Genomic DNA, 105,490 nt, shown 5'->3' on the forward strand with positions numbered 1-105,490 from the left:
GACGAGCTCGATCTCGTCCCTGAGGGCGACATCGAGCAGGTCAGAGGACCGCTCCTCCTCGGGCGTCATGCGCCCAGCGTAGATCCGGACGGCGCGCGCCGGGCGGGGAAGTGGGCGACGAGATGCGAGGGGTGCGGGTGGAGCCACACCGAGCATCATCACCCCGCTGCCGCGGGCCGCGAAATCGGGGTCCGCGACGGGCACGCGAGGCCGGAGTGCGGCGCGACCGTGACCCGGCCGTCCGGCGGGTCGGCCGGAGTGAGTGTGACGTCGGGCCGGGAGCGCCTCTCGGCACTGGGCCGCTCGTAGCGGCGGATTTTGGGACCCGGGGCTACCGCGGCCCGACGCGGATTCAAGGATAGGCGCGTCCGCGGCGAAGTCCAAAGAAACCGCACCGATCCGTGGACACCCGCGCGTGGTCAGGCTCGCGACGGCGTCCACGCGGCGGTGCCCGGTCGAGCCCGGTCGCGCTCAGTCGAGGGTGTCGGCGCGCCAGAGCCGTGCTCCGGCGGCGAGGTCCTCGGCCATCGCCAGCACGTTGGCCGCCTGCTCGGCGCTCTCGTCGCCCGAGCCGATGTCGGCCCGCCCTGCGGCCACGACGCGGCAGAACGCCGCGGCCCGCTCGAGGGCCACGGCGAGGTCGCCCTCGAAGACCCCACGGAGGACCTCGTCGACGAGTCGGCTCATCTCCTGCGGGCCGGGCGGCTCGGCGGCCCCGGCGACGGCGTGGTTCGGCCCCGTGAAGCGGATGCCGGCGGCGTACTCGCGGCTGGCGTCGTCGGGGGCGCGCTGCACCCACTCGCGGAGCACGTAGAGCCGCCACAGGGCGCCCGGGAGGCTGCGCGCCGGCCGCTGCGACCACAGCTCGGCGAGGGTGGACAGGCCGATGTCGTCGACGAGCGCGACGAGCTTGGTGGTGACGGCGGGGTCGGCGGCGGCGCGCCCGGCGTGGACGAGGGCGCGGGCGGTCTCGTGGGCGACGAGGATCGCCTCGGTCGGGTCGTAGGCCGGGCCGTGGGCCTCGAGCGCCGCCGGGCTGAAGAAGGCCGGACGGCGCGGGTTGCTGCGGTGCTCGCCATCACTCATCCCGGCAGGCTAGCCCTCCACGCCGACGGCGAGGTGGAGGATCCGGCGGGCGGCCCGGGCGGCTCACGGTCAGAACCACCCGGGCCTGGGCCGATAGGTCGAGCCGGCATCGCCGAGGGCCCTGCACTGTGCCTACCCACCTGAGGCTCGGTCTGGTCACCCGGGCACCGACGCGGGAGGATCCGGGGGACGACGCGTGGGGCGTCCGGCCGGACCTCGGAGGTGGCCATGAGCATCAGGGTGGAGACCGCGGACCTGCCGCGGACCCTCGGCGACTACGACTACGCGTTCCTCGTGGCGCAGGGACCGGAGCGTCCGCACGTGCTGGCGGTGCACGTCACGCCCGGGCCGGAGCAGGACGGGGTGCTCGTCGTCGACCGGGTCGGGAGCACCGCCACACAGATCGTCTCCGAACGGCCCGCCGTGACGCTCGTCTTCCCGCCGCGCGATCCTTCGGGCCGCTCGCTCATCGTCGACGGCGAGGTCGACGGCACGGGTGAGGGGACGCTGACCGTGGCGCCGAGCGGGGCGGTGCTGCACCGCCCGGCCTGACCGCGGCCCGCGTCCTCCGCCCCTCCCCCGGGGCCAGTGGTGCGCCTCAGGCGGCGGTGCGCCGGCGCAGGCTCTCGCCCTCGATGTCGACGTTCGGCAGGAGCCGGTCGAGCCAGCGCGGAAGCCACCAGGCCCGGTCGCCGAAGAACGACATGACGGCCGGCACGAGCGCGAGGCGCACGACGAACGCGTCGACGAGGACGCCGAAGGCGAGCGCGAAGCCCATCGACTTGATGATCGCGTCGTCGACGAAGACGAAGCCGGCGAAGACGCTGATCATGATGAGCGCCGCCGCGACGACGACCCGCGCGCCGTGGCCGACGCCGGAGACGATCGCCTCGGGGGCCGACTCGCCGTGCACGAAGTCCTCGCGCATCCGCGACACGAGGAACACCTCGTAGTCCATGGCCAGGCCGAAGAGGATGCCGATGAGCAGGATCGGCAGGAAGCTGACGAGGGGCCCGGGGGTGTCGAGGCCGATGGCGTCCTTGAGCCAGCCCCACTGGAACACGGCCACCGTGGCGCCGAACGTCGCCCCGACCGACAGGAGGAAGCCGACGGTCGCCTTGAGCGGCACGAGGACCGAGCGGAACACGAGGGCGAGCAGCACGAAGCTGAGCCCGACGACGACGAGCAGGTAGACGGGCAGGGCTGCCGAGAGCTTGTCCGACACGTCGACGCCGATGGCCGTGACGCCGGTCATTGAGATCTCCGCCCCGGTCGACGTGGCGACGGGCGCGACGCCGGAGCGCAGGTCGCGGACGAGGTCGAAGGTGGCCTCGTCGCTCGGGCCGGACTTCGGGATCACGGCGAGGATCGTCGTGCGGCCGTCGGCGCTGGTCTGGCCGGGCGCGACGGCGAGGACGTCGGGCGTCTTCTGGGCGATGCCGGCGGCCTGCTGCGCGGCGGCCTTGACCCCGGCGGCGTCGTCGCCGTGGACGACCATGACGAGGCGGCCGTTGAAGCCGGGGCCGAAGCCCTCGGACACCATGTCGTAGGCGACGCGCTTGCTCGAGCCGCTCGGGGCGGTGCCGTCGTCGGGCAGGGCCAGACGCATGCTCGCGGCGGGGATCGCCAGGGCGCCGAGCAGCACGACGCCGATGAGCAGCACCGGGCCACGGGCCTTGACCACCCTTCGGCCCCAGGCGAACCCACGGTTGGTCGCGGCGTCCTCGAGGTCGGCGGCGGGCGCGCCGCCGCGGCGCGCCTTGCGCTGGCTCCGCGACAGGACGCGGTCGCCGGCGAAGCCGAGGATGGCGGGCAGCAGCGTCACCGCGACGACGACGGCGATCGCGACGGTCCCGGCCGCGGCCAGGCCCATCGCCGTGAGGAACGGGATGCCGACGACCGACAGGCCGGCGAGGGCGATGACGACGGTGAGGCCCGCGAACACGACGGCCGACCCGGCCGTGCCCACCGCGTGGCCCGCGGCCTCCTCGCGGTCCATACCGACCGCGATGTCGTGCCGGTAGCGCGAGGTGATGAACAGCGAGTAGTCGATGCCGACGGCGAGGCCGAGCATGAGGGCGAGGATCGGCGTCGTGCTCGTGAGGTCGACGACGTGCCCGAGCAGCATGAGGCCGGCGACGCCGAGGCCGACGCCGACGAGCGCGTTGAGCATCGTCATGCCGGCCGCGACGAGCGAGCCGAAGGTGATGAGCAGGACGACGAGCGCGACGACGACGCCGAGGCCCTCGGTCGAGCCCACCTCCGGCTCGGCGAGCAGCGGCTCGCCGCCGGAGGCGACGGTCCACCCGGCCGGGGCGCCCTGGCCGAGGTGCTCGTAGGCGGTGCGCTGGTCGGGGGTCAGCTTGTCGGCGCTCTGCTTGTACTGGACGGTGACCAGGGCGTACCGACCGTCGGGGCTGATCGCCTTGGTGTCGAACGGGCTCATCGCGCCGAGGACGCCGGGCAGCTGGTTGGCCTTGGCGACGACCGCGTTGACGGCGGCCTGGCCGGCGGGGGTCATGACCGTCTGGCCCTCGGGCGCCCGGACGACGACGGTGCCGGCTGCACCGCTCGCCTGGGGGAACTCGGTGCTCAGGGCCTCGAGGGCGCGCTGCGACTCGGTGCCCGGGATGGTGACGTTCGACGTGGGCGGCGTTCCGGCAGCGACGAACCCGCCGACGACGGCCGCGAGCACGAGGGCGAACAGCGTCGCGACGATGCCGCGTCGGCGGAAGCTGAGGCGCCCGAGACGGTAGAGCAGGGTGGCCATGCGGGTCTCCAGTGGATCGGTCAGGAAGGTCGGGTCAGAGGCGGACGGTGGTGAGGCTCGCCGGGTCGCGGTCGAACATCCGGGCCCCGAGGCGCAGCAGGGCCCCGGACAGGTCCTCGTCGTCGACGTCCGGCAGGGAGAGGCACGCGGCGAGCAGGCCGGCGACGAAGGCGTGGGCGGCGACGCGTCGGTCGAGGGTGTCCTCGTCGGCGACGACCACCTCGGTCAGCTCGTCGACCCACTCCTGCCCGCGGCCGACGACGGTGATCTCGTCGGCCATGTCCTCGAGGCCGCGGAGCATGGCGATGGCGCTGCGGTGCTTCACGACGAGGGCGGCCGCGTGCTCGAGGGCGAAGGCGACGGCGTCGGTCGGCGGGAGCTCGGGGGCGCCGGCGCGGATGCGCTCGACGTCGACGACGAGCGGGTCGAGCAGCTCTTCGAGGATCGCCGTCTTCGTCTTGAAGTGGTAGAGCAGCGCGGCCTTCGAGCAGCCGGCCGCGTCGGCGATCATCTGCAGCGACGTGCCGCGGAAGCCGATGCCGGCGAACATCCGCTGGGCGACGTCGACGATCTCGCGCCGCAGCGCGTCGCGGGGTGGCCTGCTCATGGGAACGATGGTGCACTGACCGATCGGTCAGCGTCAAACCGATCGGTCAGGCGCCGCCCGTTCGGTCAGGTCGGTCGTGCCGACCGGGTGCGCTCAGGCCGCCTGCGGCGGCCAGGAGAACCCGACCCGCGCGCCTCTCCACCGAGACGACCCGATCTCGAGCCGGCCGCCACGCCGCGACACCGCCTCCTCGACCATGCCGAGGCCGAGCCCCGTCTGCGACAGCTCGTCACCGAACGCGTCCGACGGGCTCACCTGCGCGGCAGTGGAACCCGGCGCCGACTTCGCGAACCCGTTGACGGCGTCTCCGCGTGGCCCGTCGACCGGAGCCTGGGCACCGGCGAGGACCGCCTGACGGGTGCCCGCCGAGAAGCCCGGGCCGGAGTCGGAGACCCCGAGGGTGATCCAGCCGTCGAGCCCGCGGGTGCCGAAGAGCTCGATCGTGTCACCGGGACGGGTGTAGCGGATCGCGTTCTCCACGAGGGTGTCCAGGCAGGCCCTCAGCCGTTCCGGCGAACATCGCGACGTGCCGGCGCTGGCCGTGACGAGCCACTCGCGCTCGGCGACGGCGGCCCACGCGTTGCGGGTGCGCACCAGGAGCTCGTCGAGGTCGACGGCCTCGAGCTCGAGGTCCTGCTGCGCGAGCAGGCTGCGGACGAGCCGCTCGCAGACACGGGTCAGCCGCTTGAGCTCGTCGCTGACGATGGCCAGCTCGATGGCCGACTCGCTGCCGACGTGCCGGTCCTCGAGTACCTCGACGTAACCGCGCGTGATGGTGAGCGGCGAGCGCATCTCGTGCGACGTGCGGCGCGTCAGCAGCTCCCGCGAGTGGGCCTCGCGGCTCTCCCGTTCGTGCAGCGCGGTGAGCGCCGCGATCGCGTCCTGCCGACGCCGCACGTGCACGACCATGAGGGCCATGAGCAGGAGCATGAGCGGGATCTCGGCCGCCTCCTGCCAGTCCAGGACGTCCTCGAACACCCGCAGCAGGAGGATCGACCCGGTGATGACGGTGAAGATCGCGAGGCTGATCCACGTCGCGGCCGCGGTCCACACCTCGAGCCCGAAGCACAGTGCGAACGTCGCCCACGCGATGTGGTACGGCACGGTCTCGCTGCCGGGGACGGCCCACATGACCGCCGAGCAGACGAGCCCGACGGCGACCCAGACCCAGAACGACCGACGCGCCACCACGACCTGCCCTCAGTCCTCGTAGAAGCAGTAGCCGACGCCGCGGACGGTTTCCAGCGGCAGCTCCTGGCCGAGCTTGCTCCGCAGCCGGCCGACGCACACCTCGACGACGTTGCTGCCGGGGTCGAACCCGAGTCCCCACACGTCGTGGAGCAGCTCCTCGCGGCGGCACACCTGGCCGCGTCGGCGCATGAGGTGGGCGAGCAGGCTGAACTCCCGCTCGGTCAGCGTCACGCCGACGTCGTGGAAGCCGGCCCGACGCCGACCGAGGTCGAGCCGGACCCCACCGGCCTCGAGCACCTGGTCGTCGCGGGTCGGGCGCACCTGGCCGACGTTGCGCCGTACCCGCGCGAGCAGCTCGGTGAGACTGAACGGCTTGGCCACCACGTCGACCGCCCCGTTGTCGAGCGCCTGCACTCGGGCGCCGACGTCGGTGACGCCTGACAGGACGATGACCGGAGGCATGTCGGTGCGCTCCCTCATCGCCTTGAGCATGGACAGGCCGCTCGGGCCCGGCATGACGAGATCGAGCAGCACGAGGTCGACTCCCCCACCCTGGAGGCGGTCGAGCGCCGCGTTGGCGGTTGCGGCCGTCACGACCGAATGCCCTTCCGACGAGAGTGATCTCGACAGCAGTCCCCTGATGCGTTCTTCGTCGTCGACGACCATGACTGTGGCCATCCTGGCCCCCCCCTTGACGTCCCCCGTACTGACAAGTCAGAACAGTTCAGCACCTGTGAGCTTCCTGATGAGGCGATGTCCGATATGTCGCCCCGAGGTCGAGGGCCGAATCAGGACGGTCCCGGACGAAAGGGTGGCATTTCCTGACGGGAACATGACAGGGGCGTGTGCGCGACCTGACCGTGGCGTGATGCGGACCTCGGCCGCAGATGACCGACGCGTGAGCATCGACCCCGTCCCCGTGCGGGTCGCCGGGCGGGGTGCGACGGTCGGTCCCGGCGGGCGCGTGGGGCCCGCCCCAGAGGCGTACGGGGGTGCACCGTGGACGAGGCACGGGGTCGGTGGCCGGCACGCGCCGTCTCAGGGCCCCTCCTCGCCGCGTCGTCCCTGACGGCCGCGCTGCGCTCCCGGCCGCGGGTCACGCTGACGCTGTGCGCGGGCCTGCTCGCGCTGGCCGCCCTGGGCGGCGACCCCTCGGCTCCAACCCTTCCCGCAGGAGCCCCGCTCAGCCACGGCGACCGTGCGGAGCCGGCGCACCCGACCGGCGCCGCCGCTGCGGCCGACGCGGCGACCGTCGTGGCCGCCTTCGGCCGACGGGCGGTGCCCGCCGTCGCGCTCCTCGGCACGGGCCTCGGGTCCTCGCCGGTGGACGCCGTCCCGGCCTCGGTGACGAGCCTGCCGCCCTCCGCCGGCCCCACCGGCGCTGCGTCGACCGGCTCGACCGGCTCGACCGGGGCGGCCTCTACGGCCCCTGGGACGATCGGTGCCGGGACCCCGTTGCGGGTGCCGGCGGTGCTCGCCGCGGCGTACGCCGCGGCGGCGCGGTCCGCTCGCCCCTCGTGCCACCTGCCCATGACGCTGCTCGCCGGCATTGGCGAGGTCGAGTCGGGATCCGTGCGGGGACGCGGCCTCACGCCCGGTCACGTCGTCGTCCCCGCAGTGCTCGGCCCGCGGCTGGACGGGACGAGGACCGCCGCCGTGCATGACACCGACCACGGCGCTCTCGACGGCGACCCCGTGTGGGACAGGGCGGTCGGACCGATGCAGTTCCTGCCGGGCACGTGGCGCCGCTGGAGTCGGGACGGTGACGGCGACGGCACCCGTGACCCCCAGGACGTCGAGGACGCGGCGGCATCCGCTGCGGCCTACCTGTGCGGGTCCGGTCGTGACCTCGCCCGCCCCGCGGACCTGCGCGCCGCGGTCCTGTCCTACAACCACTCGACCGCGTACCTGGCCGCCGTGCTCCGGCTCATGGCCCGCGCCGAGGTTCCGGCCGACGCCCCGGCCGTCCCTGCCATACCCGCTGCGGGCCCGACACCCCCTGCGACGCGTCCGCGGCCGACGCCGCCCCGCACCACCGTGACGGTGACGGCCACCGCCCCGCCCGGCGCACCGGCAACCGTCATCGTGACCGTGACGTCGACGGTCACCGCTTCACACTCCCCCTCGACGACCTCGACGACCTCGACGACCTCGGCCACCACGACGAGCGCCCCACGCACCTCGAGCGCGGCGGGCACCCCAGCTTCCTCGACCGGCACGTCGACGAGCACCTCGACAGGCACCTCGGGCACGGGCACGGCGACCTCGCTGACCGGCACCCCGCTGCCGACGCCCTGAGGCCCGCTCCGGGTGCCGGGTCGGGCCGCGTCAGCGGTCGCCCGCGTCCGCCGCCCTGGCCGCAGCGACGAAGGCCCGCACGAGGTCGGGGTCCTTGACCCCGCGGCTCGACTCGACGCCGCTCGAGACGTCGACGCCCCAGGGCCGCGCCGCGGTGACGGCGCCCGCGACGTTGACCGGATCCAGACCGCCGGCGAGCAGCCAGCGCCCGCGCGGGCGTCGGTGCTGGAGCGCGCCGATGTCCCACGTGTGGCCCGAGCCGGCGACCGGAGCATCGAGCAGGAGCACCTCCTCGCCCCACGCTCCCACGGTGAGCTCGGTCGAGTCGTCGAGGGCGGTCGCCCGCCAGACCCGCGCGAAACCGGCTCGTGCCGTGGCGAACTCGGCCGCCGAGTACCCACCGTGCAGCTGGAGCACGGTGGCACCGATGCTGCCCGCGGCCTCGACCGCCTCCGCCACCGGCATCTCACGCACGACGAGCACCGTGTCGGCCCGACCGCCGACGGCCTCGACCACGCCGGCCGCGGCCTCCGGTGTCACGTGCCGCGGGCTGCCCTCGCTCATGACCACGCCGACCGCGTCGGCGCCTGCCGCGACGGCCACGCGGGCCATGTCGGGGTCCTTGAGGCCGCACACCTTGACGTACACGGCCCCAGCCTCGCAGGTGGGCCGGACGTCACGGTGGACGTGTCCGGCGATACAGGGATCCGATCTGCCCTCAGCGACGTCCATCCGGTGCGCCGGACCCGGCGCACCCCGGCCGCTGCACAGGAGACCCCATGCCCCGCCAGACCTCGCCGCGTCCCCCCGTCTCGCGAGCCTGCGCCCTGGCGGCGCTGACCATCGTGGCGGCCGCCACGCTCCTCTCCGGCTGCTCGGCGACGTCGGGCCGGGACGCCACCCCGAGCGAAGCCCCGACCGACGCGTCGGGCCGGCTCGTCGCCTCGCTGTGGGCCGACCGCACGGCGCACGTCGGCGACAACATCAGGGTCATCGCCCTCGTCGGCGACAGCGGCCTCGACGACCTCGGGCCGCGGACGATCTCGCTGCAGACCGGGTCCGAGCCCTACGGCCTGACCGTCCGCTACCCGGCGCCGGTGAAGTCGGGTGGCCCGTTCGACGCGACGCCGCAGGCGACGCTCCTGCTCGGCACGGTCGGCAATCTCGACCACGTCACGGTGGTGGCCAACGGGTCGACCTTCACCCTGACCGCGGCCGACGCGTCGCGGGCGCTCGGCCACGACGTCAAGCAGCTCGGCACCGACCACGCCGCGCTGGCGCGGTACGTGTCGTCGCTCGACGACTGAGACGCGTTCGTCCGGCTCAGGGCGCCATGGCGGCGTAGCCCGACGCGTCGTGGATCGCCAGGCCGGCGAACGTCGGCTGGGCCGACGCACCGGACACGACCTGGGCGAGCTGCACCTCCATGTCGGTGCGCGTCCAGCCGAAGAACGTCTGCTTCGTGTCGACCGTCGAGCTGCCGAGGTAGTTCGTCTCCTGGCCGAGGCGGACCGGCTTGCCGAGGGACGCGCCGGCTGCGAGCGCGCCAGCCGCGATGTCGAGCGTGCCGTCCGGGCCGGTGGCCGTGTTGCGGTAGGACATGACGGTGACGCCGGCGGTGCGCTTCATGATCTCGCGGTCGAGGCTCGAGGCCGAGCCGCCGCTGGCCGTGGCCGGGATCTCGTTGAACCAGAAGGGGATGTCGGCCTCGATGGGGTAGGTGCCGGCGTTGGCCTTGAGCTTGTCGAGGAGCGTCAGGTACTTCGCGACGACGGTGGGCCGGTCGGTGGTCCAGGCCGAGGTCGAGTACGGCTCGACGTCGATGTGGATGCCGGTGAACAGGCCGGCGCTCTTCGCGGGCTTGAGCCAGTACGTCACGACCCAGGACGGGTTGTCGACCCAGCCGGGGTCTCCGCCGAGGGCGTCGACGCGGATGCCCGCGGCGCGGGCGCGGCCGACGAGGTCCTTGATGGCGGGCAGCTGGCTCGAGGTCGTGATGTTGGGCGGGACGGCGACGAAGAGCTGGTCGATGCCGGTGCTGACCGCGAGGTCGATGGTGGCCGCGGGGGTGCTCGTGTCCCAGACCCACATGGCGCGGGTGTCGGGGCCCGGCGTCGTGGTGGCGGCGGCGGCCCCGGGCGCCATCGCGAGCGTTCCGACTGCTGCGGCGAGGACCGCGCTGATCGTCACGGCGATCCGGGCTGCGCGGGACGGGCGGGACGGGCGGGACGGGCGGCGGTGGGACGTGAACAACATGCGGAGCTCCGGGCGACGGGTGGTGGAAACACACCCAGTGTCGGAAATGTTCGCCCGATTCGTGGCGGTTTCGCAAGATTTCTGCAAGCCCGCCGCAAGCGGTCCCCAAGGCGTCCGCCGGTTGTCACGGCTCGGAGCGGGTCCGCCCCGGCAGGTCCGGCAGGTCTGGCAGGTCCGGCAGGTCCGGCAGGTCGCGGTCTTCCTGGGCCATCGAGATCAGGCCGTTGAGCTCGACGTGCCAGCGGCGGTGTCGGTCCGCGAGCTCGGGTCGCACGCCGACGCGTGCGCCGCAGTCCCGGCAGTCGAGTCCGGTCGCCGCGAGGTCGAAGCCTCGCCGCCAGTCGGTCCGGTCGAGGACCGGCCCCGCGCCGGGCGGCGCGGACCGGACCACGGCCGATCGGTGAGTCTGTGCCATCTGGGTCCCCTGTCGCGTGGCTCGCCCCGCGCAGGGCGGGGTCGGTCACCCCGGGCCCGGTCGGCTGGGACCCGGCCCGGTGTGCGAGCACGGTACGTGCCCGACGCGTCTGCCGGGGGTCACGGCACGGCCGGTTGCACGAAGATGCAGACGCCGTGCGCTCCGGCGGGGGCAGCGCGCGCCCGGGGTCCGGCAGACTGACCGCCCATGCCGCACCTCTTCTACCTCGTCGGCCCTCCCGCCGTCGGCAAGCTGACCGTCGCCCGCGAGCTGGAGAGGCGCACCGGGGCGATCGTCGTCGACAACCACCTCATCAACGACCCGGTGTTCGTGCCGATGGGGGTGCACCGCGGCGAGGGCATCGATGCCACGGACGAGCTGCGCCGGCGGGTGCTGTCGGTGGTGCACGAGGCCGCCGAGCTGGCACCGGCGTCGTTCAGCCACGTCTTCACGAACTGGCTGCCGGACGAGCCGGAGAACGGGGCCCTGGTCGAGCGGCTGCGGGAGCTCGCGCGGCGACGGGGCGCCGCCTTCGTGCCGGTGTGGCTGACCGCCGACGCCGACGAGCTTGCCGAGCGCGTCGTGCGACCCGATCGGACCCAGCGCGCGAAGCTCATGGATCCCGACGTACTCCGGACGCTGCTGCCGATCCGCGAGCTGCCCGCGCCGCCGGACGCGGTCGTCCTCGACACAACGCGGCTGCGCCCCGACGAGGTCGCCGACCGCATCCTCGCGAGCCTGTGACCGGTCGGCGCGCGATGTCATCCCCCGCCACTCACCACCTGCTCCCGTGGTGGGAGCAGGTGGTGAGTGGCGACGTCAGGGCCGTGCAGGCACGTACCACCGCCGCGAGACGTCCCGCTCGACGCCGAGGACGATGAGGACCGACAGGACGACGCCGAGCCGCACCATGACGGAGTCCACGGCGGACCACGCCAGCACCGCGCCCACCACGGCGACGAGCGGGCGGGCGAGCGTCAGCGGTCCGAGCAGCAGGGCGGTGGCGAGGTAGCCGACCTCCCACGGCAGCAGGGCGTAGGCCGCCAGGGCCCCGAGCACGACGAGCCCGTACGGGAGGTAGACGACGAGCATCGCGTTCGCGGCGGCCGCCCAGTCATCGAGGCTCGCCCCGTGGTTGAGGCCCACCACCAGGAGCGGAAGCGGCGGGACCGAGGAGAGGGCCAGAACGGCCAGCCCACGGGCCGAGCCGACGAGGTCGCGACGCCGGTGGCGCACGAGCCCGTCGCGGCCGGCCGACGCGCGGAAGCCGGAGAAGGCCGCGTCGAGCACCCCGAGCACGATGAGCGTCGACAGCGCTGCAGCAGAGGGCAGTCCGGGCGGCAGGATGCCGGACGCGAGAGCGGGCGCGCTCATCCCCGGACCCCGACCGTGGGACGCAGCACCTCGACGGCAGGCACCTGCAGCGGCCCGCCTGACGCGTCGGGGAGGCGGTAACCCGGAGCGCCAGTCGCTGCCGCAGCGCGCAGGAGCGCCGGGTCGTGCGCGCGTCGGACGGAGAGGTTTCCGTCGTGCCGCGAGAGCGGCTCCCGCATCCGGGCACGGTGGAACACCCACGCGCCGACGCGCGCGATGCGTCCGGGCACGAGGTCCCAGTGGGCGAAGGCCGCGACGCCGAGCCGGGCGTGCGCGGCGAAGAACCCGGGCAGCGCGTCGGGCGGCAGGTGGTGCAGCAGGCCGGTCGAGATGACGAGCGTCGTGGCGCCGTCCTCGACGGCGACACCCGGGTCGAGGGCGTCGCCGATGACGAACCGCGCGGCGAGCCCCTCGACCTCGGCGAGGCGACGGGCCTCGCCGACGAGAACCGGGTTGAGGTCGACGCCGACGAGCTCGACGTCGGGCCCGAGGTCGCCCCGGGCGGCGAGGGCGCGCACGACGTACCCGAGGCCGCACCCCACGTCGACGACGCGCAGGGGACGCGGCACCACCGCCTCCCCCGACGCGGACGCGACGGACGCGCGGTCGCGGAGCTCGGCGAGGAGCGGCGCCAGGGTCGCGCGGACCCGGCGCCACAGGAGCAGCTCCTCGGCCAGTCGCTGCAGCTCGGCGTGCACCCGGATCCCGAGCGCGTCGACGTGCCGGGTGTCGAGGAGGTCGCCGTCGGTGACCGGCATCCGCGACACGAGCCGGGCCGCCCGCTCCTGGCCGGAGGCCCGGAGCCGCTCGACGACCTCGGCCCGACCGATCGCGAGGCGTCGTCCGGACGCGTCGAACGACCACAGGAGGTCGGTGATCTCGACCGGCGGCAGCGACATGGGCGCCAGTCAACCCGACCGATACCCCAGACGAGGCGCAACCGGCCCGAACGGCGCGGTTCCGCTGCAGGAGCCGGCTACATGGTCAGGCATACTGGGCGCGCGGCGCCGCCGGTCCGTCGGGAGCCTCCCGCGCGAACACCACGACGCCCAGGGCCTCTAGCTCAGTTGGTAGAGCGTCGGACTTTTAATCCGCTGGTCGTCGGTTCGAGCCCGACGGGGCCCACCAGACGTTCTTCGTGTCAGTCGGCGACCTTCGGGGCCTCCCACATCGACAGGCAGAAGGGGTGCCCGGCCGGGTCGGCGTACACCACGCAGTGGTCGGCGTTGGGCTGGTGCTCGAGGCGGGTGGCGCCGGCCGCCAGCACACGCGCTCCGGTCTCCTCCAGGTCGTCGACGAAGAAGTCGAGATGCATCTGCATCCCCACCTCGCCGTCCGGCCAGGTAGGCCGCCGGTGGTCGTCGATCTGCTGGAACCCGATGTCCCCGTTCGGCCCCTGCACGAGCGCCCAGTGCTGGTCACCCTTCGCGACCCCGCCCGTGATCTCGGCGTAGAACCGCGCCAGGGCGATCGCGTCGGGCGCGTTGACCGTCGTCCCGCTGAGCCTGATCAGCTCCGACATCAGCCGATCTCCATCTGCTGGTAGGCGGGCGTGAGCTCTTCCCACCGCTGCCTCCACCCGGGCGCCCCTGCGTCGGAGCTCCACCCCTCCGGATGGACCGGGCCGTCGACCTCCAGCGACCGACCGAGATCCTCGAGGTGGGCGCGCCAGCCGGAGGCGTGGAAGGGCAGGTGCCGCATCGACAGGCCGCGCTCCTCGACCACCAGCCGGGTGCTGGTGCCCTCGTCGGTCAGCCACGCCTCGATCTGTCCCTCGTCGTCCGTGCCCGGCTCCGTCGTCAGCAGCAGGTGGTGGGGCGCGTCGCACACCTCGATGCGCGCCGGGCCGGTCCAGCTGCTCGTGAAGACGGCCTGGACCGTGCCACCGACCCGCATGTCCCCGTCGACCGTGGCGATCCAGCGGGCCAGCCGCTCCGGCGTCGTGCACGCCTGCCACAGGTCGGCGATGTCCGTCTCGTACACGTCCTCGACCCGCACTGCTCCGCGGGTCCCGTCCAGTGTTCGCATCGTTGCTTCCATGACGCCAATTTAACCATCCGGCTATGTAACCGCAAGGTTATGGTTTCGTCAGGGTGATCCGTCGGCGGCGTCGGGATCCGGTCCGGCACCCGCCCCGGCCGCCGACGCGTCGGGCGACGCGTCGGGCGCGGAGCCCGGCTGACGCGTCGGGATGCCACTCACGGAGTAGATGGCGATCAGCCCGAGGATCGCGAGCACCCCGAGCGACGCCCGGAGACCGGCGAGGCGGGCGGCGGTGTTCTCCTCCATCACCGCCGTCGCGGTGTCCCCCTGCACTCCGGCCGCGGTGAGGGCGGCGCTCAGCTGCGAGTCGGGGATGAACGGCACCCCGGAGGCCAGCTGGACCTGGGCCTGCGAGGAGAGGCTCGCCGGGATCGCCGGGTTGTCCTGGATGCCGGTGAAGAAGGACGAGGTGAGCGCGGCGATGAGCACGGCCCCGCTGAGGGCCGTGCCGAAGGACGACCCGAGGAACGTCACGGTGTTCTGCAGGCCACCCACCTCGTCGGTCTGCTCGTCGGGGACCGACGACACGGTGACGCTGCCGAGCTGGGACGCCAGCGCGCCGATCCCGAGCCCCGCAAGGAGCATCGGAAGCGTGACGACCTCGGGGCCGGCGCCGCCTTCCAGCGCCGCCATGAGGGTGACGAGGCCGAGGAAGAGGGAGAGGAACCCGAGCCGCACGACGCGGCGGGGGTTGGCGTCGGGGAAGAACTTCGGCACCCCGACGGCAGCGAGGAGCAGGGTGACCGAGAGCGGCAGCATGCGCACACCGGTGGCGATGGCCGACAGCCCGAGCGAGACCGACAGGAACAGCGGCACGGCGAAGAACATCCCGGCGAGCAGCAGGTACTGGAAGAAGAAGCCGACGAGCCCGCCGCGCAGCAGCGGGTTGCGCAGCATCGCCGGGTTGATGAGCGCCGCCTCGCCGCGCTCGACCCGACGCCGCTCCCAGGCGAGGAACCCGAGCAGGACGAGGCCGCCGGCCAGGATGAGCCAGATGACCGCGGACAGGCCCAGCAGCGTCGGCGCACCAGGCTTGGGGTCGACCAGACCCCAGGTCCCTGCGCGCAGGATCCCGTAGACGACGAGGGCCAGGCCCGTGGCCGACAGGGCGGTGCCGACGAGGTCGAGGCGCACGCCGGGCTCCGGCGGGGTGTCGGCCATCCGGCGGGTCAGCGCCAGGATGCCGAGCACGACGATGACCTCCCCGGCGAACACCCACCGCCACGACCAGTAGGTCGTGAACAGCCCACCGATGAGCGGGCCCGCCGCCACGGCGATGGCACCCGCCGCGGCCACCATCCCGTAGGCCCGGGGGCGCTCCGACCGGTCGAAGTTGGCGGCGATGAGGGCGACGATGGCCGGCATGATGAGGGAGGCGCCGATGCCCTCGAGCAGCGACCAGCCGATGAGCAGGACGGTCAGGTTCGGCGACAGCGACGTCGTCAACGAACCGCAGCCGTAGATCACGCAGCCAAGGGCGAACGCCCGCTTGCGCCCGAGGATCTGGCCGACCTTGCCGCCGGTGATCATGAGCGAGGCCATCACCAGCGTGTAGAGGGTGATGGCCGTCTGGATGCCCGTGACCGAGGTGCCCAGGTCGTGGGCGACCGTGGCGATGGACACGTTCATGACCGAGCTGTCCAGCGCCATGAGGAACTGGCCGGAGGCCAGCGTGACGAGGATGGTGCCAGAGGCCGCGCCCGCGACCTCCACCGGTGCGGGCGCGGTGCTCTTCGCCATCAGGGTGCTCCTTCCGACGACCCGACCCCCTCGGGGTCGGGCGAGGGCCTTGGTCGGGCGAGGGCCTTGGTCGGGCGAGGGCTGTGGTCAGGCGAGGGCCTTGGCCTTGAGCCCTTCGAACTCCTCCGGCGTGATCGCGCCCGAGTCGAGCAGCGACTTGGCGCTGGCGATCTGGTCCGCCGGGTTCGTCCCGCCGCCGGAACCGGACGCCACGTTCTTGATGTACTCCTCCTGCTGCGCCTGCATCTGCGCCACCTCACGCATCTGCCGCTCGGACATGCTCCGGCCGCGGACGATGAGGTAGATCAGGGCGCCGAACCACGGCACGACGATGAGCAGCACCGCCCACCCGGCCTTGCCCCACCCGCTGAGGTCCCTGTCCCGGAACACGTCGAAGATGCACCGCACCCAGACGAAGATCGCCGCGAACCAGACGAAGAACCAGAAGCTCCACAGCAGGACGTCCCAGAAGTTGGTCGTGATGTTGTCCATGCCAGTCCTCTCCAAGAGCCAGCTCGACGCCCCAGTGGTCGTCAGCACCAGCGTGGTCGACTCGGGCCCGGTCAGCCTCATCCCGCAGGAGTGATCCCGGTGCGCCGGCCGCGGCGCGAGACTGGCGGCGGCGAGGTCGGACCTCGCCCCTTGCGCAGGCGGCCGAGTCCGTGGCGCGGCAGGACCGGGTGACGCCGGGTCCGGGGTCGATTTCCCGGGATCCCGCCCGGAACCGGGCCGGCGGCGTGACACTGCCAGAGCAGGGGTTGTGCGAATGGTGGTGGACCATGCTCGATCGAACTCGTTGCGACGCAGTCGTCGTGGGGTGCGGCCGGTCGGCCGCGGACCAGGCAGCCATCGCCACCGCCACCGCGGAAGCCGCGCGTCGGGGACTCGGCCTCGTGCTGCTCGTCGTCGACGAGTCCAGCACCAGCCTGAGCGTGCCGGGGCACCGGCGGCTGTCCGCGGACGCGATGCACACCGCCGCGCGGCGGGCCGCGATCGTGGCCGAGGCGACCGACCCGACGGTGCCCGTCGAGATCGCCGCCATCGCCCGGGAGGACGACGCGGCGATGCGCGTGCTGGCCGCACGCGCGGCGCTGTTCGTCGCCCCCGCGCGCGGACTGGGCGCGCACCAGGTGCTGTTCCTCGGGCGGACCGCGGACGAGGTCATCCGGCGTGCCGGCTGCCCGGTCATGATGCCGCACGTGACGCGTCGGGCGAACCACGGCCACCCCGCCGACCACGACTGGTCCCCGAGCGTCCGGGTGGCGCTGGCCGGACGGGTCGACGACGTGGAGGTGCTGAGGCGCGCCGTACGGGAGGCCCGGCTGCGCCGGATCCCGCTCGCGGCCGTCCGCACCGTCCGGGAGCTCGGGAGCGAGGCCGAACGGCGGGCCGCGCTCGCCTCCGCCTGGGAGGCGCTCCACGCAGTTCCGGAGAGTGCGGCGCTGCGGTGCCGGGCGGAGGTGGTCGTCCTCGAGCACCGGGTGGACACCCTCTCGACGCGGTGCCACCCAGACGACCTCGTCGTGGTCGGTGGTCACGACGCGGTGCGCCGACCGGGCCGTGGTGCGCTCGTCGAGATGGTGCGCGGCTCGGTCCTGCGGGGCGCCCTGGACGCCCTGCCGTGCGACGCGATGGTCGTGCCGCTCGCGAGCGAGCCGGTGCCGGCGGCGGTACCCGGACGTCCGCTGCACCACGTGCACCATGCGGGCTCCTCGCGCCTGACAGGTTCTCGGACGCTGACGCCCTCCGGGCGATGACGCCCGCGCGGAGGCCGTCGGGCCTCGTGCCGATCGTCGGGTGGATCCGTGCGTACGACCGGAGCTGGCTGCGGCCCGACCTCATCGCCGGGGTCACCGTCGCGGCGCTCATCGTGCCGAAGAACCTCGGGTACGCCGGGATCGCCGGCATCCCCCTGCAGAACGGGCTCTACGCCGCGGCCGCGGGGGCCATCCTCTACGCGGTCTTCGGCACGAGCCGGCAGATCTCGGTGGGGCCGAGCTCCGGGCTGGCGGCGGTGGCCGCCGGCGCGACGCTCGCCGCCGGGCTCACGGCCCAGAACGAGATCGCGAGCTTCGTTGCGGGGATCACCCTGGCGTCGGGCGTCCTGTTCCTCCTGATGTTCGTGCTCCGCGTGGGCTGGATCGCGCAGTTCCTGTCGCGAGCGGTGGTCACGGGGTTCCTCTTCGGAGCCGCGCTCGACGTGGTGATCGGCGAGCTGCCCAAGCTGACCGGCACCGAGACGTCCGGGTCCAACCCCGTGCAGGAGCTGTGGTCGTGGCTGGGGACGCTGGGGCAGTCCGACGCGTGGACGGTGCTCGTCGGGGTGGCGGCGCTCGCGGTCGTCTTCGGACTTCGGTGGCTGGCGCCCTCGGTGCCGGGAGCGCTCGTGCTCGTCGTCGGTGGGCTGGTCGCGTCGTGGCTGCTCGACCTCGGCGCCCGGGGCGTGGCGCTGGTCGGTGAGGTGCCCCGGGGACTGCCGTCGGTCGAGGTGCCCGACCTCGCGCTCGCCCTCGACCACGTCGGCGTCGTGGCGGTGGCGGCGACGGCGCTCGTGCTCATCGGGTTCTCGCAGACCGCCGGCGACGCCCGGGCCTTCGCGGCCAGGCACCGCTACCGGATCGACATGGACCAGGAGTCGTTCGCGCAGGGGATGGCGAACACCGGTGCCGGCCTGCTGCAGGGGATGCCGGTCTCGACCAGCCTGTCCGCGAGCTCGCTCAACGACAGGACCGGGGCACGGACCGGTCTGGCGTCGCTGACGTCCGGGGTGACGGTCCTGCTCACCCTGGTCGTGCTCGCTCCCTTGTTCTCCCAGCTGCCCAAACCGGTCCTCGCGGCACTCATCATCGAGGCGGTCGTCAGCGGGATGATCGACGTGCCCGAGATGCGCCGGCTCTTCCGCGTGCAGCGGTTCGACTTCTGGATCGCGACGGCCGCCATCGTGGGCACGCTGCTGTTCGGCGTGTTCGCCGGCGTCGTCATCGGGATCGCGCTGTCGCTGCTCTGGCTGGTGTGGGTCTCCACCCACCCGGCCATGCCGACGCTGGCCCGGGAGGCCGGTACGCAGGTCTTCCGCGAGCTCGCCGAGCACCCCGAGGACGAGGAGGTGCCGGGCGTGGCCGCCCTCCGGCTCGACGGGGGCCTCTTCTTCGCGACGTCCGATGCCCTCCAGGACCGCATCCGGGAGGTCATCAACTCCAGCGACGGCCTCACCGGGATCGTCCTGGACTGCTCGGGGATCGCCTACGTGGACTCCCAGGGCTCATCGAAGATCTCCGACATCCTCGACCTCACAGAACAGTCGGGGATCACCCTCCGGCTGGCCAAGCTCAAGCCCGCGGCCCGCGACATCCTGGAGCGGGAGGGCGTCCTCGAACGGATCGGTCCGGACCACATCCACGGCAGCGTCCACCGCGCCGTGGAGGCCCAGCTGGGCCGCTCGGTCGTGCCACCGGACGGCCCGCCGGGCTAGCGCGCCGAGGCTGCGTCGCCGGTCTGACGCGCGGGGTCGAACGCCGCGGCCGTCTCGACGAGCCGGCGCAACGTCTCGACGAACCGAGCCGCCGGAGCGCCGTCGACCACGGCGTGGTCGAGGCTGATCGTCAGCGGGAGCATCGGCCGCACGACGACCTGCCCGTCCCGGACCACCGGACGCTCGGCGACCCCTCCGACCGTGACGATGACCGTGAGCGGGGCGAGTGGCACGGCCCAGCCCCACGTCGAGGAGAACATCCCGATCGAGGTGACCCCGACGGCAGGACCGAACGACGCCGACACGGCCGGCAGCGTGGCGGCGGCTCGCACCGCGGCCCGGCGCAGCGGCCCGGGCAGCCGGAGGACGGGGCCGAGGAGTGGGCCGGGCGGGTGCGGCTGCGCCGGCCCGACCTTGGCCCGGTGCAGCGCCGCCGTGACCTCGGCGCACGACAGCCGGTCCGCGTCGCGCAGGACGACGATGTCGAGCGTCGGGCGCCCCTCTCCCTCGCGCTCCACCGTGGCGCCGACGTCGACGCGGTCGAAGTAGAGGACGCGGCGACCAGCCTTCCGGGCGTTCACCTCCGGGTGCAGCGCCACCGCCGCGGCGACCGACGCCGTGACGAAGCCGGTCCACGACACGTGCTCCGTGGCGGCGTCGATCCGGCGCTGCGCCTCGCCGACGTCGAGCTCGACGAGGGCGTGCACCTGGAACCGTCGCGCCGCACCGGCCAGGCGGTCGAGCACCGGCTGCCGCTCCGGTGGGATCCCCCGGACGACGAACCCGCTCGGGCCGCTCACCTCCGGCCCTGCCAGAAGGCCCGCTCCCACGCGTAGGGGTCATCGACGACGCTGCACGTCGTGTCGAACCGCATCGTCGCCCGCCGGGTGAGGTCGTGCGCGGGCCACCCGGGGTCGCCGTCGCGCGCGAAGCCGACCCAGGCCGCGTGCACCGTCCGGGCGAGGCCCTGAGGCGGGTCCGGCCCGAGCAGCGGCCCGAACAGGGGCACGTCGGGGTGGGCGATGTCGAAGACGAAGGGCACCTCGAGGGCATGCACGGCGCCCAGCCCCGGTGCACCCCAGGCGAACTCGTAGGTGAACGTGCGCGTCGACGCGTCTCCACGCGACGCGAGGTGCGCGTCGGCGAGCCGCAGCGCGGGCACCCGCATCCACCAGTCGGTCTGCACCTTGGCCAGCAGCTCACCGGGCGCGATGTCGGGGTACCGGGCCCGGTAGGCGGCCAGGTCGTCGTGGGCATCGAGGCCGTACGCCGCGAGGCTGAGGTGGCCGAACCGCTCCAGCGGACCGGTGAGCATGGCGTCGGTGACCTGGCCCATGGCGCCGCTGACGAGGAGCCAGAGCCTCCAGTCGTCGCTGTTCGTGCCGACCATGACGTCCACGTCACGAGCCGACCCGGCTGCGATCCGCTCGATCGGCGGCCCCGGCAGCACCGAGCCGTCGACCACGGGCTGCCACGGCATGACGGCGGCGACGATCTCCTGCCCCCAGGTGCCCGGGTCGGGGTGGGCGAGCAGCTCCTGCTTGAGCGCCGCCTGGGCGCCGAGGAGCCGGTCGACACCCGCGCCGGCGACCGCGTCGCGGGTCGCCTCGACGCCGAGCGCCGCGGCCAGCCGGTCGGCGACCCGTCGCGCGTCCGCCGAGGACAGCACGTGGTGGGCGGCGCCGCTCTGCAGGACGGCCCGCCGGAACAGTCCCTCGGCGCGCGGCATCGCCAGCAGGCACCCGATGCTCATGGCGCCCGCGGACTCCCCGAAGACGGTGACGTTGCCGGGGTCGCCGCCGAACGCGCCGATGCCGTCGCGGACCCACTCGAGGGCCGCCACCTGGTCGAGGAGGCCGACGTTCGCGATGCCGTCGCCGAGGTGGAGGAACCCCTCGGCGCCCGGCCGCCAGTTGACGACGACGCAGACGACGTCGTCGCGCGCGAACCGGCTGCCGTCGTAGGCGGCCGTCGAACTGAGCTCGAACATGCCGCCCTGGACCCACACCATGACGGGCAGGCCGGTGGTGCCCGGGTCGGGGGTCCAGACGTTGAGGTTGAGGCAGTCGTCGGTGGCCGTCGCCCGCTCCACGGCCGCGAACGCCGCGTCGACGTCGCGCCACTCCTCCTGCGCGCCCTCGGTCGTGCCGCCCGTGGCTGGCGGCGCGACCTGGGGCGGCTCGGGCCCCAGCCGCGTGGCGTCGCGCGTCCCGTCCCACGGCAGGACGGGCGCCGGCGGGCGGAGCCGGTTCGGGCCGAACGGGGGCGCAGCGTACGGGATCCCGCGGAAGACGTGCACGCCGTCCTCCACCAGCCCGCGGACCGCGCCGTGGCGGGTCCTGACCACGGTGTCCATCTCTCCAGCGTCCTACCGTCAGGGTCATCGCGTGGTCGGTTCCGGACGCTCGGTGGCGTCGGGTCAGGGCAGCGACGCGCCCCCGCAGACGACGAGCGTCTGCCCGGTGACCATGGCCCCGGAGGGCTCGAGGAGGAAGCGCACGAGGCCCGCGACCTCGGAGGGCTCGACGAGGCGCCCGAGCGGCGGCACGACCGGTGGCGTCGCCGACCGGTTGGGGTCCTCGAGCATCGCGGTGCGGGTCGGGCCGGGCGCCACGACGTTGACGGTGACGCGTCGGGGCGCGAGCTCGGCGGCCCACGAGCGGGCGAGGGCCGCGAGTGCCGCCTTCGTCGCGGCGTACTGGCTCTTGCCCGGCACCCCGGTCATGGTGCGGCTCCCGACGAGCACGACGCGTCCGTCGTCGACGACATGGTCGGCGAGCCCGTCGACGAACCGCTCTGCGGCGCGGACGTGCACCGCCCACATCCGCTCGCCGCCCGCATGGTCGAGCGAGCCGAGCCGGCCGGAGTGCTGGAGGCCGGCGGCGTGGACGATCGCGTGCACGCCGCCGGCCGCGGACTCGCGCACGGCCGTGACGGCCGCGTCGACCGAGGTCACGTCGGCCAGGTCGCACGTCAACCACGCGATGCCGCCCGGCAGCGACCCACGGGTCCGGCTCAGGCCGATGACGTGCCACCCGGCGTCGACGAGGTCGACGGCCACGGCGAGCCCGATCCCGGAGCTGGCGCCCGTGACGACGGCGGTGCGGGGCGCGGTTCGGCGCGCCCCACCGGTCAGGGATCCGCTCGTCGCCGGCTCGGTCACGCCGGTCACGCCTGTGCGGGGGTCTTCGCCGCGTCGCGCGCCAGGTCGTCGACGACCTGGGCCGGCACGTGCACGTACCGGATCGCCCGGCGGTGCCACGTGTAGGCCACGTGGAGGTCGCCGTCCCGGCCGGGCAGCACCGAGGGGTAGGACAGCTCACGGTTGAGACCGTCGCGCGAGTTGTTCGACAGGCAGTACCCGTCGCCCGTCTCGACGTCGAGCAGCGCCGGCCACGAGCGGCCGTCGTCGACGCTGACCCCGAGGGTCATCGGCGCGCGCGGTGCACCCCAGAACGCCCGACGCGGCGAGTCACCGACGCCCGGGTCAGTGCACGCCGCAGGCGTGCTCGACGCGTCGGCCCCGTCCACGCCGGCGAGCACCGGCCCGTCGACGTCGTCGCGGATGCCGTCGTCGTCGATCTCGTCGTAGAGCGACACCCGGCGCGCCGTGGCGTCGGCGGCGCTGCTGCGGTTGAGCACCAGCGCGATCCGCCCGTCGCCCAGGGCACTCGCCTGGATCGAGGAGTTGTTGTTCGGCAGCGGCGTGGCCACCGGCTCGGCCCACGTCGAACCGCCGTCGGTCGACGTCGTCTCGTACACGTGGTCGGCCCAGCGGCTGCGGAAGCAGGCCCAGAGCGAGCCGTTCTGTCGCAGAAGGATGTTCATGTGCACGCAGCCGAGCGACCCGGGCACCTGGACGTCGGCCCACGTGGCACCGCCGTCGTCGCTGATCCGCACGCTCGAGGTGTCGGCGTCGCCGGCCCACTTCTCGCCGGGGACCGTGACGCAGTCGAACACCGGCACGAGGATGCGGCCGGTCGGCAGCACGACCGGGGGCTGGCGCACGAAGACGCCGCCGCGGACGGTGGCCGGGAACAGCACCGTCGGCTCGCCCCACGTCGCCCCTCCGTCGAGCGACACGCGTCGGCGCACCTCGGAGGTGTCCTGGTTGCCGGCGATCTGGGCGGTGTAGAGCAGCCACACGGACCCGTCCGGGGCCGTGAAGAGCACCGGGTTCTGCTCAGAGCGCGTCGCGTCGTCGCTGAGCCGCACCGGCTCGCGCCACGTGTCCGCCCCGGCGGGCAGGACGGACAGGTACGCCGAGATGTCGGCGACGCCCTCCTGGGTGCCGCCGAACCAGACGCAGGCGAGGTCGCCGCCGGGCAGCCACGCGAGGTTGGCCGCGTGGCACTGCACCGTCGGCGTCGGCAGGAGGGCCGTCGGGAACGCGTGCGGGAAGGACGCCTCGTCCCGGACCCGCACGACGCCGTCCACGACGGGCCCGGCCGCCACGGTCACGACTCGCCCCGGGCCGCCCGCAGGTGAGCGGCGGCGGCCTGCTCGAGGTGGACGAGGTCGGAGGACACCGTCGCCAGCGTGAAGCCCTGGCCGAGGCGCTTGGCCGCGACCTCCCCACCGGAAGTGTGGAACCCGGCGGCGATGCCAGCCGACTCGGCCGCGCGCAGGATGCGCTGCACGGCCGCCTCGAAGACGTCGTCGACGGCCGGGTCGGTCGACGTCGCGCCGCCGACGGCGAGGCGCAGGTCGGAGGGACCGATGTAGAGGCCGTCGATGCCCGGGGTCGCCGCGATCTCCTCGACGTTCTCGAGACCCTGCGGCGTCTCGATCATCGCGAGCACGACGGTGGCTGCGTTGGAGTCGGCCGGGTTCGGTCCGATCCGCAGCTGCGAGCGCATCGGCCCGTAGGAGCGCACACCCTCCGGGCCGTACTTCGCGTACGACACGGCGCGGGCGGCGTCCTCGGCGGTGTTGACGAGGGGCACGATGATGCCGGCGGCGCCGGCGTCGAGCGCCTGCCCGATGAGGAACGGGTCGTTGGCCCCGACGCGCACCATGCCGACCGACTCGCCACCGGCGTCGATGGCCTGCATGCCCGCGAGGATGCCCTTGTAGTCGAGGAGGCCGTGCTGGGCGTCGAAGCACACGTAGTCGTAGCCGACGCGGGCCAGCCGCTCGGTCGAGACCGGCGAGTCGATGATGACCCAGTAGCCGAGGATCGGCTCGCGGGACCGGACGCGCCGGGCGAAGTCGAGCACGCGGGCGCGGCTGCGCTCCATCGCCGTCCGGCCGCCGTCGGCCGCGGGGCTCATCGGTTGTACCCCGGCATCGAGCCCATGAGGGGCGCGCCTGCCTCGTCGCATGCGGCGACGACGTCGTCGGGGAGCGGACCGGCTTGTGCAGCAGTGATGTTGGCCTCCAGCTGGTGTGGTTTGGACCCGCCGAGCAGCACCGCGGACACGACCGACTTGGTCAGCAGCCAGCGCAGCGCGAGCTCGGGCAGGGAGACGCCGGCGTCGGCCGCGACGGACGAGAGGGCGTCGATGACCGCGAACGTCTCGGCGTTCCAGTAGCGGTCCTTGTACATCGTCGACAGCGCCGACGAGCCGAAGCGCCCCTCGGTGGGCGACTCGGTGAACGAGTGGCGACCCGTGAGCAGGCCGCCACCGAGCGGGTTGTAGACGATCGTCGCGAGGTCCTTCGTCGTCGCGAACTCCGCGTACTCCGCCTCGATGCGGCGGGCCACGAGGTTGTAGAGCTGCTGGGCGAGCACCGGGCGGGGTGTGCCGAACGCGTCGCACGCGACGTTGACGTCGCCGATCTGCCAGGCGGAGAAGTTGGAGACGCCGATGGCGCAGACCTTGCCCTCCTTGACGAAGTCGCCCAGGGCGGCGACGGTCTCGTCGATCGGCACCGACCGGTCGGGCTGGTGCAGGTAGTAGACGTCGACGTGCTCGGTGCGCAGCCGGCGCAGGCTCGCCTCGAGGGAGGAGCGCAGGGCGGGTGCCGACAGCAGCGGCTCTCCCCCGGCGTCGCCCGGGTAGATGCCGGCCTTCGTCGCGACCGTCACGGCGTCGCGGCGTCCGGCGAGGATCTCGCCGAGCATCTCCTCGCTGGCCCCGGCCGAGTAGCCGTTGGCGGTGTCGAGCGAGGTGATGCCGGCGTCGAGGGCGGTGTCGACCATGGTGCGCGCGGTGTCGAGATCGACGGTGTCGCCGAACGTCATGGTGCCGAGCACGAGCTGCGACAGGGGCTGCTCGAGGCCGGGGAGGTCGGTGGCGGGGAGGGTCATGAGGCCTTCTCGGTCTCGGCCGCCCGCGAGGCGGCGATGTGGCGGATGAGGTGGCGCGGCTTGATGCCCGTCATGAGCGCCGGCTCGAGGGCCGAACGGCGGAGGCGCTGGGTGTAGTCCTCCTGCGGACGCGAGAGGAGGTCGTCGGTGCGTCCGCTCTCGACGATGCGGCCCGCGCGCATGACGATCGTGTCCTGCGAGATGGTCCGCACGACCCCGAGGTTGTGCGAGATGAAGAGGTAGGTCAGGCCGGTCTCCTTCTGGAGGTCGGCGAGCAGCTCGAGCACCTGCGCCTGGACCGACACGTCGAGGGCGCTCGTCGCCTCGTCGCAGACGAGCAGCTCGGGACCCGAGGCCAGGGCCCGGGCGATGCCGATGCGCTGGCGCTGTCCGCCGGAGAACTCCGGGGGCTTGCGGTCGAGTGCCGTCTTCGGCAGGCCGACGCGGTCGATGAGCTCGGCGGCCTTGTCGCGCTGGACCTTTCGCGACTTCTCTCCCCGCACGGCGATCGGCTCGGCGACGATCTCCTGGGCCGTCAGGTGCGGGTCGAGCGAGCCGTACGGGTCCTGGAAGACCATCTGGACGCGGTGCCGGAGCGGCCGCAGCTGCTTCTCGGTGAGCGAGGCGAGGTCGGTGCCGTCGAGGTCGATGACGCCGGACGTCGGCTTGAGCAGCCGCACGAGCGCCTTGGCGATCGTCGACTTGCCGCAGCCGGACTCCCCGACGATCGCGAGGGTGCCGCCGCGCGGGACGCTGAACGACACGTCGTCGACTGCGCGGAAGGCGTTGGCGCCCGAGCCGTACTCGACGACGAGGTTGCGGACGGTGAGCAGGTCCTCAGCCATGGCTGGCCTCCTTGACGCGCGTGGGGGCGGACGGGTCGGCGACGTGCGACGCGTCGGGCGCGTCGCTGGCGTCGGACGCCTCGGACGCCTCGGATGCGTCGCTCACGCCGGACGCGTCGGGCGCGCTGAGCGCCGGGTCCTGCCAGGGCCCGAGCTCGGGGATCGCCCCGAGGAGCTTCTGGGTGTAGGGGTGCTGCGGGTGGTCGACGACGTCGGTGACGGGGCCGCCCTCGACGAAGACTCCCGACTTCATGACGTGGATGCGGTCGCTCATCAGGCGCGCGACGCCGAGGTCGTGGGTGATGAGCAGCATCGCGATCCCGGACTGCTCCTGCAGCTCGAGCAACAGGTCGAGGATGCCGGCCTGGACCGTGACGTCGAGGGCACTCGTCGGCTCGTCGGCGACGATGAGGTCGGCGTCGGTCGAGACCGCCATCGCGATGAGGACGCGCTGCAGCATGCCGCCGGAGAGCTGGTGCGGGTAGGCGTCGTACTGCTTGGCGGGGTTGCGGATGTGCACCTGCTCCATGAGCGAGAGCGAGCGGGCCTTGGCCTCAGCCTTGCCCAGCTTCGGGTACTTGATGCGCACCGCCTCGGACATCTGCTTGCCGATGGTGCGGATCGGGTTGAGCGCCGTCATCGGGTCCTGCGGGATGAGCGCGACGGTGCGGCCGCGGAGCCCGTTGATGACCTTGCGGTCACCCGTGACGTCCTGGCCACCGATGCGGGCCTCGCCGGAGATGACGGCGAGGTCGTCGGGCAGCAGGCGCAGGATCGCCATGGCCGTCGTCGACTTGCCCGAGCCGGACTCGCCGATGATGGTGACGGTCTCGCCCCGGTCGATGTGGAAGCTGACCCCGTCGACGGCCCGGACGACGTTGCCGTCGCCGACCATCAGCTCGACCTGAAGGTCGGTGACCTCGAGGACGCTCATGACTGGTCTCCCTTCGCGCGGCGCACACGGTCGCGCAGGCCGTCACCCATGAGGTTGACACCGACGACGAGCAGCGCGATGACGATGCCCGGGATGGTGACGAGCCACCACTTGCCGGTGACGAAGAGCTCGCGGCCGTCGGAGATGATGCCGCCCCACGTCGGGTAGGGGCGCTGGACGCCGGCCCCGAGGAACGACAGGGCGCTCTCGAGCAGCACGGCCTGGGCGAGGAGGAGCAGGACGACGACGAGGACCTGCTGGAGGATGTTGGGCACGACGTGGCGACGGAGGATCGAGATCCGGTGCAGGCCGAGCACCCGGGCCGCCGCGATGTAGGGCTTCTCGCGTTCGACGAGCACGAGCGCGCGGGTGATGCGGGCGGGCTCGGGCCACTGGGCGAACGCGATGACGAGCGTGATGACCGGGATCGACGGGCCGAAGAGCGCCACGACGAGCAGCAGCATGAGCAGCAGAGGCAGCGACATCTGCGCCTCGAGCAGGCGGGAGACGACGGTGTCGACCCAGCCGCCGAAGTAGCCGGCCGCGGCTCCCGCGACGATGCCCACGAGGCCCGACACGAAGATCGCGAGGAAGCCGATGACGAGGGAGGTCTGGCCGCCGTTGAGGATGCGGCTGAGCAGGTCGCGGCCGTTCGGGTCGGTGCCGAAGAGGTGGCCGGGGCTGAACGGCGGAAGCGACGACTCGGCCAGGGCGCCGACGATGGGGTCGGGCAGCGGGAGGACCCGGGCGAGCACGACGGGGATGACGACGATCCCCGCGCAGATCGCGCCGACCCAGATCTTGATGGTGCTGTAGCGGGCGCGCCGGGCGGCGGCCGAGCGACGCTGCAGCACCTTCGTCACCGCGGAGTCGCGGCCGAGGATCGAGCCGGGGATCTCGTGGAGGGCCGGCACCTGGGGGTGCCCGGGCAGGTTCGGCGTGGAGGTGGTCATGCGCTGGCCTCTCCGAGACGGACGCGCGGGTCCATGAGCGGGTAGAGCAGGTCGACGAAGAGCTGGACGACGAGCGCCAGCACGACGGTGACGAGGACGGTCGCCTGGATGAGCGGGAAGTCGCGCTGCTTGAGGGCGTTGACGACGAGCTCACCGACGCCCGGCCAGCTGAAGACGACCTCGACGATGACGACGCCGTTGAGCATCGCGGCGAAGCGCGTGCCGAGGGCGGTCACGACGGGCAGCGCCGAGTTGCCGAACGCGTAGCGCCACGTCAGGGCCCGCTCCGAGATGCCGCGCGAGCGCGCCACCGTGAGGTACGGCGCGGCGAGGTTGACGACCATCTCGCGGCGCACGAGCCGCGAGATGAGCGCGATCTGCAGGACCGCCACGGTCAGCGTCGGCAGCACGATGGAGCCCATCGAGTTGAAGCCGGAGGGCTCGAACCACTGCAGCTGTACGGCGAAGAGGATGAGCAGCACGAAGCCGATCCAGAAGTCCGGCATCGACTGGCCGGCGATGGTGCCGATGTTGGCCCCGAGCTCGGTGGCCGTGTTGGCCCGACGTGCCATCCAGACCCCCAGCGGGATCGCGACCGCCGAGGTGACGATGATCGCGGCCACCGCGAGGGTGATGGTGTACGGCAGCCGTTCCAGGACGACCTCGAGCGCGGGGCGCTTGAAGAAGAACGACGTGCCGACGTCGCCCTGGAACAGGTGCTGCAGGAAGGTCACGAACTGCACGGGGATCGACTGGTCGAGCCCGAACTGCACGCGGATGGCCTCGAGCTGTGCCGAGGTGGGGTTCGGCGGCGCGTAGTTCGCGGCCGGGTCGCCCGGGGCCATCCGCAGCAGGACGAACACCGTCGCGGTCGCGAGGAACGCCGTGAGGACGGTCTGTCCGATGCGCTTGAGGACGTACTTCAGCATGGGATCACCTTGGTGCCGAGGACCGGCGTCCGGTCAGGCCGAGACCGTCACGGAGCCGAGGTCGTAGGAGTTGATGGCGCGCAGCTTGAGCGTCGCGACGCGCTTGCGCTTGGCGAGGACGTTGTTCGGCGTCCAGGCCCACAGGGCCGGCCAGGTGGCCCAGATCTTCTCCTGGGCCTGCTTGAGCAGGTCGTTGCGCTTGGCCTCGTCGGCCTCGGCGCCGGCCTGGTCGAGGAGCGCGACGATGTCGGGGAAGACGTACCCCTGGTAGGTGTCCTTCGTCTTCTCCTTGGCCGGTGTGCCGCCGTACTGGCCGACGAGGTTCGTCAGCGCCAGGCCGGTCTGGTTGCCGTAGCCGTTCGCGAGGACGTCCCAGTCCCCGGCTTCGCCGCGGCGCCAGGCGTTGATCTCGCCGCCCTTCGGGATCATCTTCAGGGTGGCGGTGACGCCGACGGCCGCGAGCATCTGCGAGATCGCCTCGAGGACGCGCGAGGCGCCGGCGAACTCGGAGTCCTCCCAGATGAAGGTGAGCTTGAGGCCCGAGACCCCGGCGTCGGCGAGCAGCTGCTTGGCCTTGGCCTGGTCGTAGACGTACGAGCCGGTCTTGACGTAGCCCGCGAGGGTCGTGGGCACGACGCCCTCGGCCGAGTTGACCTGGCCGTTCATCAGGGCCTTGATGAGCGAGTCGTGGTCGATGGCGTACGTCAGGGCCTCGCGCACCTTCGGGTTGGCGAGCGGGTGGCCGGCCGGCTTGCGGAAGTTGTAGAAGAGGTGGATCAGACGCGTGCCGGGAGTCTCGATGACGTCGACGTCGGCGTTCGTCTTGAGCGAGGCGGCCGACTCGGGCGTGATGGTGTCGATGACATCAGCCTGGCCGGAGGTGATGGCGATGACGCGCGCGCCCTCCTCCTCCTGGTAGGAGACGTTGACCTCTTCGAGCCGGGCCTTGTCGCCCCAGTAGTTCTCGTTGCGGGCGAGGCGGTAGGTACCGGTGCCGGTGTCGGCGCTCGCGATGGTGAAGGGGCCTGTGCCGAGGCCGGTCGAGAGCTCCTCGGCCTTGTTGTCCTTGGCGGGCGTGATGAGGATGTTCGACATCAGCGAGTTGAGCGTGACGACCGGCACCTTCGTGGTGAGCGTGAAGGTCTTGTCGTCGACCTTCGTGAAGGTCGGCTGCTCGGGGAACTGCGCCGCGACGTAGCCGGCCGGCACCTGGAAGTAGAGCTTGAGGGCGGTCTCCACGTCCTCGACGGTCACGGGCGACTTGTCGGAGTAGTGGATGTCGCTGCGCAGCTTGACCGTCCACACGGTGGGCTTGGTCTGCTCGAACGACTCGGCGAGGACGAGCTGGGGAGTGAGGTCGTCGCCGATCTTCGTCAGCGCCTCGCGCACGGCGCGCTGGACGGTGACGGCCGCGTCGTACTGGTTCAGCTTGTTGTCGAGGCTGACCAGGTTGCGGTTGAGCACGATGCTCAGCTTGCCGCCCGACGCCGCGGCACCGGCGGTGCTCGCGTTCGACGCCGCCTTCGGCCCGGCACAGGCGGCGAGCGCGGGAGCGAAGAGGGCTCCGGCGCCGGCCAGCGACGCGAACTTCAGGAGCGACCGGCGGGAGACCTCGCGCGCCGGCTGGTCGGGCTGCGTCAGCAGTGCTGGCGTGTGGGGCATCTGGACTCCTCGTTGAGTTGGCCGTGACCGCAACTGCGCGTTGTGCGCCGTTCGGAATGAGGCAACGCTCCCACCATTGCGCGAAATGCGCAAGACCTGTACCGTCAATTTCACGAGCGGATCCCCGGCCACCGGCCCGGATGACGACGGGGAGGCCCTGGGGCCGACCCACCGGACAATCCCGCTCCCGCGCGGGCAAGGTCGCCTAACTCCTTGTCCCACAAGGGATTATCAAGTCTCGCAAAGGAAGGGAGAGAGCGGTGCAGACCACTCCCGAGCTGGCCGTCGTCGCCGACGACCTCAGCGGCGCAGCGGAGTGCGCTGCGCACGGTCTGTTGCGCGTTTCGCGCAGTGTTCCGCTCCAGCTCCTCTCCCCCACTGACGCCACGGCCGCGCGCCGGGCGCCCGACGCGTCCGGCCGCGTCATCGTCGTCGACACCGACACGCGCGTCCTCGACGGAACGGCAGCCTGCGAGCGCATCTGCGCCGCAAGCGAACTCGTTGCGAGCGCCCCGGTCGTCGTGCACAAGGTCGACTCGCTGCTGCGCGGCAACGTCGCCCTCGAGGTGGCGGCCCTGGCCGAGCGCCTGCGTCGCACACCCGTCGTGGCCGTCGCCAACCCGGCCCTCGGGCGCACCGTCACCGGGGGCGTCCTGCACGTCGGCGACACGCCGCTGCACGACACGACGCTCTGGGCGCTCGAACCGAGCGCCGCCCCGACGAGCGTCGCCGACGCGCTGCGCGACCTGCGCACGACGCCGGTGTCGCTCGACACCGTCCGCTCCGGCGTCGAGACCCTGACCGACGCGTTCCGACGGGCGGCAGCCGACGGCACCGCCCCGGTGTGCGACGCCACCGACGACGCCGACCTCGACACCGTCGTGGCCGCGGCCCGCGCCGCGTTCGGCGAGAGCCTGCTGGTGGGGTCCGGCGCCCTGGCGGCGGCCGCGATCCGCGCCCTGCCGCTGAACGAACGCGCCGTGCACACCGGGCACGATACGTCCGCAACCTTGACGCCGAGCCCCACGTCCGTCGCCCGGGCCCCTCGGGTGCGGTCGCTGCTCATGGTGCTCGGCACGCGAGCCGGCGTCGTCGCGACCCAGCTCGACGAGGTCGCCCCGCTCGCGCGGGCCACCCTGCACGTCGCCCCGGCCTCGCTGCTCGCCGACCCCGGGTCCGTGCTGCGCCACCTCGAGGCCCTCGCGCCTGCCGGCCGCGCACCCGACGGCCTCGCCGTCGTCGCGCTCGACCCCACCGCACCGGCAGACCCCGCCGCGTCCGAGGCCATCGTCGCCGCCCTGGCCGACATCGTCGCGGCCGTCGCCGACCGGTTCGAGGGGCTCTTCCTCGCCGGCGGCCAGACCGCCCGCGCCGTCCTCGACCGTCTCGGCACCGCGTCGCTCGAGGTCGTGTCCGCGCTCGGCCCCGGCACCGTCGCGAGCCTGCGCCCCGACCCCAACCCCCACCCCGAGCCCGACGGCTCCGGCGTCGGCACCCGCGTCGTCGTGACCCGCCCGGGCAGCTTCGGCGAGGCGGGCTCGCTGCGCCACGTCGCCGAGCAGCTCCTCCCGCCCGTCGCACCCGACTCACCCACACCCCCGTCGCGCACCAGCGCCACCACCAAGGAGAACCGATGAGCACCGTCCTTCCCCGTATCGCCGTGACCATGGGCGACGGCGCCGGCATCGGTCCGGAGATCATCGTCCGGGCGCTCGCCGAGCCCGAGGTCTCCACCCTCGCGCGCACCGTCGTCGTCGGCGACGCGCTGCGGCTCAAGCAGGCCGCTGAGATCGTCGGTGCGGACGTCGACATCGTCACGGTCTCCGACGTCGAGGAGGCCGTGGAGGCGCCGGGCCGGATCAACGTCATCGACCTCGGGCTCCTGCCGCCCGACCTCCCCTTCGGGCAGCTGTCGGCCGTGGCCGGCGACGCCGCCTACCACTACATCCGCGTCGCCTCCGAGCTCGCGATGGCCGGCAAGGTCCAGGCCATCTGCACCGCGCCGCTCAACAAGGAGGCCCTGCACGCCGGCGGTCACCTCTTCCCGGGCCACACCGAGCTGCTCGCCCACCTCACCGGCACCCCCGAGGTGTCGATGATGCTCTCGACCGAGAAGGTCAAGGTCATCCACGTCACCACCCACATCGGTCTCATCGACGCCGTCGAGCGCATCGAGCCGGGCCTCGTCGAGCGGGTCATCCGCCGCGGCCACAAGGCGCTCGTCGACGCCGGCACCCCGAACCCGAAGATCGGCGTCTGCGGCATCAACCCGCACGCCGGCGAGAACGGCCTCTTCGGCCACGGCGAGGAGGAGACCAAGATCAACCCGGGTATCGAGGTCTGCCGCGCCGACGGCATCGACGTGCACGGCGCCCTGCCCGCCGACACCCTCTTCTTCCTCGCCGGCCGCGGCGACTACGACCTCGTCGTCGCGATGTACCACGACCAGGGCCACGGCCCCGTCAAGGTGCTCGGCCTCGAGGCCGGCGTCAACGTCACGGTCGGCCTCCCCGTCATCCGCACGTCGGTCGACCACGGCACGGCCTTCGACATCGCCGGCACGGGCGTCGCCGACCACCGCTCGATGATCGAGGCGTTGCGGCTCGGTGCGGAGATGGCGCCGCTGCCCGCCGACGCCTAAGGTGCCGCACGTGGCGAAGCAGAGTGCACAGACGCGCCGGGGGGAGATCGTGCGCCTGGCCACGACGAGCGGCCTCGCGAGCGTCGAGGACCTCTCCGACCAGCTCGGCGTCACCCCGTCGACGATCCGTCGCGACCTCGCCAAGCTGACGGCGCAGGGCAAGCTGGCCCGCACCTACGGCGGCGTCATGAGCCTGTCGCACCACCCCGAGGCCTCGCTGCGCCAACGCCTCGGTGAGGCCCACGAGGCCAAGCGCGACATCGCCAGGTGGGCGGCCACCCAGGTCGAGCCGGGAGAGACGGTCCTGCTCGACGCCGGCTCGACGATGGGTGCGCTCGCCGATGCCATGGCGCGCACCGCCTCGCTCACCGAGCTCACCGTCGTCACCGCCGGGATCAGCGCCATGTCGACGCTGACCGAGCGCCCCGGCATCGACGTCATCGCCCTCGGCGGCCGGCTGCGACCGCTGAGCCAGGCCTTCGTCGGGCCGCTCGCCGAGGCGGCCGTGCAGCGGCTGTCGTTCGACCGCGCCTTCATGGGGGCCGACGCCGTGCACGCCGACCGCGGCATCTGCGAGGCCGACCTCGAGCAGACGCGGCTCAAGGAGCTGATGATGAGCCGCGCCGAGCACACCTACGTCCTCGCGCACTCCGACAAGCTCGGCCAGTCGCCCTTCCACGCGTGGGCCGTCATGCCCCCGCGCTGGACCCTCGTCACCGACGCGTCGGCCGACCCCGAGCAGCTGGACCGCTTCCGCGCCGGCGGAGTCGAGGTCGTCGTCGCACCGCGCGGCGCCTGACGCGTCCCGGCCCTGACGCGTCCTGACCCGGACATGGCAGTGGGCCGGCCCCGCACGGGGGCCGACCCACGCCGACGCTGAACCGGGGCTCAGTCCGTCTTGAAGGCGTCCTTGAGGTGCTCGCCCCGCTGCTTGAGGTCCGCCGCCGCCTGGTCGCCCTTGCCCTCGGCCTCGAGGCGCTCGTTGTCAGTGACCTTGCCGGTGGCCTCCTTGGCCTTGCCCTTGAGGTCCTGACCCATGTTGCGTGCCTTGTCCTCGGTACCCATGTGGGCTCCTTTCTCCGTTCGGTCACCCCTGCCCTACCCGGATCGCCCACTCGTGCACCACGGACCACCACCGACGGCGTCCGCAGGAAGGGCGTCGCGGACGCGACGTCGGTGTGCTTTGCGACACTGGACCCGTGAGCAGCACCGACCCCGACCGTCCCGAGACCGCCCCCGCAGACACCGTGCCCTCGGCGGCCACCGCCTCGGCCGACGCCCGGCGGGGCCTGCAGACCCGCGACCTCAGCCGGTTCGCCTACCTGTCCATCGCGGCGGCGATCGTCACCATCACCCTCAAGGTCATCGCCTGGCGGCTCACCGGCTCGGTCGGCCTGCTCTCCGACGCCGCCGAGTCGGTCGTCAACCTCGTCGCCGCGGTCGCCGTCCTCATCGCCCTCAAGGTCGCGGCGATGCCGGCCGACAAGAACCACCACTACGGCCACACCAAGGCCGAGTACTTCTCGGCGGCCATCGAGGGCGTCATGATCTTCGTCGCCGCGGTCGTCATCATGTGGTCGGCCGTCGACCGGTTCCTGAACCCGCAGCCCATCGAGAACGTCGGCATCGGCCTGGCCATCTCCGTCGTCGCGTCGGCCGTCAACGGCGGCGTCGCGATCGTCCTGCTGCGGGCTGGCCGTCGCTACCGCTCACTCACCCTCACGGCCGACGGCAAGCACCTCATGACCGACGTGTGGACCTCCGCCGGCGTCGTCGTCGGCGTCCTCGTCGTCGCCCTCACCGGCATCGAGCGCCTCGACCCCGTCGTCGCCTTCCTCGTCGGGCTCAACATCGTCTGGACCGGCTGGAAGCTCATCCGCGAGTCCACCGAGGGCCTCATGGACATCTCGATGTCGAAGGAGGACAACGCCGCCATCGCCGAGATCCTGTCGCACTTCGTCACCTCCGAGGTGCACTTCCACGCGCTGCGCACGCGCGAGTCCGGACACCACCGGTTCGCCGAGGTGCACGTGCTCGTCCCCGGCGCGTGGACCGTCACGAAGGGCCACGACCTCGTCGAGGAGGTCGAGGCCGCGGTGCACCGCGAGTTCGGCGACATCGCCCTGACCTGCCACCTCGAGCCGCGCGAGGACCCCCGCGCCTACGGCGACTACTCCGCCGAGTTCCCCGTGCCGACGCACGAGGACATCCTCGCTGCCCACGAGCCCGGCCCGGCCTCCGGCGTATCGGGCGCGTCGGACACGTCGGGCACGTCGAGCTCCTCGGGTACGTCGGGGGGCACGACGCGGTGACCGCCTCGCACGTCGTCGTCCCCTCGCCCATCGGCGACCTCACGGTCGTCGCCGAGGACGGCGCCGTGACGCACCTGCTCATGGACGCCGCGAAGTACCGCCCCGGCGACGACGTCCTCGGTGAGCCCGGCGACCCGGCCGACGAGCCCTTCGCGGCCACAGCCTTGCAGCTCGCCGCGTACTTCACCGGCGCCCTCACCGATTTCGACCTGCCGCTCGCGCCCCGGGGCGACACCTTCCACCAGAAGGTGTGGGCCCTGCTGCGCGAGATCCCCTACGGCCAGACCCGCAGCTACGGCGACCTCGCCCGCGCCCTCGGCGACCGCAACCTCGCGCAGGCGGTCGGCACGGCCAACGGGCGCAACCCGATCGCCGTCGTCGTGCCGTGCCACCGGGTCATCGGGGCCGACGGCTCGCTCGTCGGCTACGCGGGCGGCCTGGAGCGCAAGCGCTTCCTCCTCGCGCTCGAGGAGCCGGCCCCCGACGACGCCGGCCGCCTCTTCTGACCGATCCCCGGCTCCCCCGGCTCCCCCGGCTCCCCCGGCTCCCCCGACTCCCCGTCCGGTCCCCCCTCTCCATCGAGTGAGCACGTCGTCCCATCGGTCACACTGGGCACCTCACACTTCCGGGGGCCGGAGCGTCTACAGGGCATGAAGCGACCGTTCGAGCAGGCCGTGACCGAGCACGGGGCCGTCGTGCTGCGCATGTGCCGCGCCGTCCTCGGCCCGACCGAGGCCGACGACGCGTGGTCCGAGACGTTCCTCGCGGCCCTGCGGGCCTGGCCCGACCTGCCCGACGACGCGAACGTCCGGGCGTGGCTCGTCACGATCGCCCACCGCAAGGCCGTCGACGTCGCCCGCGCGGGCGCACGCCGGGCGCACCCGGTGGCCGACGTGCCCGAGTCCACCGCCCCACGCGGCGACGAGCCCGACGCCGCCCTCGCCGACGACGACCTGTGGGCGGCCCTCGCGGCGCTGCCCGACAAGCAGCGTGCCTGCGTCGCCTACCACCACGTCGCCGGGCTGCCCCACGCCGAGGTCGCCCGCATCGTCGGCGGCACACCGGCGGCCGCCCGCCGGGCCGCCGCCGACGGCATCGCCCGGCTCCGCAGCACCTACGCCGCCACGCACTCCCCCGCGGACGCCATCCCGCCCGCCACCACGAAGAGGTGAGCCCCATGACCCCGATGACCCCCATGACCCCGATGACCCCGACGCCGTCCGCCCCGTCCGACCCGGCGCTCGCCGGGCTGACGCGTCCGGCCCCCGACGACGTCGCACACCTCGCGGCGCTCCACGCCTCCCTCGTCGAGCACGCGTCGGCGGCCTCCGTCCTCGACGCCACCTACCGCGTCGTCGACTCCCCGCTGGGCGCGCTGCTCCTCGCCGCGACCGACGCCGGCCTCGTGCGCGTCGCGTACGCCGTCGAGGACCACGACCGCGTCCTCGACACCCTCGGCGAGCGCGTCGGTTCGCGGATCCTCAAGGACGGCAAGCGATTCGAGGTCACCGCGCGGCAGCTCGACGAGTACTTCGCCGGCACGCGACGCGCCTTCGACCTGCCGGTCGACCTCCGCCTCGCGCACGGCTTCCGGCTCGACGTGCTGCGCCACCTCACCGCCATCCCGTACGGCTCGACCGAGAGCTACGCCCAGGTCGCGGCGGCCGCCGGCAGCCCCCGCGCGGTCCGGGCCGTCGGCTCCGCCTGCGCCACCAACCCGCTGCCCATCGTCGTGCCGTGCCACCGCGTCGTGCGCTCCGACGGCAGCCTCGGCGGCTACCTCGGCGGCCTCCCCGCCAAGGAGACCCTGCTCCACCTCGAGCACGCGGCGTGAGCTGGCCGGTGCGGCGCACCCGCGTCGCCTACGAGAACGCGTGGATCCGCGTCCACGAGGACGAGGTGACGCGTCCCGACGGTCGCCCGGGCGTCTTCGGGGTCGTCGAGGTGCGCCGGCCTGCGGTGTTCGTCGTCGCCCTGACCGACGCCGACGAGGTCGTCCTCGTCACCGTCGACCGGCACACCGTCGGGGAGTCCGTCGAGGTGCCCGCCGGCGGCACCGACGGCGAGGACCCGCTCGTCGCGGCCCGCCGCGAGCTGGCCGAGGAGACCGGTCTCGCGGCCCGCGAGTGGCGTCGGGTCGGCGTCATGAACGCGCTCAACGGCGTGTGCCGGGCGCCCGAGGTCGTCTTCCTCGCCACCGGCCTCGAGCCCGTGGCCGGCAGCGGCGCTGCGGGCCCGTTCGGTGACGCCGCCCGCGCCGAGGAGGGGATCTCGGCCGTCCGCCGGGTACCGGTGGCACAGGTGCTCGACCTCGTGCGCGACGGCGGCATCACCGACGGCGAGACGGTCGCGGCGCTGATGTTCGCCCTCGCCCACCTCGGCCGCGTCTCCTGACGCACCGGTTGACGCGCCGGTTGACGCACCGGTTGACGCACCGGGTGACGTACCGGTCGAATTCTCGCCCCGCTCGTGCAACGCTTCGCCGGGCCGGTGTGTCCTTGGGGTGTACGACACCGGAGACGGACCCGACACACCACCTGACGACCACCTGACGAGCGAACCCGGCGGGAGCCCATGAGACGCAGGGACGAGGCGGCCTTCCGCGCCTTTGTCGAGGAGCGGCAGACCATGCTGCGCCGACGCGCCTACCTGCTCTGCGGCAACTGGGCCGACGGCGACGAGCTCGTCCAGGAGGCCCTCGCCCGCGTCTACGTGGCCTGGCCCCGGATCGCCGACGGTGCGCAGACCGCCTACACGAGACGCACCATGATGAACCTCTACCTCAACGACCAGCGCAAGCGCCGGCGCGAGGTGCTCACCGACGAGGCCCCCGAGCCGCTGCCGTCGCACCCGTCCGGCGCCGACCACGACCGCGAGCTCGCGATGACGCTGACCGACCTGCTCAAGGGCCTGCCCGAGAAGCAGCGGGCCGTCCTCGTGCTTCGCTTCTGGGAGGACCTCACCGTCCCCCAGATCGCCGAGTGCACCGGCGTGGCCGAGGGCACCATCAAGAGCCAGATCTCGCGGGCCCTCGCGGCGCTGCGCGACCGGCTCGCCGAACCACCGCTCTCGGGGGCAGGAGCCGTGACATGAGTGACGACCCGACGCGCCGTACCGGCCCCGACGCCGACCCCGCCGCAGCCCCGACGCCGGAGCCCGGCGAGCTGCAGCTGCGAAAGGCGCTGGCCATGACGAACGACCTCGAACCACCGCGCGACGACCTCTTCGCCCAGCGCGCCCTGATGCGCGGCCGGGCCCGCACCGCCCGGCGTCGCAACGCCGTGCTCGGCACCGCGGCTGCCGTCGTGCTCGTCGGCGTCGTCGGTACCGGGTGGGCTCTGTCCGGTGGGCGCACGGCGTCGTCCACGTCGGCCGGATCGGCCGCCAACGCGCCGGAACGCATGAACGACAAGGGATCCGACGCCGGAGCCCCCGGCATCGCACCCGGCGCGACCGGGTCCTTGGGCAGCGGCAGCGGCAGCGGCCCCTCGCTCCAGGGCAGCCAGATGCCACCCGCCCGCGACACCTCGGAGTTCTTCGGGGCGCTGCAGACGCCGGCCACGCGCGCGTTCGACGCCGTGTCGGCGACCGTCACGACGCGCTGGCCGGACGTCTTCTCCGGCGCGTACGCCGACGATGCGGGCGGCACGTCGGTCGTCGTCGCGGTCACCCGCCGCGACCCCTCGCTCGAGTCGTTCGTGACCGGAGCGATGCCGAGCGGTTCCGTACGGTTCGTCGACGCCTCACACACGTGGGCCGAGAAGGTCCGCGTGGCCCAGCAGGTCCGCGACGACTCGCTCGTCCTCGAGGGGCAGGGCATCGTCGTCTACGGCGTCGGGATCGACGCGCGGGGCGACCGTGTCGTCGTGTCGGCCGACGAGCGCAACGCACCGGGAACGCTCGAGCAGCGCTACGGCGACGTCGTCCGCGTGGTCGCCACGACCTCGTCCACGCCGGGAAAGCTGCCGAACGGCGGTACGCTGCCGACGCTGCAGCACTGACCACCCTCGGGGGTCCTGCGTCCCGACGGGGGTCGGACGCGGGACGGACCGGCCGGGGCCGCGAACCCTCCCGCGCGCGCCCCGGCCGCGTCCCACACGCGCGGCTAGGCTGGCCGGCATGCAGCAGCCGACCCCGCCGACGGCGCCGATGAGCCCGCTCGAGGCGCTGCGGCGCATCTGCTTCCTCCTCGAGCGCGGGCGCGAGAGCAGCTACCGCATCGACGCGTTCCGGCGCACCATCGAGGCCATCACGCTCGTGTCCGACGACGAGCTGCGCGAGCGCGCCGAGGCCGGAACCCTCAAGCAGATCAAGGGGATCGGCGACTCCAGCGCCGCGATCATCGGCCAGGCCGTGAGGGGCGTCGTACCCGCCTACCTCGTCTCGGCCGAGGAGAAGCACGGTGAGCCGCTGACGCGCGGAGGAGCCGACCTCTACGCGGCCCTGCGCGGCGACCTGCACGCCCACTCGAACTGGAGCGACGGCGGCAGCCCGATCGAGGAGATGGTCCTCGCGGCCGTCGAGCTGGGTCAGGAGTGGATGGCCCTGACCGACCACTCACCGCGCCTCACCGTCGCCAACGGCCTGTCACGCGAGCGCCTCACCGACCAGCTGAAGCGCGTCGACGCCATCAACCGCAGCGTCGGCGACAGCTTCACCCTGCTCAAGGGCATCGAGGTCGACATCCACCTCGACGGCTCCCTCGACCAGGACGACGACCTGCTCGACCGGCTCGACGTCGTCACGGCCTCGATCCACAGCAAGCTGCGCCAGCCGGCGTTCGAGATGACGCCGCGGATGGTGGCGGCCGTGCGCAACCCGCACACCAACGTCCTCGCGCACTGCACCGGCCAGCTCGTCACCGGCAACCGCGGCAAGCGTCCGCCGTCGCAGTTCGACGCCGAGAAGGTGTTCCGCGCCTGCCTCGAGAACGACGTCGCCGTCGAGATCAACTCCCGGCCCGAGCGGTGCGACCCACCGGACGAGCTCATCGAGCTCGCCCGCGACCTCGGCTGCCTCTTCACCATCGACTCCGACGCCCACGCGCCCGGCCAGCTCGACATGAAGTCGCTCGGCTGCGAGCGCGCCGAACGCCTCGGGATCCCGGCCGAGCGGATCGTCACGACGTGGCCCGTCGAGGACGTCAGGGCATGGGCGAAGGGCTGATCGGGGGTGTCCGAAACGACCTCTCCCACAGGCTTCGAGGGCCGATTTGGAGGGTGCGCAGAACTCCCCTATAGTTCTCGACGTCCCAAGCGGATGGTTCGGGCCAGTCCCCATCGTCTAGCGGCCTAGGACTCCGCCCTTTCACGGCGGCAGCACGGGTTCGAATCCCGTTGGGGATACGCAAGGCCACAACTTCATAAGCAAGGCCCCGTAGCGCAGTTGGTTAGCGCGCCGCCCTGTCACGGCGGAGGTCGCCGGTTCGAGCCCGGTCGGGGTCGCCCCTTCGAGAGGCGCCACTCACACGAGTGGCGCCTCTCGCGTTTCCCGGGATCTCCCCCGACGCCCGACACCCGACGCCCGACGCGTCCCGCACCTAGGGTTGGCCGGGTGCGCATCGCGGTCCTCGACGACTACCAGGGCGTCGCCCTGTCCAGCGCCGACTGGGCGCCCGTCACCGCCCACCCGACGCGTCCCTGCCGCGTCGACGTCTTCCGCGACCATCTCGACGAGCCCGAGGCCCTCGTGGGCCGCCTCGAGCCCTACGACGCCGTCGTCGTCATGCGGGAGCGGACGCCGCTGCCGGCGAGCGTCCTGAGCCGCCTGCCACGGCTGCGCCTCGTGGTGACGACCGGCCGGCGCAACCCGAGCATCGACGTCGCCGCCGCCACGGCGTCGGGGATCACCGTCTGCGGCACCGAGAGCCGCGCGAGCGCCCCGGCCGAGCTGACGTGGGCCCTCGTCCTGGGCCTCTCCCGGCACCTCGTCACCGAGGCCACGGCGGTCCACGACGGCGGCTGGCAGACCACCGTGGGCCGCGACCTCGACGGGCACACCATGGGCATCCTCGGGCTGGGCCGCCTCGGCACGCGGGTCGCCGCCGTGGCCCGCGCCTTCGGTATGGACGTCCTCGCCTGGAGCCCCCGACTGACGCCCGGGCGCGCCGACGCGTCGGGCGCCACCGCCTCAACACTCGACGACGTGCTCCGACGCTCCGACGTCGTGTCGGTGCACCTGCCCCTGGTCGAGGGCGAGGGCGGCACGCGCGGGCTCGTCGGAGCCCGCGAGCTGGGTCTCATGCGTCCGGGCGCACTGCTCGTCAACACCTCCCGCGGCCCGATCGTCGACGAGTCGGCCCTGCTCGACGCCCTCGCCACCGGGCACCTCGGCGGCGCCGGGCTCGACGTGTTCGACGTCGAACCGTTGCCGGCCGACCACCCGCTGCGCACGGCACCGCGCACGCTGCTGACGCCGCACGTCGGCTACGTCACCGAGGACACCTACGCGACGTTCTTCGCCGGCGTCGTCGAGGCCGTCGTCGCCTGGCTCGACGGCAACCCGGTCCGCGTCCTCTGAAGGCGTCCTGACGGGCACACGGACGTCGATTCGACGCGCTCGCTCAGCGGTGGCCGGAGCGGAGGACGAGCTCGAGCTCGAAGCGCACCTCGGGGTCGTCGAGGGCCTCGCCGAAGAGCTGCTTGAGCTGGGCGACGCGGTAGCCGACGGTCTGCGGGTGCACGAAGAGCTCCTCGGCCATCGGGGCCCGCTGCCCCTGGTGGCGCAGCCAGGCAAGGAGGGTCTCGGACAGGCGCGCCCGCACGGCCGGCCGCAGCCCGTCGAGCGGGGCCAGCCGCACCAGGGCCAGGTCGTCGATGGCGAGGGGCTCGGAGCGGACGACGAGCTCGGCGAGCCGGTCCTCGACCCAGAGCGGGTCCTTGCCGGCGTGCGGCTGGTCGGCGGAAGGGCCCAAGCCGTGCGCGCCCGCCGAGGCCGCGAGGTGCAGGGACTCTCCTGCCGCCTGCCAGGCCCGTGCCGGGCCGACGACGGCGCGCCGGCCGCGCAGGGCCCGGTCGAGGTCGCGGCGCCGGACGCGTCGGTTGCCGAAGGGGTAGACCACCACGACGTCGGTGCCGCGCTCGGCGACCAGGCCGTCACGGCCGATGGCGGCCCGCAGGCCCTCGACGTGCGGCGAGGGGACGAGGCCGACGACGACGCGCTCCGGCAGCGTCCAGCCGACCGCGGCGGCGAGCCGGGCCACGCCGCCGTCGCTCGAGTCACCGCGCAGGATCGACTCGAGCAGCTCGGCGCGCAGCCGCTGCAGCTCCCCGGCGCGCTCGGACTGCTCCTGGGCGTAGCCCTGCGCGCTCGCGGCGGACAGCTCGTCGATGTAGGCGAAGAGCGACTCGCCGAGCGAGAGGAGGGCGTCGGGAGGCATCTGCGACACGTCGACGGTGCGCGAGATGGCCCGGAAGGTCACGCGAGCGCCGTAGCGGTAGGCGGCGAGGAGCGCCTCGAGGGTGCGGCCGGAGCGCACCTCGCCACGGCCGAGGTTCTCGTAGACCCACTTGCCGTCCTCGGAGAGGGCCGGCAGGCGTGTCCCGGGCAGGTCGAGGAACCGGTGCAGCGCCACCTGGACGCCCTGGCGCACGCCCTGCCCGAAGCGTCCCTCCATCGGCATGGCGTAGACGGGGACGTCCTGCGGGATGCCCTCGATGATGGCCTCGACGATGTCGGGGACGACGGGGCGCAGGATGCGGCTGATTTCGGCGGGCAAAGACAACCACGGCGGGTCAGACGTGGCGTGCACCACTTCGGCCTCCTGCTTTTTGTCGCGAGGCAACAGATTCCTGCCTCAAAGAGTACGCCGCGCCCCAAGATCCCGGGACCCCTTCGCTGCCACCATGGAGGTATGAGCCAGCTGCGAGCACTTCGGCGCATGGCGTCCGTCCTGACCACCCCCCTCGACCCCGAGGACTTCTTCGCCCTCGTCAACCCGCTCTCGTCCGCGCGGCAGCTGCGCGGCGTCGTCACGCGCGTCGTGCGCGAGACCGCGGACTCGACGACGATCCACTTCCGCCCCGGCCGCGGCTGGAACGCCCACGAGGCCGGCCAGTGGGCCCGCATCGGGGTCGAGATCGACGGCGTCCGCCAGTGGCGCAGCTACTCGCTGTCGGCCGCCGCCGGCCACGACCCGGCCATCACCGTCACGGCGATCGGCTCGGTCTCCACGGCCCTGGCCCGCAACACCCGCGTCGGCGACGTGCTCTTCCTCGACGTGCCGCAGGGCGACTTCGTGCTGCCCGGCCACCCGCGCCCGCTGCTGATGCTCACCGCCGGCAGCGGCCTGACGCCGGTCATGTCGATGATCCGCACGCTCGTGCCGCGTCGGCCCGACGCCGACGTCGTGCTCGTGCACTGCGCCCGCACGCGCGAGGACGCCCTCTTCCACGACGAGCTGCTCGAGCTCGCCGACCAGTTCCCGGGCCTCACCGTCCGGCACTGGTTCACCCGGGAGCACGGCGCGTCGGCGGAGGACGCCGGGCGCCGCCTCGACCTGTCCTCGACCACCGACCTCGACGCCCTGTGCCCCGACTGGCGCACCCGCAAGGCCTTCGCGTGCGGCCCGGCCGAGCTGCTCGACGACGCCGAGGCGCTGTGGGAGCGCGAGGGCGTCGACGGCACCGACGACACCGGCGCCGACCTCACCATCGAGCGCTTCGCCCCGGTCCTGATTCCGGGAACCGGCGGCGAGGGTGGAGTCGTTGTCTTCGAGAAGTCCGACAAGGAGGTCGAGGTCGGCGGCGACGTGCCGCTCCTCGACGCCGGGGAGGGCTGCGGCGTCGTCATGCCGAGCGGGTGCCGCATGGGCATCTGCCGCAGCTGCCTGACACCGCTCGTGGCCGGCAAGGTCCGCGACCTGCGCACCGGAGAGGTGCACGGCGACGAGGGCGAGCTCATCCAGACCTGCGTCAACGCGGCCGCCGGCCCTGTCCACCTGGACATCTGAGAAGGGATCCAACCGTATGACCACCACCGTGAACCGACCCGCCACGACGACGCCCACCGGCGCGTCCGCGGACGACGCCGCCATCCGGCCCAGGAAGCCGATCCTGGCCGCCGCCGGTGGCCCGGCGAAGCGCCCGAGCGCCGCTGCACACCTGTCCGACGAGGACGTCGAGCGCCTCGGCCAGGAGCTCGACGCGATCCGCGACCGCATCATCGCCTCCCGCGGCGCCAAGGACGCGGCCTACATCCGCCGCGTCATCCGCGTGCAGCGCACCCTCGAGGTCGCCGGCCGCGCCACGCTGCTCTTCTCGAAGAAGAAGTCCGCGTTCGTCGCGGGCACCGCGATGCTCTCGGTGGCCAAGATCCTCGAGAACATGGAGATCGGCCACAACGTCCTGCACGGCCAGTGGGACTGGATGCGCGACCCCGACATCCACTCCACGACGTGGGAGTGGGACTTCGTCACGCCGGCCTCGGCCTGGAAGCACACCCACAACGACCTGCACCACACGTGGACCAACGTGCTGGGCAAGGACAAGGACGTGGGCTACTCCGTGCTGCGCATGGACGAGGACCAGCCGTGGCGTCCGTCGCACATCTTCAACCCGGCGATCAACATGGTGCTGGCCCCGTTCTTCGAGTGGGGCATCGCCATCTACGACCTCGAGCTCGAGGCGGTCAAGGAGGGCGAGAAGTCCAAGGAGGACCTCAAGAAGGACCTCAAGGCGGTCGGGCGCAAGGTGCTGCGCCAGTTCACCAAGGACTACGTCGCCACGCCGGCCGCCGCCGCACCGTTCGGCTCGAGCAAGCAGGCCCTCCTCGGCACCTTCACGGCCAACGCGATCCGCAACGTGTGGGCCCACTCGGTCATCTTCTGCGGCCACTTCCCCGACGGCGTCGACACCTTCTCCGAGGAGGAGATCGAGGGCGAGACCCGCGGCGACTGGTACATCCGCCAGATGCTCGGCTCGGCCAACATCTCCGGGTCCAAGCTCATGCACCTCATGACCGGCAACCTGTCCCACCAGATCGAGCACCACTGCTTCCCCGACCTGCCGAGCAACCGGTACGCCGAGGTCGCCGTCGAGATGCGCGAGATCTGCGAGCGCTACGGCCTGCCCTACACGACCGGCCCGCTGCCCAAGCAGGTGTACCAGGCCTGGGCCAAGGTCTTCCGCCTCGCGCTGCCCAACCGCCCGCGCCCCCTGCCCAAGCAGGCGGCCAAGGCCGTCAACGCGCCGGTCCCGCCGCGCCGCGCCACCCTGCCGATCGCGGCGCATGTCCGCTGACGCGTCGAGCGCCGGCTCGCTGCCCCTCGGGGGCGGCGGGCCGGTCGCGGCGTTCTTCGACCTCGACCGCACGCTGATCCGCGGGTCGGCCAACTACCCGCTGGCGATCGCCGCGTTCCGCGGCGGCCACGTGCCCTGGCGTGACCTCGTCAAGGACACCGTCAACGCGATCTCCTTCCACCGCAAGGGCTCGACCGACGCCGGGTCGGAGGCGCTGCGCGAGCGGATCCTGCGCGCGGTGGCCGGCATCCGGCAGACCGACATCATCCACCTCACCGACGCCATCGTGCCGGGCATCGTCCGCAAGGCCATCCCGGCGTCGATGACGCTGCTGTCCGAGTGCAAGTCGCTCGGGCACGACCGCATCGTCGTGTCGGCCTCGCCCATCGAGCTCGTGAGCCGCATCGCCTCGGCGCTGGGCCTCGAGGGCGCCGTCGCCACCCGCAGCGAGCTCGACGACGAGGGCCGCTACACCGGGCACCTGTCCGGCGAGTTCTGCTACGGCGCAGGCAAGGTCATCGAGATCGAGAAGCTGGCTGCCGAGCGCGGCTACGACCTCTCGCGGTGCACCGCGTACAGCGACTCGGTGAGCGACCTGCCGATGATGGAGCGCGTCGGGCAGGCCGTGGCGGTCAACCCCGACCGCGAGCTGCGCGAGATCGCCCACGAGCGCGGCTGGCGCGTCGTCGAGGTCGGCCGCAAGCGTCACTGACTGTCACTGACCGCGCGCCGTCCGGCGCTCACGACGTCCAGCTCGACTTCTCGTAGCCCATCGCCATGCACCGCGTCGGCAGGCACGCGAGCTGGATGGCCTGGAACGGCAGTGCGGTCGGCGCCAACGTCCACGACGACCCGTCCCACGTGCGGACGCTGCCGTCGTAGGAGGTGCCGACACAACGCGTCCGGCTCGAGCACGAGAGGGTGTCGAAGTACTCCGGCACCGTCCGGCGCGCCGCCCACGACGTCCCGTCGAACGTCGAGTAGAGGTTCGAGTCGGACTCGACCATGCAGAACGAGCCCGTCGAGCACGTGAGCCGCACCGGGTTGGTGACGCCCGAACCGCGCAAAGCCGACCAGGCCGTCCCGTTCCACGTGCGGAACTGACCCTTCCACGTCATGGCGATGCAGAACCGGGGCCCGGCGCACGCGGCATGCTCCACGGACTCCGTGAAGAGTCGGGCCGGCGCCGACCAGGAGTGGCCGTTCCAGCGCCGCACGTCGAGCGTCTGGAAGACGAAGCAGGCGGTGCTCGAGGCACAGACGACGTCGCTCCACGGGTTGACGGTGTCGAACCTGACCGGCGCCTGCCACGAGCCGGTCCACAAGCGGGACGTGCCCTGCTGCTGGTCGACCGTCATGCACCACGTCGCCGACAGGCACGAGACGGACGACGGGTAGGTGCCGAGGCGCGACAGGCTGCCCCAGGCCGTGCCGTTCCACCGGAGCGCGTTGCCCAGGTAGTCGGTCGCCATGCAGAAGGTCGCGGTCGGACACGACAGGCCGGCGACCCACTGCGAGGTCGGGTCGAAGGACGCGGGGGCGGTCCACGCCGATCCCCCGCCGCGCCAGAACCGGCCGCGGTTGTCGACGACGACGCACGTGGAGGACGTCGCGCAGTCCATGGAGTAGGACGCCCCGTAGATCGGGTAGAGGTCCCGGACGCTCCAGGACGAGCCGTTCCACCGGCCGGAGCGCCCGTCACCGACACCGGTGCACGACGTGGGGGACGTGCACGAGAGAGACTCGACGTCGAGCAGGACGGCGCTCTCGGTCCGGGCGGCGTTCGACCAGGACCTGCCGTCCCAGCGCCATGCGCGGTAGGCGTTCCCGCTCGTCGCGAGGCAGAAGGACGCCGAGGTGCACGACAGGTCGAACGTCGTGGAGAGCCCGGCCGTGCCGAGGTAGGAGGCGACCCAGCCCGAGCCGGACGTCCGCAGCGCGATGGCCCCACCCTTGGGCTCGACCCCGATCGCGTGGCAGACGGTCGTCGACGGGCAGGCGATCGCGTCGACGCGCGAGGCCCACGGCGCCACGACCGTCGGCGAGAGCGTCGAGCCGTTCCACGTCGTGAGGCCCCGGCCCTCGTTGCTGTTGCCCCGGACGAGCCCGCACCGGGTCGGGCTGTAGCAGTCGACCGCACGGAACGGCGCCTGCCAGGCCCTCGTGACCGTCCACGACCCCGAGCGGTAGACACCGTAGCCGTGGTCGGAGACCGCGAGGCAGAACGCGGTGGTGGGGCACGAGACGGCGGTGACGGACTGGTTGACGCCGTCGACTCGTGGGAAGACCAGCTTGGGTGCGCTCCAAGCGCTCCCGTTGAACGTCATGACGCGGCCGGACAGGTCGACGGCCATGCACCACGTCGACGTCGGGCAGGACACGTCACTCGGCTGGCCGCGGTCGGGGACGGCCGTGACCGGAGGGCCCCACACCGGCGCCGGAGCTAGCACCGCGGGCACCGCCGCGGGGGCCGCCGTCGCCGCCGCGCGCTGCACCTCGGGCGCGGCCGCCGCCACCCCCGGCACGGTCGCGGCGGCGAGCACCACCGCGAGCGAGGCCAGCACCTGTCCCAGGACACGACGACCGCGCATCACGAACCCCTGTCTCCGTCACCCGCGTCACCCGCGTCACTCGCGGCGGGCCGATGCTAGGGCCACGCCGACGTGTCGACAAGAGGGTCGGCGCCGGTTGCAGGTTCCTGCACCCGACGCCCGTCGGCTCAGTGCTGGTCGGTGAGCGCGCGGTGGCGGGTCTCGAGGCTGGACAGGACGTCCTCGACGCGACCGATGGCGTCCTCGACGGCGGCGCGGCAGCGCTTGATCTCGCTGCGCACCGCCAGGTCGGTGAAGATGTTGTCGAAGAGGATGTCGACGCCGCGCGTCAGGCCGTCGAACCGGGCCAGCCGCACCCCGGGCAGGTGCAGGTCGTCGAGCTCGCGGGTGAACCGCTCGAGCGCCTCGCTCGCGAGCTGCAGCTTGCCGCGGGCCTCGTCGAGCCGGTCGTGCTTGATGGCCGAGCTGATCATGCCACCCCCGCCGAAGGTGTCCCAGCCCGACCACGCGTCGGCGGACTGCACCACCGCATAGGCGGCCATGAGTGCCGCGTGTGCCGCCGTGCCGGCCGCGTGGGCCTCCTCGACCTCGCGCACCTCGCGACGGGCCGCGAGCTCGCGGACGGCAGCGCCTGCAGCCTCCGGGTGCGACGCGTCGAGGCCGTCGGCCCCCCGCGCGACGACCTCGAGGGCGAGCTCGAGGCGGGTGTCGGCGTCGGCCAGCGCCGCCGAGCGGCCACGCAGGCGGGCCAGCTCCTCCCGCTGCCGCTCGACGTCGGAGGCGCACTCCTCGAGAGCGGCCGCGGCCGCGTCGGCCTCGCCGCTCTCGCGGGCGAGGTCCTGCTCCTTGCGGCCGCGCAGCGTCGACCAGAGACGCGTCGGCGTCACCTGCCCGAGCCGCTCGACGTCGCGCTGCTCCCGGGCGAAGGCCTCCCGGAGCTGGCGCAGCCGGGCGGTGTCGTCGGCGAGGTCGCGGGACGCGGCCACGAGCCGGGCGTCGACCTCGGCTCGCTCGCGCACGTCGTCGCGGGCCCGGGCGAGGATCCGCAGCGGGGTCGGGAGGTCGTCGGGCACGGGCGAGGACGTGGTCACGGCGGTGAGAGGGCGGTCACGGGCGTTCCGTTCCCGGCAGGACGGGTCACCAGGAGGTGTGCAGCGGGCGACCCTCGGCGAACCCCGCGGTGCTCTGCAGCCCGACGACGGCGCGCTCGTGGAACTCCTCGAGCGTCCGGGCTCCGGCGTAGGTGCAGCTGCTGCGCAGGCCGGCGATGATCTGGTCGATGACGTCCTCGACCGACGGCCGCGCCGGGTCGACGTACATCCGCGCGCTGCTGATGCCCTCCTCGAACAGCGACTTGCGCGCCCGGTCGTAGGCGCTGTCGCCGGCCGTGCGGTTGCGCACGGCGCGCGAGCTGGCCATGCCGAACGACTCCTTGTACATGCGGCCGTCGTTGTCGGTGTAGAGGTCGCCGGGCGACTCCAGCGTGCCGGCGAACCACGAGCCGATCATGACGTTCGAGGCGCCGGCCGCGAGGGCGAGCGCGACGTCGCGCGGGTGCCGCACGCCGCCGTCCGCCCACACGTGCTTGCCGAGCTCCCTTGCAGCCGTGGCGCACTCGAGCACGGCGGAGAACTGCGGGCGGCCCACCGCGGTCATCATCCGCGTCGTGCACATGGCGCCCGGCCCGACGCCGACCTTGACGATGTCGGCGCCCGCCTCGATGAGCTCGCGGGTGCCGGCGGCCGAGACGACGTTGCCCGCGACGACCGGCACCGACGGGCCGAGGGCACGGACGGCACGCAGCACCTCGATCATCTTGTCCTGGTGGCCGTGGGCGGTGTCGATGACGATCACGTCGGCGCCGGCGTCGAGCACCTCGGCGGCCTTGGCGGCGACGTCACCGTTGATGCCGACCGCGGCGGCGACGCGCAGGCGTCCCGACGCGTCGACGGCCGGGGTGTAGAGGCCGGCGCGCAGGGCCCCGCCGCGGGTGAGGATGCCGACGAGCTCGCCGGAGTCGGACACGACCGGCGCGACCTTGCGACGGGCCTCGGCGAGGCGCTCGAAGGCGTCCTTGGGGCCGACCGACTCGGGCAGCACGACCATGTCCTCGCCCATGACGTCCTGGACCTGCGTGTAGCGGTCGACGCCGGTGAGGTCCTTCTCGGTGACGATGCCGACGGGCTTGGGGCCGTCGACGACGACGGCCGCGCCGTGCGCCCGCTTGTTCAGCAGGACGAGCGCCTCGCCGGCCGTCATGTGCCGCTCGAGCGTGATGGCCGTGTCGTGCACGAGGTGGCGCTGCTTGACCCAGCCGACGACGTCGCGCACCACCTCGGTGGGGATGTCCTGGGGGATGACGGTGATGCCACCGCGGCGGGCCACGGTCTCGGCCATGCGACGACCGGCGATGGCCGTCATGTTCGCCACGACGAGCGGGATCGTCGTGCCCGAGCCGTCGACGCTGCTCAGGTCGACGTCGAGCCGGCTCGTCACCGACGAGCGGCTCGGCACCATGAAGACGTCGTCGTAGGTGAGGTCGAGCTGGGGCTGGAGGCCGTTGAGGAACTGCACGAGAGACCACTGTAGGCGCTGAGGGGGATTCCCCGGCCCGCCGTCCGCGGCCTCTGTCAGGGTCCTCCCGGATCGACCCCTGAGCCGTCCACCAATCTGGCCCGGTCCCCTGTCGCGGGAGGCATCGTGCTCCTAGCGTTGACAGAGGTGGTGACGCCGCCACGAGCGCCTCCAGAGAAGGGGAATCGCCATGAACGACAGCACAACCGGACAGGTCGGACGTCTGGCCCGCCTACCCTCCTCCCGCATCACGAAGTGGCTCGTCGTCGCCTTCTGGCTCGTCGTCGTCGGGCTGCTGGCGGGGCCGGCCGGCAAGCTCCAGGGGGTCCTCAACAACGAGGCGGCGTCGTGGCTGCCCGAGGACGCCCAGTCGACCCGGGTCGTGAAGGAGCTGTCGGCGTTCCAGAGCCCGAACGAGTTCCCGGCCGTGGTCGTGTACGAGCGGCCGGCCGGGGTGACGCCCGCCGACGCCGCCGCCGTGGCCCGGCAGGTGCAGCGGTTCAACGCGCTCTCGACGGTGAAGAAGGACGCGGTCGGCCCCATCCCGTCGCAGGACGGCAAGGCCCTGCAGGTCATCGTGCCCGTCGATGCCGGACCGAGCGGCTGGGACGCGCTCGGTACGACGGTCGACCAGATGCGCGCCATCTCGGGCGCGGACACACCGGCCGGCCTGTCGATGCACGTGACCGGGCCGGTCGGCTACGCGGCCGACTCGTCGGAGGCCTTCTCCGGCCTCGACGGCAAGCTGCTCTACAGCGCGATGGCCGTCGTCATCATCATCCTGCTCATCACCTACCGCAGCCCGGTGCTGTGGCTCGTGCCCGTCCTGTCCGCCGGTACCGCGCTGTTCGTGGCGCAGGGCGTCATCTACTTCCTCGCCGACAGCGGCAGCCTCACCGTCAACGCGCAGAGCTCGGGCATCCTCACCGTCATCGTCTTCGGCGCCGGCACCGACTACGCGCTGCTGCTCGTGGCCCGCTACCGCGAGGAGCTACGCCGGCACGAGGACCGCCACGAGGCGATGGCGTACGCGCTGCACCGCGCGGGCCCGGCCATCCTCGCCTCGGGCGCCACCGTCATCGCGGGCATGCTGTGCCTCCTGTTCGCCTCGATGAGCTCGACCAAGGGCCTGGGGCCGGTCGCGGCCATCGGCATCGGGGTGGGCCTGCTCGTCATGCTGACGCTGCTGCCCGCACTGCTCGTCGTGCTCGGCCGGTGGGTCTTCTGGCCGGTGCGCCCGGCCTTCGGCTCGGTCGACCACACCCGCGACGGCGTCTGGGCCCGGATCGGTGCCCGGATCGCGAGGGCGCCACGCCGGACGTGGGTCGTCACGGTCCTGCTGCTCGTCATCGCGTCGCTGGGCGTGCTGCAGCTCAACGCCGTCGGCCTGTCGAACAAGGACTCGTACTACACGACGCCGCAGTCGGTCGTCGGCGAGGAGATCGTCGCCAAGCACTTCCCGGCCGGAGCCGGCTCGCCGGTGCTCGTCCTCGCGAACGCTCCCGAGGCGGCGGCGGTCAAGGCGGCCGTCTCGGCTGTGGACGGCGTTGGCAGCGTCGGCGACCCGGTGGTCCGCGGCGACCGCGCGCTCGTCCAGGCGACGCTCGAGGCCGCGCCCGACTCCGATGCGGCCGGCGACACCGTGCAGCGGGTCCGCGACGCCATCGCGACCGTGCCGGGCGCCGACGCCATCGCGGGCGGCGACACGGCGACGCGCGTCGACACGCTGGCAGCGTCCTCCGACGACAACCTACGGATCATCCCGGTGGTGCTCGGCGTCGTGCTGCTCATCCTCGTGCTGCTGCTCCGAGCCCTCACGGCGCCGCTCGTGCTCATCGGCACAGTCGTGCTGTCCTTCGGGGCGGCCATGGGGCTCTCGGCGCTGTTCTTCCGGCACCTCTTCGGCTTCGCCGGGGCGGACGCGTCGTTCCCGCTGTTCGTCTTCGTCTTCCTCGTCGCGCTCGGGATCGACTACAACATCTTCCTCATGACGCGCGTCCACGAGGAGGCGACGCGCGTCGGCATGCGGCGTGGTGCCCTCATCGGCCTCGCGGCCACCGGCGGCGTCATCACGTCGGCGGGGCTGGTGCTCGCCGGGACGTTCGCGGTGCTCGCGACGATGCCGATAGTGGCGTTCGCCGAGATCGGGTTCGCGGTGGCGCTCGGGGTGCTGCTCGACACGCTCATCGTCCGTTCGGTGCTCGTCACCGCGCTGAACCTCGACATCGGCGGCCGGATGTGGTGGCCGAGCCGCCTGGCCCGCGACGACGCGCGGCTCACGGCCGAGGCCGAGGCCGCGGAGTCCGAGCCTGCCGTCGCGGCCGGCGAGTCGGGCGAGTCCGTTTCTGCCGCGGGCGTAGGCCATTGACCTCGGCGAGTTGCGGAGTAATCCTGATTACATGATTACGAACGAAGCACAGGAGCGGGTGCGCGGCTGGTTCGCCGGCCGCCTGCCCGAGGAGTGGCGCCGCGAGGCGCCCGAGGTGACCGTCGACCGCGAGGAGATCACGGTCCGGCTCACCATCGACGACGTCGACCTGCCCGACGGCTCGAGCGACGCTGAACGCGCCGAGGCCCGGGCCGGGCGCGCCAAGGCCTTCCGCGAGGACACCCGCGGCCGCCGCATCGAGATCGCGCGCGAGGCCGAGCACCGGTTCGAGCGCAAGGTCTCGTGGGCGGTGAGCGTCGGCGACCGCACCGAGCTGTGGACCCACGTCGCCGCGCCGACCATGACGCGCCTGCGCCAGCCCGAGCGCCTGGTGCTCGACACGCTCGTCGACGCCGGGGTGGCCCGGTCGCGCGCCGAGGCGCTCGCCTGGTGCGTCAAGCTCGTCGGCCAGCACGAGAGCGACTGGCTCGACGAGCTGCGCGAGGCGATGTCGCACGTGGCCGACGTCCGAACGAAGGGCCCGGCCGCGTAGGCAGCGCCTCGGGCATCCCCTGGTTCGAGGTGATCCGTCGCGATCGAGCGCGTGGCGTCACCTCGACCCGCGAGGGCGGTGGCTCGTTCGAGGTGATCCGTCGCGATCGAGCGCGTGGCGTCACCTCGACCCGAGGTCAGCCCTCGGCGTTCTCGCCGTCGTCCTCGCGCTTGATCGCCGAGATCTCGAACTCGAGGGAGATCTTCTCCGAGACGAGCATGCCGCCGGAGTCGAGCGGCATGTTCCACTCGAGGCCGAAGTCGCGGCGGTTGATCCGGCGCGAGCCCTCGAAGCCGGCGCGTAGGGCGCCCGCCGCGTCGGTCTCGACGCCCATCAGCTCGAGCGGGATCGTCACCGGCTTGGTGATGTCGCGGATGGTGAGGTTGCCCGAGACCATGTAGGCCCGCTCCTCGACCTCCTCGATCTGCGTGCTCTCGAAGCGGATCTCCGGCCACTTCTCGATGTCGAAGAAGTCGGGGCTGCGCAGGTGGTCGTCACGCTGCTGGCTGCGGGTGTCGACGCTCGCCGTCTTGAGGACGACCTCGGCATAGGACTTCGTCATGTCGTCGAGGTCGGCGTAGAAGCGGCCCGTCACGTCGTTGAAGGACCCACGCACCGTGGTGACCATGGCATGGCGTGCCGAGAACCCGATGCGCGTGTGGGCCGGGTCGAAGTCCCAGTCCCCGTTCAGCGCGGAACCGTTCTCCATGGTTGTCTCCTGCAGGCGTGAAGGGTGAGTCGCGGCAGTGTCTCACGACTCATCTCATTGAATGTTGCACAGCTCAGATGCCGTGCGTGCCCACCCCCGTGGAGCACGTGTCGGGTGTCGTACCCGCTACCGACGATGACGCACCACGGCCCCGAAAGCCAATCCGACCCCGGCGAGGACTGCCCGAGCCTCCCGGGGTCAGGGCGTCCGACCGGTTCGGATACGCCGCGCGTCGTGCGCTATAGTTGGCGTCGCCCGGAGCGATCCGGGTATCTGTTTGCGCAGATCCGGCCAGGTAGCTCAGTTGGTACGAGCGTCCGACTGAAAATCGGAAGGTCGGCGGTTCGACCCCGCCCCTGGCCACAACACCGGAGCCGCAGGTTCAGACCCCTCTGACCTGCGGCTTCGTCGTTCCCGGACGCCCAGAGCAGGCCGGCTGCTGCTGGCCCGTCTGTGCGCTTTGCGGCCGTTGATAGCAACGGTGATAGCAACGCGCATCAGGCGAGCCGCTCCCCCAGCAGCTGGAGAGCCTTCCGCTTCTCGTCCAGCGAGGTGTGGGCGTAGATCGTCATCGTCACGTCGATCGCGCTGTGGCCGACGATCTCCTGGACGATGTGCGGCGCGACTCCCTCGGTCAGCAAGAGCGTCACGCAGGTGTGCCTCAGGTCGTGGAAGCGAGGCAGCGGTTCTGGCAACACCTTGCGAACCCGGTACCAGCTGCGCCGTAGGTTGTCGGGCTCCATCGGAGTGCCGACTGCCGACGCGAAAACCATGTCCGAGTCATGCCATCCGGGGCCGGCCGCCAGGCGTTCCTTGCCTTGGGCGAGCTTGTGCGCCCTGAGTGCGTCAACGACTGGGCTCGGCAGCGGAACCGTGCGCCGGGACTTTCGGGTCTTGGGCGCCTTGAGCTGCAGCTCACCGCCAACCCGCTGGAGGCTCTGGACGACCTGCAAGGTCTCGGCCTCAAGGTCGACGTGTTGCCATTGCAGCCCGAGGAGCTCGCCCCGACGAAGCCCGAGGTAGAGCGCAAGGACGTAGAGCGCGTGGAGTCGCTCCGTCTTGGTCGCGTCCAGCAGCCTCTTGACCTCGTCTGGCTTGAGCCCGTGCCCGACGGTGTACTCGGGAGCCGGGATCTGGACGAGCTTGGCCACATTCCGGGTCAGCAGCTCGTCGCGCATCGCGTTCTGCAGGCCCGCACGCAGGACGGCGTGGGCGAACTGGACGCCACGACGCTGCATGCCAGACGCCGCGAGCTGCTGACACATGACGCGTACGTCGCGAACGGTCAGGGTCCGGAGCTTCTTGCTGCCGATGCGCGGGCCGAGGTGAAGCCGGACGACGAGCTCGTAGCCCTGGTAGGTCTTGGGCGCTCGGTTCGGTTTGACCACCGTCTCGAGCCAGTGCTCGAGGTACGCCAGGACGGTCCAGTTCTCGACCGACACGCGGACGCCGGCGTCGAGCTCCTTCTGGAGGTCGGCCAGCTTCTTGCGGGCCTCCGCACGGGTGCGGCCGTAGACCACGACACGCTTGCGGCCGCCCGTGTTGGTGTCGGCGTACGTCGCGCCGACCCACCGGCCCTGCTTGCTCTCGTAGACCGAGCCCTCTCCGTTAGCCCGCCGACTCATGCCGACTCCTCGACCATCCGCTCGACCATCTCCTTGCAGGCCTCGACCGGCACGAGACGACGCCGACCGATCTTGATAGACGCCAGGATGCGCATTCGCATGAGGTCGTAGATCGTCGACCTCGTGACGCCGAGGATCTCGGCCGCCTCCTCCGGACTCAACAGCAGTTTCTCCACTCCACTCACCTCTTCCAGTTGGGTTCCTTGTCAGCTCGGCAGCAAGTCGTTAGAGGGCTCTGGCCATCGCAGCGGACCGGACGGCCTCGGCAGCTTGGTCCAGCTGCAGATAGCCGCGACCCACATAGACGAAGCTCGACACGAGTTCGAAGCCCTCGGGGGGCGCCTCATCGAGGACCTCGCGAATGTCTGCCTCTGGATCGAGCGCTGCAGGCCGAGACCGGAAGAGTCGTCGTGCACGTCGGATCTGTCCGAACGTCACGGAGTAGAGCCGCGACTTGGTGATCGGGTGTCCGCGGTAGCCGAGAGTGGAGTACCTGTCGGCGATGCGCGCGTACTCGTCGCCCTCAAGGCTCAGGCTTTCTGCGGCCTTGATGATCCGCACCACGTGCGGCGTCGCGCCGAGCAGACGGGCGTGCACGGATGACCCGACAGAGCTGGAAAGCCCGAAATCCTCGGTGGTCTTGGTCAGGTACTTGGCCAGGTACGCGGCGACCTGCTCAGGGTGTACCCGTTTGGTGCATCGTGCCGAGTCGCGGCCGGCTCCGTCGCTGATCGTTCGCGCGTCTGCCTGGGCGCCCCAACGCAGGCGGAAGGACGTGCCGTCAGCCAGCGGGGCCGAGTCCAGGTGCACAGCAGCGGCAGCCGCCGTGACCGCCGCCTCGAGGTCGACGACCGAGAGCGGCAAGGAGCATGCGGGGCCATCCGGGCCGGCGGGGCCGTCGAGCCGAATCGGCGCGTGGACGTGGACGAGACCGCGCGCCTGGAACTCGACGACCTTGGAGTACGAGATACGGCAGGCCTTGCGAAAGTGCGTGACCTTGAGGCCGGCGCGCTTCGCCAGGCCGCGTTGCAGCGCGATCGTGAACCGCCGCCAGAGCTCAGGCGCGTGCCACTGCCAGAGCACGTGGCCGAGGTAGTCGTAACACTCCCAGCAGAGGGGTTGCCCGACCTGCCGGTCTTGTGGCGCATGACGCTTGCTGCACCACATCGGGCGGCCGTGCGAGCACACCGGATGGTCGCGCCGTGCGCGGCAGGGACCCCTGTCCCGGACGCCGTGGACCGCGCCGAACGAGGGCGCCGTGAGCGTCACGAAAGTACATGGCCGGTCAGCGACCGACTCCGGGACGCCCTTCCCACCGGCCAGGCCACACATGAGCAGGTGCCATGCGTCGCCCTTGTACTCGCGACTGCAAGTCGGACAGACGCTGGCACGGCGGTTGTTGCACCTGACGTACGTGTGACCGTCGAGCTCGGCGGAAGAGCTGTAGAGGGTCTGGACCTCGCCCGTTTCGGTGTTCACGAGCTGCCGGGAGCCCTGCAGCCGCACGGGACGCGCGCAGCCCGAGGCGCGCCGTTCGGCAGACTCAAGACCCGCAGAGCCCAGGAGCGAGTCGCTTGGTGCCGAGACCTCACTCGTCGACGTCATCCTCGGGCCTCGACCTCAGGAGATCTCGACGAGGACGCGGCATCTGAGCGGAAGCATCAGGCGGCGCCCCGCTGGTCGCGTTCGGCGGCGCGGCTCAGGCCGGCGGCGATGACATCCCCGAGAGCGTGGCCTCGCATGAGGCGTTGTTCGAGTGGCCGACGCTGGCTGGGCGTGAGGCCGCCGCTGATGCCGTACTCCTCGCGGAACACGAGGGCGGAGGCCAGGCACATCTGCCGCACCGGGCATTGATGGCAGAGCGAGATGGCGCGTCGCGCCACCGAGGTGTCGGACTCTTCGAACCACATCTCGGGGTCGACGCTTGCGCACACCGCCCCGCGCATCCAGGCGGGATCGAGAAGGGATTGCAGACTCGGCCCCCGCCTCGAGTTGAGGCTCTCGATCGGCTGTCCGTAGTCGCGCAGCCAGTTGCCGGGGGTCGCCTGAACGCGCACGTACGGGGCAGGTGCGCGGCGCTGGGTCGTCTCCTGCTCGCTCATGACGCCTCCACGTTGCTGGTGGGCGGGTAGTAGCCCTGTCGGGTGATGTCGGCCTGAGCGAAGTCGAGTACCTCACCGATGCGACTCGCGTGGCCGGCGGCAACGCGCATGCTGTCCATGGCGTAGGCGACGCTTTCCTCGGGGTTGCCGCCGTCCTCCTCGAAGACCGCATAGACGGCCAAGGAGGAGGCCAGCGACCGCGCGAGCTGACGAAGTGCTTGGTCGAGGCCGTAGCCCAGGCACTTGAGATCGCCGAGCACCTCGAACATCTGTGGGGCCGGGATCGGGGGCGAGCCAAGCGTCAGATGGGTGATCCCGCGGATGGCCTCTGTCGCGGCGTTGGCGAGCTCGCGCTCCTGGGCGCCGGGTGTCCCCGGCGGCTGCTGCATGTCGTTGGTGGTCATGAGGGGTCTCCTTCAGGAGTGGGCCGCATCGTCGGTGGCAGGTCTGCCGTCGTCAGAACGGGCTCACCAGTGTTGTGGCTTTCGGTTCGGTTCGCCCGTTGTGTCGTGACGTCGTCGACCAGTCGGGCGATGGCCAGGTCATCGAGGTAGGCGGCGCGGGCGCGAACGATCTCGCGCGTGCCGTCGGTGCGGACGTAGGCGACGCCGGGTGTGAGCTCGCTGATCTCGTCGGCCCGGGCGCCGTCGTCGCGGGCGGAGTCGCCCAGAACCATGGCGACCTGCACCGGGTTGTCGAGCCGCATGGCAACTCGGGTCGGGAAGAGATCCCGCCACCCGACGATGTCCTTTCCGGGGTCCTGCACGGCGGCGACGACGGTGATTCCGCAGGCCCTGCCCTGGGTGAGCAGCAGCCCCAGGGCGGTGTCGATGCGTCGGGTCACGGAGCGGTCCGCGAAGGCGGTCAAGGTCGCCAGCTCGTCGAGCACCGCAATGATGTGCGGGGACCCCGGGTTCGGCTGGTGGACTCGCACGCCTGTGTCGGCGAGGTCCTTCGATCGTGTGTCCTTGACCTCGACGAGGTCCTCGAGGAGTCGGCACATGTCCTCTGGCGAGGCATCCGCGTACCGGGTGAAGAGCGGGCGACCGGGTCGAAGCTCCATCCCGCCCTTGGGGTCGACCGCCCAGATCTGGACGTTCCCCGCGGCCAAGCCACGAGAGACACCCTGGAGCAGCGACCACAGGACGGAGCTCTTGCCGGCTCCCGTTGCTCCTGCGATCAGGAGGTGAGTGCCCGCCACCTTGAGCTGCCACCGTGTTCCGTCCTCGCGGGATCCAACCGGGACTGCCGCGAGGTCGACGACACCCATGGAGGGCAGAGGATCAACCGCCCGGATGAGGTTGTCTCGTCGGGCCAGCTCGAGCCAGCACCGACCGGGGCGGTCACCGTGCACGCTTCCCCACAGGCACCCAGTCGCGTGCGCGATCGCCTCGGCTCGGGCTGCGACGTCCGCGGGGACCAGCCCGTTGGGCAGACGAAGTAGCAGCCTGTCGGTCCCGTGCGCCGTGGCGTTGACCTTGAGCAGCCGGACAGAGCCAGCCTCTCGGCCGCGCCTGCCCCTTCTCCGACGGGCACCTCGCACCGACTCGTGGACCACCAGATCCACACTCCGCGCGATGCTCTGCCAACGGACCCGGTAGTAGATGGATCGGGTAAGCGTCAGGACGGTGACAACGACGCGCTGCTGGTAGCTGATCGGGTGCGAGAGACGCCAGGTAACGAGGGCGATGGTCATCACGACAAGCCCCACAACCAGGCTGCGCCAGCCGATGAAGAGGCCCCATGCAGCAATCACCAGGCCCGTGATGGTCAGGGCCGGAAACCGGACCACGGCCAGCAGGATGGACGCGAACGCGCGGATGATGCCCCAGGTGGTCCAGAGGACCGCCTCCAAGGCGACAGCCAGAAAGTCGTCGCTGCCGAGCAGTGCCTCGTGCGTCTCGCGCTTCCGGTAGGTCATCGGTTCACCCCCCTGCCCTGCACTTCGGGTTCGCGGGTCCTCATGCCGAGCCCCGGCTCATCTGCCGGATGGCGATCTGCAGGCACTCGACCGCTTGTGACATGGACCGCGTTGCCGACCGGATGGACAGAAGCAACTCGTCGTCGGGCACATCCCTGAACGCGGTGTACAGGGAGCGGAGCTCCTCCTCCGTGTCCTGGAGCCGTCGCAGACGCTGCTGTAGAGCGCGATCGACGAAGCCTTGGTGCACGCCGAAGGCTTCGGCCCAGGCGGTGGAGTCAGCCGTGTACATGTCGCGTCACCGCCCTACGCGGCCTTGTTCGGCGAGCTGGGCGCGTGCGACGCGTGGCCGTCTGTCGGCTTGCTCGATGCCGACTTGCCAGGAGCGGACATGCCGTCGGCTCGCATGGACCATGCGGCCTGAGCCCCGCAGCGGTGGGACCGGCCCTCCTCCGGCGGCCGACACTTCGACGAGTCGACCCAAAGGGTCGCAGTCAGGTTCTCGAACACGACGCTCGTGAACGGCGACGTCCCGTCGTTGGCCGGCGGAACCGGCTGAACCTTCGCCAGGATCTTGACCGACACGGTGCGGTCCTTCTTCTTCGCCTCCGGGTCGGCGTCGATGACATCGATCGTCCACATGGGGAGGCCCGTGTCGACGTCGACCTGCTGCACCTTGTTCTCGCGGGTGGAACGGTCGTAGTCGACGACCGGAGTCACCTCGGACACGATGTACGCGCCATGTGGGAACACCTCGTCGTGGCCGAGCTTTAGCTTGCGTGCGACTGTCATCTCGATCTCCTCGGACTGGCAACGATGCCTTATGCACCACTGCATGAGTCCATGCTATGCACAGGTGCATGATTTCGGGCAATCCCGACTCGCCGAATCTGGACCCTCGTCGAAATTGATCAGCCCGGGGCTACGTCGAGTGGGCTACGGCGCGCACATCGGGCGGCAACCCGTGCTCTCTCAACGCCGCGGCCGCGGAAGCGCTTGTCGTACTCTGTGGCGCATCTGCCTAGACCTGAACCCGTCTGGGCAACGACTTCTGGGGGGCAATCCGTGCAGGTTCTCTACGTGACGACCTTGGCGGTTTCAGCCGTGGACGACTCCGTCGACCACTCAACGGTCATGGACCTGTGTTTGGAAGTTCTTGGCCGCTGGGTCGGAGGTTTGGCAGACCCCCCGATGACCGCGGAGGATTTCCACACCGATGGCGACCGAGTGCTCTCGCCGGCGAGGGACAATGCACGAACGGCTGCTTGGACGACCGTTGGTGGAGATCGAGCGCGCGCCACGCGCTTGGAGCGAGTCGACTCGTCCGTCAAGACAGGTGAGCAGTTCGTAACACGGGTGACCGTCGGGCACATAGCGGGCGAGGTGGATGTGCGAATCTCGTTGGCGCGCGAGATGCCCGGCATGAACCTAAGCCCGGCCAGTTCCCCGGAGTTGCACCAGCCAGCTTTTGTTGCGTCACTGGTTGAGGACCCCCGGCTTGTCGTACGGGTCAACGGGCAACGGCAAGACGGACGTTACTTGCAGCTACGAACGCCGAGCGAGGTCCGTGAGTTGGCGGAATCGCTGCAGACCACTTCCCGGCTTCCGATCATGTTGGTTCACACACGAACACTCGAAGCACTACATGCGGCTCGGCGGGCTGCGAGTCGCCTCGTTGGACTTGCGCGGGTGGTGACTCTTGACCTGAATGCCACCCGATCCCTATACAGGCTTCTTCCCGCCGTGGACGTTCCTTACGAGGGAGGGCTGCTGGTGTGGCCGGGCCTTAACGCTCCTCCTACGCCGATCCACTCAAGGCTCGTGAACAGCCCGGAGAAGGATGATCTACGCGCCCACCTGATGTCGCGAATCGCGCCCTTATCGGTGCTCACGAGGGGGGATGACGTTACCTACCGAGTCGCCCGGCAAGATCAACGAGCAAACCTAGCCAAAGCAGCGGCGGCGCGCTACGCAGCAGCGGAGCGAACTGGGTCCGCTATCGAACAGATAGCGGCACTCCGAGAAGAGCTCGAACAAGCGACCAGTCGGGCAGAGGAGGCCGAGGAGGCCTTCTCAGATGCAGATGACAGAGCGAAAATGCTGGCGGACAAGGTCGAGACGTTGCAGGCGCAAGTCGAGCAGCTGACCCTTGCCAGCCTCTATGCAGGCCAAGCGGAGGCCCCTGAGCCGTCGTTCGACAATGTTCCAGCTGCTCCATCCCCTGGCGAGACCAACGCGCTTCAAGCGCTCGCGGACCACCTCGAACGCGCCGCTCAGGGGCGGATCGTCTTCACCTCGAATGCAATCGCGCAATGGAAGAAGGCGGACAAGTACCCAACACCGGCAGATATGCGCGACAGCCTAATAAAGCTCGCCAAGGTGGCCGCGGACATCTATGGCGAGCAGGACCTGACGGTGGGCCATATGGACAACTGGATCCGAGAAAACTTCGACCTTAAGGTCTCGCTGCAAGATGACAACTTGCCCAAGCAGTGGGCCAAGTTTGAGTGGCAAGGGGTCCAACTTGATCGCACGCCGCACGTCAAGGTAAACGATGGCGTCCCGCCATACGCGTGCGGCCGAATCTACTTCGCATTCGACAGCGCCCGGAAGCAACTTGTCGTAGACCACGTTGGGCTTCACGCGTAGGTCGAGGCTCGGAGGCGTCGGCGCTACTTGGCGGTCTCGCTGAGGCCGAGGTCTCGCCCCGCCAAGGCGAAGACGAGCGAAGCCGCCGCGCTTCCGCCTACAGCAGCGACGATGGACCCGGTCGGCCCGAACGCGTCGCCAACAACACCCCCGAGGAGCGCCCCGACAGCAGCTGCGCCGATGCCCGCGACACGAGTCGTTGCACTGACGCGACCCAACAGTTCGTCACGCGTCAGCCGCTGGCGGGCCGTGCCACCGAGCACCGTTACTGACATCGAAGCTGCGCCAACCAGGGACAGCGCCACTCCGCCGAGCCACGCATTGGGTGCGACCAGCACCAGGAGCCATCCGACGCCTTGCGAAGCCAGTCCCGCGCCGTAGATCGCCCGGGCGGGCGGCTGAAAACGAAGCTTGGGCACGAGATACGCGGCGACGAGTCCTCCCACCGCTGACGCAGCCAAAAGGAACCCGAAGCCTGTCTCCGTGACATGCAGACGTTCGCGAGCGAAGAGCACGAGCGTCGAGTACGCGATGTTGTACACGAAATTGAAGGCGGCCATCCCGATCGTCAGCAACATGAGCTCACGCTGGCGCGAGAGGTAGCTCAGGCCTTCGCGCACTGAGCGGAGCACGGGAGGGTGATCGGCGACTGTCGTAGCCGGCGCCATGCGGCCGAGGCCTATCAGCAGTACGGCTGAGAGCAGAAATGCGACCGCGTTGCCGAAGAAGGGGATCGACGCTCCGAGCACGAAGAGCGCCGCTCCGAGCGGCGGTCCGATCATGCTCCTACCCAACAGGTCCAGTGACCAGATGCGCCCATTGGCAGTCGCGAGCCGTCGCTGGTCGCGACCTACGACAAGCGGCAGGGCCGCCTGGGCTGCGGGGTCGAAGAAGCACCCCGCGACGCCGAGCAGGAAGACACATGCAACGAGCGTCCACAGCTGTGCCACGCCCGTGAGGACCGCGACTGCCAGGCCGCCGACGAGGACGGCGCGGACCAGATCGGCGACGACCATCGTGGTTCGCCGTGGCCACCGGTCCACGAGCGCTCCCGCAGGAAGGCCCACGATGAGCCAGGCGGCATACGAGGCGGCAACCGTCAGGGAGACCTCGAAGGGATCAGTGGTCAAACGGGCAGCGAGGAGCGGCACCGCCGCGAGCACCATGCCCTGTCCGGCGATGGAGACGCCAGTGGAGGCCAGCAGCCGATTGAGACCTCGACCCGGCGAAGCTTCGATCGGCTGCTGGCTCTCCATGGCTGTGGTCATCCCGTCGTCTTCAGCAGGTCGTACTCGAACTCACCATCGCGTGCGCCGGCGACGAACGCCCGCCACTCCGCCTCCGTAAACTCGAGGACCGGTCCACCTCCGTGCGCCTTCGAGTCCCTCACACCGATCCTGCCGGCGGACTCAGCAACCTCGACACAGGCGCCGGTGTCGCTGTGGACGGACTTTCGCCATGCCGCGGTGCTCCAATCGGGTTTCATCGGTATCCCCTTCCTTGCGTCACGACGCCCAGTAGCGCCGCGCGTCCTCGATCGCCGTGCGTGAACTTGGGGCGTCGAGAGCGTCCTTGTGCAGCCCTCGGAAGAGCTTCAGGTAGGCCGTGATGTCACGATCTGCGGACAGGTAAAGATCCGCAGTCTGGTTCTCGCAGAGCACAACCGGTGATCCCGCCTTGAACTCATAAAGCACAAACGAGCCGACCGCGAACGTCGGAACGACTGCGCCCAGCTTCAGGACTCGCAGGTCGGCGTAGCCAGTGTCGAGCAGGTCGAGCAGGTGAGTCATCTGATCGACCATGTCTGCGGACGTGGCACGCGGAGAACGACGCAGCGTGGACTCGTCGAGGACTGCTTCATATCGAACGCCGCGGCGTTCTGCCAGCAGCCGTTGGCGCTCGAGTCGTGCTGACACGACCACGTCTGCGCTCAGGCCGGCTGCCTCGCAGATCGCCGTGGCGTACGAGGCGGTCTGGAGCAGACCCGGGATCCAGGCCGTCTGGTACTGCCTGAGCCGCTTGACCCGGGATTCCACGGCCTCGACGGCAGCCTGTCGACGCGGCGCACCGCCGGCACTCACCACCCAGGCACCCTCGAGACCACTGCTTCGGGCGACTGAGCCGAGGATCTCGGCCCGGACCTCCTCTGCGACGCCGTAATAGGCCAGCAGCTCGGCCACTTCGCTCAGACTGGCGCCGAAGCGGCCCGTCTCGACGCGCGAGATCTTCGACTGTGACCATCCGAGGTCGCGCGCGACAGCCGACCCCGAGATACCAGCTGCTTCCCGGATCCGCCGTAACTCGAACCCAACCTCTGCCATTTCGCCCTTCCATGCACTGATGAATAGGACGACGATATAGACCTTGAGGCTCAGTGCACGACTGGCCGCGCCGTGTGACCTGGTGCCGCACGCCGTATGCATCACTCGACCCAGACCTCCTCCGCGGGGATGTGGCCCACGCTTCGGTCCGAGTCCGTGTAGCTGCCCTGGTGCCAGCGGTACCACTGCTCCTCGGTGACCGCAGCGATCGCGAGCGTTCCGTCGCGACTCATGAGTGGACCCGAGACAGCGCGCAGGTCGACGTCGAACCGCCCGTCCTCTAGGGCCCTGACCAGGCGCGAGCCGATGAGGTGCTTCCGTCCCGGCACGGGGCTCAATGGTTCGACACGCGGTTCGTTCGGGTCCTCGAGCACGGGCCGGAGCCATGAACCGGCTTGAGTGAGACGACTTCGCGGGACTCGGACGAGTTCCTCGACCCAGACACGCGACATGTCGACCACCACACCGCCATCACCATCGCTGAGGTAGTGCTCGCGCTCCTCGACGAGCCGGATTCCGGGCTCCTTGAGGCCCGGCAGGTTGAGCAGGTCGCCCGAGGCGACTCGCAGGTCAGTGCGCCAGCCGTATGCCGTCAATTCACCGTTGTCGTAGGTGGTCATGAGAAACCGGGCCCGCGCAGCGACCGGAATGCTGTCCCCGTCGCGGAGCCGGCGGACGAGCAGGGCTGGGGCCCCTGGCGCTGAGTTGCCCACGTTCTCGTCGTCCCAGCCGAAATCGCCGACGAGGGCGCCGAAGCGTCGATCGACGTCACGGGGAGTCAACTCATCCACGGTTGGCCACCACCTGGACGGCGCCCGTGGGCGAGGACACTCGACCCACGAAGGCGAGCTCACGCTTGTAGTAGTCCACCGTGAGGAAGTCGTGGACGACCTCGACCGTGAGCCCTGGCCGTGGCGCGTGCACGATGCCGCCCTGCCCGTCGTACATCGCGACGTGGTGGAAGTAGTCAGGTGGGTCGCCTGGTGTGTGGAGGAAGACGAGGTCACCGGCACGCCATGCAGAGGGGTCAGGAGGAAGCCGCTGAACGCTTGCCGCTTGGGCGCTGGCGAGTCGTGGCAGTGCGATGCCGGCTTGGTGCCAGGCGTACTGGACCAGCGATGAGCAGTCGAAGCCGATGACGCCGGCACCGACCCCGAATCCGCCGCTCGGACCGCGAGGTGTCCCCCCGCCCCAGGAGTAGGGCACGCCAATCTGGGCCAGTGCGGCAGTGACGGCCTTGCCTCCCGCGGTGCCGTCGCTGAGGAAGGCCGCGTTTGCGTAGCAGGCTGCGGAGAGGACGGTGGGGTCGCCGACGACCTGCATCGCGAGTGGCTGCCACTTCGCATAGGCGCCCGGGAAGGCACTGCGCTGAACGGCCTGAGCGGCGTCGGTGACCGACATCCGGTCAAAGCCCGAGATGTCAAGCAGGCCTGGCTGCCCTTGCTGGCCGCCCGTGTAGAACATGCGTGCGGACGTGGCGGGGTCCATCCGGTCGGCGGCGCTCCCCCATGCGGTCCGCTGCTGGAAGAGGCCCACGCTGTCGCGGTCGCCGTAGGGCACGTTCACGAGGTTGGACTCCTGCATCGCGGTCGCCACGGCGATGACCCAGCCGTAGGAGGGGACCTTCAGGTCACGGCCAACCGCCACGATGGTGCGAGCATTCGCCGCCTGCTCCTTCGTGAGGCCTTCGATGCTCGTGACAGTGCCCACGCTGTCGATCGCCGCTCCGGGGCAGCCACCGCCACCGGCGGGCCCTTCCTGCTGCTGACCCGCGCCGCCGACGAGCGCGAGCATCAGGACGGTCGCCAAGCCGCCGACCAGGAGGAGGGGTAGGACGACCAGCAGGGCTCGCCGGAGCCTGCGCCACAGCAGGGCACGGCCAGCGACGACGAGCGGTGCGACCATGTCAGCCGCCTGCCTGTGCGGGCGTCAACGTCGGTGTCGGCGCTCCGGGGACGTCGTTGGCTGGCTCGAGACTGCTCACGAGACATGCCGCACCCGACTTCTGCGTCGTGACGTCGACGCGACCGCCGTCAGTCGCGAATCGGTATCCGCTCGCACCGGGCCGAGAGAGCACTTGAACAGGATTCGGTGAGACCTGGCTTGCCGGGACGCTGCTCGGATCCGTGTGACTCAGCTGGTCGATGAGCTTGGGCACCGCATAGGGGCGAAGCCCGTCCAGCCACCTCGCCGGCGGCAGGTTCGTCTTGACCCAGACACCCATGAACGATGCTGCCGCGGCTTGGCATGAGGCGTCCGTTGATGGCCCCACGCGAGATGGGCCGGTGGAAGCGCTCGGCGTCGCCCTAGGAGTCCGGACAGTGGTCGGTGTCGCCCTGCTCGTCTCGACGTGGGGCACTTGCGTAGGTGGTGGTGACGTGCCCGGGGTGGCGGCCGGGGCCGCCGCGGGGCGCGGATCCAAGAAGCTCGCAGCCTGGCCCAAGAGCGCGAGCACGATGAGCAGCGCAACAACGCTGACGCTCAGGTGCCGCCACGACCAGAGCGGCCACGCGATGAGTCGAGTCAGACGGCTACTCATTGCCACGGCCCCGCTCGGACTTGCCAGGCTCGACCGTCACCATCGACTTCGTGTTCGCGTCGAACATCCGCACGCGCAGGCCTTGCCCGGTCACCTCCGTGTGCGAGTCATGCGTGCGCTCGATGGGGGTCAGCACCTTGACCCCAGAGGGCACCTCATCGACGAGCTGCCCTTCAAGGCCGCGGGTGGGAAGGCTGTGGCGTGGCGCACGCGCCGTGGGGGTGTCGAGGCCGCTCGACTGCACTCGACTGACCGTCGACACCCTGGCTGAGCCAGCAGCCTCCGGGTCGGATTCGCGTTGCCGCCCTGTCGGGCCCACCGGCGTCCCCGGAAGTTCGTGACGCGGACCCACGACTCGACCGGACACATACCGCTGGGCGTCTGGAACGTCGGGTTGAGTCACGGTGACTGAGTCGAAGCGCCGGCCGATCGACTCCGGCGGAAGGTTGACCCGCCGCACGTATCGGGCGGGGCCGACATCGCGCGGACCGTGGCGGCCGTTCTGCGCATCGTCGTCCTCGTCGGAGGTCTTCCCGGTGGCGATCTTCTTCTTGGCAGCGTCCTCGTTGCCGTCATCGACGGCCTTGCGCCCGACGAAGTAGCCGAGGGTCGTGCGCCCGACGTTGCGCAGCATGGCTCGCTGCGAGGTCTGGCCGAGCATGCTCGTCAGCGACAGGAGCGGCATCAACAGGATGAAGGCGGCGAGCGAGACGACGAGGCACATCACCAGGGCCAGGATCCCCATGCCGGCACCGTTGGCCTCCTTGATGATTGCGGCGATCGCAACGCTGTGGATGGCTGAGCCGACTCCGAAGGCGATGACGTTGACGACGGATGCGCCGGCGATGTTGCCGATCCGCCTGACGATGCTGGCCATCGGGGCGATGACGCCGAAGACCGCGGCAGCGGGAAAGAACATCACCAAGAGGCGCAACATGACGAGTCCCGCGAACATGAAGATGTCTGCGATGAGCCGGAACACCGCCGTGAAGGTGACGCCGATGAAGCTCATGAAGCCGGCGCCGGCGCGGCCCTTGGCCTTGCCTTGGACGGCGGCGTACGCGAGCGGGTCCTGGTCTTGGATCTCCTGGGTTGTTGCGACCCAGTCGTCGGCCTTCTGCTGGGTCATCTTCTCCATGCCGTCAGGGGTGGAACGCGCAGTGGCGAGTTCGGCGCGGCTGAACGTGGACTCGCGGAAGAGCAGCGGTCCCCACTTCTTGGCTGCTGGGCTGTCGGGGTCGCCGAACTCTCCGCGCAGCCAGGACTGGTAAAGGATGTCGTCGACAATGAGGGCCCCTTGTGCGCGAGTGGGGTCGCCGGCGCCCGGGCCGGTGAGGCCGGCTGCGCTCTCGTTGACGGAGGCCACCGAGCTCGTGATGGCCTGGTCGAAGAAACTCGCGACGCGGGTGGGGTACTGCGAGATGCCAGACAGCACCGCAAGGACGAAGATCGCCCAGACCGCACCGGACATGACGGACGAGAGCCGTCCGCTCAGTGAGTAGAAGAGCAACAGGACGGCGACACCGAGGAACGACACGATGCCCCACGGGGACCAGATCGCGTCATGCAGTCGCGTGGTCACGGTCGCGACGACGTTGTCGAGCGGCTTCATGTACTGCTCTGGGTGGGCGACGCGGTTGTGGATTCCGTTGGTGGCCGAGCTGATCCACACTCCTCCACCCAGGAGTGCGTTGCCGATGAACGTGTCGATCGTTGCGTCCATCTCGCCCAAGCCACCCATGCAGCCGGTGTCGTAGGTGCTCCAGCCGAGGCCGGCATAGCCGTACTGGTCGTAGATGGTCGTCCTCCGGCCGGCAGCCCACGGATCGCCCTTCGGCGGGGCGGGCGTGGGGGCCGGGTCGAAGAAGCCCGGCAGCCCGGTGTCGGGAAGCGATGGTGTGGGTGCCGACTTGCAGTCCCATGGCGCGGCAGGCAGCGCAGACGCAGCCTCGGGTGAGGCGGGGCTTGCGGACGCCGAGCCACCAAGGGCCAGCATCCCGACCGCCGCGACGACAAGGGAGAGGACGATACGGCGTACGCGCGTTGCTGACATGTCAGGCGCTCGCTCTCTCGTCCTGCTCGTCTGCTTCGTCCACGTGCCCGCCCTCGTCCAGGTCCGAGTCGTCGACGGACGTGCTGGCACGCGCGACCCGGTTGCGGGCCTTGTCGGGGGCAGCGGTGGTGTTGAGCGCCTCGAGAAGCTCTGGGTGGGCGGAGAGGTCCATGCGGATGCGCTCGATCCCGCCGGACCCGTCACTGAACACGAACTCCCTCGGTCCACGCAGACCGTCACGCGAGGGCCGGGACAAGGTGCCGAAGATCTGCTCGTAGCCGAGGCCGTCGCGGATGCCGGGGATGAACCGCAGGGCATCGCGCTGCGCGTCCTCACCCGTGAGGCGACCGATGAAGGCGGCCGAACAGAGGTTGGCCAGGTCGAGCTTGAGCAGGTCGGCCGGGTTCTGGGAGGCCATGAGGACGCGCGTGTTGTGCTTGCGCGAGTCGCGCGCGGCCCGGTCGATGAACCTGCGCCCGCTGGAGAAGGTGGAGAGGGCCCACGCCTCGTCGATGAAGATGCCCTTGCGAGCATGCACGTCGCCGAAGTACATGCCGCGCTGGGTGAGCCAGGCGGCGAGGTACATGACGCACATCGACAGCCGCTCGTCGAGGTCTTCACCGCCACGGGTGCTCTCGTCGGGCAGTGCCAAGCCCCGCAGGGAGTACACCGTGAGAAGCGGCTCGAACCCGCCCTCGCCCGCGGGTCGCCCGGCGGGGAAGATCAGGCGGCCATGGCTGGTCTTGGCCGCCTCACGCAGGAAATCGGCCATGTAGCCGGCGTGCCTCGCTAGGTCGGCGTCGCCGGTGGGCTCACCGTGAGGGCCCCGGTCCAGCTCAGCGAGAGCGTTGACGACCTGGTCGCAAGAGGACCACACGTTGGCCGGCACGGACCCGACGGCGCGCATCAATGCGACCTCGGAGAGGACGTGCTCCTGCAGCTGCTTGGGCAGCATCGCGCGCAGGACACTGCTCGTCAGGAGTCGCCTGGTGTCCTTCGCCTGCTCCATCGCAGCCCGCCATGACGCCTCGTCGGGGTAGTGTTTGCGGTCCGGTTCCGCGATCACGCGATAGGTGGACAGCGACCCGGGCGCGGCGTCGAGCAGGTCGACAGCGCGTGAGTAGGCCGCGAGCTCGGGCAGCTGCGTCAGCGCCGTGAGACGGCCGGACGGGTCGAGCACCGTCCACGGGACGCCTTGGATGACCGTGCGGTAGATGATGTTGCCGCCGGCAGTCGACTTGCCGCCGCCGAGGCCCGCGCAAAGGACCGCGAGACCGGACTCCTCCTCGCGCTCGGTGGCGAGCCATGGTTCCCACGTCACCACCCGGGCGGAGGTGCCGGACGTCTGGCCCAAGTGGATGCCGATGCGGTCGCCGACGGTGGCGGTCGCGGCAGGGACGGCGGCGGCGAGGGTCGTCACCGGCATACGGCGTCGGTATGCCGTTGAGCCGAGGCGTTCGCCGGGGATGAACTCGCGTGCAACGACGTACTGGTCCTGCGGGCGGGCGATTGTGATCTGTGGCGCGTACAGCTTGCGCACGAGGCTGGCCCGGTCGATGGCCTCGTCCTCAGTTGCTCCCGCGACAGCGATGCGATACCAGCCGGTGGTGCGGGTCGACAAGCCCGACAGGCCCATCGAGATCTCGTCCTCGACGGCGAGGGCGCGGTTGGCCTGACGTTCCAGCGCCCCGGGCGCGGGCTCGTGGTGCTCGAGCTCGTAGTGGTTGGCCTGCGCGCGGATCTTCTGGATGTTGCGACGCATGGCGGCTCCGACCTTGGCGGCGTCCTCGACGAGGATGCGGCCGGACCACTCGACCGGAAAGGGCAGCTCGTCGGTGCGCTGCATCCAAGGGATCCCCGGAGGGATGTCGAGATCCGTCATGCGTCCGACCGACAGGACGCACACGTGTCGTTCGATCCGTCGGTCGTCGTGCTCACCCACGACGCGGATCGTGCGGCCGTAGGGGGTCGCGAACCAGTTCACCCGGTCGGTGAACTCGCCCAGGTCGTCGAGGTCCCAGGCATCACCTTCGACCCCTCCCAAGGTCAGCGGGGCCGGCAGCCCGAGAGAGCAGGAGCGGTGCAGCAACCACTCGAGCTGCCGTGGCGTCGCTGGCACCGCTTCGAGGCCGGGCGAGCTCATCAGCTCGTCAGTGGCGCGGATCTGCTTCTCGAGCGCCGTGACCTCTCGTTGCGAGACCGCTCCGGCGAACGTGTCGCTGAAGGTGTCACCGATGGAGCCCAGGGCCTTGAGTAGCGGGCTTCGGCTCGGGATCTCGACTCCGAGGTAGACCTCCTTGTCGGCCATGGACAGGGACGCGAGCCGGTGCTGATCCGTCGTGAGGTGCTGGGCCCAGGCAGGGAGCGGTGCCGGAGCGTTGGCGTCGTGGTCCCGAGCCCATTTCGCGACCGGGTAGGGGCGGGTCGTGACGCGCAGGTGCACTTCGCGCTTAGCGAGCTGTGACAGCACGTCGGCCCCGTCGACGATCAGCTGCTCCCGAACACCGTCCGGTCTGAACGACCAGCCTTGCGGGTCGAGCAGATACCAGGCCATCACCTTCTGCCCGGTGACCGTGCAGTGTCCGGAGATCCGGCGCAGTGCCAGGCCTCGCTTGCCGCTCATGCGCTCGTCCCCTCAGTTATGGGCTTCCGGTCGACGGCAGCTGCCTCTGCTCGCGCTCGGCGTTCGGCCTTCCGTAGGGCCCGGCTCGGGCGCGAGGGGACAGCACGCACTCGAGCCGGGCGGACTGTGTGCGCCGTGACCTTCTGGTCATCGCGGGGCGCAGAGACCTCGTGCGCGAACGCGGCAAGGACGGCTCCGAGTGGCCGGTCCGGATTGACCACCGACAGGATGAGCCGGGTCAGGGCGACCGTCGCGAGGAGGCTGTAGGCGAGGGAGAAGAAGCCGAGCCCGATGCCCAGTCGGCGCTCGATCATCTGCAGCAGCACGAACACGACCGCGCCGACCATGTAGGCGCTGTATCGGGCTCGGAAGGGCAGGGTCCGGTTGGGCGGGCCGAGCCAGACGGAGTTGACGTTGTAGATCTCGTCGTCGACCGGTAGACGCATAGTCAGCTCATCCCGTGACGAGCGAGGCCATCCACGCCCCGATGCTGTCCGCCTTGCCACTCGTGGCGAGGCCTAGGACTGCCAGCGCGATGACGACTCCGGCGACCACGCGCATGGCCTTGGCGTTGTCTCCGCGCTGCGCGAGGACGAACAGCATGGTCGCGACGAGCAGGAGGAGCAGCGGGATGATGTTGGACTTGATCCAGCCCTGGAGGCCGGTCGTACCGGCCGCGGCGGCCAGCGTCGAGATGGTGCTCATGATGTCCCCTTCTGGGTGGAATCGGGCATATCGCCCAGTTGAGAGCACCGCGCTCCGCGCGGTTGGGAAGAAGGAACACGCCGAGGCCTGACGAACTCTTGAACCACCGCTCACCGGCTGTTCACCGACTCGGGGGGAGGGGGCTTCGTGCGCCAAGCGGCCCCATGGGGCCGAACCAATTCAGCTCGGTTGACGGCGTGGGCGCTGAAGACAAGATGAGTGGTCGGAGGGGCACGCAGAGCGGCACGACGTTGCCGCCGCACAAGTCGGCCGCGGCCTCGCTCCGGCCGGCGAAGGCGGGACTAAGGTGCCGAGAAAACTCCACCGAACGTTTGCACCCGCCCGAGCGAGTTCAACCTTGCCGTGCGACGCAGAACCACGCCTTAGCGGCCCTCCCACGAAGCAAGACAGTCACAGTCGACGTGGCCCAGCCACGCTGCGATCGTTCCAATGCGCTCATCGTGGGCGGCGTTGTGGCGATGAAGACCCTCGAGCAAGTAGTACGGGCTCGCGTTATGCGAGCTATGAAGGAGGTACACCGGAGGGAGTACCTCTTGCGCGCGCATGGCCGCACGCAGGCTGTGGATCTTGTGGGTGGAGAACTCGTCCCTGTGTGACGGAGGAACCAGCTGGCTCTGATCGATTTGAGAGACGGGCACGGACTCGAAGGACCAGACTGGGTCTTCCTCGGTGAAATCAGTTTGATCCACGAAATTCTGCACTGTGGACTCGTAGTGTTGCTCGTCAGGGAACAGCTTTTGCGTCTGCGCGAGCGTGAAAATCGGCTGAGCATCAGACATCTAGCTCTCCTCGTAGGAACGTTGGATAAGCGGCAAGGCGTTCCCCAGGGCCTCAGAGTCGTTCACCCGAATCTCAAGGCCTCCTGTGCCGAAGTGTCCAATCTGCCGCACATCACGCGTGAAGCCATCGACTAAGTCGACCGTGTCCGGGTCCACCTTGACGTACAGCGCGAGCTCGCCGCGCTGGGCCAGCACCTCCACGCACAGAAAGTTCTTTAACCTACGATATGCGACGTAGTACTTAAGCGTCTTTTGACTCACGTCATCGCCCAAGGCAGTGGCGAAGGCCTCTAACTGTCCATAGAGATCCTTAACGCGGTCAGATGACTGTTCCAACGCTTCGGTGACCGTCTTGTACGCCTGAGGCTTACCAGCATTGGCTACTCGCGGCTTGGCATCCGGGGCGTCAGTCGACGTAGTGGTTTCCACCTTGCTCGAGTGCACCAGATCGAGAGCGAGCAAGTCGCCACCGAAATCGCGGTATCGGACTAGGTCGATGCTCCGATTCATCTGCTGCACGGCGTACTCGTCGTAGCGCGTGAAGCCACTGGCCACGCAGATGAGTCGAGGGTTTCGCCAGTCGATGCTCTCGGCGCCTTCTGCTCCGAGCCGATCCAGCACTAAGACCTTGAAGTCGCCCCGGTGATCCATGAGCCAGTCAAGATAGAAGAGGCCTTGGTTGATGACATTCTCGTTGACCGCCCGCTTGTACTCGAAGATGACGGGACTGCCATTCTCATCGATGCCCAGTGAATCCATGCGTCCGCCGTGGCGAATTCCGGTCGAGAACTCGGACGCAAGAAGTCTGACCCCGAACAAGACCTCCATATTGCGCTCGATGGTTTGCTGAAGTGATCGCTCAAGAGCGACCGAAGAGCTCTGCAACTCGGTCGCCAAGCCTTGGGTTATGCGGAACAGTTTTAGGTCGGACACCACGCACCTCCTTGTTGGATTCATCATGACCCGAATAGCCCGTTGCGGTTGCCCTGAGGCGCCGTCCTCAGCCAACTGGTCCATCGCCATTACTTTGCCGGACCAGACAACGCCAGACGACAACCATGCACGCTGTACAACCATCGTGGTCCCCCTCACGCACGGGAGCGTGGGGCCATACAAGGTCTAGTCGGCACCGGGTCCCGGGAACGGTCACATGCTTCGTGGATGGCTAAAATCCGGTCACCCGGGCCCTTATCCTGCAAGCTCCTCGATCACATGGCCCTTGTTGATAGTCAAATCGGGCACGGCGCCCAACCTCGGCCGTGCCTGAATCACTTCGAATGCTCCGCCACCCCGCCAAGCCACGTCGGCAGTGATGCCGCCAGGATCGGTGCCCTCAACCACGCGCGTGAGCCGAGGGATGAGAACGTTGCTTGCTGTTGCCACAAGCCGCTCGGAGGTTACCCAGCGTCGACCAAGTTTGTGTGCTGTGGCTGCCGTAGTACCCGAACCCCCAAAGATATCGACGACAAGGTCTCCGGGGTTCGTGGCGATATGAAGGATTCGCTGAATCAGGGTTTCCGGCTTCGGCGTGTCAAAGACAACGTCCGAGGACGGGAAGAGAAGGGCAAGGTGCTTCTTAGCTTCATCATTAGTGCCCACATCACGGCCACCCCAGATGGTCCCGGGGACCTGAAGAGAGTCAATGTCAAAGTTCTTCATGCGAGGCTGTCCGGCGCCGCGCTTCGTCCACCAGATTCGGTCGTCGGCTAGCAGGCGCCTGAAGACAGGTTCGGTCGCGAACCACGACCGACCCCGCGGTGGTACGAGGTCGACGCCAGCCGGATTTCGGATGACGTACTGCTGACCAGCCCTAAATCCAGGCGCGGTGAAGGGGGCGTCACGCCAGGGCCCACGTGGATCGCCATCGCGGTTAGCCGCGGACACGCCACCAGGAACTCTATTCCGAACCTTCTTCCACTGCCTCTGTCCAGCGGGCGCGTACACAAGGATGGGATCATGCCCAGGCGATATCGCGGTACGTGACTCAACAGTGAGACGCTTCTGCCAAACGATCGTGGCGATGTATGCGCCCGCGCCAAACACATCGTCTAGGATGAGCCTCGCCTTGTGGGACATTGTCTCATCTAAGTGCACCCACACGGAGGATTCGTCGGACAGCAAGGGTTTAAGGGCGAGCAGCCGGTCGCGCATCATGGAGAGCCAAGCGGACTCTGCCATCACATCGCTGTAATGTCCGAACCGCTTTCCTGTTCCGAAAGGGGGATCGATATAGACACATCGAATGGATTTCTCCTTGAGGACGCATCGCTCGACGAGCGCCTCGATGGCGTCGAGCCCATCGCCGCAGACCACTGTTCCAGTGGGCGCGTCATCGCCGATGAGTCCACAATCTGTGGTCTGTGGTGGATGGGGCGTGCGGGCCACCCACTCGTAGTCGGTCTCGTTACGGGCAAGAAGGAGCTGCTCGCGGTTCGGCCAGGTCAGGGAGGCGGTGGAGGTCACGTGTCACAGTGAACCACCCGGCACCAACAGCGCCATCGGAGAAACTCCGCGCGAGGACGACCAGAGATCAGTGCGCCTCCGCGACGACGTCACCAGCCACCTCTAGAGTCCTGTCCCATGGCCGCCCTCCCCACTAGCCCTCCCGTGACTGCTCCCCCCCTGCGTCCCTTCCTCAAGTGGGCTGGAGGCAAGACGCGACTCCTGCGGCACATCCTTCCGCACGTACCGACGGAGTTCGTCGACTACCACGAACCCTTCTTGGGCGGCGGGGCAATGTTCTTCGCTGTTCGCGATCGACTCCTTGGAGCAGCGCATCTACACGACCTCAACGAGGTACTGGTCAACGCCTGGCAGCGGGTGCAGGAGGATCCAGCTGGCCTCAACGAAGCCCTAACTTGGTATGCGGAACGGGACTGCAAAGAGTTCTACTACTCGCAGCGGACCGCCCGGCCAGACACACTGGTGGGCCAGGCCGCTTGGTTCATCTACTTGAATCAAACGTCATGGAACGGTCTGTGGCGAGTCAACAAGCACGGCGTCTTCAACGTGCCATGGGGCGACCGCCCCTTCAGGGGAATCGAAGAAGAGACTCTTTTTCGGCTCTCCGATTCCCTGATTGGAGCCACGATCGACGCGAATGATTTCCGAGTGACGCTCGAAAAGCCCAGCGCGGGAGACTTTGTGTATATCGATCCACCGTATCTCCCGCTCTCGGACACGTCGAAATTCTACCTTTACACGGAGAAGCGGTTCAGGGGTCCTGACCTATGTGAGTTGGCCGAGCTTTGCCACCAGCTGACTGGGCGAGGCGTCCACTGGATCATGTCGAACCGCGACACTCCGCAGGTCCGCGACCTGTTTCCGGACAACGAAGTCGTCCGCTTCACAACCCGGCGATCCGTCGCAGCCCAGAACCGGCGAGACGTTGAAGCGGCGGACTCGCCGGAAGCGCTCATCTTGGGACCCGCGCGGTGACGTCCCAGCTCGTCGACGCAGTATTCTTCTGGCGAGCAGATGGCGTCACCAATTTCAAAGTCGCATATGGACGAAAGCCCAAGCGTGTCGACGGAACTTCGTCATACACGAAGGATTTTCATCACCCCCGTAACGAGCTCGCCCGCGCGCGCGCGCGCGCGCTTGGGACCACGCCTGGCGGCGAGACTCCCGTGGAATGGCGATGGCCGGGAGGCGCTTATCCAAGCGGAAGACTGAAGCCGGCAGCAGACTTCGCCCTCCCGAGTGGCCGAATGAACTTGCGCTGGGAAACCGACAGCGCGCCCCCACCGTGGCGGTTGACGCAACATCCGACTGAGCACACCCTGTCTACGTTGCAGGGAGTTCCTGACCTTACAAGCGAGACGCAGGCGGACGCGCAGCGAGAGGCGATCGTCAGGTCTGGCGAAAAACCTTGGCTGTTAGCCATCCACTTGGCCGGCGAAGGCGCCGTGCTCCACGCTCGCCTTGTCCTCGAGAACCCGTTGCCTGGCCGAGAGTTTGCTTCATGGGACAACCTCCCAACGGAAGTGCGCGCGGCAATCGCCCAATTACCGTCATCCAGCCCCGGTGGGTTCTACGAGTTCGTCCAAGGAGCAACGTACATGTCGAATGAACTCGCGACTCGCATCCTCGAAGCGTTCGAAGACAGCCCGAACGTCCTCTTGGTCGGACCCCCCGGCACCGGAAAGACAGTCGCTATGGACCTGGTCGCCGCGCTCTACCGGCCGGGGGCATCCGCCACGGTGGCAACGTTCAACCCGAACATGCTGCACGGAGGATTTGGCCAACAGGGCTTCCAGCTGGGGCAACACCGGCGGTACGCTTCCCTGCTGTTCCACCCCTCATACTCATATGAACATTTCGTGATGGGTCTTCTTCCTGACCTACAGGGAAATAATGTAATCGTGAAGCCGCATGTAGGACCACTTCTCGAACTGGCTCAATACGCGTCTCAGCCCGACCACGAGGCCCTCATCGTGCTGGACGAATTCAACCGAGGAAATGCTGCTGCGATCTTTGGCGACACCTTGGGGCTGCTAGATAAGGACAAACGAGACTCGGCTTTCGTTGAGACGCCTTTCCACCACCTCAGCCCGGCTACCTCCTCGGGTCCCCTTGGCCCGACCGTCACGATGCCGTCCACGCTGCGAATCCTTGCTGCGATGAACTCCGCGGACCGATCCGTCGCCCCGATCGATGCAGCGCTCCGACGGCGGTTCGCAATAATTCACGTAGACCCAGACCTCAACGCTCTTGGGGTCCACCTAGGCGCCGACCGCAGCGGGGGCTACGTAGCAGCCGACCCACGTACCTGGACCAAACCAGAACATATTTACGCACTGGCAGTCGATATCCTCGAGGCGCTCAATAGCCGGATCGAGTTCATTCTCGGCCGTGACTTCCTCATCGGACAGTCAGCTTTCTGGCACGTCGCTGGCAACGACGTCGATGAGGCTCTCAAATCCTTGGCATCGGCGCTCGACAACCGCGTTCTCGGCACCCTCTCCCTCACGTTCACCGACGACGACGACGCCCTCGCAGCGGTGCTCAACGTGGGCGAAAGCGGAGGATCGGCCGCAGCAAAGTGGGAGGAACCGACCGGGGCAATGTCCCGGTGGGCTAAACGCCTGCGGGTCAGCCGGTTTGCTCAGCATGCGGACCCGAGGGCCGCCCTTCTCTCCCTTCTCAACATCTCCGTCCAGCCCTCCGCCGCATTGGGATCGCCACCGCTGGCGGTCCCAGTTTCGGGGGCGGCATCGTCGCTACTCGAGCCCTCCACAGGGGCTGCCCCGCCCGCAGCGCCGGACCCAGACAGCACGGCAGTCACACCTGGGGAAGACGACAATCAGGACGACGCAGAGGTTGAAGGCGCGACAGAGTGACGCGACGCGTCCTGGTCACCGAAGGTGACCCCATCCCGGGCCTAACCCTGATGGAGGCGCACCTGGTCCGCGCCCGGATAAGGGAGCTACAGGCCGCTATGCGGCCAAGGATGCCGTTCCTCGCAGGCGACTCGGAACCGCGGATCAATAACCTCGTCGGTTCTGTTCAGGTCACCCCTGACCTGGTCCTAGACATAACCCCAAAGACAGCGCCAGGGGCTGACTGGGCCGGTGCCTTGGTGGACCTTCTGTCTCCCCCCACTCGAGTGGAGTTCGGCGGCGAGACCGAGCATGGCGAGTCCCGAGCGGTTCGAGTCCTGCCGGATGCTTTCGCTGCCCTATTCGCCCGACAGTTGGAGACCGCGGTCAAACGCGAGGGGCCGCTTACGCTGATCCAGCCCCAGCACGCGATACGAGCTGCGCTGTCTGGCCGCCTGGATGTCACCAACTGGCTCAGAAGCAGGGCGCTGCAACCCGCTCATTTCCCCCAGTACTTAAGCCGGATCACCGCCGACAACTCCTACACGGCAGCGATGGCGTATGTTGCCAACCTCTTGGCGCGACGGACGACGGACCCGAGGGTGGCCTCACGCTTGCGGCATACGGCGACGCTGCTCCGTCCCGGTCTGCCGCAGCACGCCGTTGTCGACCCGGGTGTGGCGCTCCGCCCGATCCCGCCGCAATGGCGCGCCTATGGACATGCCTGGGCCACAACCTGTGCAGTGCTCCGCCGCCTTGCTCCTCTACACCGTGACGGAGCAGTCGACGGCCTCGGGCTCGCCGTGGAGCCATGGCCACTTCTGGAGACGCTGCTCGAGCGATCATTGAAGGCGGCAGCCGAGATCGGAGCGCTGAGCGGTTGGACTGATCTGCAAGGAGGCGGACATACAGGGATTTACCCACTGAGGGCGGTCACAGGGGCCACACCCGCTGGCGTCCGCTTCCACGTACCGGGAGGCGTTGACCCCGATGGCCTGCTCTCTGTGAACGGAACCGCCGTCGCTACCTTCGAAGCGAAGTACACCCGGCCAACGACAGAGAAGATTCGAACACATTCGTTCCAAGCTCTCACAACGGCCGCGGCCCTTCACTCGCCGATCGCAGTGCTGGTCTATCCGACGCTGTTCGCCCCAGTCACTTGGTCCATCAGCGGCTTCCATGGCCGACCAGGCCTATTGGCGGCTATCGGCCTCGACCTGTACACATATCGGCACGGCTCCGGTGATGTTGCCCGCGGCAAAGCCCTGTTCGAGATGGTGAATGCCGCGACATTGCGTCCCTAGTTGACCACGCGGCCCCATAAAGTCAGCGAGGGAACGCGCGTCAAGGCGCGATGGCAACTCTGTCGGTGAGAAATGTCTTTTCTCCGTCAAGGCGCCGGCTGCGCCGGCGCACGGCCCAGCTGCGGGCGGCGCTGGCGCGCCGTCCTCGCCGGGCCCACGCAGTACTGGACCGGGGAGGACGGAGCCGACACCCTGCAGCCAAATCGTCCGGACCCCGGCCAGCGCGTCAAGGGCGCAAAGCGTCGCTTCGCGATCGAGCAAGCTCGACCCTTGACCCGCTGACCGGGGTCCCGGTGCTGGCCGCTATCAGGGTGCCGGGTAGATGTGGCGCGTGCACCGCGCTGATAGCGCGTCTGATAGCAACACGACCACACGGAGGCGGCCCTGGCTGGGACGCCGACGGCCTGCCCTGACTGGGATGACGACGCATCGGGACGCAGCCGAGGAACCGCCGACACCTGAAAATCGGAAGGTCGGCGGTTCGACCCCGCCCCTGGCCACCACCCGAAACCGCAGGTCAGCACCACGCTGACCTGCGGTTTCGTCGTCTGGCGCTGGGTCCGACGGGACGGGCGCAGTCCTTCCGCCTACCGCCCGCCGACCTACTCCTCGATCTCCGCTTCGCTCTCCGCGACCTCGAGCGCGACGCCGAGCGCCTCCACGATCCGGCCCGTGGCCGCGACGACGCGGGTGGTCCCGACGATCGGCGCGATGGCCGACAGGACGCCGCGGACGTCGTCGACGTCGAGTCCTGCATCGCTCGCAGCGGCCAGGTTCGTCAGGTACGAGAAGGGCGGCGCGTCGACGGCGACGAGCGCCGCGATGCGGACGAGCATCAAGGTCCCGGGGTCGAGGCTGGAGGTTTCGACCGAATCGGCCGTCATCCGGGCCAGCAGGTCGAGGACCGGCGCCTCCGTGGCGGGTTCCGTCATGGTTCTGCCTTTCGTTCGGGGACCCATGGGCGGGCCCAGATCCATGACAGCCGCGTCGACGGCCGCTGGCATCACCCGGCCCGGATGAGCGGCCCCGCCCAGCAGCTCGTCCTGCTCGCTGCGGACGCTCGGCATGAGTCCGGCGATACGCCCACGGCCGCTGACACCGGTCGGTCATGATGGGCTCGAGGTCGGCACGAACGGCCGCACCACGGCGTCCACGTTCCACGGCCGGGCCTCGCGACGCGTGGGCGGTGATGTGGTGGACGCGGAAGCGACGCAGACCGGCAGTGGCACGCCGGCGGAGGCGCCCTTCAACGGCAGGCTCGCGATCCTGCTCGCGATGGCGATGTTCGTGCTCGTCGTCGACACCTCCTTGATGAACGTGTCGATCTCCGCGGTCGTGCGCGACCTCGACACGACGGTGAGCGGGGTGCAGTCGGCCATCGCGCTCGAGGCGCTGGTGTCCGCGGCGTTCATCCTCATCGGCAGCAAGGTCGGCGACCTCTTCGGGCGCAAACGGGCCTACGTCCTCGGCCTGCTCGGGTACGCCGTCGGCGCCGTCGCGATGACGCTCGCCCAGGGCCTGACGGCGATCATCGTGTTCTGGGCCGTCATCGGCGGCATCGGCGCGTCACTCCTGCTGCCGGCGATGCAGTCGCTGATCCACGGCAACTTCGAGGGGGCCGCGCAGAAGCGCGTCTACGCCCTCGTCGGGGCGGCGGCGGCGATCGCGGCCGCCGTCGGACCGCTGCTCGGTGGGTTCATCACGACGTTCCTGTCCTGGCGGGTCGGCTTCCTGCTCGAGGCCGCGATCATCGCCGTCGTGCTGTCCGGGATCGGGCTCGTCAAGGACGTCCCGTACACCGGGGAGCGCAAGATCGACCTCATCGGCTCGGCGATGTCCGTCGTCGGGATGGGCGGCCTCGTCCTGGGCATCCTCGTGTGGCAGGAGGGCGGCGAGTTCGTCCTGATCCTGCTGCTGCTCGGCTGCGCCGGCCTCTCCGGGCTCGCGTTCTGGCTGCGGCGGCGCAAGAGCCAGGGCAAGGCGGCCCTCCTCGACCCGGACCTCTTCAGCTCGAAGCCGTTCCGGCTCGGCATCTCCGGGCAGATGATGCAGCAGATCTCCCTCGGCGGCACGATGATCGCCCTGCCGATCTACCTGCAGATGGTGCTCGAGTACAACGCCCTGGAGTCGGGACTGTCGATCGCGCCGCTGTCGCTGAGCATGTTCGCCGTGGCCGTGCTGGCCGGCAGGCGCGCCGCCGACCGGCGACCGGCCGGGATCATCCGCGCCGGGTTCGTGCTGCTCCTGCTGGGGATGCTGGCGATCGTGCCGATCGTGCCCCGCGCGACGTCGGGCTGGGCCCTGACGCTCCCGCTCCTCGTCGCCGGGTCGGGGCTCGGGCTGCTCGTGTCGCAGCTGAACAACTACACGCTGGCGCCGATCACGGAGGAGCGGGTCAGCGAGGCGGCCGGTGTGAACTCGGCGGGCGGGTCCTTCGGCCTGTCGTTCGGGCTCGCCTTCGCCGGGGCGATCATGCTCGCGACCCTGTCGTTCACCTTCACGAACCTGGCGGAGTCGAGCTCCGTGCTACCGCCGGAGCACCAGCAGCAGGTCGCCGTGACCCTCGAGGAGGACGCCGAGGTCATGAGCAACACCGCGCTCCAGCAGCAGATCGCCGGTCAGCCGCCGGAGATCCAGGCCGAGATCATCCGGATCAACACCGAGGCGAGGCCGCGAGCCCTGCAGGTGGCGATGCTGGTGCCGATCCTCGCCGCGCTGCTCGGGCTGGTCACCTCGTTCCGGATGCTCCGGCTGCCCGACCCCAAGCCGTCCAGCACCGCGGACGGCACCCTGCTCGGCTGACGCGACTCGCGCCGGACGACGCGTCGGGTCTGGCCGCGCGACGCGTCGAGGACCGAGCGCTCGAAGCCGGCGCGGAAGACCGTGACCGCCCGCTCGGCCACGAGGCCGGCAGCAGGCTCAGGCGTCGACGAGACCGCCGTCGACGCGGATGAGGTGCGGCTCACCATCGACGCTGACCCGCACGCGGGAGCCGACGCTCGGCGTCCGGCCACCGAAGGTGCGTGCCGACAGGAGGGTGGACGCGCCCGACGCATCGTCGAGGCGCAGCTCGACGAGGGCGTCGTGGCCGTAGAAGGCGCACCGCGTGACCTCGGCGACCGCGCCACCGGCGCCGGCGGGCCCTCCGGTGCCGGCATCGTCGAGGCGCAGCTGCTCGGGCCGGATCAGCACCTCGCACGGCCCCGTGCCGCGCGCGGACGCCATCGGCAGCGTGCCGAGGGCACACGTGACGGCACCGTCGCCCAGCTGCCCGGACAGGAAGCACGCCTCACCGAGCGAGACGGCCGAGCGACGGTCCGACGGCGCGCGGTACACCTCGGCGGGCGCCCCGACCTGGCTGAAGCGTCCGTCGTGCATGATCGCCACCTGGTCGGCGAACGACAGCGCCTCGGCCTGGTCGTGGGTCACGAGGACGACGGTGGCCTGCTCGTGCGCGAGCGCGGCCGCGACGGCGTCGCGCGTCGCGACGCGCAGCTCGGGGTCGAGCGCGGAGAACGGCTCGTCGAGCAGGACGATCCGGGGGCGTCGGGCCAGGGCCCGAGCGAGCGCGACGCGCTGCTGCTGGCCGCCGGAGAGCTGGTCGGGGCGCCGTGCGGCGAACTCGCCCGGCAGGCCGACGAGCTCGAGCAGCTCGGCCACGCGCGCCTGGGCCCGGCGCTCGCGGCGCGGCAGGCCGTAGGCGATGTTGGCGGCGACGTCGAGGTGCGGGAAGAGGTTGCCCTCCTGGGCGACGTAGCCGAAGCCACGGCGCTCGGGCGCGACCCACGCGCCGGGGCCGGCCACGACGTCGTCGCCGAGGCGCACCTGGCCGGCGTCGGGGCGCAGGAAGCCGGCGACGACGCGGAGCAGGGTGGTCTTGCCGCAGCCCGACGGGCCGAGGACGGCGGTCGTCGTGCCGGAGGGCACCGTGAGGTCGATGCCGTGGAGCACCGGCGTGCCCGCGTGCGAGGCGGTGATGCCCGAGAGCTGGAGCGTCTTCACGTCTGGGGTTCCTCGTTCTTGCCGTGGAGCAGCAGGTAGGTCAGGGGCGCCGACAGGAGCACGAGCGCGGCGGCGTAGGGCGCGGCGGCGGCGTAGTCCAGCGACGCGCTCGCATCCCAGAATGCCGTGGCAAGCGTCTGCGTGCCGGTGGGTGCGAGAAGAAGGGTGGCCGTGAGCTCGGTGCTGACGGCGATGAACACGAGGGCGAAGCCGGCCATCGTGCCGCGGAGCATGAGCGGCAGCTGGACCCGCAGGAACGCCCGGACGGGGCTGTCGCCCAGGGCCCGTGCGGCATCGCCGAGCTCGGGCGGGACGGCCGCGATGGCCGCGCGCGTGCCCACCATGGCCCGCGGGATGAAGAGCACGACGTAGGCCAGGACCAGCACGGTGGTCGTCTGGTAGAGCGGGCGGGCGAAGCCGATGGTCAGCGTGATGAGCGCGAGCGCCACGACGACGCCGGGCAGCGACGCCGCGAGGTAGGTGACGCGCTCGACGGCGACGGCGAACCACGTGCGGTGCCGCGCGATGAGCCACGCCGCCGGCACGGTCGCGACCGTCGTGACCAGGGCCGCCGCGAGGGCGAGCGCGAGCGTCGACCAGAGCGTCGGGCCGAGGTTGGCTGGCTCCATCGCCTCGTCGGAGCGCAGCAGCCACGTGCCGAGGCTCCACGCCGGGACCCCGACCGCGAGGGCGGTGAGGGCGGCTGCGAAGACGAGCGCGAGCGGCGTCCAGCGGCCCAGCGAGGCCGGAGCGGCCCGGCGAGCGGTGCCCGACCCGACGCGCGCGTGGCGGGTGCGGCCGCGGGCGAGCAGCTCGACAGTGAGGACGGTGACGGCGAGCGCGATGAGGACGACCGCGAGCACGCTGCCCGAGCGGCTGTCGAAGGCCACCTCGAACTGGTCGAGGATCGCCGTGGTGAACGTCGGGAACCGCAGCATCTCCAGCGCCCCGTACTCGGCGAGCAGGTGCAGCGCGACGAGCAGGACGCCACCGAGCAGCGCCGGGCGCATCTGCGCGAGGCCCACCCGCAGGAAGGTGCGCCACGGGCCGAGGCCGAGTGCCCGGGCCGCCTCCTCCAGACCGCGGTCGCCCGAGCGCAGCAGCGCGGCGACCGGCAGGAACACGAACGGGAAGTACGAGAGCGTCGTGACGATGACGGCGCCGGCGAGACCCTCGAGCCCGGGCACGAGCGCCGACCACGCGAAGCTGTTGACGAACGCCGGCACCGCGAGCGGCGCGACGAAGGCGATCCGCCAGAACGAGGCGCCCGGCAGCGAGGTGCGCTCGACGAGCCACGCCGCCGCCACGCCGAGCACCGTCGAGGCGACCCCGGTCAGTACGACGAGCGAGACGGTGTTGCCGAGCAGCTCACCGACGCGGGGGCGCCACACGAGCGCGAACGCGTCGCCCGCGCCCGACTCGAACGCCTTGACCACGACGACGACGAGCGGCAGCGCGCACAGCAGCGCGACGACGAGCGCAGCCGCCCGCAGCGGCAGCGACGCCCGCACCGACACCCCACCGGACGCGCCGATGCCCCGTCGCCCTCGCGTGGGGAGCTTCGGGGCGGCCGGGCCGTCGACCGGGGTCGTCGGGCCCGTCGGGTTCGTCGGGGTCGCGGGCGCGGTGGTCACCTAGAGGAGCCCGGCCTTCGTCATCAGCTCGATGACCTTCGGGCCGTTGAGCGTGAACGGGTCGATCTCCGGCGCCTGCAGCGAGTCGAGCGGCGGCAGCGCGGGGTCGGAGGCGACGCCGGTGCCGACCGCGTACTCCTTGGCGTCGGTGGTGCCGAGGACCTTCTGGCCCTCCTTGCCCGTGACGAACGCGAGGAACTTCTGGGCGTCGGCGGCGTGCTTGCTGCTCTTGAGGACACCGCCGCCGGAGAGGCTGACGAAGGCGCCGGGGTCCTCGTTCTTGAAGTAGTGCAGCTTGGTGTTGCCGCTGCTCTCCTTGTCGAGGGCCTGGTCGCGGTACCAGTAGTAGTGGTAGATGACGCCCATGGCCGACTGGCCGGAGTTGACGGCCTTCATCGTCGCGATGTTGTTCTGGTAGACCTTCGCGCCCGACTTGAGGCCGGCGAGCCACTCCGCGGTCTTGGCCTCGCCCTGCGTCGCGAGGACGGCCGACACGATGGCCTGGAAGTCGGCGCCGCCTGCGGCCGCGCCCCACGTGCCGTTGAACTCCGGCTTGGTGAGGTCCATGAGCGAGGCCGGCAGCTGTGACTCGGAGATCTTGCTCGGGTTGTAGACGAGCACGGTCGAGCGGGCGGCGATGCCGACCCAGTCCTTCGACGAGGGCGCGTACTGCGGGCCCACCTTACCGAGCGTCGCCGCCTCGACGGGGGCGAGCAGGCCGGCCTTCTGGACGGTCGTCATGGCCGGGGAGTTCTCGGTGAGGAAGACGTCGGCGGGCGAGCTGGCGCCCTCCTGGACGATCTGGGCCCCCATCGAGGAGTCGTTGCCGTAGCGGACCTGCACCTGGATGCCGGTCTTGTCCTGGAACTCCTTGCCCCACTCCTCGGTGAGGTTCTTGTGCTGCGCGCTGTAGATCGTCAGCTTCGAGGCGTCGAGGTCGCCGCTCGCCTCGAGGCTGCTGCCGCACGCCGACAGCGCGACGGTGGCGGCGGCCGCGGTGGCGGCGAGGAGGACGGTACGGCGGCGCGTCACGAAGGGCTCCTGGTTCTGCGGCTGGGGGCACGGGGCGTTCGGGTCGACCTGCGTCAGAGCCAGGACGAATTAGGACAGGCTTGCCTGACGTAATGCAGGTTAGCCGACCCTTCCCTCGGGTCCGAATCGACCCCCTGCATTTGCCTTAGGTATGCCTAACCTTATTGACTGTGCCGCGTGACCGCGACCGCCCTCCCCCTCCGACCAGCAGCCGGGCTGCCGTGGGTGTCGCGCCTGCACGAGCACGGGACCCGCACGGCCCTGCACACCGACGCGGGCCCGGTCACCTATGCCGACCTCGCCCGACGCGTCGACGACCTCGCCCACCGGCTCGCCGGGTCGCGTCGGCTCGTCCTCGTCGAGGGCCGCAGCACCGTCGAGACGGTCGTGGCCCACCTCGCCGCGCTGCGGGCCGGGCACGTTGTGCTCCTCACGGCCCCGGGCGAGGCGGCACAGCGCCTGGCCGCCGCGTACGACCCCGACGTCGTCCTGGACGCGTCCGGCGGGCTCGACGAGCGCCGCGCGGAGTCGGCGCACGAGCTGCACCCCGACCTCGCCCTGCTGCTCAGCACGAGCGGCTCGACGGGCTCGGCCAAGCTCGTCCGGCTCTCGCACGACAACCTCGCCGCGAACACCGCCCAGATCGACGCCGCTCTCGGCGTCCGCACGGACGACTGCGCGGCCCTGACGCTGCCGCTGACCTACTGCTACGGCCTGTCCGTCCTGACGACCCACCTCGCGCGCGGGGCGGCCGTGCTGCTCACCGACCGCTCCGTCGTCGACGAGTGCTTCTGGACGCGCTTCCGGGCCGTGGGCGGCACGACGTTCCCGGGCGTGCCGCACACCTTCGAGCTGCTCGAGCGCAGCGGCTTCGCCCAGCGCGACCTCCCGACGCTGCGGTACGTCACCCAGGCCGGCGGTCGCATGGACCCCGCCCGTGTCCGACGCCTCGCCGAACTCGGTCAGGAGCGCGGCTTCGACCTCGTCGTCATGTACGGCCAGTGCGAGGCGACGGCCCGGATGACCTACCTGCCCCCCGACCTCGCCGTCGACCACCCCGACACCGTGGGCCGGCCGGTGCCGGGCGCGTCGGTCGAGGTCGAGGACGGCGAGATCGTCTTCCGCGGACCGAACGTCATGCTCGGCTACGCACACGGGCCGGACGACCTCGCGCTCGGTCGCACCGTCGACGCGCTGCGCACCGGTGACCTCGGCGAGGTGACGCCGGAGGGGCTCGTGCGCGTCACGGGCCGCCGCGCACGGTTCGTCAAGGTGCTCGGCCACCGCGTCGACCTCGACGCGCTCGAGGGCCGGCTGCGCGACGAGGGTCACGACGTGCGCTGCGCCGGGCGCGACGGCCTCGTCGCCGTCGCCGCCTGTGGCGCCGTGGCTGCCCCAGCTCGGGAGACCCTGCGGCGCACGGCGATCCGCGCCTGCGGAGTGCCGCGCGAGGCGCTGCGCGTCGTCCCTGTGGCTGACCATCCGGTGCTCGCGTCGGGCAAGCCGGACTACCGCACCGTCCTCGCGCTCGCGTGCGAGGACTGCCCGGCCCGACCCGACGTCGCCCCCGACGCGAGCCCCGACGCCACCCACGACGCGGCAGTGCCCGAGCGGGCGGTCGCCGCCGTGTACGGCCGGCTGCTCCAACGGAAGGTCGCCGACGACGCCACCTTCGTGTCACTCGGCGGCGACTCGCTCTCCTACGTCGAGGTGTCGATCCGCCTCGAGCAGCTGCTCGGTCGCCTGCCGGAGAGCTGGCACGTGACGCCCGTCGCCCACCTCGAACGGATGCGCGCCACCACCACGTCCTCGGCGACGCCGGGTGCCGGCGCCGCTCCGTCTCCGACGCACGCGTCGAATCGCCTGTGGCACAGCCTGACCCGCGGTGCGAGTCGGGCCAGGTGGCGCACCGTCGAGACCGGGGTGTGGCTGCGCGCCCTCGCCATCGTCCTCATCGTCGGCACGCACGCCGGCCTCTTCGCGCTGCAGGGCACCGCCAACGCGCTGCTCGTCGTCGCCGGCTACCAGCTCGCCCGGTTCCAGCTCGCCGACGCCGACCGCCGGCGCCGCACCCGACGCGTGCTGGGTGCGGCGGTGCGCATCGCCGTCCCCGCGCTCGTCGTCATCGTCTTCGCTCACGCGCTCGTCGGCGACTACGAGACACGCAACCTGTTCCTTGCCAACTGGGTGTTCGGCCAGGAGCGGCTCGGGCCGCCGTGGCGGTTCTGGTTCGTCGAGGCCATGGTCGTGGCGCTCGTCGCGGTCGCGGTGCTCACCGCCTCGCGTCGGGTTGCCGCGCTCGACCGGCGGTACCCGTTCGGTCTCCCACTGGCGCTGTCCGCCGCCGCCTTCGTCCTCTTCCGCCTCCCGGTGCTGCCCCTGCCGGTGCCGCGGATGCACGGGTCGGCGCTCGTCGTGCTGCACCTCTTCCTGCTCGGCTGGGCCCTGGCGCGGGCGACGACCCCCACGCAGCGACGCGTCGCCACGGTCGTGGCCGTCGCCATGGTCGGCACGTTCTCGTTCAACCCGGCCCGCGACGGCCTGACGGCCGCGTTCGTCCTCCTGCTGCTGTGGCGTCCGGTCACCCGCGTGCCGGCCCGGTTCGTGCCCGTCGTGCAGGTGCTCGCCTCGGCCTCGCTCTACGTCTACGTCGTCCACTGGCAGGCGCTGGAGCTGCTCTGGGGCCACCCGGTGCCGGCGTTCGCCGGCTCGATGGCGCTCGGCCTCGCGTACTGGTGGGTGTGGACGCGTCCGGTGACGGCGGCGTGGCGGGCCGCCCTCGCCCACGTGGGACGCTCGCGCGTCGCCACCCGCGTCCGTTCGCGCGTCGCCACCCGCGTGCCTTCGCGCATCCGTCCGCGCGTCGGTTGGAGCGCGCGGACGGATGCAGGCGCGCGCCGGGAGGTCAGGCCACGGGCAGCAGCAGGGTGACGCTCGTGCCGCGGCCGAGCTCGGACGCCACCTCGAGCCGGCCACCGTGCCGCTCCACGACGCGGTGCGCGATCGACAGGCCCAGACCCGTGCCGGGCACCTTGAGGCCCTCGGGGTTGGTGCCGCGGAAGAACTCGGTGAAGAGCCGCTCCTGGTCGTCGGCCGAGATGCCGATGCCGTCGTCGGCGCAGGTCAGCGCCAGACCCTCGTTGCGCCGCTCGAGCGACACGCTGACGGCGCCACCCGCGGGCGTGAACTTCACGGCGTTGCTCACGAGGTTCTGCACGACGCGCTCGAGGTCGTCCGCGCTGCCCCGCACGGCCGGGAAGCCCATCGGCTCGTCGAAGGTCAGGCCGACCTCCTGCCCGTCGGCGCGTGGCCGGAACATGTCGACGACGTCACGGGTCAGCTCGCCGAGGTCGACGTCGGTGAACGGCATGGCGCGGTCGGGATCGCTGACCCGCGAGAGGGTGAGCAGGTCGTCCACGAGCAGCTGGAGCCGCTCGGTGTTGCGGCCGATGACCCCGAGCGACCACGCGAGGTTGTCCGGCTCGCCGCGCAGCAGCTCGACGTGCCCGACGATCGAGGCGAGCGGGTTCTTCAGCTCGTGCGAGACCGTCGAGAACAGCTGGGTGCGGCTGCGGTCGGCCTCGCGCAGCTCCTCGGCGACGCGTCGCTCGGCCGAGTAGAGACGGGCGTTGCGCACGGCGCGTCCGAGGTCGCGGGCCATCTCGAGGGCCGCCTGGGTCTCGGCGTCGGTCCACGACGCGTCGCCGGCGCTGCGCACGGCGGCGAGGTAGCCGTAGCACGCGGAGCCCGACCCGATCGGGGCGAGCAGCAGCGACCCGGCGGCGGCCGCCGCGAGGAACTCCGAGGCGAGCGCGACGTCGGCCGGCGACCACTCGCGCGCCGGCTCGCACCGGCCCGGGCGGGCCACCGCCACCTCACCCTCGGCCCAGAGGCGGGCGCTGAGGCGGCGCGCGAGGTCGATGAGGGACGGTGCGACGACGGCCTCGCCGCTGCGGGCCGACACGCTCTCGCGCTCGTCGTCGCCCTGCACGCCGAACAGGCGCAGCCACAGCGTCTCGGAGGCGAGCCCGGCAGCGATCCGCGGCGCCGCGACGTCGACGACCTGGGCCGGCTCGAGGTCGTCCTGGGCGATGCGGGCCACCGACTTCACGGCCTCGCCGAGACGCACCCGCTCGGTGAGCGCGTGGCGCTGGCGGGCCGCCTGGATGGCGATGGCGGTCTGGTTGGCGAACAGCTCGAGCACGGCCCGCTGCGTCGGGTCGGGGCGTCGGCCGCTCAGCGGCAGGTCGACCGACAGGTGACCGAGCAGGTCACCGACGGCGTCGAGCAGCGGCGCGAGGAGCGTGTCCTCGGGGTCCCACGCGTCGGGGTCGTCGGTGTCGCGGCTCCAGTCGGTGGCCACCCACCCGTCCTGCGACTCGGCGGGCAGCCGGTCGGCCGGCACGAACCGAAGGCTCCCCCAGCGCTCGGCCACCGCGAACTCGCGATCGATCGCCGCGCGCGGCGTGTGCCGGCCCATCAGCTGCGTCTTCGCGCTGTCGTCGCCGGCGACGGCCACGACGACGAGGTCACCCGTCGCGTCGTCGACGAGGCTGATCGCCGCGACGGTGAACCCGACGACGTCGGCCGCCCCCTCGACGACCATCTCGAAGAGGCTGCCGAGGTCGTCCTGCGCACTGACCCGGTTCATCAGCTCCGTGAGATGACGGAGAGCCTTGACCTCCCACGTCTTGTCCTGCACCCGTTCCACGCTCCCCCTGAGCACTCCCCGCGCTCCCCTGTCCAGCGGCCCCGTTGCCGCTGCTGCTCCTGCTGGCTTCCGTGTCGGCACCTCGGCGCGGCGCCACCGGGGTGGGCCGTCGCGCGTCATGACGCCGCCCCCACGGGCAGCGCCGGGATGGTCACCGTGAAGGTCGCGCCGGCCCCGGGCGCCGACACGACCTCGATGGTGCCCCCGTGGCCCTCGACGATGGCCCGGACGATGGACAGACCGAGGCCGGTGCCCTGGATCGCCTGGTCGGTGGCCGTCTTGGACCGGTAGAAGCGTCGGAAGACCTTCTCGAGGTCGGCGGACGGGATGCCGATGCCGGAGTCGCGCACGACGAGCCGGGCGCACGGCCCGCCGAGCTGCGCCGGCGCGGCGCCGTCCAGCGACACCTCGACCGACCCGCCGTCGGGCGTGAACTTCACGGCGTTGGACAGGAGGTTCATGGTGACCCGCTGGAGGGCGGCCGCGTCGCCTCGGACCCACAGGGGCGCGGGGTGGACGTCGATGGACAGGTCGAGGTCGCGACGCTCGCTCAGCGGCCGGAGACCGTCCCACGCGTGCGCGACGATGTCGGCGAAGTCGCAGCGACGCAGCTCGAGGTCCAGCTGGCCGGACTCGATGCGCGAGTTGACGAGGAGGTCCTCGATCAGCTCGAGGAGGCGGCGCCCGTTGCGGTCGATGCGCGCCACGAGCTCGCCCTGACGACTCGTCAGCTCGCCGGCGGCACCGTCCTCGAGCATCTCCGTGTAGCCGAGCACGCTCGCGAGCGGGGTGCGCAGCTCGTGGCTGACCGAGGACACGAAGTCGTTCTTCGTCTGGTCGAGGGCGGTGAGCTCCTCGACGACGCGACGCTCGCGCTCGAGCGCGGCGCGGGACTCCGTGACGTCGACGCCGGTCTTGACGAGGTGGCTGCGACGGCCGAGCTCGTCGGTGAGCCACCGGTTGGACCAGACGATGTTGCGGCGGCGCCCCTCGGGGGTGACCCACTCCTGCTCGTCGGTCTCGGGGAAGTCGTGGTCGCGCAGGCCGGCGAACCGGCGCACGAGCCGGTCGCGGCCCTCGGCGACGGGGAAGGCCTGGGCCGCCTCGAGCCCGACGAGCTCGTCCTCGTGCCCGCCGATCCACGAGGCGGCGGTGCGGTTGAGCCGGCCGATGCGACCGTCGGTGTCGACGACGACGATCGCCGTGGCCGCGGTGTCGAGGACGACCGCGGTGAACTGGGCCTCGGTGCGCAGCTCGGCGATGGCCCGACGCCGCTGCGTCGAGGCGACGGCCAGCGACAGCGTCGTGATGGCCGCCGTGACGAGGAAGGCCTGGGTGAGGGCGCCGACGGTCTCGGGGCGGACGTCGGTGCGGGTGCCGGCGTAGGCGAACGGCCCGCCGCCGGTGCTCGTGCCGTACACGGCGAGGACCCCGACGGTGATGAGCTGGGCGGCCACGGCCCGCAGGCCCTGTCGGGTGGCGGCCCACGCGAGGGTGGGCAGCGGCAGGAAGGCGAGCGGAAGCCCCTGCCCCTGGCGGAAGACCCACAGCGTCATGCCGACGACGAGGAGCATCTGGGCGACGTCCTCGAGGCCGAAGGCCCGCACCCGCGGGCTGACGACGGCGATGCCGAGCGGGCCGATGACGAGGATCGCGGCAGCGTGCGACGCCGTCACCGTGTACGCCGTCGGGAAGAAGGTGCTGTGCAGCCCCACCGTGACGACGAGGCCCGCGAGGACGCCGAAGGTCAGCGCGCCGGCGAGCGCGGCCGCGAGCAGACGGAAGAGGTCGTCCATCGACGCGAGCCGCGGCTGACGCCCACCGCGCGTCATGAGGCGGTGGACGACGAAGGCCTCGAGGGCGTTGGCCACGCCGAAGGCGGCCGCGACGAGCGGCGGCCGACCGCCGTAGTAGTTGGCGAGGCCGCTCGCGACGAGGACGCCCGCCACGAACACCGCGGCCCGTCGCCGGTCGGGACCGGTGACGAGCAGGAAGGCGACGGCGAGCCCCGCCGCGGGCCACCACACCGCGACGGACGATCCCGGCGGGGCGAACTTCACCGCCGTGGCGCCGAGCACGACGACGCCGAGCAGGACCGCCAGGGCCGTCGCGACCCAGGCGCGACGGCTCGACAGGAAGGTGGTCACCACCGCGTCGCACCGCCAGAGTGCTCGGCGGAGGCTCGACCGAGGGACGGTGGGACGCGGAAGTCTCGGGTCGTCTCGCGGGCCACGCTCCATCCTTGCGCACGAGGCTGCGATACCGGGGCAAAACGGACCCAGCCGTCGCGTGTCGCCGGGTGCCCGCGTCGGTGGCGACGCGTCAGGCTGCGGGAGGCGTCAGGCGGGACGACGCGTCAGGCTGCGGGAGGCGTCAGGCGGGACGACGCGTCAGGCGCAGGAAGCCGCCCGGGGGGTCCATGCGCGTCAGCACCCGACGCAGCACCGGGCCGGNGCAGGAAGCCGCCCGGGGGGTCCATGCGCGTCAGCACCCGACGCAGCACCGGGCCGGCCGCCGCGAGCGCGACGTCCTTGCCGACGAAGGTCGGGTCGGTGCAGGCCCACTCGCGGCCCCTCCAGCGGACCGTGCAGCCGCCCGCGGCGCGGGTGTTGCGCACCCAGTCGGTGCCGCGCCCCCACGGCAGCGCGATGACGAACGCGTCCGGCGTCGAGAGGACGGCGAGCGGTACCGCGTGCTCGGTGCCGGTGCGGCGGCCCCGGTGCCGCAGCACCGCCCACAGCGGGAAGAGGCGGTGCCCCGCGGCGCGCACGGCGAACCGGTTGAACGTCCTGACGCCGGCGGGTGGTTCGGGCACCCGTCCAGCATGCGCCCGTCGACGGCACGCGTGGGGGCTGCCGACCCACCGAATCTCGGCGCGCTGCGCTCAGCCGAGGTGTCCGCGTACCGACGCGTGCCCGCGCAGCAGGTTGCGGGCGATGGTGCGCCGCTGGATCTCGTCGGTGCCCTCGTAGATGCGCAGCAGCCGCAGCTCGCGGTACCAGCGCTCGACCGGCAGCTCGCGGGTGTAGCCCATGCCGCCGTGCATCTGCAGGACCCGGTCTACGATCTCGTTGGCCTTGACGCCGCCGAAGAGCTTGGCCATCGACTGCGACTGGCGAGAGTCGAGGCCGCGGTCGACCTGCCAGGCGGCCGTGAGCACGAGCCACCGCAGCGCCTCGATCTCGACCGCGGAGTCGGCGACCATCCACTGGATCGCCTGCCGGTTGGCGATGGGCTCGCCGAAGGTGACGCGGTTGCGGGCGTGCTCCATGCCCATCTCGACGAGCCGCTCGCACGACCCCAGGGCCCGGGCCGGCAGCATGTAGCGGCCCTTGCCGATCCAGCGCATCGCCAGCTCGAAGCCCTTGCCCTCCTCGCCGAGGATCGCCGAGTGCGGCACGCAGACGTCGTCGAAGACGAGCGCGGCCGGGCCCCACTCGCCCATGGTGTCGATGGGCCGGCTCTCCCAGCCGCGGTCGCGATCGACGAGGAAGCACGTGACGCCGCCGTCGGCTCCCAGCTCCTTGTCGGTCACGGCGAACACCATGACGAAGTCGGCCTCGTGGCCACCGGTGATGAAGGTCTTCTCCCCGGTGATGAGCCAGTCGTCGCCGTCGCGCCGGGCGCTGGTGCGGATGGCCCGCGCGTCGGAGCCGGCGCCCGGCTCGGTGATGGCGAAGCACGACCGCAGGGTGCCCTCGATCGTCGGCCGCAGGTAGCGGTCCTGCTGCTCCGGCGTGGCGCTGAAGAGGATGTTGTCGGCCTCGCCGGCGAAGCGGAAGGGCACGAACGAGCGGCCGAGCTCGATCTCGACGAGCGCCGCGACGAGGGCGCCCAGGCCCATGCCGCCGTACTCCTCGGGCGTCTGGATGCCGAAGAACCCGGCCGCACGAGCCTTGTCCTGCAGGGATTTCAGCATGTCGGCGGGCAGGCCGCGCTCGTGCCGACGCTCGCGCTCGAGCACCTCGGGCTCGAGCGGGAGGATCTCCTTGCGCACGAAGGTGCGGACCCAGTCGCGGATCTCGCGCTCCACGCCGGAGAGGTCGAAGTCCATGGCGCGTCCTTCCTGTCGGCCGGTTGCCCTGCCGCGAGTCGGGTGGATGAGCGGGGTGGATGAGCGGGGTGGATGAGGGGTGTTTCAGCGGGTGTGGCGGCGCAGCTCGGCCTTGGCGAGGGCGTTCTTGTGCACCTCGTCGGGGCCGTCGGCGAAGCGGAGCGTGCGGATGCCGGCGAAGGCCGCCGCCAGCTCGGTGTCCTGGCTCAGGCCGGCCGCACCGTGGGCCTGGATCGCCTTGTCGAGGATCCACTCGACGGTCTTCGGGGTGGCGATCTTGATGGCCTGGATCTCGGCGTGGGCACCCTTGTTGCCGACGGTGTCCATGAGCCACGCGGTCTTGAGCACGAGCAGGCGCAGCTGCTCGATGCGCACCCGCGACTCGGCGATCCAGTCGCGGACGACGCCCTGCTCGGCGAGCGGCCGCCCGAAGGCGACGCGCTCGGAGACGCGTCGGCACATCGCCTCGACGGCGACCTCGGCGAGGCCGATGGATCGCATGCAGTGGTGGATGCGGCCGGGGCCGAGGCGTGCCTGGGCGATCGCGAAGCCATCACCTTCTCCTGCAATGAGATTCGCGACCGGCACCCGGACGTCGGTGAAGCGCAGCTCGGCGTGCCCACCGTGGTCGTGGTCGTCGTAGCCGAAGACCTCCATGCCGCGGACGACCTCGAGCCCCGGGGTGTCGCGTGGGACGAGAACCATCGACTGCTGGCGGTGCCGGTCGGCGCCCGGGTCGGTCTTGCCCATGACGATGAAGATGTGGCAGTCGGGGTTCATCGCGCCCGTGATCCACCACTTGCGGCCGTTGATGACGTGGTCGTCGCCGTCCCGCCGGATCGACAGCTCGATGTTCGTCGCGTCGCTGCTCGCGACGTCGGGCTCGGTCATGGCGAACGCCGAACGGATCTCGCCTCGCAGCAGGGGCTCGAGCCACTGCTCCTTCTGGGCGTCGGTGCCGAACTGGGCGAGCACCTCCATGTTCCCGGTGTCGGGGGCCGCGCAGTTGAGCACCGCGGGGGCGAGCCGGATGCAGCGGCCGGTGAGCTCGGCGAGCGGCGCGTACTGGAGGTTGGTCAGGCCGGCGCCGTGCTCGCCCGGCAGGAAGAGGTTCCACAGGCCCCGCTCGCGCGCCTCCTCGCGCAGCTCACCGAGAACCGGGACGCGGCTCCACGCCCAGCGGTCGTCGCTGCCCGCCAGCTGCGCGTCGAACTCCGGCAGTGCCGGCACGACGCGGTCATCGAGGAACGAGCGGAGGTCGCCGAGCATCTGTTCGGTGCGGTCGTCGTGGGCGAAGTCCATGGGTCCTCCTGCGGCTCAGGCCGGTTCAGTCGTGGTCAGGCGTCGTCGAGGGCACGCAGCCCGGCGGCCACGAGCGGTGCGGTGGCCTCGCCGATGCGCGAGAAACCCTCGCCGACGGTCTGACCCTTGGTGTAGCGGTAGTGGATCCCCTCGAGGATCACGGCGAGCTTGAAGTAGGCGAGCCCCAGGTGGAACGACAGGTGCGTGAGGTCGCGACCGCTCGCGGCGGCATACCTCTGGCGCAGCTCGGGCCCGGTGATGAAGCCGGGCGTGCGCGAGACGTCGGAGACGGCGACGCTGTCCATCATGAGCGGGAGGGTCTGGTACGCCTCGAGCAGGGCGACGTCGGTCAGCGGGTCGCCGAGCGTGGCCATCTCCCAGTCGAGCACCGCCGACACCTCGTCGGCATCGGTCACGAGCAGGTTGTCGAGCCTGAAGTCACCGTGGACGATGGCCGGATCTCCTTGTGACGGGACCGAGTCCGCCAAACGCGCATGCAGCTCGTCGATGCCCGGCAGGTCGCGACTGCGGGAGGCGTCGAGCTGCTGCCTCCACCGGCGCACCTGGCGCTCGAGGAACCCCTCGGGGCGACCGAAGTCGCCGAGCCCGACCGAGTCGGGGGCGACCGCGTGGAGCGCGACGAGCGTGTCGACCATGCGCTCGCTGATGGCGCGCACCCGTTCGGCGCCGACCGTGCCGAGCTGCGCGGAGAACCGGTAGGGCGTGCCCGCGACGCGCTCCATGACGTAGAACGGCGCACCGACGACGTCGGCGTCGGCGCACACGGCATACGTCGTCGGGACGGGCACGGCGGTGTCACGCAGGGCCGTGATGACGCGGTGCTCACGGCCCATGTCGTGGGCCGTCGCGAGCACGTGGCCGAGGGGCGGGCGGCGCACGATGACGGTCCGGCTGCCGTCCCCGACCTCGTAGGTGAGGTTGGACTTGCCGCCGGCCACGACGCGCCCGCTCAGGGCGCCCGTGAGCAGGCCTGGCGCGGCAGTGCCGAGCCAGTCGGCCAGCCTCTCGAGCGGCAGGCCCGGCGGGTCCTCGGGTGCCTGGTCCGGCCCGTCGGAGCGGGCGCGTCGATCCGGGTCGGTCACGCGTCAGTCCTTCGGGCCGCCGGCGACGTAGATGACCTGGCCGGAGACGAACCCGGCGCCCTCGCTGACGAGGAATGACGCCGTCGCGGCGATGTCCTCGGGCTGGCCGACCCGCGCGACCGGGATCTCCTTGGCCGCGCCCTCGAGGAACTGCTCGAAGGTGATGCCCATGCGCTCGGCGGTCTGGCGCGTCATGTCGGTGGCGATGAAGCCCGGGGCGATGGCGTTGGCGGTGACGCCGAACTTGCCGAGCTCGATGGCGAGGGTCTTCGTGAACCCCTGCAGGCCGGCCTTGGCGGCCGAGTAGTTGGCCTGGCCGCGGTTGCCGAGGGCCGACGTCGAGCTGAGGTTGACGACGCGGCCCCACTTGGCGTCGATCATGTGCTTCTGGGCCGCGCGCGTCATGAGGAAGGAGCCGCGCAGGTGGACGTTCATGACGGCGTCCCAGTCGTCGGCGGTCATCTTGAAGAGCATGTTGTCGCGGATGATGCCGGCGTTGTTGACGAGCACGGTCGGCGCGCCCAGCTCGATGGCAACCCGCTCGACCGCCGCGGTGACCCCGGCCTCGTCGGACACGTCGACGCCGACCGCGAGGCCGCGCCCGCCGGCCGCCTCGATCTCGGACACCACTGCGTCGCAAGCGGACTCGTCGAGGTCGAGGACCGCGACGGCGAACCCGTCGGCGGCGAGGCGCTTGGCGACGGCGGCGCCGATGCCGCGGGCGGCGCCCGTGACGATGGCGGTGCGCGTGGTGGTGGACTGCTCGGTCATGCGTTCTCCTGCGTCGGGGTGGTGTTGGTGGTGGGCGTGGTGTCGGGGGGCGCCCCAGCAGACTGCTCGAGCTTCTGCTGGAGCCGGTTCATGCCGGCGAGCCACGCGTCGGGGTGGCTCACGCGCTGGACGTGGTACTCGGCGACCTCGGGATGCGGCAGCACGAGGAAGGTGCCCGACGACATGGCCTCCCAGAGCGCGTCGGCCACCTGCTCCGGGCTGACGACGCGCTCGCGGGTCAGCAGCTCGCGCAGCGGCCCGGCGTCGGCGAGCATCCGCGTGTCGACACCCTGGGGGCAGATGGCGTGCACGGTGACGCCGCGGTGGCGGTAGGTGGCGTCGAGCCACTCGGCGAAGGCGACGGCGGCGTGCTTGGTCACCGAGTAGGGCGCGTCGCCGAGCATCGTCAGCAGGCCCGCCGCCGAGGCGGTGACGACGAACCGGCCCGGCACGCCGGCCCCGACCCATCGGGGCACGAGCTCGCGCGCCGCCCGCACGTGGGCGAGGACGTTGACGTCGAGGGCGCGAGCCCAGACGTCGTCGGACGCCTCGAGACCGAGCCCGGTGCCGATGCCCGCGTTGGCGACGAAGAGGTCGATGCGGCCGAGGTGACTGGACGCGGCGTCGATGAGGGCCCGGTTGCCGGCGTCGGTCGACACGTCGGCGACGAGGGGACAGGCGGCCACCTCGCGGGCCACCTGCTCGAGCGCGTCGGCGTCGCGGTCGGAGATGACGACGTGCCAGCCCTCGTCGACGAGGCGCTGCGCGACGGCACGACCGATCCCCCGGGCGGCCCCGGTGACGACTGCGGTGTCGGGCATGACGGCTCCTCGCGATGAACTAAGCGCTTGCTTACCTTGGCCAGTGGACGGGGTCCGCGTCAAGTGTCCGCCGGCCCCGAGCGTCCCGGGGTACGTTCGGGGCCATGGCCGGACGCGCGGGAGGCACGGTCGGGCGCGTCGCCGGCGCGGTCGTCGCGGTCGTCGGGGCGGTGGTCGGGGCGGTGGTCGCCGCGAGCCGGGTGTCGCCGTGGCCGTCGGTGCTCGTCATCCGCGCACTCTTCGACGCCGGTGCCCGCAGGGCCGACGCCGCTCTCGCAGCCCGCGCGACGACCGGCGTGACCGGCGTGACCGGCGTGACCGAGGTGCGGGACGAGCCCTACCTGGCCGACGACCCCGATGCCCGACTCGACGTCCACCGCCCGTCCGACGCGTCCGGCCCCCTGCCGACCGTCGTGTGGGTGCACGGTGGCGCGTTCGTCTCCGGCAGCAAGGACCTCATCGCGAGCTACCTGAAGATCATTGCCGCGCAGGGCTTCACGGTCGTCGGCGTCGACTACTCGATCGCCCCCGAGGCGCGCTACCCGATGCCGGTGCGGCAGACGGCCGCCGCCCTCGACCACGTGCTGCGCGAGGCCGACCGTCTCGGCGTCGACCCGACCAGGATCGTGCTCGCCGGCGACTCGGCCGGCTCGCAGGTGGTGGCGCAGGTGGCCTGCCTCACGACCGACGCCGACTACGCCGACGCGCTCGGCATCCGGACGTCCCTGCCGCCCGACCACCTGCGCGGCCTGCTGCTGTACTGCGGGGCCTTCGACTTCGACCTCGCCCGCGGCTCGACACCGCTCGGCTCGTGGCTCGTGCGGACCGCGCTGTGGGCCTACTCCGGGCGGCGCGATGCCCGCAGCGACCCGTCGTTCATGCTCGGGTCGGTACCGCAGCACGTCGGGCCGGGCTTCCCGCCGGCGTTCGTGTCGGCCGGCAACGCCGATCCGCTCCTGCCGCACTCCCTCGGCCTCGTCGAGGCGCTCGAGCGGCTCGGACTGGACGTCGACACCCTCTTCTTCCCCGCGGACCACGAGCCGCGCCTGGCACACGAGTACCAGTTCGACCTCGACGGCGACGCCGGCCGCCTCGCCCTCGAACGGGCCGTCGCGTTCCTGCGCCGCGTCACCGCCTGAGCCCTGCCCCACGCCGGCACGCCCGCGCGCTGCTGGCCGGTGTCGGCGGCGCGGGGCAGGATCGGGGCATGCTCCTGTCCGACGTCGTCGACACCTCGCGCGCGGTCGCGGCCACGTCGTCGCGCACCGCCAAGGTCGAGGCCCTCGCCGCCTGCCTGTCCCGTGCTGCCCTCGACGGTCCCGACACCGTCGAGGTCGTGGCCGCACACCTGTCCGGGGCGCTCCCCCAGCGGCGCATCGGCGTCAGCTGGCGCGGCCTCCGGTCGCTGCCCGAGCCGGCCGACGGGCCGACGCTCACGGTCGCCGACGTCGACGCCGCTGCAACAGCCATGGCCGGCCTCGGCGGGTCCGGCTCTGCCGCAAGCCGTTCGGCCGCCGTGAAGGAGCTCTTCGCCCGCGCCACCGCCGACGAGCAGCGCTGGCTCCGCGGTCTCATCACCGGCGAGACGCGACAGGGCGCGGGCGACGGCGTCATGCTGCAGGCCGTCGCGAAGGCGGCCGACGTGCCCGACGCCGCGGTGCGCCGCGCGGTCATGCTCGCCGGGTTCACCGGGCCGGTCGCACGGGCCGCCCTCGACGGCGGCGTCGCAGCCCTCGAGGCGATCACCCTCGAGGTCGGGCGGCCCTTGCGCCCGATGCTCGCCGGCTCGGCCCCCGACGTCGCCGCGGCCCTCGACACGCTCGGCGGCGAGGTCGTCGTCGAGACGAAGCTCGACGGCATCCGGCTGCAGGCCCACGTCGACCGACGCTCCGACCCGGGCACCGTGCGCCTCTTCACGCGCACGCTCGACGAGGTCACCGACCGGATGCCCGAGATCACCGAGGCCCTGGCCGGTCTCGACGTCGACACCGCGGTGCTCGACGGCGAGGTCATCGCCCTCGGTGAGGGCGGGCGCCCCCAGCCCTTCCAGGTCACCGGGGCCCGCACGGCGAGCACCGCCGACGTCGAGCGCCTGCGTGCCGAGGTGCCGCTGACACCGTTCTTCTTCGACCTGCTGCACCTCGACGGCCGCGACCTTCTCGACGCGCCGTCGCGCGAGCGCTGGTCGTCGCTCGCCGCCACGGTGCCCCCGGCGTGGCTCGTGCCGCGCCTCGCGACCGACGACGCCGACGCCGCGTCGGGCTTTTTCGCCGACCTCGTCGCGGCCGGGCACGAGGGCGTCGTCGTCAAGGACCCCGACCTGCCGTACGCCGCCGGCCGGCGAGGGCCGGGCTGGGTCAAGGTCAAGCCGCGGCACACCCTCGACCTCGTCGTCCTCGCCGTCGAGTGGGGCAGCGGCCGGCGTCGTGGCTGGCTCTCCAACATCCACCTCGGGGCCCGCGACGCCGACACCTGCGAGCTCGTCATGCTCGGCAAGACGTTCAAGGGCATGACCGACGAGATGCTCGCCTGGCAGACCGAGCGGTTCCGCGGGCTCGCGGTCGAGGACCCCGACGCGGGCGAGTGGGTCGTGCACCTGCGCCCCGAGCAGGTCGTCGAGATCGCCTTCGACGGCGTCCAGCGCTCGAGCCGCTACGCGGGCGGGATGGCCCTGCGCTTCGCGCGCGTCCTGCGCTACCGCGACGACAAGCCCGTCGACGAGATCGACACGGTGCAGGCGGTGCGCGCGCTCGCCGGGTGGTGACGCTGCAGGTCTGTGCAACGCGGCCGCTTTTGTCACCTTTCGCGCAGGTTGCGCCGGTAACCTCGGGCGCGCAGGTGGTCGGGGCCCCCTGCGTCCATGACAGATCCACGGCGTGCGCGGCAGGTCCACGACGACCCGTGGCGGCGAAGGGTCCGGCATGCGTTCTCCAGGGGTGGGCCGCCTGCGGCCGACGACGTCCGTGCTGCTCGCGACGGGTCTCGCGGTGACGCTGGGCCTGGCTCCGACCAGTGCCGCAGGAGCCGCGGACGCGACCACCGCACCGACCGCCTCGTCGGGCCCGGCAGGGACGGCGGCGACGACGGGCGCTCCGGCGTCAGCCCCCCGCGGTCCGGCCGCCGCACCGGCACCGCGCGAGGTGACCTACCGGGGCGTGCACCTGCGGGTGCCTGCCGACTGGCAGGTCGTCGACCTCGACGCCGACCCCACCCGCTGCGTCCGGCTCGACGTCCGCGCCGTCTACGTCGGTGAGCCGGCCGCGCAGCAGGACTGCCCGGCCCACCTCGTCGGCCGGTCCGACACGGTCTGGCTGCACTCGACGACCGCACGCGACACCCGCCCGACCTCCTCCCGGCAGACGCGCGTCGGCTCGCTGCCCGCCCACACGGCGCGCAACCCCGAGGGCCGCACGAAGCTGGTCCGGTTCACGACGCCCGGCGTCACCGTCGACGCCGCCTGGTCCGGCGACGAGGCCGTCGTCGACGACGTCCTGTCCACCGCGAGCACCGCGCCGACCTCGGCGCCCACCTCGACGGGCACGGCGAGCACGCCGGCGGACCGGCTGACGACGAACGTCAGCCGTGCGGTGACGCGTCCGGCCCTCTCCACGACGAGCGCAACGAGCGCGACCACCGCTGCGACCGCCGGCACGGGAGTCTCGAACGGCTTCCGGGGCATGGGCTTCGACACGTGCGCCGCCCCCGCTCTGACAACGATGCAGAAGTGGCACGACTCGTCGCCCTACCGGGCCATGGGCATCTACATCGGCGGGTCGATGCGCGCCTGCGGCGACGGCAACCTCTCGTCGTCGTGGGTGAGCCAGGTGACGGGGATGGGCTGGGGCCTCATGCCGATCTACGTCGACCTGCAGGCCCCGTGCGTCAACCAGCCGGGGCTGGCGAAGATCGACCCGACAAAGGCGTCCGCACAGGGCACCACGGCCGCCGGGGCCGCCGTCGCCCGCGCCCAGGCCTTCGGGCTCGGCGCAGGGACGCCCGTCTACTACGACATGGAGGCGTACGGCTCCAGCGACCCGACGACGGCCGCGTCCTGTCGCCAGACCGTTCTGACGTTTCTCACGGCCTGGACCACCGAGCTGCACCGCCTCGGCTACAAGTCCGGCGTCTACGGCAGCACGTCCTCCGTCATGGTCGACATGGCGAACGCCGTCGGCACGAGCGGGTTCACCCCTCCCGACGACGTGTGGTTCGCCCGATGGAACGGGCTGCAGACGCTCTCGGACGCCGCCGCCTACCCGGCGTTCAAGGACTCCTACTGGGCCTCCGGCCAGCGGATCCACCAGTACCAGCTCACGACCGAGACCTGGGGCGGGGTCAAGCTCGACATCGACGCGAACTGGGTCGGCGGCCACGTCGTCGGCACACCGGTCCCGGTCGACTACGGCACACGCGCCTACGGGCCGGGCAGCACGGCCTTCGTCTTCACGGGTCGGATGGACTACTGGCACTCCATGGCCCCGAAGGGAGTCCGCCAGCGCGCCTACTACACGAACGCCAACGGGGCCGCCGAGTCGAACGGGGCCACGTGGTCGCCGGTGCTGCCCCAGGGCTTCTACGCCGTCAGCGCCTCGGTCCCCGCGGCGACCTCGCCGGCTCGAGCCACGTACACCGTCACCGACGCCAACGGCTCCCGGACGCAGAGCCTCGCGCAGCCGGCCGCCGGCGGGACCATCGCCCTCGGCACCTACTCCGCCACGTCCGGCCGCTCGGTCAGCGTCCATCTCGGCGACAACGACACGAGCGCGACCCCCAGCCCCACGACCGCGACCGTCGCCGTCGACGCCATGACCTTCCAGCTCGTCGCCACGGCGCCTGCCGCGCCGGGCTCGGTCTCGGCCGTGCCGGGCGACGGGCAGGCGACGGTCCGGTGGGCCGCGGCCACGGACAACGGCAACCCGGTCACGGGCTACACGGTCACGGCGTCCCCGGGCGGCGCGAAGGTCTCCACGAACGGGTCGGCACGGTCCGCCGTCGTGACGGGTCTGACCAACGGCACCTCGTACACCTTCACGGTGACGGCGACGAACGCGGTCGGCACGGGCCCGGCCTCGACGCGCACGCCGGCCGTCACGCCGCTGCCGCACGGGCACCTCGTCCCCGTCGCCCCGGCGCGGCTGCTCGACACTCGCACCGGCACGGCGAGCAACCCCGTGAAGACCGCGCTCGCGCCGCGAGCTGCCCTGACGGTCCGGGTCGCCGGGGTCTCCGGCTCGCCGGTGCCCTCGGGCTCCTCGGCGGCAGCGGTCAACCTCACGGTGACGGCGCCGACGGCGGCCGGCTTCCTCAGCGTCGACGCCACGG

95 protein-coding genes and 4 tRNA genes (1 of these 99 cut by a window edge) are annotated in these 105,490 nt (G+C 71.2%); 36 read left to right on the forward strand and 63 right to left on the reverse strand.

The features are described from left to right. Both RY076_RS19890 and RY076_RS19895 read right to left on the reverse strand, forming a co-directional pair. Window positions 1-69, reverse strand: the beginning of a protein-coding gene (locus RY076_RS19890) for a hypothetical protein (RefSeq protein WP_323101082.1). The gene continues 204 nt to the left of window position 1, outside the view; only the first 69 of its 273 coding nucleotides appear in the window; the start codon lies at window positions 67-69; its stop codon lies beyond the left edge, outside the window. Between the two features lie 402 nt (window positions 70-471). Beyond that, window positions 472-1,086 (reverse strand): hypothetical protein, encoded by a 615-nt coding sequence (locus tag RY076_RS19895; protein ID WP_323101084.1) that lies wholly within the window; start codon window positions 1,084-1,086, stop codon window positions 472-474. Between the two features lie 228 nt (window positions 1,087-1,314). On the opposite strand from RY076_RS19895, the gene RY076_RS19900 reads away from it, so the two are divergent. After that, entirely contained in the window at window positions 1,315-1,638 is a 324-nt protein-coding gene (locus RY076_RS19900; protein WP_323101086.1) for a hypothetical protein, read from the forward strand. 46 nt (window positions 1,639-1,684) lie between these two features. On the opposite strand, the gene RY076_RS19905 is transcribed toward RY076_RS19900, so the two are convergent. From RY076_RS19905 to RY076_RS19920, 4 genes are all read right to left on the reverse strand, one after another. Continuing rightward, a complete protein-coding gene (locus tag RY076_RS19905) occupies window positions 1,685-3,856 on the reverse strand; it encodes an MMPL family transporter (protein WP_323101088.1) in 2,172 nt (723 codons plus the stop codon). A gap of 34 nt (window positions 3,857-3,890) precedes the next feature. Beyond that, entirely contained in the window at window positions 3,891-4,463 is a 573-nt protein-coding gene (locus RY076_RS19910; protein WP_323101090.1) for a TetR/AcrR family transcriptional regulator, read from the reverse strand. Between the two features lie 93 nt (window positions 4,464-4,556). After that, window positions 4,557-5,651 carry a sensor histidine kinase gene (locus tag RY076_RS19915; RefSeq protein WP_323101093.1) on the reverse strand — a complete coding sequence of 365 codons (1,095 nt, stop codon included), beginning with the start codon at window positions 5,649-5,651 and terminating at the stop codon, window positions 4,557-4,559. A 12-nt stretch (window positions 5,652-5,663) separates the two neighbouring features. Further along, on the reverse strand, window positions 5,664-6,332 hold the full coding sequence (locus RY076_RS19920) for a response regulator transcription factor (protein ID WP_323101094.1): 669 nt from the start codon (window positions 6,330-6,332) through the stop codon (window positions 5,664-5,666). Window positions 6,333-6,653: 321 nt separating this feature from the next. On the opposite strand from RY076_RS19920, the gene RY076_RS19925 reads away from it, so the two are divergent. Continuing rightward, window positions 6,654-7,952: a lytic transglycosylase domain-containing protein gene (locus RY076_RS19925; protein ID WP_323101095.1), complete on the forward strand. Its 1,299-nt coding sequence runs from the start codon at window positions 6,654-6,656 to the stop codon at window positions 7,950-7,952. Window positions 7,953-7,982: 30 nt separating this feature from the next. On the opposite strand, the gene RY076_RS19930 is transcribed toward RY076_RS19925, so the two are convergent. Continuing rightward, window positions 7,983-8,600, reverse strand: a complete 618-nt coding sequence (locus RY076_RS19930) for a phosphoribosylanthranilate isomerase (protein WP_323101097.1) — start codon at window positions 8,598-8,600, stop codon at window positions 7,983-7,985. 131 nt (window positions 8,601-8,731) lie between these two features. On the opposite strand from RY076_RS19930, the gene RY076_RS19935 reads away from it, so the two are divergent. Continuing rightward, the gene (locus RY076_RS19935) at window positions 8,732-9,259 is read left to right on the forward strand and encodes a DUF4825 domain-containing protein (RefSeq protein WP_323101100.1); all 528 of its coding nucleotides are present in this window, start codon (window positions 8,732-8,734) and stop codon (window positions 9,257-9,259) included. Window positions 9,260-9,275: 16 nt separating this feature from the next. On the opposite strand, the gene RY076_RS19940 is transcribed toward RY076_RS19935, so the two are convergent. Together RY076_RS19940 and RY076_RS19945 are read right to left on the reverse strand one after the other, a co-directional pair. Further along, window positions 9,276-10,208 (reverse strand): hypothetical protein, encoded by a 933-nt coding sequence (locus tag RY076_RS19940; RefSeq protein ID WP_323101101.1) that lies wholly within the window; start codon window positions 10,206-10,208, stop codon window positions 9,276-9,278. A gap of 124 nt (window positions 10,209-10,332) precedes the next feature. Beyond that, window positions 10,333-10,623 carry a hypothetical protein gene (locus RY076_RS19945; protein WP_323101103.1) on the reverse strand — a complete coding sequence of 97 codons (291 nt, stop codon included), beginning with the start codon at window positions 10,621-10,623 and terminating at the stop codon, window positions 10,333-10,335. A 207-nt stretch (window positions 10,624-10,830) separates the two neighbouring features. Here RY076_RS19945 and RY076_RS19950 point away from each other — a divergent pair, with 207 nt between their 5' ends. Continuing rightward, window positions 10,831-11,367, forward strand: coding sequence for a P-loop nucleotide/nucleoside kinase family protein (locus RY076_RS19950; protein ID WP_323101105.1), 537 nt, complete (start codon window positions 10,831-10,833; stop codon window positions 11,365-11,367). Between the two features lie 75 nt (window positions 11,368-11,442). On the opposite strand, the gene RY076_RS19955 is transcribed toward RY076_RS19950, so the two are convergent. After that, a complete protein-coding gene (locus tag RY076_RS19955) occupies window positions 11,443-11,997 on the reverse strand; it encodes a hypothetical protein (protein WP_323101106.1) in 555 nt (184 codons plus the stop codon). Then, the gene (locus RY076_RS19960) at window positions 11,994-12,896 is read right to left on the reverse strand and encodes a methyltransferase domain-containing protein (protein ID WP_323101108.1); all 903 of its coding nucleotides are present in this window, start codon (window positions 12,894-12,896) and stop codon (window positions 11,994-11,996) included. The genes RY076_RS19955 and RY076_RS19960 overlap by 4 nt, the downstream gene beginning before the upstream one ends. Before the next feature lie 153 nt (window positions 12,897-13,049). On the opposite strand from RY076_RS19960, the gene RY076_RS19965 reads away from it, so the two are divergent. Then, window positions 13,050-13,125 (forward strand) — tRNA-Lys (locus tag RY076_RS19965). A 13-nt stretch (window positions 13,126-13,138) separates the two neighbouring features. Here the strand turns inward: RY076_RS19965 and RY076_RS19970 are convergent. The 4 genes from RY076_RS19970 to RY076_RS19985 all read right to left on the reverse strand — a co-directional run bounded on the left by RY076_RS19970 (window position 13,139) and on the right by RY076_RS19985 (window position 16,272). Next, on the reverse strand, window positions 13,139-13,519 hold the full coding sequence (locus RY076_RS19970; protein WP_323101109.1) for a VOC family protein: 381 nt from the start codon (window positions 13,517-13,519) through the stop codon (window positions 13,139-13,141). Beyond that, entirely contained in the window at window positions 13,519-14,037 is a 519-nt protein-coding gene (locus tag RY076_RS19975) for an SRPBCC domain-containing protein (RefSeq protein ID WP_323101111.1), read from the reverse strand. Before RY076_RS19975 ends, RY076_RS19970 begins: the two co-directional genes overlap by 1 nt. A gap of 48 nt (window positions 14,038-14,085) precedes the next feature. Continuing rightward, complete coding sequence (locus RY076_RS19980; RefSeq protein WP_323101112.1) at window positions 14,086-15,780, reverse strand: MFS transporter; 1,695 nt, start codon at window positions 15,778-15,780, stop codon at window positions 14,086-14,088. An 87-nt stretch (window positions 15,781-15,867) separates the two neighbouring features. Further along, entirely contained in the window at window positions 15,868-16,272 is a 405-nt protein-coding gene (locus tag RY076_RS19985) for an SHOCT domain-containing protein (protein ID WP_323101113.1), read from the reverse strand. 287 nt (window positions 16,273-16,559) lie between these two features. Between RY076_RS19985 and RY076_RS19990 the strand changes: the two genes are divergently transcribed. Continuing rightward, window positions 16,560-17,537: a universal stress protein gene (locus tag RY076_RS19990; RefSeq protein WP_323101115.1), complete on the forward strand. Its 978-nt coding sequence runs from the start codon at window positions 16,560-16,562 to the stop codon at window positions 17,535-17,537. After that, window positions 17,534-19,252 carry a SulP family inorganic anion transporter gene (locus RY076_RS19995; RefSeq protein ID WP_323101117.1) on the forward strand — a complete coding sequence of 573 codons (1,719 nt, stop codon included), beginning with the start codon at window positions 17,534-17,536 and terminating at the stop codon, window positions 19,250-19,252. Before RY076_RS19990 ends, RY076_RS19995 begins: the two co-directional genes overlap by 4 nt. On the opposite strand, the gene RY076_RS20000 is transcribed toward RY076_RS19995, so the two are convergent. The 11 genes from RY076_RS20000 to RY076_RS20050 form a co-directional block, all read right to left on the reverse strand. Beyond that, complete coding sequence (locus RY076_RS20000; protein ID WP_323101118.1) at window positions 19,249-20,052, reverse strand: 2-oxo acid dehydrogenase subunit E2; 804 nt, start codon at window positions 20,050-20,052, stop codon at window positions 19,249-19,251. The genes RY076_RS19995 and RY076_RS20000 overlap by 4 nt on opposite strands. Next, on the reverse strand, window positions 20,049-21,608 hold the full coding sequence (locus tag RY076_RS20005) for a carboxylesterase/lipase family protein (RefSeq protein WP_323101119.1): 1,560 nt from the start codon (window positions 21,606-21,608) through the stop codon (window positions 20,049-20,051). The genes RY076_RS20000 and RY076_RS20005 overlap by 4 nt, the downstream gene beginning before the upstream one ends. 63 nt (window positions 21,609-21,671) lie before the next feature. After that, window positions 21,672-22,415 carry an SDR family NAD(P)-dependent oxidoreductase gene (locus RY076_RS20010; RefSeq protein WP_323101120.1) on the reverse strand — a complete coding sequence of 248 codons (744 nt, stop codon included), beginning with the start codon at window positions 22,413-22,415 and terminating at the stop codon, window positions 21,672-21,674. Window positions 22,416-22,420: 5 nt separating this feature from the next. Beyond that, a complete protein-coding gene (locus tag RY076_RS20015) occupies window positions 22,421-23,713 on the reverse strand; it encodes a sialidase family protein (RefSeq protein ID WP_323101121.1) in 1,293 nt (430 codons plus the stop codon). After that, the gene (locus tag RY076_RS20020) at window positions 23,710-24,525 is read right to left on the reverse strand and encodes an HpcH/HpaI aldolase family protein (RefSeq protein ID WP_323101123.1); all 816 of its coding nucleotides are present in this window, start codon (window positions 24,523-24,525) and stop codon (window positions 23,710-23,712) included. The genes RY076_RS20015 and RY076_RS20020 overlap by 4 nt, the downstream gene beginning before the upstream one ends. Continuing rightward, complete coding sequence (locus tag RY076_RS20025) at window positions 24,522-25,505, reverse strand: aldo/keto reductase (RefSeq protein ID WP_323101125.1); 984 nt, start codon at window positions 25,503-25,505, stop codon at window positions 24,522-24,524. The genes RY076_RS20020 and RY076_RS20025 overlap by 4 nt, the downstream gene beginning before the upstream one ends. Next, window positions 25,502-26,350 (reverse strand): ATP-binding cassette domain-containing protein, encoded by an 849-nt coding sequence (locus RY076_RS20030; protein WP_323101127.1) that lies wholly within the window; start codon window positions 26,348-26,350, stop codon window positions 25,502-25,504. The genes RY076_RS20025 and RY076_RS20030 overlap by 4 nt, the downstream gene beginning before the upstream one ends. Next, complete coding sequence (locus tag RY076_RS20035; RefSeq protein WP_323101128.1) at window positions 26,343-27,284, reverse strand: ABC transporter ATP-binding protein; 942 nt, start codon at window positions 27,282-27,284, stop codon at window positions 26,343-26,345. Before RY076_RS20035 ends, RY076_RS20030 begins: the two co-directional genes overlap by 8 nt. Next, complete coding sequence (locus RY076_RS20040; RefSeq protein ID WP_323101130.1) at window positions 27,281-28,237, reverse strand: ABC transporter permease; 957 nt, start codon at window positions 28,235-28,237, stop codon at window positions 27,281-27,283. The genes RY076_RS20035 and RY076_RS20040 overlap by 4 nt, the downstream gene beginning before the upstream one ends. Then, the gene (locus RY076_RS20045) at window positions 28,234-29,166 is read right to left on the reverse strand and encodes an ABC transporter permease (protein ID WP_323101131.1); all 933 of its coding nucleotides are present in this window, start codon (window positions 29,164-29,166) and stop codon (window positions 28,234-28,236) included. The genes RY076_RS20040 and RY076_RS20045 overlap by 4 nt, the downstream gene beginning before the upstream one ends. A gap of 33 nt (window positions 29,167-29,199) precedes the next feature. Then, the gene (locus RY076_RS20050; RefSeq protein ID WP_323101133.1) at window positions 29,200-30,828 is read right to left on the reverse strand and encodes an ABC transporter substrate-binding protein; all 1,629 of its coding nucleotides are present in this window, start codon (window positions 30,826-30,828) and stop codon (window positions 29,200-29,202) included. A gap of 260 nt (window positions 30,829-31,088) precedes the next feature. Here RY076_RS20050 and RY076_RS20055 point away from each other — a divergent pair, with 260 nt between their 5' ends. From RY076_RS20055 to RY076_RS20065, 3 genes are read left to right on the forward strand one after another with little or no spacing between them, the layout of a single operon-like run. Then, complete coding sequence (locus RY076_RS20055; protein ID WP_323101135.1) at window positions 31,089-32,465, forward strand: four-carbon acid sugar kinase family protein; 1,377 nt, start codon at window positions 31,089-31,091, stop codon at window positions 32,463-32,465. Beyond that, entirely contained in the window at window positions 32,462-33,469 is a 1,008-nt protein-coding gene (pdxA, locus tag RY076_RS20060; protein WP_323101136.1) for a 4-hydroxythreonine-4-phosphate dehydrogenase PdxA, read from the forward strand. Before RY076_RS20055 ends, pdxA begins: the two co-directional genes overlap by 4 nt. A 10-nt stretch (window positions 33,470-33,479) precedes the next feature. Continuing rightward, a complete protein-coding gene (locus RY076_RS20065; protein WP_323101137.1) occupies window positions 33,480-34,268 on the forward strand; it encodes a DeoR/GlpR family DNA-binding transcription regulator in 789 nt (262 codons plus the stop codon). 89 nt (window positions 34,269-34,357) lie between these two features. Here the strand turns inward: RY076_RS20065 and RY076_RS20070 are convergent, their stop codons facing one another. Then, window positions 34,358-34,534 carry a CsbD family protein gene (locus RY076_RS20070; RefSeq protein WP_323101138.1) on the reverse strand — a complete coding sequence of 59 codons (177 nt, stop codon included), beginning with the start codon at window positions 34,532-34,534 and terminating at the stop codon, window positions 34,358-34,360. 182 nt (window positions 34,535-34,716) lie between these two features. On the opposite strand from RY076_RS20070, the gene RY076_RS20075 reads away from it, so the two are divergent. The 11 genes from RY076_RS20075 (at window position 34,717) to RY076_RS20125 (ending at window position 42,300) form a co-directional block, all read left to right on the forward strand. Next, entirely contained in the window at window positions 34,717-35,781 is a 1,065-nt protein-coding gene (locus RY076_RS20075; RefSeq protein ID WP_413785808.1) for a cation diffusion facilitator family transporter, read from the forward strand. Beyond that, the gene (locus RY076_RS20080; protein ID WP_323101139.1) at window positions 35,778-36,287 is read left to right on the forward strand and encodes a methylated-DNA--[protein]-cysteine S-methyltransferase; all 510 of its coding nucleotides are present in this window, start codon (window positions 35,778-35,780) and stop codon (window positions 36,285-36,287) included. Before RY076_RS20075 ends, RY076_RS20080 begins: the two co-directional genes overlap by 4 nt. A gap of 144 nt (window positions 36,288-36,431) precedes the next feature. Further along, complete coding sequence (locus RY076_RS20085; protein WP_323101140.1) at window positions 36,432-36,953, forward strand: RNA polymerase sigma factor; 522 nt, start codon at window positions 36,432-36,434, stop codon at window positions 36,951-36,953. A gap of 14 nt (window positions 36,954-36,967) precedes the next feature. After that, complete coding sequence (locus RY076_RS20090; RefSeq protein WP_413785809.1) at window positions 36,968-37,615, forward strand: methylated-DNA--[protein]-cysteine S-methyltransferase; 648 nt, start codon at window positions 36,968-36,970, stop codon at window positions 37,613-37,615. After that, window positions 37,612-38,175 (forward strand): NUDIX hydrolase, encoded by a 564-nt coding sequence (locus RY076_RS20095; RefSeq protein ID WP_323101143.1) that lies wholly within the window; start codon window positions 37,612-37,614, stop codon window positions 38,173-38,175. Before RY076_RS20090 ends, RY076_RS20095 begins: the two co-directional genes overlap by 4 nt. A 180-nt stretch (window positions 38,176-38,355) precedes the next feature. Next, complete coding sequence (locus tag RY076_RS20100) at window positions 38,356-38,874, forward strand: SigE family RNA polymerase sigma factor (protein ID WP_323101145.1); 519 nt, start codon at window positions 38,356-38,358, stop codon at window positions 38,872-38,874. Then, a complete protein-coding gene (locus tag RY076_RS20105) occupies window positions 38,871-39,782 on the forward strand; it encodes a hypothetical protein (protein WP_323101147.1) in 912 nt (303 codons plus the stop codon). Before RY076_RS20100 ends, RY076_RS20105 begins: the two co-directional genes overlap by 4 nt. A gap of 118 nt (window positions 39,783-39,900) precedes the next feature. Continuing rightward, the gene (locus RY076_RS20110) at window positions 39,901-40,947 is read left to right on the forward strand and encodes a PHP domain-containing protein (protein ID WP_323101149.1); all 1,047 of its coding nucleotides are present in this window, start codon (window positions 39,901-39,903) and stop codon (window positions 40,945-40,947) included. A 106-nt stretch (window positions 40,948-41,053) separates the two neighbouring features. Beyond that, a tRNA-Glu gene (locus RY076_RS20115) sits at window positions 41,054-41,126 on the forward strand. Between the two features lie 25 nt (window positions 41,127-41,151). Beyond that, window positions 41,152-41,225: transfer RNA gene (locus RY076_RS20120), tRNA-Asp, on the forward strand. A 109-nt stretch (window positions 41,226-41,334) separates the two neighbouring features. After that, on the forward strand, window positions 41,335-42,300 hold the full coding sequence (locus RY076_RS20125) for a D-2-hydroxyacid dehydrogenase family protein (RefSeq protein WP_323101151.1): 966 nt from the start codon (window positions 41,335-41,337) through the stop codon (window positions 42,298-42,300). A 43-nt stretch (window positions 42,301-42,343) separates the two neighbouring features. Here RY076_RS20125 and RY076_RS20130 read toward each other — a convergent pair whose 3' ends face one another. Next, a complete protein-coding gene (locus RY076_RS20130; RefSeq protein WP_323101153.1) occupies window positions 42,344-43,498 on the reverse strand; it encodes a PucR family transcriptional regulator in 1,155 nt (384 codons plus the stop codon). A 135-nt stretch (window positions 43,499-43,633) separates the two neighbouring features. Between RY076_RS20130 and RY076_RS20135 the strand changes: the two genes are divergently transcribed. Genes RY076_RS20135 through RY076_RS20145 form a run of 3 tightly spaced genes read left to right on the forward strand, consistent with a single transcriptional unit; the run spans window position 43,634 to window position 46,731 of the window. Then, the gene (locus tag RY076_RS20135) at window positions 43,634-44,731 is read left to right on the forward strand and encodes a ferredoxin reductase (RefSeq protein WP_323101154.1); all 1,098 of its coding nucleotides are present in this window, start codon (window positions 43,634-43,636) and stop codon (window positions 44,729-44,731) included. A gap of 16 nt (window positions 44,732-44,747) precedes the next feature. Next, window positions 44,748-46,019 (forward strand): fatty acid desaturase family protein, encoded by a 1,272-nt coding sequence (locus RY076_RS20140; RefSeq protein ID WP_323101156.1) that lies wholly within the window; start codon window positions 44,748-44,750, stop codon window positions 46,017-46,019. Then, the gene (locus RY076_RS20145; RefSeq protein WP_323101157.1) at window positions 46,009-46,731 is read left to right on the forward strand and encodes an HAD family hydrolase; all 723 of its coding nucleotides are present in this window, start codon (window positions 46,009-46,011) and stop codon (window positions 46,729-46,731) included. Before RY076_RS20140 ends, RY076_RS20145 begins: the two co-directional genes overlap by 11 nt. 28 nt (window positions 46,732-46,759) lie before the next feature. Here RY076_RS20145 and RY076_RS20150 read toward each other — a convergent pair whose 3' ends face one another. The 3 genes from RY076_RS20150 to RY076_RS20160 all read right to left on the reverse strand — a co-directional run bounded on the left by RY076_RS20150 (window position 46,760) and on the right by RY076_RS20160 (window position 51,145). Then, complete coding sequence (locus tag RY076_RS20150; RefSeq protein ID WP_323101158.1) at window positions 46,760-48,610, reverse strand: hypothetical protein; 1,851 nt, start codon at window positions 48,608-48,610, stop codon at window positions 46,760-46,762. A gap of 128 nt (window positions 48,611-48,738) precedes the next feature. Further along, window positions 48,739-49,662 carry a hypothetical protein gene (locus RY076_RS20155; RefSeq protein ID WP_323101160.1) on the reverse strand — a complete coding sequence of 308 codons (924 nt, stop codon included), beginning with the start codon at window positions 49,660-49,662 and terminating at the stop codon, window positions 48,739-48,741. Between the two features lie 46 nt (window positions 49,663-49,708). After that, a complete protein-coding gene (locus tag RY076_RS20160) occupies window positions 49,709-51,145 on the reverse strand; it encodes a GuaB1 family IMP dehydrogenase-related protein (protein WP_323101162.1) in 1,437 nt (478 codons plus the stop codon). Window positions 51,146-51,335: 190 nt separating this feature from the next. On the opposite strand from RY076_RS20160, the gene RY076_RS20165 reads away from it, so the two are divergent. Together RY076_RS20165 and RY076_RS20170 are read left to right on the forward strand one after the other, a co-directional pair. Next, window positions 51,336-53,513, forward strand: a complete 2,178-nt coding sequence (locus tag RY076_RS20165) for an MMPL family transporter (protein WP_323101164.1) — start codon at window positions 51,336-51,338, stop codon at window positions 53,511-53,513. Between the two features lie 31 nt (window positions 53,514-53,544). Next, a complete protein-coding gene (locus tag RY076_RS20170; RefSeq protein WP_076263413.1) occupies window positions 53,545-54,066 on the forward strand; it encodes a hypothetical protein in 522 nt (173 codons plus the stop codon). Between the two features lie 136 nt (window positions 54,067-54,202). Here the strand turns inward: RY076_RS20170 and RY076_RS20175 are convergent, their stop codons facing one another. Then, window positions 54,203-54,775, reverse strand: a complete 573-nt coding sequence (locus RY076_RS20175) for a YceI family protein (RefSeq protein ID WP_323101166.1) — start codon at window positions 54,773-54,775, stop codon at window positions 54,203-54,205. Window positions 54,776-55,064: 289 nt separating this feature from the next. Between RY076_RS20175 and RY076_RS20180 the strand changes: the two genes are divergently transcribed. After that, window positions 55,065-55,138, forward strand: a tRNA-Phe gene (locus RY076_RS20180). Window positions 55,139-55,272: 134 nt separating this feature from the next. Here the strand turns inward: RY076_RS20180 and RY076_RS20185 are convergent. Genes RY076_RS20185 through RY076_RS20220 form a run of 8 tightly spaced genes read right to left on the reverse strand, consistent with a single transcriptional unit; the run spans window position 55,273 to window position 61,215 of the window. Further along, entirely contained in the window at window positions 55,273-56,400 is a 1,128-nt protein-coding gene (locus RY076_RS20185) for a site-specific integrase (protein ID WP_323101167.1), read from the reverse strand. Further along, window positions 56,397-56,576, reverse strand: a complete 180-nt coding sequence (locus RY076_RS20190) for a helix-turn-helix domain-containing protein (RefSeq protein WP_323101169.1) — start codon at window positions 56,574-56,576, stop codon at window positions 56,397-56,399. The genes RY076_RS20185 and RY076_RS20190 overlap by 4 nt, the downstream gene beginning before the upstream one ends. Before the next feature lie 49 nt (window positions 56,577-56,625). Then, on the reverse strand, window positions 56,626-58,005 hold the full coding sequence (locus RY076_RS20195; protein ID WP_323101170.1) for a replication initiator: 1,380 nt from the start codon (window positions 58,003-58,005) through the stop codon (window positions 56,626-56,628). A 56-nt stretch (window positions 58,006-58,061) separates the two neighbouring features. Beyond that, a complete protein-coding gene (locus RY076_RS20200) occupies window positions 58,062-58,502 on the reverse strand; it encodes a WhiB family transcriptional regulator (protein ID WP_323101172.1) in 441 nt (146 codons plus the stop codon). Continuing rightward, complete coding sequence (locus tag RY076_RS20205; protein ID WP_323101174.1) at window positions 58,499-58,906, reverse strand: hypothetical protein; 408 nt, start codon at window positions 58,904-58,906, stop codon at window positions 58,499-58,501. The genes RY076_RS20200 and RY076_RS20205 overlap by 4 nt, the downstream gene beginning before the upstream one ends. After that, window positions 58,903-60,423, reverse strand: coding sequence for an FtsK/SpoIIIE domain-containing protein (locus tag RY076_RS20210; RefSeq protein ID WP_323101176.1), 1,521 nt, complete (start codon window positions 60,421-60,423; stop codon window positions 58,903-58,905). Before RY076_RS20210 ends, RY076_RS20205 begins: the two co-directional genes overlap by 4 nt. 40 nt (window positions 60,424-60,463) lie before the next feature. Continuing rightward, the gene (locus RY076_RS20215) at window positions 60,464-60,715 is read right to left on the reverse strand and encodes a hypothetical protein (protein WP_323101178.1); all 252 of its coding nucleotides are present in this window, start codon (window positions 60,713-60,715) and stop codon (window positions 60,464-60,466) included. 14 nt (window positions 60,716-60,729) lie between these two features. After that, the gene (locus RY076_RS20220; protein WP_323101180.1) at window positions 60,730-61,215 is read right to left on the reverse strand and encodes a plasmid replication, integration and excision activator; all 486 of its coding nucleotides are present in this window, start codon (window positions 61,213-61,215) and stop codon (window positions 60,730-60,732) included. Window positions 61,216-62,244: 1,029 nt separating this feature from the next. Here RY076_RS20220 and RY076_RS20225 point away from each other — a divergent pair. Next, window positions 62,245-63,072 carry a hypothetical protein gene (locus tag RY076_RS20225; RefSeq protein ID WP_323101181.1) on the forward strand — a complete coding sequence of 276 codons (828 nt, stop codon included), beginning with the start codon at window positions 62,245-62,247 and terminating at the stop codon, window positions 63,070-63,072. Window positions 63,073-63,095: 23 nt separating this feature from the next. On the opposite strand, the gene RY076_RS20230 is transcribed toward RY076_RS20225, so the two are convergent. From RY076_RS20230 to RY076_RS20285, 12 genes are all read right to left on the reverse strand, one after another. After that, the gene (locus tag RY076_RS20230; protein ID WP_323101182.1) at window positions 63,096-64,340 is read right to left on the reverse strand and encodes an MFS transporter; all 1,245 of its coding nucleotides are present in this window, start codon (window positions 64,338-64,340) and stop codon (window positions 63,096-63,098) included. Then, window positions 64,337-64,558 carry a DUF397 domain-containing protein gene (locus tag RY076_RS20235; protein ID WP_323101183.1) on the reverse strand — a complete coding sequence of 74 codons (222 nt, stop codon included), beginning with the start codon at window positions 64,556-64,558 and terminating at the stop codon, window positions 64,337-64,339. The genes RY076_RS20230 and RY076_RS20235 overlap by 4 nt, the downstream gene beginning before the upstream one ends. A gap of 19 nt (window positions 64,559-64,577) precedes the next feature. Then, window positions 64,578-65,495: a helix-turn-helix domain-containing protein gene (locus tag RY076_RS20240; RefSeq protein ID WP_323101184.1), complete on the reverse strand. Its 918-nt coding sequence runs from the start codon at window positions 65,493-65,495 to the stop codon at window positions 64,578-64,580. After that, a complete protein-coding gene (locus tag RY076_RS20245) occupies window positions 65,495-66,184 on the reverse strand; it encodes a hypothetical protein (protein ID WP_323101185.1) in 690 nt (229 codons plus the stop codon). Before RY076_RS20245 ends, RY076_RS20240 begins: the two co-directional genes overlap by 1 nt. Further along, window positions 66,177-67,298 (reverse strand): C40 family peptidase, encoded by a 1,122-nt coding sequence (locus tag RY076_RS20250; RefSeq protein ID WP_323101187.1) that lies wholly within the window; start codon window positions 67,296-67,298, stop codon window positions 66,177-66,179. The genes RY076_RS20245 and RY076_RS20250 overlap by 8 nt, the downstream gene beginning before the upstream one ends. Before the next feature lie 626 nt (window positions 67,299-67,924). After that, entirely contained in the window at window positions 67,925-69,985 is a 2,061-nt protein-coding gene (locus RY076_RS20255) for a hypothetical protein (protein WP_323101188.1), read from the reverse strand. Between the two features lies 1 nt (window position 69,986). Next, entirely contained in the window at window positions 69,987-72,608 is a 2,622-nt protein-coding gene (locus RY076_RS20260) for an ATP-binding protein (protein ID WP_323101189.1), read from the reverse strand. Then, entirely contained in the window at window positions 72,605-73,054 is a 450-nt protein-coding gene (locus tag RY076_RS20265; protein ID WP_323101191.1) for a hypothetical protein, read from the reverse strand. The genes RY076_RS20260 and RY076_RS20265 overlap by 4 nt, the downstream gene beginning before the upstream one ends. A gap of 7 nt (window positions 73,055-73,061) precedes the next feature. Next, the gene (locus RY076_RS20270; RefSeq protein WP_323101193.1) at window positions 73,062-73,313 is read right to left on the reverse strand and encodes a hypothetical protein; all 252 of its coding nucleotides are present in this window, start codon (window positions 73,311-73,313) and stop codon (window positions 73,062-73,064) included. A 383-nt stretch (window positions 73,314-73,696) separates the two neighbouring features. Then, window positions 73,697-74,113 carry a ParB N-terminal domain-containing protein gene (locus RY076_RS20275; protein WP_323101195.1) on the reverse strand — a complete coding sequence of 139 codons (417 nt, stop codon included), beginning with the start codon at window positions 74,111-74,113 and terminating at the stop codon, window positions 73,697-73,699. After that, on the reverse strand, window positions 74,114-75,130 hold the full coding sequence (locus tag RY076_RS20280; RefSeq protein WP_323101197.1) for a DUF5655 domain-containing protein: 1,017 nt from the start codon (window positions 75,128-75,130) through the stop codon (window positions 74,114-74,116). It lies immediately after the preceding gene. A gap of 171 nt (window positions 75,131-75,301) precedes the next feature. Beyond that, window positions 75,302-76,576, reverse strand: a complete 1,275-nt coding sequence (locus tag RY076_RS20285) for a site-specific DNA-methyltransferase (protein ID WP_323101198.1) — start codon at window positions 76,574-76,576, stop codon at window positions 75,302-75,304. Window positions 76,577-76,693: 117 nt separating this feature from the next. Between RY076_RS20285 and RY076_RS20290 the strand changes: the two genes are divergently transcribed. The 3 genes from RY076_RS20290 to RY076_RS23685 all read left to right on the forward strand — a co-directional run bounded on the left by RY076_RS20290 (window position 76,694) and on the right by RY076_RS23685 (window position 80,738). Continuing rightward, a complete protein-coding gene (locus RY076_RS20290; protein WP_323101200.1) occupies window positions 76,694-77,551 on the forward strand; it encodes a DNA adenine methylase in 858 nt (285 codons plus the stop codon). 623 nt (window positions 77,552-78,174) lie between these two features. After that, window positions 78,175-79,455: an McrB family protein gene (locus RY076_RS20295; RefSeq protein ID WP_323101201.1), complete on the forward strand. Its 1,281-nt coding sequence runs from the start codon at window positions 78,175-78,177 to the stop codon at window positions 79,453-79,455. A 110-nt stretch (window positions 79,456-79,565) separates the two neighbouring features. After that, window positions 79,566-80,738 carry a 5-methylcytosine restriction system specificity protein McrC gene (locus RY076_RS23685; RefSeq protein ID WP_413785805.1) on the forward strand — a complete coding sequence of 391 codons (1,173 nt, stop codon included), beginning with the start codon at window positions 79,566-79,568 and terminating at the stop codon, window positions 80,736-80,738. A gap of 602 nt (window positions 80,739-81,340) precedes the next feature. Here the strand turns inward: RY076_RS23685 and RY076_RS20300 are convergent. Continuing rightward, window positions 81,341-81,805 carry a hypothetical protein gene (locus RY076_RS20300; RefSeq protein ID WP_323101203.1) on the reverse strand — a complete coding sequence of 155 codons (465 nt, stop codon included), beginning with the start codon at window positions 81,803-81,805 and terminating at the stop codon, window positions 81,341-81,343. A 208-nt stretch (window positions 81,806-82,013) separates the two neighbouring features. On the opposite strand from RY076_RS20300, the gene RY076_RS20305 reads away from it, so the two are divergent. Continuing rightward, window positions 82,014-83,540, forward strand: coding sequence for an MFS transporter (locus RY076_RS20305; RefSeq protein ID WP_323101235.1), 1,527 nt, complete (start codon window positions 82,014-82,016; stop codon window positions 83,538-83,540). Window positions 83,541-83,657: 117 nt separating this feature from the next. Here the strand turns inward: RY076_RS20305 and RY076_RS20310 are convergent, their stop codons facing one another. From RY076_RS20310 to RY076_RS20320, 3 genes are read right to left on the reverse strand one after another with little or no spacing between them, the layout of a single operon-like run. Beyond that, window positions 83,658-84,740 (reverse strand): ABC transporter ATP-binding protein, encoded by a 1,083-nt coding sequence (locus RY076_RS20310; protein WP_323101205.1) that lies wholly within the window; start codon window positions 84,738-84,740, stop codon window positions 83,658-83,660. Further along, on the reverse strand, window positions 84,737-86,374 hold the full coding sequence (locus RY076_RS20315; protein ID WP_323101207.1) for an ABC transporter permease: 1,638 nt from the start codon (window positions 86,372-86,374) through the stop codon (window positions 84,737-84,739). The genes RY076_RS20310 and RY076_RS20315 overlap by 4 nt, the downstream gene beginning before the upstream one ends. Continuing rightward, complete coding sequence (locus RY076_RS20320; RefSeq protein WP_323101209.1) at window positions 86,375-87,406, reverse strand: iron ABC transporter substrate-binding protein; 1,032 nt, start codon at window positions 87,404-87,406, stop codon at window positions 86,375-86,377. Between the two features lie 177 nt (window positions 87,407-87,583). Here RY076_RS20320 and RY076_RS20325 point away from each other — a divergent pair, with 177 nt between their 5' ends. After that, complete coding sequence (locus tag RY076_RS20325; RefSeq protein ID WP_323101210.1) at window positions 87,584-90,337, forward strand: AMP-binding protein; 2,754 nt, start codon at window positions 87,584-87,586, stop codon at window positions 90,335-90,337. Here RY076_RS20325 and RY076_RS20330 read toward each other — a convergent pair. The 7 genes from RY076_RS20330 to RY076_RS20365 form a co-directional block, all read right to left on the reverse strand. Next, complete coding sequence (locus RY076_RS20330) at window positions 90,312-92,108, reverse strand: ATP-binding protein (RefSeq protein ID WP_323101213.1); 1,797 nt, start codon at window positions 92,106-92,108, stop codon at window positions 90,312-90,314. The genes RY076_RS20325 and RY076_RS20330 overlap by 26 nt on opposite strands. Window positions 92,109-92,233: 125 nt before the next feature. Continuing rightward, a complete protein-coding gene (locus tag RY076_RS20335; RefSeq protein WP_323101215.1) occupies window positions 92,234-94,264 on the reverse strand; it encodes an ATP-binding protein in 2,031 nt (676 codons plus the stop codon). Between the two features lie 737 nt (window positions 94,265-95,001). Then, window positions 95,002-96,171: an acyl-CoA dehydrogenase family protein gene (locus RY076_RS20345; RefSeq protein WP_323101219.1), complete on the reverse strand. Its 1,170-nt coding sequence runs from the start codon at window positions 96,169-96,171 to the stop codon at window positions 95,002-95,004. A gap of 84 nt (window positions 96,172-96,255) precedes the next feature. Then, entirely contained in the window at window positions 96,256-97,473 is a 1,218-nt protein-coding gene (locus RY076_RS20350; RefSeq protein WP_323101220.1) for an acyl-CoA dehydrogenase family protein, read from the reverse strand. A 35-nt stretch (window positions 97,474-97,508) separates the two neighbouring features. Further along, window positions 97,509-98,576: a phosphotransferase family protein gene (locus RY076_RS20355; RefSeq protein WP_323101221.1), complete on the reverse strand. Its 1,068-nt coding sequence runs from the start codon at window positions 98,574-98,576 to the stop codon at window positions 97,509-97,511. A 3-nt stretch (window positions 98,577-98,579) separates the two neighbouring features. Beyond that, window positions 98,580-99,347 (reverse strand): 3-oxoacyl-ACP reductase FabG, encoded by a 768-nt coding sequence (gene fabG / locus RY076_RS20360; protein ID WP_323101223.1) that lies wholly within the window; start codon window positions 99,345-99,347, stop codon window positions 98,580-98,582. Continuing rightward, entirely contained in the window at window positions 99,344-100,168 is an 825-nt protein-coding gene (locus RY076_RS20365; protein WP_323101225.1) for an SDR family oxidoreductase, read from the reverse strand. The genes fabG and RY076_RS20365 overlap by 4 nt, the downstream gene beginning before the upstream one ends. Before the next feature lie 104 nt (window positions 100,169-100,272). Here RY076_RS20365 and RY076_RS20370 point away from each other — a divergent pair, with 104 nt between their 5' ends. The 3 genes from RY076_RS20370 to RY076_RS20380 form a co-directional block, all read left to right on the forward strand. After that, window positions 100,273-101,307 carry an alpha/beta hydrolase gene (locus RY076_RS20370; RefSeq protein ID WP_323101227.1) on the forward strand — a complete coding sequence of 345 codons (1,035 nt, stop codon included), beginning with the start codon at window positions 100,273-100,275 and terminating at the stop codon, window positions 101,305-101,307. Window positions 101,308-101,375: 68 nt separating this feature from the next. Continuing rightward, window positions 101,376-102,932, forward strand: a complete 1,557-nt coding sequence (locus RY076_RS20375; protein WP_323101228.1) for an ATP-dependent DNA ligase — start codon at window positions 101,376-101,378, stop codon at window positions 102,930-102,932. A 157-nt stretch (window positions 102,933-103,089) separates the two neighbouring features. After that, window positions 103,090-105,490 (forward strand): glycoside hydrolase domain-containing protein (locus tag RY076_RS20380; RefSeq protein WP_323101230.1); only part of this gene is annotated, 2,401 nt, incomplete at its 3' end.

Source organism: Intrasporangium zincisolvens, from assembly GCF_034724055.1.
In the GTDB taxonomy this organism is placed as follows: domain Bacteria; phylum Actinomycetota; class Actinomycetes; order Actinomycetales; family Dermatophilaceae; genus Monashia; species Monashia zincisolvens.

Coding starts and splice junctions, on each gene's coding strand:
- RY076_RS19895 (WP_323101084.1), bottom strand. CDS start 1,086: ATGAGTGATGGCGAGCACCGCAGCAACCCGCGCCGTCCGGCCTTCTTC.
- RY076_RS19900 (WP_323101086.1), top strand. CDS start 1,315: ATGAGCATCAGGGTGGAGACCGCGGACCTGCCGCGGACCCTCGGCGAC.
- RY076_RS19905 (WP_323101088.1), bottom strand. CDS start 3,856: ATGGCCACCCTGCTCTACCGTCTCGGGCGCCTCAGCTTCCGCCGACGC.
- RY076_RS19910 (WP_323101090.1), bottom strand. CDS start 4,463: ATGAGCAGGCCACCCCGCGACGCGCTGCGGCGCGAGATCGTCGACGTC.
- RY076_RS19920 (WP_323101094.1), bottom strand. CDS start 6,332: ATGGCCACAGTCATGGTCGTCGACGACGAAGAACGCATCAGGGGACTG.
- RY076_RS19935 (WP_323101100.1), top strand. CDS start 8,732: ATGCCCCGCCAGACCTCGCCGCGTCCCCCCGTCTCGCGAGCCTGCGCC.
- RY076_RS19940 (WP_323101101.1), bottom strand. CDS start 10,208: ATGTTGTTCACGTCCCACCGCCGCCCGTCCCGCCCGTCCCGCCCGTCC.
- RY076_RS19945 (WP_323101103.1), bottom strand. CDS start 10,623: ATGGCACAGACTCACCGATCGGCCGTGGTCCGGTCCGCGCCGCCCGGC.
- RY076_RS19950 (WP_323101105.1), top strand. CDS start 10,831: ATGCCGCACCTCTTCTACCTCGTCGGCCCTCCCGCCGTCGGCAAGCTG.
- RY076_RS19955 (WP_323101106.1), bottom strand. CDS start 11,997: ATGAGCGCGCCCGCTCTCGCGTCCGGCATCCTGCCGCCCGGACTGCCC.
- RY076_RS19960 (WP_323101108.1), bottom strand. CDS start 12,896: ATGTCGCTGCCGCCGGTCGAGATCACCGACCTCCTGTGGTCGTTCGAC.
- RY076_RS19970 (WP_323101109.1), bottom strand. CDS start 13,519: ATGTCGGAGCTGATCAGGCTCAGCGGGACGACGGTCAACGCGCCCGAC.
- RY076_RS19975 (WP_323101111.1), bottom strand. CDS start 14,037: ATGGAAGCAACGATGCGAACACTGGACGGGACCCGCGGAGCAGTGCGG.
- RY076_RS19980 (WP_323101112.1), bottom strand. CDS start 15,780: ATGGCGAAGAGCACCGCGCCCGCACCGGTGGAGGTCGCGGGCGCGGCC.
- RY076_RS19985 (WP_323101113.1), bottom strand. CDS start 16,272: ATGGACAACATCACGACCAACTTCTGGGACGTCCTGCTGTGGAGCTTC.
- RY076_RS19990 (WP_323101115.1), top strand. CDS start 16,560: ATGCTCGATCGAACTCGTTGCGACGCAGTCGTCGTGGGGTGCGGCCGG.
- RY076_RS19995 (WP_323101117.1), top strand. CDS start 17,534: ATGACGCCCGCGCGGAGGCCGTCGGGCCTCGTGCCGATCGTCGGGTGG.
- RY076_RS20005 (WP_323101119.1), bottom strand. CDS start 21,608: ATGGACACCGTGGTCAGGACCCGCCACGGCGCGGTCCGCGGGCTGGTG.
- RY076_RS20020 (WP_323101123.1), bottom strand. CDS start 24,525: ATGAGCCCCGCGGCCGACGGCGGCCGGACGGCGATGGAGCGCAGCCGC.
- RY076_RS20025 (WP_323101125.1), bottom strand. CDS start 25,505: ATGACCCTCCCCGCCACCGACCTCCCCGGCCTCGAGCAGCCCCTGTCG.
- RY076_RS20030 (WP_323101127.1), bottom strand. CDS start 26,350: ATGGCTGAGGACCTGCTCACCGTCCGCAACCTCGTCGTCGAGTACGGC.
- RY076_RS20035 (WP_323101128.1), bottom strand. CDS start 27,284: ATGAGCGTCCTCGAGGTCACCGACCTTCAGGTCGAGCTGATGGTCGGC.
- RY076_RS20040 (WP_323101130.1), bottom strand. CDS start 28,237: ATGACCACCTCCACGCCGAACCTGCCCGGGCACCCCCAGGTGCCGGCC.
- RY076_RS20045 (WP_323101131.1), bottom strand. CDS start 29,166: ATGCTGAAGTACGTCCTCAAGCGCATCGGACAGACCGTCCTCACGGCG.
- RY076_RS20050 (WP_323101133.1), bottom strand. CDS start 30,828: ATGCCCCACACGCCAGCACTGCTGACGCAGCCCGACCAGCCGGCGCGC.
- pdxA (WP_323101136.1), top strand. CDS start 32,462: ATGAGCACCGTCCTTCCCCGTATCGCCGTGACCATGGGCGACGGCGCC.
- RY076_RS20070 (WP_323101138.1), bottom strand. CDS start 34,534: ATGGGTACCGAGGACAAGGCACGCAACATGGGTCAGGACCTCAAGGGC.
- RY076_RS20085 (WP_323101140.1), top strand. CDS start 36,432: ATGAAGCGACCGTTCGAGCAGGCCGTGACCGAGCACGGGGCCGTCGTG.
- RY076_RS20090 (WP_413785809.1), top strand. CDS start 36,968: ATGACCCCCATGACCCCGATGACCCCGACGCCGTCCGCCCCGTCCGAC.
- RY076_RS20100 (WP_323101145.1), top strand. CDS start 38,356: ATGAGACGCAGGGACGAGGCGGCCTTCCGCGCCTTTGTCGAGGAGCGG.
- RY076_RS20105 (WP_323101147.1), top strand. CDS start 38,871: ATGAGTGACGACCCGACGCGCCGTACCGGCCCCGACGCCGACCCCGCC.
- RY076_RS20110 (WP_323101149.1), top strand. CDS start 39,901: ATGCAGCAGCCGACCCCGCCGACGGCGCCGATGAGCCCGCTCGAGGCG.
- RY076_RS20135 (WP_323101154.1), top strand. CDS start 43,634: ATGAGCCAGCTGCGAGCACTTCGGCGCATGGCGTCCGTCCTGACCACC.
- RY076_RS20140 (WP_323101156.1), top strand. CDS start 44,748: ATGACCACCACCGTGAACCGACCCGCCACGACGACGCCCACCGGCGCG.
- RY076_RS20145 (WP_323101157.1), top strand. CDS start 46,009: ATGTCCGCTGACGCGTCGAGCGCCGGCTCGCTGCCCCTCGGGGGCGGC.
- RY076_RS20150 (WP_323101158.1), bottom strand. CDS start 48,610: ATGCGCGGTCGTCGTGTCCTGGGACAGGTGCTGGCCTCGCTCGCGGTG.
- RY076_RS20165 (WP_323101164.1), top strand. CDS start 51,336: ATGAACGACAGCACAACCGGACAGGTCGGACGTCTGGCCCGCCTACCC.
- RY076_RS20170 (WP_076263413.1), top strand. CDS start 53,545: ATGATTACGAACGAAGCACAGGAGCGGGTGCGCGGCTGGTTCGCCGGC.
- RY076_RS20175 (WP_323101166.1), bottom strand. CDS start 54,775: ATGGAGAACGGTTCCGCGCTGAACGGGGACTGGGACTTCGACCCGGCC.
- RY076_RS20185 (WP_323101167.1), bottom strand. CDS start 56,400: ATGAGTCGGCGGGCTAACGGAGAGGGCTCGGTCTACGAGAGCAAGCAG.
- RY076_RS20195 (WP_323101170.1), bottom strand. CDS start 58,005: ATGACGTCGACGAGTGAGGTCTCGGCACCAAGCGACTCGCTCCTGGGC.
- RY076_RS20200 (WP_323101172.1), bottom strand. CDS start 58,502: ATGAGCGAGCAGGAGACGACCCAGCGCCGCGCACCTGCCCCGTACGTG.
- RY076_RS20205 (WP_323101174.1), bottom strand. CDS start 58,906: ATGACCACCAACGACATGCAGCAGCCGCCGGGGACACCCGGCGCCCAG.
- RY076_RS20210 (WP_323101176.1), bottom strand. CDS start 60,423: ATGACCTACCGGAAGCGCGAGACGCACGAGGCACTGCTCGGCAGCGAC.
- RY076_RS20215 (WP_323101178.1), bottom strand. CDS start 60,715: ATGTACACGGCTGACTCCACCGCCTGGGCCGAAGCCTTCGGCGTGCAC.
- RY076_RS20220 (WP_323101180.1), bottom strand. CDS start 61,215: ATGACAGTCGCACGCAAGCTAAAGCTCGGCCACGACGAGGTGTTCCCA.
- RY076_RS20230 (WP_323101182.1), bottom strand. CDS start 64,340: ATGACCACAGCCATGGAGAGCCAGCAGCCGATCGAAGCTTCGCCGGGT.
- RY076_RS20235 (WP_323101183.1), bottom strand. CDS start 64,558: ATGAAACCCGATTGGAGCACCGCGGCATGGCGAAAGTCCGTCCACAGC.
- RY076_RS20240 (WP_323101184.1), bottom strand. CDS start 65,495: ATGCATACGGCGTGCGGCACCAGGTCACACGGCGCGGCCAGTCGTGCA.
- RY076_RS20250 (WP_323101187.1), bottom strand. CDS start 67,298: ATGGTCGCACCGCTCGTCGTCGCTGGCCGTGCCCTGCTGTGGCGCAGG.
- RY076_RS20255 (WP_323101188.1), bottom strand. CDS start 69,985: ATGTCAGCAACGCGCGTACGCCGTATCGTCCTCTCCCTTGTCGTCGCG.
- RY076_RS20260 (WP_323101189.1), bottom strand. CDS start 72,608: ATGAGCGGCAAGCGAGGCCTGGCACTGCGCCGGATCTCCGGACACTGC.
- RY076_RS20265 (WP_323101191.1), bottom strand. CDS start 73,054: ATGCGTCTACCGGTCGACGACGAGATCTACAACGTCAACTCCGTCTGG.
- RY076_RS20270 (WP_323101193.1), bottom strand. CDS start 73,313: ATGAGCACCATCTCGACGCTGGCCGCCGCGGCCGGTACGACCGGCCTC.
- RY076_RS20275 (WP_323101195.1), bottom strand. CDS start 74,113: ATGTCTGATGCTCAGCCGATTTTCACGCTCGCGCAGACGCAAAAGCTG.
- RY076_RS20280 (WP_323101197.1), bottom strand. CDS start 75,130: ATGGACCAGTTGGCTGAGGACGGCGCCTCAGGGCAACCGCAACGGGCT.
- RY076_RS20290 (WP_323101200.1), top strand. CDS start 76,694: ATGGCCGCCCTCCCCACTAGCCCTCCCGTGACTGCTCCCCCCCTGCGT.
- RY076_RS20295 (WP_323101201.1), top strand. CDS start 78,175: ATGTCGAATGAACTCGCGACTCGCATCCTCGAAGCGTTCGAAGACAGC.
- RY076_RS23685 (WP_413785805.1), top strand. CDS start 79,566: ATGCCGTTCCTCGCAGGCGACTCGGAACCGCGGATCAATAACCTCGTC.
- RY076_RS20300 (WP_323101203.1), bottom strand. CDS start 81,805: ATGCCGAGCGTCCGCAGCGAGCAGGACGAGCTGCTGGGCGGGGCCGCT.
- RY076_RS20305 (WP_323101235.1), top strand. CDS start 82,014: ATGGCGATGTTCGTGCTCGTCGTCGACACCTCCTTGATGAACGTGTCG.
- RY076_RS20345 (WP_323101219.1), bottom strand. CDS start 96,171: ATGGACTTCGACCTCTCCGGCGTGGAGCGCGAGATCCGCGACTGGGTC.
- RY076_RS20350 (WP_323101220.1), bottom strand. CDS start 97,473: ATGGACTTCGCCCACGACGACCGCACCGAACAGATGCTCGGCGACCTC.
- fabG (WP_323101223.1), bottom strand. CDS start 99,347: ATGACCGAGCAGTCCACCACCACGCGCACCGCCATCGTCACGGGCGCC.
- RY076_RS20365 (WP_323101225.1), bottom strand. CDS start 100,168: ATGCCCGACACCGCAGTCGTCACCGGGGCCGCCCGGGGGATCGGTCGT.
- RY076_RS20370 (WP_323101227.1), top strand. CDS start 100,273: ATGGCCGGACGCGCGGGAGGCACGGTCGGGCGCGTCGCCGGCGCGGTC.
- RY076_RS20375 (WP_323101228.1), top strand. CDS start 101,376: ATGCTCCTGTCCGACGTCGTCGACACCTCGCGCGCGGTCGCGGCCACG.